The organism is Enterococcus sp. DIV0358 (assembly GCF_051713465.1).
GTDB lineage: Bacteria > Bacillota > Bacilli > Lactobacillales > Enterococcaceae > Enterococcus > Enterococcus faecalis.
This window is the reverse complement of sequence record NZ_JBIOPX010000001.1, coordinates 390514-505856: the sequence shown is the minus strand read 5'-3', so window position 1 is coordinate 505856 and position 115343 is coordinate 390514. Positions and strand designations below refer to the sequence as shown.

Below are 115343 nucleotides of genomic sequence, written 5' to 3'. Positions count from 1 at the left end.
ATTCACTGACTTCACCAATGTGCGTGCCATTGATTTTTACAGCTAAAGCTTGCGGATTCAAACGATACCCTTGACAGCTTCGACAAGTCAATTCTGTCATGTATAACCGCATTTGATCTCGTGTAAAATCGCTATTTGTTTCATGATAACGTCGTTTAATATTTTTTAAAATCCCTTCAAATGGTACTCCCACATCACGAACACCACCAAAGTCATTTTCATAATGAAAATGAAAGTTTTTCTCGCCAGAACCATTTAAAATAATTTCTTGTTGGTCTGCAGGTAATTCTTCAAACGGCGTATCCATATCAATCCCAAAACTGGTGGCTGCTTGTTCCAACATTTGTGGATAATATTGAGAACTAATAGGGTTCCACGGAACAATGGCTCCTTCTCTCAAGGTTTTAGTGGGATCTGGAATCACTAAGTCTTTGTCCACTTCTAATTTAACACCTAAACCATCACAATCGGGACAAGCGCCAAATGGTGCATTAAATGAAAACAAGCGCGGTTCCAATTCACCGACTGTGAACCCACAATAAGGACAAGCATAATGTTCACTAAACAACATCTCTTCTTGACCAATCACATCAACAATTGCGTAACCTTCAGCTAAACGTAAAGCCGCTTCAAACGAATCAAACAAGCGAGAGCGAATACCTTCTTTCACAACGATACGGTCAATCACAATCGCAATATCATGTTTTTTATTTTTTTCAAGTTCTGGTGCCTCACTAACATCATAGGTTTCACCATCCACCCGCATTCTGACATACCCTTCACGTTGGATCATTTCAAACACTTTTTTATGTTGGCCTTTTTTCTTGACCACAACAGGCGCCAAAATTTGAATTTTTGTTCGCTCTGGTAGCTCTAAGACTTTATCAACCATCTGTTCAACAGACTGACTGGTAATTTCAATATGATCATTAGGACAAATTGGATGACCTACCCGAGCAAATAACAATCGTAAATAATCATTGATTTCCGTTACCGTCCCCACCGTTGAGCGCGGGTTTTTACTTGTCGTCTTTTGATCAATTGAAATAGCTGGACTTAAACCATCGATGCTGTCAACATCTGGTTTATCCATCTGTCCCAAAAATTGTCGCGCATAAGCAGAGAGACTCTCTACATAACGTCGTTGCCCTTCTGCGTAAAGCGTATCAAACGCTAATGAACTTTTGCCAGAACCAGATAGTCCAGTTACAACAACCATTTTGTCACGAGGAATCGTGACATCAATATTTTTTAAGTTATGGGCGCGTGCACCATGAATCACAATTTTATCATTTGCCATATATGTTCTCCTTTTACTAAATCTCTTACGTCAAATCATTTCAAGTCATTCTATAGAGAAAAGATTAGTAAAAGATACGATGGTTCATCGTATCTTTTACTTAATCCGTTGGTTGACTTATTTGGCAGCTTTCAATTCAAGAATGGTATCTCGTAATGTGGCTGCAGTTTCGAAGTCTAATGCTTTGGCCGCATCTTTCATTTCTCTTTCAAGTTTCATTAATAAATCAGCTTTTTCTTGTCTTGATAAATCTTCATATGATTTATCCAATTGAACCACTGTTTCATCTTTATCAGCTGTTTTGGAAATAGAAATCAAATCACGAATTTCTTTAATAATTGTTTTTGGTTCAATGCCATGTTCTTCATTATATGCTTCTTGGATTGCCCGACGTCGTGCCGTTTCATCCATAGCTCGTTGCATCGAATCGGTGATTTTATCTGCATACATAATGACTTTTCCTTCGGCGTTCCGGGCAGCCCGTCCCATCGTTTGCACTAACGAGCGTTCACTACGTAAGAAGCCTTCTTTATCCGCATCTAGAATCGCAATTAAGGAAACTTCTGGCACATCGATTCCTTCACGTAATAAGTTAATACCAATTAGAATATCAAATTCGCCTAATCGTAAATCGCGAATAATCTCCGTTCTTTCCAGTGTTTTTATATCACTATGCAAATATTTAACTTTTAAGCCTAATTCTTTGAAATAGTCGGTTAAATCTTCGGCCATTTTCTTCGTTAAGGTTGTGACAAACACTCGCTGATCTTTTTCGATCCGTTCATGAATTTCACCCACCAAGTCATCAATTTGACCCATAATTGGGCGGATTTCTACTTCTGGATCTAGTAAACCTGTTGGTCGAATGATTTGTTGAACAACAGTCGCTGTTTGTTCCATTTCATAAGGGCCTGGTGTTGCCGATACATAAACAATTTGGTTTACATGTTGTTCAAATTCTTCTAAACGAAGCGGTCGGTTATCAAGTGCACTTGGTAAACGGAAACCATAGTCCACTAACATTTGTTTCCGTGCTCGGTCGCCATTATACATTCCTCTAATTTGCGGCATTGTTACATGAGACTCATCGATTACAAGTAAGAAGTCATCTGGGAAAAAGTCCAACAGCGTATATGGCGGTTCCCCTTCTTGGCGACCATCCATATGTCGAGAGTAATTCTCAATCCCTGACGTATAGCCCATCTCTCTCATCATCTCAATATCATAGTTGGTTCGCTGTTCCAAACGTTGGGCTTCCAATAATTTGTTTTCACTGCGAAGCACTTTCAAACGTGCCTCTAATTCTTCTTGGATCTGCGAAATGGCGTGTTCCATATGTTCTTCGTTCGTCACAAAGTGTGTTGCTGGAAAAATAGCGACATGCTCTGTTTCGCCGACAATTTCACCAGTTAACGCATCTACTTCACGAATTCGATCAATTTCGTCTCCGAAAAATTCAACACGTAGCGCATGCTCATCCCGTGAAGCTGGGAATATCTCAACCACATCACCGCGGACACGAAAACGCCCCCGTTGAAAATCAATATCATTTCGTTCGAATTGAATATCGACTAAGCTTTTTAGTAACTCATTACGATCCATTTCCATTCCCACACGTAATGAAACAACTTGTTGACTGTATTCCCGCGGATCCCCTAAACCAAAAATACAAGAAACTGACGCTACCACGATGACATCGTTTCGTTCCAATAAAGAACTTGTCGCTGAATGGCGTAGTTTATCAATTTCATCATTAATACTGGAATCTTTTTCAATATATGTATCACTTGAGGGTACATATGCTTCTGGTTGATAATAATCATAGTAACTGACAAAATACTCGACCGCATTATCTGGGAAAAATTCTTTAAATTCCCCGTATAATTGTCCAGCTAGTGTTTTATTATGTGCAATCACTAATGTTGGTTTGTTCACTTCTTGAATCACATTAGAGATTGTAAATGTTTTACCTGTTCCGGTCGCTCCAAGTAAAATTTGAGCTTTTTCTCCACCTTTGACACCGTCAACTAGTTCAGCAATAGCGGCTGGCTGATCTCCGGCAGGCTCATATTTAGAAGCCAAATGAAAGGTATTGGAAGTTTCTCTTTCGATCATTTATAACTCCCCCTCAAAGTGTCTAATTTCTCTTAAATTATCGGCCCATTCTGGCAGAATGTCCACTTATTAGTTTAACATACCGAACATATTTTCGCCACTTTTGCTGTTTCGGACTTCAACTGATCTTAATCTTTTGTTCTTAATTTCTATGTTACATTTCATAACATGTAATGTAAGGAAATTAGAGTTTTTTTCTCTTTTTAGCGTTCAAATACTTGTCAGCTTCCTATTTCTTACTATATAATTGTTCAATATGCAAAACTAGGAGGTATTTTATGAAAAGGAAACACTTTTTACTTTCTTTCTTTGTGATGATGGTAACTCTGCTAACATTCATTAGTGGCACTTCAGCACATGCAGAAGGAAAGAAATATACAATTGGAACGGATTTAACATTCGCCCCTTTTGAATTCCAAGACTCAAAAGGAAAATACATTGGTATTGACGTTGATTTATTAGATGCGATTGCCAAAGATCAAGGTTTTGAAGTGGATTTAAAACCATTAGGCTTCGATAGTGCAGTCCAAGCGATTCAGTCTAAACAAATTGATGGCATGATTGCTGGAATGAGTATTACGGATGAGCGAAAAAAATCCTTTGATTTTTCAGATCCATACTTCGATAGCGGTTTACAATTAGCGGTTAAAAAAGGAAACGACAAAATTAAATCATATGATGATTTAAAAGGCAAAACGGTTGCGGCTAAAGTTGGAACTGAAAGTGCCAATTTCCTTGAAAAAAATAAAGAGAAATATGACTACACCATCAAAAATTTTGACGATGCAACGGGTCTTTATAAAGCCTTAGAAAACGGCGAAGCGGATGCAATCGTTGATGATTATCCTGTATTGGGCTACGCAGTGAAAAATGGCCAAAAATTACAATTAGTTGGCGATAAAGAAACAGGCAGTTCTTATGGTTTCGCAGTGAAAAAAGGTCAAAACCCTGAATTAATCAAAAAGTTCAACGCTGGTTTGAAAAATCTTAAAGACAATGGTACTTATGATAAAATTTTAAACAACTACTTAGCGACAGGTGATGAAACAAACACACAAGACGCTGGCGAACAGATGAAAAAAATCACTCCTAAAAAAGAGAAATATGTGATTGCTAGTGATTCTACGTTTGCTCCGTTTGAGTTTCAAAATGCCCAAGGCGATTATGTCGGAATTGATGTAGATTTAGTCAAACGTGCAGCTGAATTGCAAGGTTTTACTGTTGAATTTAAATTTATTGGTTTTAGTTCTGCTGTCCAAGCTGTTGAATCTGGTCAAGCAGATGGGATGGTTGCAGGCATGACGATTACGGATGATCGTAAAAAAGCCTTCGACTTCTCTGTTCCTTACTTTGATAGCGGCATTCAAATTGCGGTCAAAAAAGGCAATGACAAAATTAAATCGTATGATGATTTAAAAGGCAAAAAAGTCGGCGTAAAAATTGGTACTGAAAGTGCTGATTTCTTAGAAAAAAATAAAAAGAAATATGATTACTCAATTAAGTATTTAGACACAACTGATGCATTATACAGTGCATTAGAAATTGGCGAAGTTGATGCCATGATGGATGATTATCCTGTCATTGGCTACGGGGTTGCGCAAAATCAACCACTAGCGACACCAATTCCTCGTGAAAAAGGTGGTTCTTACGGTTTTGCTGTCAAAAAAGGGCAAAATCCTGAACTACTTGAAATGTTTAACGAAGGCTTAAAAGAAATGAAACGTACAGGTGAATACGATAAAATTATCGGCACTTACGTGAAAGATGGCAACGAAGCCAAAGAAGAAACAGCTGACGAATCTACGTTTGTTGGCTTCATGCAAAACAACTGGAAACAATTGTTACACGGTTTATGGATGACGATTCTATTAACGTTGATTTCCTTCGTACTTGCTTTAATTGTCGGCGTTATTTTCGGATTATTCAGCGTTTCACCAATCAAAGCATTACGTGTACTTTCAACCATTTATGTTGATTTAATTCGTGGAATTCCTTTAATGGTCTTAGCGTTCTTCATCTATTTCGGATTACCTGGTGTGCTTGGCTTTAATATCCCGGTCTTCATTGCTGGGATTATCACATTAACTTTAAATGCCAGTGCCTATATTTCTGAAATTGTGCGCGGCGGAATCAAAGCTGTTCCAGTTGGCCAAATGGAAGCTTCAAGAAGTTTAGGTCTTTCCTATAATCGGACAATGCAAAAAATTATTTTACCACAAGCGATTCGCATTATGATTCCTTCCTTCATTAACCAATTTGTTATTTCATTGAAAGATACAACTATCCTTTCAGCAATTGGCTTAATCGAACTACTACAAACAGGAAAAATTATTGTTGCTCGGACATTACAAAGTACAATGGTTTACTTCGTTATTGCGTTAATCTACTTAATTTTAATTACTAGTTTAACTAAATTAGCGAAAAACCTTGAAAAGAAGGTGAACTAATATGACTGAAAAAATCTTAGTTGAACATTTAGTAAAAAAATATGGTGACAACACGGTCTTAAACGACATTAATGTTTCTATTAACGAAGGCGACGTAGTCTGCGTCATCGGTCCTTCTGGTTCTGGTAAAAGTACTTTTTTACGTTGCTTGAATCAATTAGAAGAAGCTTCTAGCGGAGACATTATTATTGATGGTGCGAACTTGACAGATAAAAATACGGACATCAACCAAGTCCGTCAACATATCGGCATGGTTTTCCAACATTTCAATTTGTTTCCACATTTATCTATTTTAGAAAATATTGTTTTAGCACCAACCGATTTAGGTCGCTTGTCAAAAGACGAAGCGGAGAAAAAAGCGTTAGAACTTTTAGAACGTGTTGGATTGGCAGATAAAAAAGATGCCTATCCAGATTCTTTATCTGGTGGTCAAAAACAACGTGTCGCAATTGCACGTGCGTTAGCGATGAATCCTGATATTATGCTTTTCGATGAGCCAACATCAGCCCTTGATCCAGAAATGGTTGGCGACGTTCTTGGTGTAATGAAAGATTTAGCAAAACAAGGAATGACAATGGTCATCGTTACTCACGAAATGGGCTTTGCAAAAGAAGTGGCTAACCGAGTAATGTTCATTGATGGCGGTAACTTCCTAGAAGATGGTTCGCCAGAGCAAGTCTTTGAAAATCCTCAAAACCCTCGAACAAAAGATTTCTTAGATAAAGTATTAAATATTTAAACAAAAGCACTTGGCGCGCGCTAGCGCCCAAGTGCTTTATTTTATGGTTAAATTGTTTCCGTGACAGAGACAGATTGAACGTGCCCTTTTTCTTTTAAGAGATGGTGCAAGTTGGAATGCCAGAAATCTTCTTTGCCTACATAAGAAATCTTTGCTGTCACTGCCTCTTGTTCTGATTCCAAAGTCAATTCTACTAAGCGCTCCCCTTTTTCTAAAGAAGCTTGAAGTTGTTCATGCAGTCGGCTTTCTTTAATCATGGGTTCCTTCATTTTTACGATAAGCTGCAATCTTTTTAAAGGAGTTTTTCGTTTAAAATGGGCCAGAGCTAATACTAGCAAAGTCGCCACGAGATTGATAAACGCAATGGTTAAAAAGCCCATCCCAATGACTAAACCAATAATAGTAACATTCCACATCATTACTGCTGTCGTTAACCCAGAAACTTTCCTTTCTCTAAAAACGATAATCCCCGCACCGAGAAAGCCTACACCACTAATCACTTGGGCGCCATATCGTGTAATATCCATAGAAATAATGGACGCCAAGGCGCTATTTTGTTTCACCACATCGACTAAAATATCCACCGATTGAATCTGTAAAATGGAAATCGTACAGGAGGCCAAACATAAAATGGCATTACTACTAATACCGAAGCCTTTTCTTTTAATACTTCTTTCTAACCCAATCAAAGCTCCAAAAACCACGGCTAGAGCCATCCGAATGACAACGTCGGTGAGAGAAAGTTCAATCATTTTTAAAGAATTCATCGCTTTCTCTCCTTTCTTGCAAGTGACTATTTGGCTTATTTTGTATTAACTAATAAACGCAAGCCATTAAAAATGACCACTAAGGTACTTCCTTCATGAATAAGTACGCTAAATGCGATATTCGCAATACCTAAAAAGTTCAAGATAATTAACGTTGCTACCACTAACATTGAAAAAATAATATTTTGCTGCACAATTTTATTCAAGCGTTTTGAGACACGGTGAGCATAGCCTAATTTAGAAAGATCATTTTTCATCACTACCACGTCTGCAACATCGATAGCAATGTCTGTACCATCCCCCATCGCCACTCCGATATCAGCATTCACTAAAGCGGGCGCATCGTTAATGCCATCACCAACCATCCCAGTCATTCCTACTTCGCGTTTTAATTGATCAACAATCGCTGATTTTTCCTCAGGTAAAACATTAGCAAAAACTTGGTCCACGCCTACTAAGCGGCCAACTGCTTCACCCGTAAGTTTTGCATCTCCTGTAATCATTGTTGTTTCAATATTTTGTGACTTGAAATAGTGAATGGCGTTCATTGCTTCTTCATTAGGAACATCCATCAATGCCACTAAACCAATCACTTGTTCATTTTCGGCAAAGTACACTACCGTTTTGCCTTCACTCGCTAATTTCGTTGTTTGTTTCTCAATGATTGTTGGCACTTGTTCGAAACTAGATGGTTTACCAATTCTAAAAGTTGTGTCTGCAATGGTCGTTACTAAACCCACCCCGACAATATTTTCTACTTCTAAATTTAAAGCCGTTGTTTCTGCTTCAAAGCGATTAACAATCGCCGTCGCCAATGGATGATTGGATTTTTTCTCCATATTTGTTAAAACAGCTACTAATTCGTCTTGGCGATCTTCTAAGCCATCAACAAAAAGATAATCTGTGACCTCAGGTTTGCCTTTTGTTAGCGTGCCTGTTTTATCAAAAGCGAGTGCTTTCACTTCAGCTAAATTTGATAAGAATGAGCCACCTTTAAACAAAACGCCTTGTTTCGCTAAATTGGAAATTCCTGATAAAGTTGCCGGAACGGCACTCGCTGCTAAAGCACAAGGGGAGGCAGCAATTAAGAAGACCAAGCCTCTGTAAAAACTTTCAGCCCAAGTCAATTGGAAAAGTAATGCGCCACCTAAAACAATTAGTGGAAAAACTGCTAAAACTAGTGTGACATATTTCGGTTCAAATCGTTTAATTTTGCTTGCAATTTCTGATTGATTTTCTTGTGATTGGTTCACGAGCTGTACGATTTTTGCAAAAACTGTTTCTGAACTATCTTTCGTTACTTCAACAACAATTGTGCCTGAACCGTTCATAGTACTACCAAAAACTGGGTCCCCACTATTTTTTTCTTTGGGAATACTTTCCCCATTAATAGATGATTCATCCACAGCGGTACTTCCTTCAATCACGACGCCATCTGTCGGAATTTGCGCACCATTGAGGACTTGCACGCGGTCACCAATCTTCAATTGTTCAACTGACACAGTTTGAATTGAGCCGTCGTCTGTTATCAGGCGAGCTTCTGTTGGATTTAAATTTAATAGTTTTGTAATTTCACGTTGGCTTTTGCCTTGGGCATAATCTTCAAGGAAATGCGCCGCCGCAAAAATCAAAATCAACAATGCTGATTCTTCAAAACTTCCCATTAATGCTGAACCAACTGCAGCTAAGGTCATTAACAAATGAATATTAGGCGAAAACTTTCGATTGTTTTTCGTATCCCGATACGTATCTCCAAAGCCTTCCCCAATAATATGATAACCAGCTAAAATAGCAGCTAACGAGAAAAGAATATTTTTCACTAAGAGCATGTTCCCTAAAAATAAACCGATAAAGAAAAGAGCCAATCCTGTAAAAAAGAGAATAACTGGAACGTTTTTACCTTTTTCTTCATGTGTGTGTGCACCTGTTTGTTTTGACATTGTTATGCGCCTCCTCATTAATGTTTTTCTATTCATATGAATGTATATTCATATTATAAAACACTTGGGTGGTTTTGTAAAGACTTAAACACAAAGACAAGCGATGATTCTATTCGATAGGATCACCGCTTGTCTTTGTCGATTCTTTTTGTTGTTGATATTTTTCTTCTTGAATAGTCAATAATGATTGCGTTAAATTGACCCAATCAATCGAACGAGGTGGATCCAGCCAAACCATAACTTTACTCTGTTCTTCTTGATACAAGTTATTTAAATTGGTAATCACCACATCTGGTAAGGTATCTGATAACGGGTCAATAATTTCTACATTTAAATTCACATAGACGGATAAATTTTTTTTGATGAATTGGTTATACTCTTTTCCATAAGAAAAATCAATTAGGACCTTGGCTGGCTCTGCAATTAAATGAACCGGAACATGATTAATCAGCAACAATAGATAGTTAAAAAACAAACAGTGATTGGCTTTCGCAATTTTTTTATGTTTTGCTGTTAACCAACGAATATATTCAATTAAATAAAAATAAAATTCCGGATATGTTTGCTTAAAAAACTGTAAATCCATTTCAAAATCGTCAAACATATTAATCGGAAAGTAAATAACATTGAAATGAATAATTGCTAACCCTTCTTCTAGAGTATTCCTTGTTGACTCCTCTAAACAATTAAATGCTTTTTCAAAACTTCCAATGAAAACACGAGTTAGGCTTTCAATCGTAGGATCTTCGTGAATGACATATTTTTTCTCTAGTTTGCCATGCAAATATAAGAAAAAAACAATCGTATACGTTAATGATTTTGAAGCCAATGCCCATGCCACTTGCGATTTTTTTATTAGTTCCTCTGAAAATGTATTCAGTGCACGCGTATCGATCCCTTCCACCGCACGTCCTTCGTTGTTAATCATAATAGCTAAATAATGGAAAAAATTGCGTCGCTCATAGGTGGTGAAAGTATAGTTTAACTCAACAGACTGTAATACACGTTTCGCTTCATTATAAACTTTTACCGAATATAGTTCGGAAATTGGTTGATTGGAAAGCGTGAACAATTTATACAAAAAAAATGAAATTGCTTTTTGATTGCCGACAATTTCCCGCTTACTAAAATAGATCTGATACTCCTTTAAGGCTTTTTTTAGCCGCTGTAAGGTACTATACGCCACAGAGGTGCTGACATGATTACATTCAGCAAACTTTGTCAAACTATAATTCCCTCTAAAGTAAGACAAGACTAATTTAAAAGAGAGCGATTCTGTTAAGTATTTCGTGAGCAAAAGTTTACTTGAATAGTTTCCATCAATTTCAAGTGTAACATCTACATCAGAAACGACTAAAGTTAAGCTGTCGCTTAACTTTAGATTGTCAATATCTGCTTTTAATTTTTCTAATGTTTTTTTGACTAAAAAATTCGACATTGATAATTCTTCGCGAAGTGCAATAAAAGTACCTGATAGCGTGGGACTTTCTTCTAAATGCCTTAGCAAGGAATAACTTCGTTGATCTTCTTTATTTAAAAAAATTTCATAATTCATCATTTATCAGTTCTTTCTCCCATAAATAGCCGTTCCTACTAATTCCTGTATGAAATTCAAGTAAAAAGTGTTTTGCCCCTCCGTTCCAGCACCGCCTGTGCTATTTGGTACAATGGTGATATGGCTAGCATCAAATAATTCATCCGTGAAAAATACTTGATGCTGACTTTTCTTGGAAGAAGGCCTTTCTTCATTTGTTTTTGGATTATTGGTTGTCACTTCTTTTTTACTAACGTCTTCGCTACTTTCTTCCGCTTGCGTTTCGCTAGTAATAGTACTTTCATTTGTTTCTTCCATTTTTTCTGGTGTGCCAGTATTCTCAATCGGATAAATTTCTTCTGTTGGATTGGTCGGATTATAAATTGGATTCTGTTCTTCTGCTGCTTGCACAGTGGTTACTTGAAAAAACGAGAGTAACAATGTACTCCATAATAGTAAATGTTTGTATTTATCCATTTTTCTCACATATATTGCCAAATACTTTAGCTACATAACAAAACAAAAAATATAACTAGTAAAGTGGTATCAGACGATATTTAACAATACTCCTTCTTATTATTTCTTTTTTTGAGTTAGGTTTGTTGAATAAACTGCATGTTTGATAAGTAAAAACAAACAAAAACGTTGCCGATAATCAAATCAAAAATTAACTACTCTTTATATTTCTCTTTCGTTTTGTTCCTGTTTCTTTTTTCGCCAAATCAACCAGGCAATGATTAAAATCACTATCAATAATAGTAGTAAGCCAATCAGCAAATATAAATTTGAATGATTTTCTTTTAAGGTCACATCTTTTTCATTTAATTCTTTGGCAACTTCGCCATTAATTGTAAAGTCTTTTTCAAATTGCCATTGATTTCTAAAAGATATCGATTCATTGTTTATTGATTTTTTAAATGAGCCTACAGCATCTTTATTCCCAACAACGGTCATAGACAAATGATAATCTCCTGGCTTAAGTGGTTGCCCTTTTAGCGCAATAGGAACAGAAAAATTGGTATTTGGCGCAATTTGCATGTTTGCTTTTTCCTCTTTATATAAAACTTCTTCATGTCCCTTTTTGGTAATCTCTGCCGAAAAGGCAACTTGGTTAATATATGTTTTTTGATCATTTTGTAGATTGACTAAAATCACATTTCTAGCATTAATCTGTCCTGGTGAGACTTTTTTCAAAAGTAAATTCGGCTCAACCTTTTTTTTATTTTGTTGCATCAATAATGCAACGACATACGAATATTCATTTTTAATGGATAACCCCTGACTCTTATCGTCTTGGCGTTTGCCTTCATCCGACGTTTCTTCTTTAAAAGTGATACCACTAGCTAACACTCCATCAAAGGGTGTATTAGGCATTTTGACGTTAATAGAAACCGTTTGTTCACTTTTCGGTTTTAAACGAACTGAGCTAGGGTATTGAACGTAGTCTTTTATATCAAACGCTAAACTTTGATCTTTTTTCCCCTTATTTTCACCATACTCCACGATTACATTTGAATTGGTAATGGCACTATTGATGGAAATACCTACCTTTACTTCTTTATCTGTATCATTGCGCAAGTTCACTTTCAACTCAGTTTCTTCATTTGGTGCTAGTAATAAATCAAAGTAAGTTTTTTCTTTATCTACTTGTTTTTCTGATGGAATAGGCGTAACCGCGAAATTAAATTCACTGGCAAAACCATTGCTAGGTACTAACGCTAAAAGAATTAGTAGTATCGGAAAAAAAAGAAATCGTTGTTTTTTTCTGTTCAAATTATTTACTCCTTTTCTATATGTAGTGAATAGCAGGTAACCATGTTCCCCGCTATTCTTCTTTTTAAAATTCGTTTAATTTCCTGGAGCGTCTGTCAACGTCCATGTTAATTTTGTGACGTATTTTTCAGCGTATTTGGTTGTAGAACCTGGAACAGTTAACTCAATACTTTTAGCAGCTGTAGTTGCATCTGTTCCCCAATCAAATAAATAAGTTCCTGCACCGTTTCCTTTTGCTGCACTCATTACATCTGATTGACTACCATCTGAATTCAACGTGATTGTGGCTGGGCCTGTTGGTTTACCTGAATCTGAAGCAGTCACTACATTTCCGTTTTTAAACGTGATAGCTGCCCCAGTCAATTCTTTACCAGAAGTTGATTTAAATTGTCCTTCTTGTTTCACTTTTAATGACCAGCCAGCTTCGGTTCCACGGTTATCTGTTACTTGGACATAGTTAGGCCCTTCTTTGACTTCATCGGTTGCGCCTACCGTCTTGTATTTTTGGGTAGCAGCAAAATAAGTCTGATCCTTCGACGTGATTTTTTGAACACCGAAGTCTAGACTTGACGCATAATCAATTGACAACGGACCGTTTGTTCCTGGATTAGGACCTTCAGGATCTGTTGGGTCAATAGGATCAACTGGATTAGTTGGATCCGTTGGGTCAACCGGATTAGTTGGATCTTCACTTGGTGTAAATTCTACGATACCATTAGATGTATAACTACCGCCATCTTCTGCAAAGGCTTGAGAAGTCATGCCTAAGCTCCCTAAAATAAATGTGGATAAACATACTGTTGTTACTTTTTTCATTTTCTTTTCTCCATTCTTTTCTTTAATTTCCTGGTACGTCTTCTAACGCCCAAGATAAACGAGCTTTAAATGTTCCAACTCTTTGATAAGCTACAGGAACATTGATTTGAATTCCTTGTTGTTTTGATTCATCAAGTAATGCTGTTAAATCTGTTTCACCTTTCTGATTACTTTCTAAAAGCGTAATTGCCTCATTTGTAATCTGAGAGCTTCCAACAGTTGAAACGAAAGAAAAAACATCTGGCATTACAATTGAATCATTTGTTAACGGTTGCGTTTGCTTTAGTTGCAAGCGCCAATTATTTGCGTTACGTTCATCCACGACTTTGAGTCCTTCGGTGGGATGCCCAAGTTTAATTAGTGGTTGATTACGTATCTTTTCCGTACCAAAAGTAATCTGTTTTGGTGCCTCTTTAAAATATAGTTCCCCTAAACGATAGTAAAAATAAATATCTTTTGTTTCCTCTGTCATTATTCCTTCCGTATTGCCCGAGTCTTTTGTAAAAACATAGCCAGAAATATCTAGGGGTTTTTCTTGATAGGGTGCACCAATTTTCCCTGTAACACTTTTAGGTGGGGCAATATCTTTATCTTCCGCGTCTTTATAAAAAACGGTTACTGTTTTTTCTGTTGGTTTAGGAATAGTAATCGTTACATTATTTGACTTTTGCAGTAAGGTTCCTTCTTCATAATAGTCAAAGTTCATAGTTAAAACTTTTTCGGGCGTATTATCTTGAAGGGTTGTTTTTAATTCAATCATCATGTCCTTCTTTAAAACTAGGTAGTCATTTAAAGCAATTGTTAAGTGATTCCCTGTTTGTGTCAGATCTTTGGCTGCTACCTTTTTACCATCAATCATTAATGAATTTTCTTCATATGCTAATTCATCAGGTAAGTCAATGCTTACTTGCGGTTGACGATCTTCGATAAAGTCATTGTCAATATTCAACGTATTCCGTAGTCTCACCTGATCATTTTTCACTGCTTCAACAGCTGAGCTAAATTCCTGACCATTCACGCTAAGGGCTGCTTGTGACGTAACGTTGGTAGGAATTTGTGTCATTGCTAAAGCATTCTCTTGGTATTTGCCACCTGTGGATGATGTAAAGCCCCAATAAACCGTTGTTGCGCCAAATTGTGCATTTAAATCTGAAACTACATACGTATTCGTGCCCACACCTTCTAAATCATATGTTAATGCTTTGGTTGCGGCATTCCAATGAACAGTCAACATGCGCCAGGTTCCATTAGATAGATAGGTTGGCGCAACAGTGACGCCTGAATGCTCCCCTGTATAGCTGTTGTTATTAGCTTTCGGAGTGACAAAAGCTAAATGCCCATTTCCCTTATCTTGTGAAATTTCTCGGTCCATTCGGTTGGAACTACCAGTATTTTTATAGGTATCAAACTCAATCGATAAGGCATTTCTAACATAAGGTTGACCAGCTTTCGTGGAGTATGCACCGATTCCCATCCCAGGTGAACCAATGACTTCTTGAGGCGTTGTGGACATTCTAGGATCATTCGTTAAGGTAAAGGTCATACCATCACCAGCATTTGCATACTCGTTTCCTAAATACAAATAACTTTTAAAGGTAAAATCCGACAATAAACTGATTGGTTTTTTTGACCAAATAGCTCCTTTTTGTGATTTAACAGCTGGGTTTAGTTGTAATAACTTCCCACCTTCTAAAATACTTGTTGCATTTCCAATTGGCTCTTGAAATACCTTGTCGATTGGAATGATATTAGGATCATCAGGCAATGAAGTAGCGTATGGCGCAGCCAACATGCGCGGCTGTGGTTCAACTATCGCCGATTCCGTTACACTGTTATCGTCATCCTTTTGTTGTTTGCTAGGTTCTAAAGTAGCCGTTGATTGGTCTGTTTCTGCTGGATGATTATCGGTTGTTGTTGTCGTTTCTAGGGAAGGTTCTTGCTCTAATGTTTCCGAGTGAGAAGGAGCGCTAGTTGCCTGATCATTGGCCGATTCCTCCACTATTTCCCGATTGACTTCGTTGATATTTGTCGAAGGATTACTAATCGCTTCGCTAGTAATAGGCGCAAGGAGTAGTAAGAATAAACTACTTGCCAAAAAGACTAGGCTTTGTTTGTTTCGCATCTCTCTTCACCTCTACTTTTTAAATTCCTGGTACATCCGTCAACGTCCACAATAATTTTGTTTGATATTTCACGGCATCTTTAGGGGTTGACCCTGGTACTGATAGCGCGACATCTTTTGTAACATTAACATTGTGTACCGTATTGGTTTCATCGCGTTCTGCAACCACTTCTACTTTGCCCCAATAAGTAGCCCAAGTTCCCGCACCAGTTCCTTGCTTCGCAGCTGCCACTAGCGATGCGGTCCCTGGAACAAGGGCAATCTTATTTGTTGCCTCTGGTTTCACAACATTTTGCGCATTACTATTAACAGTCGGGTTAGCTAAAGAAATTTGCGCACCTGTCAACTGACTATTTAAAGTCGCCTTTGTTGCTTTAAATTGCTCCTTTTGCGTAACCGTTAAAGACCAACCACTATTGGTTCCTCTATTATCAGAAATTTGCACAAAATTTGGTGTATCTTTTTGATTTTCTTGATATTGCTGTGCTCTTGCAAAATATACTTGGTCTTTATTCGAAATACGATTTTTCCCAAAGTCAAAACTTGAAGCATAATCAATAGACAGTGGTCCTTGGGTACCAGGATTGGGACCTTCTGGGTCTGTTGGATCAATTGGTTTGACTGGCTTTTCTGGATCGGGATTTTCTGGATCAACCGGCTCTGTCGGATCTACGTTCGGAATAAATTCTACTAAACCATTCGAACGATACTCTTTTGGCTCCTCTGCCTTCGCTTGTAAGGACCAACCAGCAACTGCAAATGTACTGCATAGAACGATTCCTGTGAATTGTTTTTTCATTGCTTTTCTCCTTTATTTAATTATTAACGGGAGTATCTTCTAATGCCCAAACTAACTTCGTTGAATATTGTTGTGCAAGCTTTACAGATTTTCCGGGAACGAATAATTGGACAGCTTCTTTATTTGTTGCTTCATTTGAACCAAAGCGATAAACCCAAGTCCCAACACCTGTTTCTTTTTTAGCGTTCATCGCTAGATTATTATTTACACCAGGTGTTAAGGAAATAGTACTACTGACTTCAGTAGGTTTATATTTTTCATCCACCATTGAGGCAGCTTCTGCCTTTGTAAACGTTAATTGAGCGCCGACTAGTTCTTCTCCAGTAGCTGTTTTAAATTGTTCAGGTTGGGAAAGCGTTAGTTTCCATCCTGCTAACGTTCCTCTTTTATCAGTTACTTGTACATAGGTTGGTTTTTTTGAACCATCTTTCATTTCATCTGGCGCAGCATAATACGTTTGATCTGCCGTAGAAATCTTTTGTGTACCAAATTTAAATTTTGACCCATAATCAATTGATAAGGCACCACCCGTTCCTGGCCCTGGAGGATCAATTGGGTCTACTGGATCAGTAGGATCGGGATTTTCTGGATCAACTGGCGGTGTGATTTCGTTATCGCCTGCTTCAAAAGTAATTGTGCCTTCCGTATTGTATTCTTTCGGAAAAGTTTCTGCTGCTGATGCGTTTATTGCTTGAAACCCTACGCCTAAAAGTATGGTTGCCGATGTAAGTAAAACAGTTTTTTTCATTAAATAAGCTCCTTCTCTCGTTTCATTTTATTAATTAAATAAATGACTCCCCCCAACAAATTAACTCCTATCAAGGAATACAGCAGATTTTCAGACTCGCCTGTTTTAGGTAAAACTGCTTGTCCAGAAGCAGTTAAATTGTTTCTTCCCTGTTCTTCTGATTGTTGGGTATCCGCTACGTCATTTGACTCTTTTTCATTCTCATAAACGTAGGTACCATAGAAGCTCGCTTGACCATTTGATTCATAATTATTTTCTTCAGCCATAACGCTTTTTGTTTGCAACCCAATGATCAATAGCCCTAAACATACCAAACTAAACCTTTTTATGATTTTCATCTGAATTCCTCCTTCCCCATTTTCAACATTGACTGGCCCAGCCAATAAACATTATATAAAAGAAATATTTATTAGATTTTTTTATTTTTTTCAGACGCTTTTAAAAAATAAAATGGTTTCAGCTAAGAAAGCTTTAAAATCAATACTTTTAAAGACAAAAAAATAAACAAAAAAACTTCAAAAAATAATTTTCGAAGTTTTTTTGTTTATTTTTTTATTATTTTTATACTTCAACCGCTTCTAACAAAGCTAAACGTTCAGCAACTTCTGCTTCTGTTAAATTATATTTTTTTACATAACGGTTGGCAGGATGCTGGCTACATTCTAATGAGCAGCCGCCTAAATGTTTATGTTCATTTTCTTCTGAAGTTAAGATTTGACGATTACATTCTGGGTTTGCACAGTTAATGTAGCGTTCGCAAGGTGTCCCATCAAACCAGTCTTTCCCAATAACTTTTTTATCAACATGATTAATTTCGACACTGATTCGGTCATCAAAGACATACATTTTGCCGTCCCAAAGTTCGCCACGTGTTTCTGGATTTTTTCCATAGTTGGCGATACCACCATGCAATTGAGCAACATCTTCAAATCCTTCTTTTAATAACCAGCCAGAAAATTTTTCACAGCGAATCCCGCCAGTACAATAGGTAACAATTTTTTTATCCATAAATTGTTCTTTGTTCTCGCGAATCCATTGTGGTAACTCACGGAAGCTACGGATATCTGGGCGCACGGCACCACGGAAATGACCTAAATCATATTCATAATCGTTACGAGCATCGATTACAACAGTGTCTTCGTCTAGTAAGGCTTCTTTAAATTCTGCAGGTTCCAAATATTTCCCCGTCGTTTCTAATGGATCAACGTCTTCTTCTAAGTTCAACGCCACTAATTCAGAACGTGGGCGAACAAACATTTTGCGGAACGCCATTTCTTCTGCTGGATCAATTTTAAAGAATGTATCCTTAAAGCGCTCATCTGCTTGCATTGCTTCCATGTACTTTTCTGTTTCTTCGACAGTACCAGATAACGTTCCGTTAATCCCTTCTGTCGCTACTAAAATACGGCCTTTTAAATTTAATGATTTGCAAAAAGCTAGATGCTCTTTCGCAAAAGCTTCTGGATCTTCAATTGTTGTATATTTGTAATAAAGTAATACTTGGTATTTCATCTTGTTTTCCCCTTTTGTATAAAGTCATTCTATCCCATTATACGGTGAATAAAAAAGGGAAAGCGATTATTTTGCTTGTGTATTTACACACAATAAAAAAAGCCTGATAAACGGCGGGAACAGAACCAACACTACGCGTTGCTTCGATCTCAACAACTTCTAAGATGTTTTCTCGACATGCGTCTCGTCACAGTACAGCCTTCAAAAGAGCTACAGCTCTAAGAGTTGCGATGTTTCACTGTGAAGCATGAACAGATGAAATCATCGTACCTACTTGGTGAAGGTCCTTCGGAAATAAGCCGAAATTGTTGAGAATCACGAAGAACGTAGTGATTCGATGATGAACAATACCTACTTGGTCTCCAAAAATTAAAGAGCACCGGGTAGGTATCATGCAACATCAACTCGTACCTCGTTGTGTTTTATGACAATTTTCGGAAATTTCTTCTTATTGCTGAGAAACACTATTTGCAAAGCAAATAGATGTTGAACAGTACCTACTTGGTTCTCGGAGCTAAACGGTTCTGTCCTGACCTCTTCTATATACTACTCCTTTTCAGAAGTCGCGGCGAGTTGTTCTTGCAATTCACCTAAAAGTTCAATTTGAATATTTTGGATTTTTACCAAATTTTCTAGTTGATTATTGATAATATAATCCATTTTCTCATGTAATAAATTAATTTCTACTTCTGCTTTTAAGTTAATTTTATAATCATTATTCGCTTGTTCTCTATCACGGGCTTCTTGTCTGTTTTGACTCATCATAATAATCGGTGCTTGGATAGCTGCTAAACAAGATAAGGCGAGATTTAGCAAAATATAAGGATATTTGTCAAATGGTTGTCCCAATAAAGTGGTAGAGTTAATCACGATCCAAGCAATCAACACGAAGCAAAAGAAGCCAATAAACACCCAGCTACCGCCAAATTTAGCAATGGTATCCGCTGCTCGTTGGCCAAAGGTTAATTTCTTTTCCATCTTTTCATTCATATTATTGGAAATCAGCTTATCTTCTTTGATATGTTGAACCACCAATTCATTCAGTTGTTGGATTTTTTCAGAATCATTTGCGACCAATTGTTTCATGTAATCCAAACGATAATTAAGTAACTCCGCCAATGTAATCATCGATTCAGCTGTCAATTGTGGATTGTTTTGGAGAATAAAAGCTTGCGTTTCCTGTTCTATATCTTGAAGATAAATGTTTTTTTTCGTTGATTCACCAATAACAACTTGTTTATTTTTTGATCGCTTCATCTTCGTCACTCCCTTTGATTGTTTTTCCCTTTATTTTAATATAAAGTCTCTCAGAAGAAACCTAAAAAGGCTTTGGGAGTGATCGTTGTTGCTTCTGCTTTAAAATTTAACAGTTAAATTGGTTACATCATGGAACAACGAACCAATTAATTCTTTGTATTTCGCTGGATTCACACAATTAGTTAGCAATATGACCCCGGTTTTCATATCTTTTGAAAATAAAACCAGGGCTTGTTGACCCGCTTCAACGCCGTGTAAGCGTAAATAATTATCATGAACATAGATGCCGCCATGATAAGAACTTTGCTGAGAAGACGTCCATAATTTTTGCAAAAGTGCGGTGGAAACTAAATGTCCACTCATTAATTGATGTAAGTACCAATACAAATCACCTGTCGTCATATCCACATTCCCAGTCCCAAATTCATGGGCAAAACTAGCTGCAGGAATCGAGAGCACTTGGTTATATGAATTATCTTCTGTCCATTTATAACTTGTTGAATTATTGGGCTGTTCCAATAAGGTTTCATAGAAGCCAAAATTCTTTAAACCAGCCGTTTTGTGATAAAATTTATTAAATAATTCTTGATAGGTACGTTGATACATTTTCTCTAACATTCCTGCTAAAAGGACAAAATTTACTGGGGAATAATTGTATTTTCCTTTATTGACTTGAATGGTATTTTGTTTAACAAATTGAATAATTTCTTCATCGGTAACGATATTATTAGGCATTGCTGATAACTTTAAACCGCTTGTCATATTCAACATATCGCTAATCGTAATGTCCTCAGCACCTTGTACTTGCGGATAAAACGTAGCGAGTTTTGTATCTAATGTAAGTTTACCTTCTTCAATTGCTTTTAAGATCAAGGTTGTGGTAAAAGATTTTTGAATTGAGCCAATCTGAAACCTTGTGTTTGGCGTGTTGGCTTGTTGCTTTTCAAAATTGGCAAAGCCATATCCTTTATTTACTAAAACCTGATCATCTTTAATGATCAAAGCCGAACCAATATAATTTGTTTCTTGAATTTTTTGATCAAGTTCGCCACTATCTGGTGCAACTATTTCTTTCGTTAAATTCGCATAATTATCACTTCGGCGATCTTCTTCCAAGACCACTTTCGATTCTTGACTAACTTGTGAATCTCTAGTGAAAAAGAACGTTTTTATTAAATAACCACTACCACCAATCACCACCAACAAACATACTATAAAAAGCCAATTCACTCCTCCATGTCTTTTCTTTGCATGTCGTTTACGCATACCGCTTACCTCCGCCTATTCTATTAACAGCATTATCATACGCTATATTTTCATGAAAATTACAGATTTTAGTAAAATTTATAAAACTTTCAACTTTTATAAAAAACAGCTTGGCACCAGAATCAATCTAGATTCCAGTGCCAAGCTGTTTTTTATTTACTTTCTTGCCCCATCACAGCAAAGTAATTATCATCGTTATCTGCAAAATTAAAAACTAAGCCTGTTGGCAATTGAACCATTTCACCGACAGTAACGCTAGCCTCTTGCATTTTTTTATAGAGACCAATGATATCATCGCTAGCAAACATTAAAGAAGGGGTATTCCCCGCCACTTCTGGTGAATGTTTTTGAATAAAGGCCAAATCATATAAAACAATAATCGCTTCTGCTGATTCACTTGGCGCAATTTCTACCACCAATGTGCCGTCAACTTCCTCTCTTTCCTTTTCAACAAAGCCAAACGTTTGCCAAAATTGACTAGATTCCTCAACATTATTCACATATAACATAATCTTTACTTGGTTTGAAAACATTCCTTCACGTCCTTTTGAATTTAGTTAACAACTTATTATATACGTTCTTTTAAATAATTACTGCACTTTCGCTTAAAATCAAAAAAAAGTGTTTGAGCAAGACATTGCTCAAACACTTTTCGTTTTATTGATTTAGATATTTGCATCTAAGACAACGTCGCGATCATTTAAGACATCACGATCTAACTCATGAATACGAGCACTTGTTAACACACCTGCAACCATACTATCGTTAACGTTAACAGCTGTCCGCGCCATGTCAATAAGTGGTTCAACCGAAATTACTAAACCAACAATTGCAACTGGCAAGTTCATTGCGCCTAAAACAATCAGAGAAGCAAAGGTTGCTCCGCCGCCGACACCGGCTACGCCAAATGAACTGATTGTGACAACTGCTACTAACATTAAAATAAATTGTAAACTAAAGACATCAATTCCAACAGTTGGTGCAACGATGGTTGCTAACATAGCTGGATAAACGCCGGCACAACCATTTTGTCCAATAGATAAACCGAAACTACCAGCAAAGTTTGCTGTGGCATCATCGACACCTAATGCTTTGGTTTGTGTTTCAATATTTAATGGTAAAGCTCCTGCACTTGAACGAGAAGTAAAAGCAAAGCTCAAGACTGGAAAAACTTTTTTTAGATACGTAACTGGATTGACTTTTAAAGTAATTAAAATCAACATGTGAATGGCAAAAACAATGATTAAGGCCACATACGATGCCAACACAAATTTACCTAAGTTAATAATCGCAACAAAATCACTTGTTGCTACAACATTAATCATTAACGCTAACACGCCATAAGGGGTCAAGCGTAAAACTAAGGTAACAATTCGCATGGTAATTTTATATAAACTATCAATTAAATTTGCAAAAAATTCAGCTTCTTTTGGCGCTTTACGACGAACGCCTAAATAAGCGACACCAACAAACGCAGCAAAGATTACCACCCCAATGGTACTCATTGGTCGTGTTCCCGCAAAGTCAGCAAAGACATTTTTAGGAATGAATGAAACGATTTGTTGGGGAATCGTCAAATCTTGAATCGCATCTTGACGCGTCGCTAACTCGGCAATTCTTGACGTTTCTGCAGCACCTTGCGTGAATTTTGCCCCTTGAAGACCAAACGCTAAGGTTGTTCCAATCCCCACCAAGGCAGCTACTGCTGTTGTTCCTAGTAAGGTGGCTAACACATTAAAGCTAATTTTTCCTAATTTATTGGATTCTTTCATTTTTGTAAATGCACCTACGATAGATACAAATACTAACGGAATTACGAGCATTTGTAGAAACGCTACATAACCATTACCTACAATCCCGATCCATTCCATTGATTGCGTAGTAATTTTACTGTCTGTACCAAAAGCAAATTGAATAATTGCACCTAAAACAATCCCCACGCCCAATGCTGAAAAGACACGTGTTGAGAATTTTAAATGTTTCTTTTGCATTTGGTAGAAACCGAATAACACAGCAATAAATGCAAGGATCACTAATACAGTGATGAATGTTGTCATTTTAGTTCCTCCCTATGTTTTTAATGACAAGTACATCAAAGGAAGTAAAGGTTCCCGGTACTCACTCTCCAGTAAATACCCTGAAAACAGCAAACTGTTTCCAGTGATAGTTCTATTGTACCTTATTTTATAGCAAATAGTGGGATAATTTGCTTACTTTTTGATAGAAAATAACCGTTGCGATAGTTTAAAACTATCACCAAGCGTTGTTTTACTAGTCACTGTAAAAATAATTTGTTTTTTGTCCTCTTTCTTTTAAGCTGACGTGGTATACTTAGTTCTAGGAGGTGTAAGCGTATGCAAAAAATTTGTTGGATCCTTTCTGTCAACCGTGATGGAGCGACGTTATTTGTGGGAAGCCCTGCAAATGCGGGTCCTTGGCTCTTTTCAAATAAAGAGCAGCAAAACATCAAAGCCTTTTTTCAACCAACCTATGAAATTGACTTTATCAGTTATGATGTTCTTTCAGAGGAAGTACCAGAAGCTGCGTTCATTTTGTACAATGAAATGCTCGCTCCCTATCTTCCCGAAAAAATCACCAAAGTTGGACAGCCGATTGCTTATATGGATATCGCTACAAAAAATTATGAACAGTTTAAAAAGGCTTTGGTTGCTAAACCTTCACAGGAATAAAAACAGCGTTTGTAACGGAATCCGTTACAAACGCTGTTTTTAAAGTTTAAGCTTCTTCTGATTGTTGAAAATTCAATTGGACACCTGGACGATCCAGAGCAATTTCAGTTACTTCATAAGATAAACGTTCGACGATGCTAAATAAAGGACGTACAAGTTCATCGACTTCTTCTTGCGAAATATCTTCTTGTTTTTCAATTTTACGATCAATAATGTGATTAATTTGACTAATCGCCCCTGATAAAACAAATTCGTCAAAGACAATTCGAAATTCTAAGCGAGCAACAAGTGCTGAGCTATTTTCTGGATAATTTTCTTCTTCTACTTCAATTGGTGAAAAACTAACACGTAAATCTGTCTCTACTTCTGAATCAGGTACTCGCATATCATAATGATACGCTTCAACAATTTCTTGTTGGCGTTTAATTTCCATTGTTTTTCTCTCCTTTTTTAACAAGATATTCCCCTTTTAGAATATCCAATGGTTTCTTTTCTCAAGTATACCACAAGTCCGAAAGTTGCCTAGACCAAAAAACACAGAAGGTCAGACTTTTTTGATAAATTGATTTTGGCAGTTTGAACAAGTGACTTTGATTGTTCCTCGTCCTTTCGGCGCACGTAATGACTGCTGACATTTTGGACATTTAAAATAACGATACTCTTTCTGAGTCATATGTCGCTTGCGAAAAGCATGAACTTTTTGCATTAGGTGTTGTTTTCGAAGAATAAACCGTTGATTTTCATTCAATCGCGGGTGAATATGTTTTGAAAAAAAGCGATAATACACGTAGGCGACTGTGATTAAAATCAATAATCGAACCCAAAGATAGCCAGTAAAAATATTGATGAGCGCCAGCACAACACTTGTTAGCAACAGCGTTCGATTCAATTCATCGAACCGGGCATAACGTCCTTGTAAAAATCGTTGCGCTTTTTTGCGCCAACGTAGAATGCGTTCAAACCAAATTTGGCCCATTTATCTTCCTTCTTTCGAGCATTATTTTTTGAATAAATGATTGATTTACAGAAACTTTCAATCAAAATTTACACTTACTAAGTCCAAATTTTGAACAACTGTTGGTTATTTTCGATGGTATACTTCTAGAGAAGTCAGGTCAACCGATGAATGACTTCGTTGATAATAGCTACCGCTATTTTATACAAACTTAAACTGTCGGTGGATAGATTATCCGATTTTAACTTAGGGGAAGGTTAAAATCCGATTCTATAATTTAGCACTACACTCCTTTATTTAGTAGCAACTTTAGCCTATCTATCCACATTTTAAGTCAAAAAGAAGCAAGTCCGGACTTGCTTCTTTTTATTTATCTTTCTAATTCTTCAATTTTCTTCTCAATTAACGCCAAGACATATTGACACGCTTCAGGATCTTCGACAAAATCATATTTATCGCCATCAATTTGAATTTTAGGACTTTCATCATAGTCTTCGTACCATTGATCATAACGCTCGTTCAACATTTGATAGTAATCATACAACGTTGGATCTGTCTCAATTTGTTCATAAGGACGGCCACGTTTTTTGATGCGTTCTAACATTTTGGGAAATGAAATACGAATGTGAACTAACAAATCAGGTCTTTTTTTATGCGCAGCATAAGGCAATTCTTGGAGCATGTTTTGTAATAAGTCATCGTACACTTTGACCTCTGTTTCGTTTGCACGACCTAAATCTGCATTTAAATGAAAAAGTAATGAATCTTCATAAATCGAGCGATCCAATACATTATTTTCATGCGTTAATGCTTGTTTAATACTATCAAAACGTTTATTTAAAAAATAAATTTGTAATAAAAATGCGTACTTTTCCGGTTCCGCATAAAATAAAGGTAATACCTCATTATCATCAACTGATTCGTAAAAGGCTTCTGAACCTAAACGGTTTGCAATTAAAGCTGTTAAACTAGATTTACCAGCGCCAATCGTACCTGCTAAAACAATCACTGCCATCGAACTCCCTACCTATTTTTTTCCATTTTATTTTTTATCTTCAACCAATTAAACATACCAAAAATTGAGTTAAAAGTATACATACAATACATAACAAATATCGCATAATCACCACCAGCGTGCGTTCCAGCTCGGAACCATAACAAAATTGAAAAAATATTTCCTAGTAACCAAAACACGAATTGCGATTGATAACGTTTAATCATCAATAACATCCCTGTCGCTGAAACACTGAACGTGATTGCATCTAATGTTTGTTGCGCATCATTTACAAAACCTAACAAAATATATGCAGCTACGCCAATGAGCAGCCACGTGAAAAAGGCATACAACCACTGAATACCTTTTAAAACTTTTACTTCGGTTACTTGACCCGAGCCATCCTCGCTAGCCCGAAGCCAAGCATAAAGCCCTGTAATGTCCATAATAATATAGAAGCTTTGTAAAAGAACTTCGGCATATACCCGTGTCACTAACCCAAAATAGCCAATAATCACTGCACTGATTAACCCAAAAATGTAATTGCTGACTTTTCCTTGGGCAATTAAATTCACACAAATGATGCCGGCTAAACCACCTACTAACGTAATCCAATTCGATGGATTGATAGCAAATGCAATCAACTGTACCCCCACCATCAAAGCTAAAAACAAGTAACTTCTCGTTTCCCAACCTTTAAAATCATTCACCAAAAAATTCTTATTCACGACAAATTTCCGACCTTCCTAAAACCAAACTTTTCTCTGTTGACGTCTCAATAAGAGTACTCCGTTTTAAAAAACAAGTCAATCAGATTTCGGAATAAAAAGAAGATTTTAATACTATATATTGATTAAAAAAATAAAAAGACACTACATATAGTTATTTTGTAAGCTTTCTGATATCCTTTATTGCCACAATATTTTCTTCATCTTGTTTTAATCTTCTATGTAGTCATGGATTTGTTTCCATCTAATAATTCCTACAGCAGAACCCTTTACGACGGTAGCGCTCCAAATTAATGTTGCGAAAGCGGAAGCAACCGCACATATTTATGCTTCAAACACAGCCATTGTTCACTCTTTTTATTGAAATGCTTAAAAATTGACGGCCTTATTTCTCGAATCTGGCCACTTATTACATGAAAACATTCGCCTAAAAAAGTAAAAAAAACGACTCACCTAAATAATCGACCTACAAACAATTTCCTTTCATTTGTAGGTCGATTATCTTTATTAGGTTTGATATGGATGTTTCGGTATCCCTAGTTTCCCTTTACTGCTCATCTCTATTTATTTTTTTACTGTTTGCCAACAGCTCGTTATCTGAAAGCACTATCCGTCCTTTGGTACTTTGTTCAAAGCTGTAAGCTTGCTCAAATAACGTTTGCTCTTTATTGGCAGTTTGTGTAAAAGTCAGCCCATAAGGTTGTCCTTCACTGTTTTTCGCCAAAGGAACAGTCAATTCAGGATATCCTGCCACGGCACTTAAACCCGTACCTTCAGAATCAATAAAAGCATATCCGTCTAATTGTTGTTTTTTTAGCAACGCATCAAACGTTTGCTGTGCTTTTTTAATGGTTGCTTGAATGACTTCTTTATCTGGTTGTTTCTTTTTAACATCTGCTTCTAATAAATCTTGCCCATACTTGGCACGAACCTTTTTATCTTGTTGATTATACGCAATTAGTTCCTCCAGTGTTTTAAATGGTAAGTCATAACGTTTCGCAAATTCTTCCAATGCAAACTTAAATTCATTGGAAATAACTGCCCCGCCATCAATCCCTTCCATGTCTGGCGTTACCGGAATCACTTCTGCTCCAGCTTTTTGGAGGGCCTTTTTAGCAGTCGCAAATTCTTCTTCAGCACTTGGCATTTCTAGCAACCCAATGCGTTGACCTTGTAAGTTATTTTTAGTAAATTTCGTTGAATCAATGCTCGGAACCGTGTCTTTCTTAAACGCATTATAGCCTTGTGCAGCATCAACGACACTTCGGGCAATCGGGCCAACTGTATCTAATGATGGTGCCAATGGTAAAACACCTTCGCCACTTACTGAACTGTGGGTCGGTTTAAAACCAACCACTGATTGATGAGAAGCGGGGGAAACAATCGATCCCATCGTCTCAGTGCCTAAAGAGAAGGCGCCGATATTCATCGTCACACTAGCCGCACTCCCAGAACTTGAACCTGAAGGTGTTATTTTGAGTGGCCCATAAGGATTAAGTGTTTGTCCATGTTTGGAACTATAGCCACTTGGTGCTTTCATTGACATATAATTCGCTAGTTCAGATAAGTTTACTTTTCCTAAAATCAAAGCTTGCGCCTCTGTTAACTTCTTAACTACTTCCGCATCTTCCTTAGGCTTGAACGTGCGTAAGGCATAAGCTCCTGCACTCGAAATCATGTTGGTCGTATTTATATTTTCTTTCAAAGTCACAGGAATACCATACAAAGGCTTCTTCGGTGTTTGAGAGGCTTGTTGGTCAAATGCCTTTGCTTCCTTAATTGCTTGCGGATTGATTTCAGAGATGCTGTTCATGCCATTATCTATTTGATCGAACTGTAAAATACGGTCCAAATAAAACGCCGTAAGTTCTTCATAGGTCAATGCTCCGTTGGCAATCGCTTGCTGTAATTCAGTGATATTTTTTTCAATAATCAACGGTGCTTTGGTCCGAGCTTTTTGTACATCCGTTTCTTTTAATTGGTCTTCAATCGTTTTAACGATTCTCTCTTGATTGTACATTGCTGGGGTTTCTGCCTCAGGAGTGAACTTTTTGAGTATAAACCAATACGCTGCAGCGCCTATTATGACTAACAAAACAGCAATTATTCCGATTACTTTTAAAAATTTAGACATTTTTATCCTCCTATACCATTTAAAGATTATCTTACTATGTTTATTTTTGCATGACAACTAACAGTTTTGTTCGTTAAAAAAACAAAATAGAGAGTAGGACATCCGTCAAAACGACCGATGTCCTACTCTCTAACGATTAAGATAGCCCGCTAAATGCGTTTGTTTTAGACTTTTGTGAAAGTTAAATACTGAGAATTTATTGTGTAATTCGTGTACCACTTTCTCCTTTGATTGCTTCCGAAGCTAATTCTAAAAGCCCGATAATCGCCTGGCGGTTTGGTTTACTTTCTGCAAAACTGATGGCCGCTTCCACCTTAGGTAACATACTACCTGGCGCAAATTGATTTTCTTCTATATATTGTTGCATTGCCGTAACCGTAACATCGGTCAAAGCTTGTTGATTTGCTTGACCAAAGTTAACAAAAACATGTTCCACTGCAGTTAATACCACAAAAACATCTGCTTCAATGAGTTCAGCCATTTTTGCTGCCGCAAAGTCTTTATCAATGACTGCATCTACACCATGATAGACTGGACCATCATAGGCAATAGGAACCCCGCCACCACCACAAGCAATTACGATTTGTCCTGCATCAACAAGTGTTCGCAAGCTAACTTTTTCGTAAATATCAATTGGTTTTGGTGAAGGAACTACCCGTCGCCAGCCTCGACCCGCATCTTCTTGATAGACGTTCCCAGTTTCCGCCATCAACTGTTTGGCTGTTTCTTCGTCATAATAACCACCAATTGGTTTTGTTGGTTTTGTAAACGCTGGGTCTTTTGGATCCACCACGACTTGTGTAATTAACGTAACAACTGGTTGTTCCCCTAAATTTCTGGCTACTAGTTCTTCATCAATTGCTTGTTGTAAATGATAGCCAATATAGCCTTGGCTCATTGCTGTGCATTCAGGAAACGGCACGACATCTTCTGGAGATTGACTCGTTTCCTCAAAAGCTAAGCGAATTTTGCCAACTTGTGGCCCGTTGCCATGAGCAATCACCACTTGATGGCCTTGTTCAATTAAATCAACAATGGATTTTGCAGCGGTTTGTGCTTTTGCCAATTGTTCTTTCGAAGAATTTCCTAACGCATTTCCACCTAATGCAATCACTATTTTTGACATCTGTTTCCCTCCTAGCGCTTTGGTTCTTGTTGTGTGATACAGTGAATATTGCCGCCCCCATAAACAACTTCTACCGTATTAACGCCGACAATTTTTTTATCTGGGAACATCGTTTGAACTTGCTCTAAAGCCAAACGATCATTTTCATCACCATACTGTGGCACAATCACACCATCATTTGTAATTAAAAAGTTCATATAGGATGCGATACAAATATCGCCGTCTTCTCGTGGCATGGTTCCTTCCACGAAATCAATTTTGAAGGAGCCTTGAATGGTTACATTTTTGACAGGACAGCATAATTTGTGGACTTTTAATTGGCGTCCTTTAGCATCAGTCATTTTAAGCAAACGTTGATACGCATCTTGTGCCGCTTCATAAAATGGGCTATTTTGATCTTCGGTGTAAATACAAGCCACTTCACCAGGTGCAATAAAACAAGCTACATCATCCACGTGACCATTGGTTTCTTCTGGGTCAATTCCATCACCTAGCCAAAGAACTTTTTCAACATTTAAATAGTCGCATAATTTTTGTTCAATTGCTTCTTTTGAAAGTTGTGGATTTCGACCTTCACTTAATAAGCACATTTCTGTAGTCAAGACTGTTCCTTGTCCATCTACGTGGAATGAACCGCCTTCTAAAACAAAATCATCTGTTCGATAAGAATCTACATGCTCAATTTCACAAATTTTTTGTGCAACCAAATCGTCTTGGTCCCAAGGGAAATATAAACCATCTACTAATCCCCCCCAAGCATTGAATGTCCAATCCACACCACGGATTTCTCCATGGTCGTTAATGACAAATGATGGTCCACAATCACGGACCCAGGCATCATTGTTTGACATTTCGTAAACCGTAATTTCTTGCGGCAATTGGCGACGGCAATTTTGAAATTGTTGTTGAGAAACCACCACATTCATCGGTGTAAACTGACTAATTGCTTTGGCCACATTAGTAAAAGCTTCTTGGACAGGTTTACCACCATCACGCCAATTATCCGGTCTTTCTGGCCAAATCATCCAAACTTTCTCTTGTGGTTCAAATTCTCCTGGCATTCTAAAGCCATCTTGTTTAGGGGTACTTCCTACAATTCGTTTAGCCATTTTCTTTCGTTCCCTTCTTAATTTTTTTCACGTAAATAATTACTTCACCAAACAGAATAAAAATGATTACCCCAATTGTAATTGGTAATTTTTCATTTAATGCTGCGGGACTAAAATCTAAAGGTACTGCTGTGAAAATCAGTGAAATAATAATCATAATCATTGGTAAAACCACTAAAACTTTTAAAAATCCTGGTTTTCCGTTAACTTTAAACGGACGTGGTGTATCGGGATCAATTTTTCTAAGCTTATAAAAAGCTGGGAAAACTGGGATATACGATAACAAGAATAGGACGACATTCAAGGAGAAAAAGGCCCAGAATAAATCTTGATTAGGTAAAATTGGTGCTAATACAATGACCACCGATGCCACAATGCCATTCATCAAAGCAGCCCCAATTGGCATGTCATTTTTCTTACTACGTTTTTCAAAAAATTTAGGCATGTCACCATTTTCAGCAGCATAACAAGCTGTATTATTGACTCCTAATGACCAAGAAATCATGTTGCCGAACAACGTAAGAAGGAAGAGGAAAGCCATCAACATAATGAACCAACCTTCTGTCGATCCTGTCAATAGTTTAAAGCTATCCATCATACCACTGCCGGTACTAATTTGATCGGTGGGAATCGCTACCCCAATTCCAAAGGCTGAAAAAATATAAATGGCCGCAATGACTAACCCCGCTGCTATAATAGCTTGTGGAATCTGCTTCTTAGGATTTTCCATATCATCTGCAAACGTACAGATGACTTCAAACCCTAACAAATTAAAAATGATTACAGAAATAAAAGATAAACTCCTTAAGTCAAACGTTGGTAGCATCGATTTCAAGGTAAATTCATTGGCAACACCTTTCGTCAAGGCTACATACAATCCTAACCCACCAATTAAGACCGCTAAAACCATCTTGATTACCGCAGCTCCATTTAGAATCCAGATACTGTCGCTAACTGGATAAAAACTAATCCAAACCACAATCCAAGTAAAAATTAATTCAACAATAATCATCATCGGTGTTGAAAACTTAATACCTGTAATTGTCGTTAACAGTTCTGGCGTCATAACGGCTAATGAAGCTAGCCACAATGGATAATTAATCCAATAATACCAAGAAACTCTGGCACCCCAACGATGACCATATGCTTTGGTCACCCAATCATAGATGCCCCCTTCACCAATATAAGTTGTTCCTAATTCTGATGAAATTAACCCATATGGCAATAGGAATGCAATTAATAAGAAAATCCACCAAAAAAACTGAGAATTACCAATTGCAGCAACAGGCGCCGCTGCTTCAGCAACGAAAACCACACAGATCACTGATAAAATGGCACTCGTTAAACTAAATTTCTTTTTCCCCTCCATGAAGACTCTTCCTCTCTTTATAAACTGTCCACTGATTCATTTTTTCAATCAGTGGACAGTTGGCCGTTAAATGCTTTGAGTGTCTAAGAAAACTTCTAGTTCTTTTTTCGCTTCTGCTTGCTTGATTAAATCATAAGGATTTTTTGCTTCATAATCATTCATAAGATATACTAATAAGCCACGAATAGATGTTAAACGGTTTTCTGCTTCATCGAAACAAATAGAATTTTTACCGTCAATCACTTCATCAGTTACTTCTTCTCCACGTGTTGCTGGTAAACAGTGCATGAATTTACAATTGGCACCTGCCCGATCCATCATTTCTTGATTCACTTGATATTTTGGATAGAAAACCTTCATACGTTCTTCTTCAGATAATTCCGCTTCGTACAAGCCATACCAAACATCCGTGTACAAGAAATCAGCGCCTTCAACAGAACTTGCATCATCTGTGACCAAAAAGCTACCGCCTGAAACTTCACAATTTTTTGCTAATTTCGCTTGATGCTCTTCATTTAATTGGAAGCCTTCTGGACCGAAGTGAACAAAATTCATGCCCATTTTTGTTGTGATTAATCCTAAAGAAAAACAAACTTGTGTCGCATCTCCGACAAAGACAACTTTACAATCTTCTAATTTTTTGCCTTCTGGTAAATGCTCAACCATGGTACACAAATCACCTAATTCTTGGGTTGGATGATTGTAATCAGACATACCGTTAATGACTGGGATAGTAGCACAATTAGCTAAATCAACAATACTATGGTGACGTTCCACACGAGCCATCAAAATATCTACTAAACGTGACAATACGCGGCTGGTATCTTCAATCGTTTCATGTCCCCCTAATTGAATTTGACCAGGTGCTAAATATTCGCCATGTCCACCTAATTGTTCCATTGCAGTTTCAAAAGATACTCGTGTTCGAGTTGAAGATTGTTGGAAAATCATTCCTAAAGATTTGTTTTTTAACAGTTGCGGATAATACCCATTTTTAATCGCTTCTTTAATTTTTAATGATAAATCGACTAAGTAGTGCATTTCCTCTTTCGTATATGTTTCTGTTGTAACGTAATCTCTTTTCATGATGTGTTCCTCCTAAAAGTTGTTTTTGTTTACACATTGACTTTACCAAGTTTAGCGAAGAGTTTACTATCCGCCAAAAGTTAGAAAACGCTTTCTTTTTTGGCGTGATTTTTCATTAAAAAAAGTTTATTTATGGTTATAAACCGTTGGTACACCAGGGGTTTATAAAAGTTTAGGCGGATTTCTCTCTAATTTCTGACCAATCATAGATTTGAAAATGGTATAATTATTTTGAAAAATCATTCACTTAAAATAAAAGATGAAAGGGGTTTCCAATCGTGACATTTGTTTTTATTTATAACATCTTGTTGATTATTTTATATTCGTTTACTTCAACCTTCACCTTAAATCTTTACTTGAAAAATAAACAACCGATTTTTTTATTGCTTCTCTTTTTAATGGTTATTTTTATTTGTGACAATGTGATTGTTTATATGACTGAGTTCATTAATTCGTTTGCAACCGAATATAATCAGATCTTTATGACCGCACCTTTTTTAAAGACCATCATTTTTATTTGTTGTAATTTTGCCTATCTGGCTATTATCAATACTATTAGTGGTCGTCCTTTTAAAAATTATCAATTTGTCTGGTTATTTTTAATTGGTTTATGGATGCTAGCTATTCCATTTTCACAAAATTCCGCCTTAAAAGTTTGGTTGTACTATTTACCCAATCAGTTATTTTTAATTTACCTTGGTTTCTATGCGCTCTATCAATTACGAACAGATCCTTTATCAGCCCTTGCGAAAAAATATCTTCGTTTTATTGGTTGGCTAAGCATTGGTTTCGGTGTGGCGATTCTTCTGGAAGATACCTTCGTTATTTTTAACATTGACCAATATTCTGATATTGTCTTTAAAATTAACAACCGAAACGTTTCTGAAGATATTTATACAATCATTCTCTCCATCGCCATTATCTACTTCTGTAATCGTGATTTTCCTCTGTCGACTCTTGAAAAAGAAGCTACTAAATTGGAAGAAAATCAATCAGATGAACCCGTACTTTTGGCGCCTTTTTGTGATGCCTATCAATTAACGCAGCGAGAACGAGAAGTGCTTTCGTTACTTTTAGAGTGCAAAACAAATCAAGATATAGCCAACGAACTATTCCTATCAATCGGGACAGTAAAAACACATATCCACAATATTTTCGTTAAATTAGAAGTAAACAAAAGAGCAGAAGTTTTTGTCAGTTATCAACTTTTTTCTCAACAACAAACTGAACATTTAGCGAGATAATCAAAAAGGAAGCCTCTCCGTGATCGGTGGCTTCCTTTTTGATTAACTATTTTCTTGTACTTGTCGAACTCGCTTTTCAATTTCTTGAAAGTTAATAATTTTAGCTTGGCGATGAATTTCTTTTCCTTCATAGTATAAGATAATGGTCGGTGCAGAAAAAGCATTTAATTGTCCAATTATTTCTGGACTTTTATCAGCTTCTGCAATGTATGTAGGAAATTCATATTTTGTTGCAATTTTTTCGACAATCGGTTTATCAACTGTACAAACACTACAATTTTTTGCTGTCAAAAAGACGGCTTGTAGACGATTGTCTGTAATTTTTTCTTCTAATTCTTCTAATGTTGTTACATATTCCACTGAATAGCCCTCCTTGTCTTTTGTCTAAAATAACAGATTTACTAGCAAAATAACAACTTATTTGTTTGGCTAGGAATGCTTTAACAAAAAAGTTGCCCCCCATTTCATTAATGGGAGACAACTTTTTACTGATAACCGCTTATTTATTAAAAATTTTAGGCCCTTTGCGCATGTTTTTACGATCATTTTTGGGAGTTTCCATTTTTTTAGAACGGCCACCACCTTGTTTCTTTTTAATTAATTCTAACATTTTTTCTTTTTCATTCATTTAATCCACCGCCTTTGTTAATAACGTGACAGATTCAATGTGGGTCGTTTGTGGGAAATTATCCACTGGTTGAATTTCTTTTGCTTCATAGCCGCCTTCTGTTAATAATGCAATGTCGCGAGCGAGTGTGGCTGGATTACAGCTGACATAAACAATTCGTTCAGGTTGCGTTTCAATTAATGTGTTTACTAATTGACCGTCTAACCCTTTCCGTGGTGGATCCACCACCACAACATCTGGTTGCAAGCCATTTTCAACTAATTTTGGCAATAATTCTTCTGCTAAACCAGCCGTGAAAGTGGCATTCTCAATGTTGTTTAATTTAGCATTATTTTCTGCATCTTTGACCGCTTCTTCAATTACTTCAATACCGTAAACTTGCTTTGCATCTTGGGCTAAAGTTAAGCCAATCGTCCCAATCCCACAATAGGCATCCACCACAATTTCATTGCCTGTTAAAGCCGCATACTCTTTAACTTTTTGATACATCACTTCTGTTTGTTGTGGATTTACTTGATAAAATGAACGCGCGGAAATTTCAAATTTCAAATCAAAAATAGTATCTGTAATTTTTTCAGACCCATGTAATAAGATGGTTTCATCGCCAAAAATGACATTGGTTCGTTTTGGATTTACATTTTGTACAATGCTGACTACTTCCGGAATAGCTTCCAAAATATCTGGCACAATTTTACTAATTGGGAATAATTTCGGTGTTCTCGTAATTAGAACAACCATCATCTCCCCAGTATGGTAGCCACGACGAACGACAATATGGCGTAAGTTACCTGTATTATCAGATTCGTTATAAGGTTTTACGCTATATTTACGCATAATGTCACGGATTTTAACAATTGCTGCATCAATTTCTGGGTCTTGAATATAGAAATGTTCCATCGGAATTAAATCATGGCTATTTTTCCGGAAAAAACCTGTTTGTAGTTGGTTGTCAATTTTACGCACGGGAATTTGTGCTTTGTTCCGATAATGCCACGGATCATTCATCCCAATTGTTGGTAAAACAGGGACTTCTGGTAATTTAGCAACACGTTGCATAACATTTTCGACTTGTTGTGTTTTAAATGATAGTTGGGCGCCGTACGCTAAATGTTGCAACGGACTGATCCCGACTTTTGTAAAGTTTTCATCTTTCACGGGAACACGCTGTTCACTGCTTTTTAGGACAGTCAATACTTTCCCATAACCAAAACTTTTGCCTGTTTTTAAGACTTTGATTTCAAGTTTTTCACCTGGTAAGGCATTTTCAATAAACAATGGATAATGGTCCACTTTTGCCACGCCTAAACCTTCATGCGTCAAGTCAATGATTTCTACTTCAATGACGTCATTTTTCTTTACTGGATAATTTTTCATAAGTCGCTCCTTCTTTTTATACACTTCACTCATTCTAATGAAAATCCCTAAGAAAAGCAACAACGAATTTTCATGGCGATTTAGCAATTCCGTTTGAGCTTTTTAGGTAAATAAAAGAATGAGACCCTTTCCCTTAGTCAAAAAATAGCCAATGAAAGATCTTATCAACTAAATCTTTCATTAGCTATTCACGGACTACCTAGTGCTTTTCTTTTTCGGCAATCTTTCCATCGCCATCAATATCTTCGTCTGTTAGTCGTTCAACTTCTTTGACAAATTCTTTGCTGGCTTCGTTATATGCTTCTTCCTCTTCGTCTTCTGACTCTACGACAATCTCATCGCTACCAGTTAAGACAGAACCCATAATTGCATTGGACGGCAGTGCATCACCATTTGCAAAAATTTCAATGTGTTGATGCATATTTTTAAAGGTCATTGGAGCATCGCCTCCATATTCACCATCTAAATTAATCATCATTTTATTGTTCTTTTCTAACGTTTCTGCATGTAAATAGCTGGTCTTTGTATAGATTAGTCGATGATCTTCAACATGCTTTCCACCATTTAACATTAACGCAACTAAATGAAGAATCTCAAAAATATTGGCTGTTTTTACAATGATTAATGAAAACTTACCATCATCTAATTTAGCATCTGGTACGATTTGCTCGAAGCCACCCACCGAGTTAGTCAGCCCTAGGAAAAACATTGATGCGTTGCCTTCGTATACACCTTCATCATATGTCATGCGCATTTTAATCGGCTTCACTCGCGGCAACATTTCGGCTCCTTTGGCTAAGTACGCTAAGTAACCAAAAATACTTTTCAACTCTGATGGAACTTCATAAGTCAGTTCCGTTAAATGACCACCCGCCGCAATATTGATAAAGTAATTTTTGCCGGCTTGGCCAATATCCATTTTGACAGTTTGATTTTTTTTAATCACTTCTGCTGCCTTAACGATATTATCACGAGGAATCTTCAAGGCCCGTGCATAGTCATTCGTCGTTCCAGCGGGAATAATGGCCATTTTAGGGCGCCGCTTCAACGGAGCAATCCCATTCACGACTTCATTAATGGTCCCATCTCCACCTGCTGCTACTAGTAAATCAAATCCTGCACGCGCAGCACGATGTGCTTCATTGCGTGCTGAATTTTCTTCTGGTGTGGTCGCAAATGCACTGGCTTCATAACCACATTCTTCTAAAATAGATAAAATATCGGCTAAGTTCTTTTTGATTAACTCTTTTCCTGACGTTGGATTATAAATCACTCTAGCTTTTTTCATGGTTTGCCTGCTACTTTCTTATCGTTTTGAAAGCTCTTCTTGCAATAACTTGTTAACCACACCTGGGTTTGCTTGTCCACGAGTTGCTTTCATAATTTGTCCAACAAGGAAACCAACTGCACGGTCTTTGCCGTTTTTAAAGTCATCAATTGATTGTTGGTTGTTGTCTAATACTTCGTTAATCATTGGTAATAATTGCGCTGGATCAGATAATTGAACAAGGCCTTTTGCTTCGACAACTTCTTTAGCATCTCCACCGTTTTCAATTAACTCTTTGAACACTTTCTTCGCAATTTTCGAACTGATTGTGCCATCGTTAATCAAAGTAATCATACCCGCTAGATTTTCTGGTGTTAGTTTAGTATCGGCTAATTCAACTTTTTCACTGTTTAAGTAAGCAGAAACTTCGCCCATTAACCAGTTTGATGCTTGTTTCGCATCTGCACCGTTTGCTAAAGTTGCTTCAAAGAAATCTGACATTTCTTTCGTTAAAGTCAAGACCATTGCGTCGTATTCAGGTAAACCTAATTCACTGATATAACGGGCACGACGTGAGGCTGGCATTTCTGGCAAACTAGCGCGAACTTTTTCAATCCATTCATCATCAATTGAAAAACGAGGAACATCTGGCTCTGGGAAGTAACGATAGTCACTTGAGCCTTCTTTAACACGCATAAGCAACGTTGTACTAGTTGCTTCATCAAAGCGGCGTGTTTCTTGTTGAATTTCGCCACCAGATAATAGGACTTTGGCTTGGCGTTTTTCTTCATAAGCTAAACCTTTTTTTACAAAGTTCATAGAGTTCAAGTTCTTTAATTCCGCTTTAGTACCAAATTCTTCTTGACCATACGGACGTAAAGAAATATTGGCATCACAACGCATAGAACCTTCTTCCATTTTCACATCAGAAACTTCTGTAAATTGGATAATTGAACGCAACGCTTCTAAATAAGCATACGCTTCTTCTGGTGAACGCATGTCTGCTTCAGAAACGATTTCAATTAAAGGCGTGCCTTGACGATTCAAGTCTACATAAGAATAGCCATCTGTGCCGTGAATATTTTTCCCAGCATCTTCTTCTAAATGCACACGTTCAATGCGAATTTTTTTCTTTTTGCCTTCGACTTCAATTTCAATCCAACCATCATGTCCGATTGGTTGATCAAATTGAGAAATTTGATACGCTTTAGGATTATCTGGGTAAAAATAGTTTTTACGGTCAAAATGTGTTTCTTTTGAAATTTCACAGTTCAAAGCAAGAGCTGCTTTCATCCCAAATTCTAAAGCACCTTTATTCATCACAGGTAAAACACCTGGGTAACTCCAGTCAACTACATTTGTGTTGCTATTTGGTTCTGCTCCGAAATGCGCTGGCGCAGAGGAGAAAATTTTAGAGTTGGTTTTTAATTCTACGTGGACTTCTAATCCAATGACAGTTTCAAAGTTCATTAATCGTTCCCCCCTAAAATGACTGGTTTTTTCGTATGGAAATCTGTCGCTTGTTCAAAGGCGTACGCTGCTTTGTACATTGTATGTTCGTCAAAATGTTTCCCGATAATTTGTAAACCAACTGGCAAGCCTTCTGAGAATCCTGCTGGAATTGACATACCTGGTAACCCAGCTAAGTTGACAGGAACTGTTAAAATATCATACATATACATCGTGATTGGATCATTGATATTTTCACCCAAACCAAAAGCAACCGTTGGTGTGGAAGGACCAATAATTAAGTCATAATCCGCAAAGACGTTATCAAAGTCTTGTTTGATTAATGTGCGGACTTGTCCTGCTTTTTTGAAGTGCGCATCATAATAACCAGCACTTAAAGAGAATGTTCCTAACATAATCCGACGTTTGACTTCAGTACCAAAGCCTTCAGAACGCGAATTAACATAGACGTCTTCTAGATTTTGGACATTTTCGGAACGGTAACCATAACGAATGCCATCAAAGCGTTGTAAGTTTGAACTTGCTTCTGAAGAGGCAATAATATAATAAGCGGCAATCCCATATTTAGAATGTGGCAAGCTAACTTCTTCTACTGTTGCGCCTAAAGCTTTAAACGTTTCTGCAGCTTTTAATATCGCTTCGCGAACATCCGATTGTACCCCTTCACCTAAGTATTCTTTTGGCAAAGCAATTTTCATGCCTTTGATGTCGCCAGTTAAATCTGACGTAAAATCAGGAACAGAAACGCCTGCAGAAGTGCCGTCTTTTTCGTCATAACCACTAATTGCATTTAAAGCTAAGGCATTGTCTTTAACATTTCGTGTCAATGGACCAATTTGGTCTAAACTTGAAGCAAAAGCAATCAAACCAAAACGAGACACACGTCCATAAGTTGGTTTTAAGCCCACAATACCGTTAAAAGCTGCTGGTTGACGGATACTACCACCTGTATCAGTTCCTAGAGAAACTGGTACTTGACCAGCTGCAACAGCTGAAGCTGAACCACCTGAAGAACCACCAGGGACTTTCGTTTGATCCCAAGCATTTTTTGTTTTCTTGAAGTAAGACGTTTCCGTACTTCCGCCCATGGCAAATTCATCCATGTTCAATTTTCCGACTGGAATCATATCTGCTTGATAGACTTTATCCATCACGGTCGCATCATAAATTGGGTCAAAATTGTGTAACATTTTTGAGCCAGCTGTTGTTAAAATATCTTTTGTGACAATGTTGTCTTTAATCCCAATTGGAATTCCTGCTAAAGGATTACTTTCAGTGATGCCTTTTAAGTCAATCGCTTTGGCTAATGCCATTGCTTTTTCTTCACTAACTGTGATAAAAGAACCTAGTTGTTCTTCTGTATCTTGAATACGATTTAATGTTTCTTCGGTTAAATCAACTGCAGTGATTTCTTTTGAGACCAATAAATCATGTAACTCTGTTAACGATTTGTCGTATAATTTTTCCATTAGGCTCCTGCCTCCCCGTTATCCATAATTGCAGGCACTTTAATGTAACCATTCTCTGATTCTGGAACATTCCGCATTAATTCTTTACGGTCCATTCCTGGTGTCGCTACGTCTTCACGCATAACATTGATTGATTCATTCACATTTGAAGTAAAAGGAACCCCGGTTGTATCTACTTCTTCTAGTAATTCCACCATATCAATAATTTTATCTAGTTGATTGGTAAAGTCCGCTAATTCTTCTTCGGAGAAAGATAATTTTGATAATTTAGCGACATGTTTGACTTGTTCTTCTGTAATTGCCATAGATACCCTTCTTTCTATCATTTACTGAAATTTTCATTTTCAGATTAATCAATTGGATTGTATTTCTTTAAACAGCTTAGCACAGCTGTTCACTCTGTTCCTATTCTACCATAAAATGGTCGGATATTTTAGATGAAACCTTGAATTTCATTGATAATTTGTCGCTCGCAAAAATGACGGAAATATGTTATTATGAAAATGAAAAGAGAGATATGCAGGAACATACCTCTCTAGTAGCCACTACTAGTTATAAGAACTAGCGGCTTACTGAGTTATTGGTTTTATTTCAAACGCTTAACCGTTCAGCTCCTCAAAGCTTATGAACGGTTATTTTTGTTGTCTAAGACAAGCGCTAAGATACCGAAGATAATGGTCACAACAAGTATTGCAAAACCAATCATCAGTCCTAGCGCTGCTTCAACGGACAAAAATATTGCTCCTTTCATTAAGGTAAGAAGAATTGCGCATAAGCATCAACCTCCTTTCTCAACTCAGAAAGTCCTCGTTCATATAACTTTTATGACTAAAATAAGCATACCATCAAATTACTACATAAAATCTGACAACGTTAATTTTTCTTCTTAAAAATGACTTGCATCTAACGCATCGACCATTTCTTGTTCATTCCAAACGGTCACGCCTAAGCTTTCAGCTTTGGTTAATTTACTGCCTGCATCTTCGCCAGCAACCACAATGTCAGTTTTTTTCGAAACACTCCCTGTAACTTTTCCACCAAGATTTTCAATTTTTTCTTTGGCTTCTTCGCGAGTGTACTGCGTTAATTTTCCTGTTAAAACAACTGTTTTGTCTTTGAAAGGTGACTCCACTTCTGCTAATTGCTCTGTCCGGAGACCTTTATATGTCAAGTTCACTTGGGCTTTTTCCAGTTCAGCCATTAATTCATGAACTTCCTCATTTTCAAAATACGTCACAACGCTGTCTGCGATTGTTTCGCCAATTGAATCCAAAGCCACAATTTCTTCCGCAGTTGCACGACTTAAGGTTGGTAAATCACCAAAATGCTCCGCTAAAATTTTCGCCGCTTTCGCACCCACATGGCGAATCCCTAAGCCAAAAATCAAACGTTCGACAGAGTTTTCTTTACTCCCTTGAATGGCAGTATAAATGTTGTTTGCTGATTTTTCTTTGATTTTATCCAAAGTCATTAATTGTTCTTCTGTTAAGAAATACAGATCCGCTACGTCTTTCACTAATCCTTTGTCATACATTTGTGCTAACACTCGTGGCCCCAAGCCATCAATGTTCATTGCGTTTCGTGAGACAAAGTGATTCAGCCCTTCTTTAATTTGCGCAGGGCATTTTGGATTAATACAACGTAACGCCACTTCCTCATCTAAATGCACCAACTCACTATGACAAATTGGACAATGTGTCGGCATTTCATAAGGCTGACTATCGGCTGCACGTTTTTCAACTAGGACTTGCGCTACTTCTGGGATAATATCGCCGGCTTTGTAAATAATAACATGATCATTTAAACGGATATCTTTCATTTGAATAAAATCTGCATTATGCAAACTTGCCCGACTAACCGTGGTTCCCGCGACTCGTACAGGAGCCATGACCGCAGTAGGAGTGACTACCCCCGTGCGCCCAATTGTCCATTCAATATCTTCCACTACTGTCTCTGCTTCTTCTGGTGGAAATTTGTAGGCAATCGCCCAGCGAGGTGCTTTGACAGTGAAACCTAATTCATCTTGCAACGCAAATTCGTTCACTTTAATCACAATTCCATCGATTTCGTATGGCAAAGTGCTCCGCTTTTCATGGTATTCTTCAATGTAGGCCCAAACTTCATCAATTGACTGACATAATTGCCGTTCGGGATTGGTTCTAAAACCAATTGCAGAAAGCTCTTCTAATGCCGCAAACTGCGTCTTCGCTTTCATTGGTCCAAAGTCAGCAACTGTGTATAAAAACGTATTTAAGTTCCGTTTCGCCACAATTTTTGTATCTAATTGGCGCAAGCTTCCCGCCGCTGCATTCCGAGGATTGGCAAAAATATCTTGACCATTTTCTTCACGTTCTTCATTCAACGCGACAAAGGATTGTTTAGGCATGTAGCACTCGCCACGAACTTCCACTGAAATGGGCTCCGTTAAGCGCATCGGTACAGAGCGAACCGTTCGTAAGTTCTCTGTAATGTTTTCACCAACCGTTCCATCGCCTCGTGTTGCTCCGCGTACAAACACCCCGTTTTCATAACGTAATGAAATTGCTAACCCATCAATTTTCAACTCGCAACAGTAAGCAACGGGTTTACCAATCGCCTTACGAACACGTTCATCAAAAGCAAAAATGTCTTCCTTACTAAACCCATCATTTAAACTATACATCGGAATGTCATGCGGAGCTTTTTCAAAACCAGATAAAACTTTGCCACCTACACGTTGTGTCGGCGAATCTGGCGTGATTAAATCAGGAAACTCCGTTTCAATATCGACTAACTCTTTATACAAACGATCGTAAACATAATCTTCTACGGATGGTTGATCTTTGACATAATATTCATGGGAATATTGATTGAGTTGTTTTCTTAATTCTTGCGCACGAGTTGTCGCCGCCGTTAATGTTAATGGTTGTTGTTCCATCGTAGAACTCCTCCTCATAAGTGTAATGCTCCTATCGTCTTTTTAACACATTTACACTAAGATAGAAAATAAAAAGAATTTAACTAATGATGATTTCTCATTAAATCGCTGACCTATTTTGCATGTTAAATTTTTTCAATTGGTGCAAATGCCGCTAACAACCGTTTTATGCCTTTTTCAGGGAAAGCAATGTCCAACTCTAAGTCTTTGGCCGAACCGCCTACACGAACGACTGTACCAACGCCCCATGCTTTATGTTGGACCTTATCACCTGCTTGCCAAGAAACTTTTTCCCCACCACTTGCCACTTTGTTGCTAACTGATTTTGTAGCTGGCTGTGTATAAGCTGGTTTACTTGCGCTGGGCTTGAATACTTTAGGATCAAAGGTGCGCGCTGGAGCTTTCTGTAAATTGGCCGCCGCCCCTTGTTTCATTAAACGCTCCGCCTCAATTTCTTCTAAAAAGCGACTTGGTCGATTATATTGCGTGCGACCATATAATGTTCTCGAATAAGCATTCGTTAAGAACAGGGCTTCTTCCGCTCGTGTGATACCAACATAAGCCAAGCGCCGTTCTTCTTCCAGTTCACTTTCTTCTAGCATGGCACGTGATAATGGGAAAACCCCTTCTTCTAAGCCCATTAAAAAGACCACTGGAAATTCCAGCCCTTTGGCCGCATGCAACGTCATTAAGGTTACTTGTGAAGAGCTCTCTTCTAAATTATCTAAATCAGAAACCAAGGCTAAATCTGTTAAGAAATCTGCCAATTTTGTTTCTTCGCCATTTGGATCGTCGTTGTTTTGCGCTTCAAAACGTTTATCAAATTCTTGTGTCACAGATAAAAATTCGTCCAAGTTTTCTAAGCGAGCTTGAGACTCTAAATTATTTTGCGCCATCAAAGCTTCCCGATAACCACTACGTTGTAAAGTTTCTTTCACCAATTCTGTAATCGTTAAATAGGGCACTGTTTTCGTTAAGTCTTGAATCATCATACCAAAATTACCAAGCTCTTTACCCGCTTTTCCTGAAATATTTGCCAAATCAACATTTTGGGCAGCTTCCAGCAAAGCCCAACCATGCGTGTCCGCAAATAACCGTAATTTTTCAATTGAACTTTTACCGATTCCTCGTTTTGGTTCATTGACAATTCGTTCAAAACTAATCGAATCATCTGGATTGGCAATCAAACTTAAATAAGCCAAAATATCTTTAATTTCTTTACGGTCGTAGAATTTATGTCCGCCCACCATGGTATACGGAATATTAGATTTCAAGAGCATTTCTTCCACTACACGGGATTGAGCATTGGTCCGATATAATACCGCAAAATCACCATAAATTCGGTCATTTTCCCGCATTTCTTTTTGGATTTGGCTCACAATAAATTGTGTTTCATCCCGTTCTGTGTCTCCACGATAATAGACAATCTTTTCACCGTCTATATTTTCTGTCCACAGTTCTTTCTCGCGGCGGTTACGGTTATTTTTGATGACATCATTCGCAGCCGCCAAAATGTTTTTGGTGGACCGATAATTTTGTTCTAGCAAAATTACACTGGCATCTGGATAATCTTTTTCAAAATCCAAGATATTTTGCATATCCGCCCCGCGCCAACCATAGATACTTTGGTCGGCATCACCTACGACACACAGATTTTTGAAACGTGCAGCCAATAAATTGACTAAGGTATATTGTGCATGATTGGTATCTTGGTATTCATCCACATGAATATAGTGAAATTTATTTTGGTAGAAAGCTAACGTATCTGGTTGTTCATTGAATAAACGAATCGTATTCATAATCAAATCATCAAAATCCATACATTGGTTTTTGCGTAATTCTTTTTGATAGGCTTCATAGCATTTTGCGACAATTTCTTCATATAAGGAACCTTGCATTTCAGCAACTTTTTCAGGCGTTTGTAATTCATTTTTGGCATTGCTAATCGTACCTAAAATTGAGCGAGGATCATATTTTTTTGAATCAATATTTAAGTCGTTTAAGATGCGTTTCATTAATGTTTTTTGTTCCGATGGGTCAATAATTGTAAAATTACGGTTGTAACCAATCTGATCCACATCACGACGTAAAATTCTTACACACATGGAGTGAAAAGTGGAGACCCATACATCTTCGCCACCCGTTTCCAGTAATTTATTTACACGCTCTTTCATTTCTTTAGCAGCTTTATTGGTAAACGTAATCGCCAAAATATTCCATGGATTTACTTCTTTTTCCTCAATTAGATAGGCAATTCGGTGTGTTAAAACCCGCGTTTTTCCACTACCAGCACCAGCCATGACTAACAGTGGTCCTTCTGTATGCAAAACGGCTTCTTCTTGTCGAGGATTCATTCCCTGAACCAAGGCATGTTTTTGTGTCATATTAAACGTCCTCTCTCTTTTTTCAATCTTATACAGTATACCAAAAATCCCTTTGAAGTTCTTTAGAAAAGAACAAAAAATCTTTTTCTTTTTATATGAAATTTTCTTGTAAATCAAGTCAAACCGCAGTACATTAGTAAGTAGTGATGGAGGCTAAAAATGAAATGAATAATGATGTACATGAAATTAAACAATTAGATGGTACCCGAATCGGCTTTATCCTTAAAGGCATCGTCGTCGGAATCCTGGTCGGCTTTGTTGTCAGCTTATTTCGCTTAGGCATTGAAAAAATTGGCGAACAAGTCGTTCATCTGTATCAAACGTTTCACGAAAAACCCTTTTGGATGATTCCTTGGTTCTTATTTTCTCTCGTACTTGCTTATTTATTAGGACGACTGATTAAGAGCGAACCAGCAATTAAAGGCAGTGGCATCCCCCAAGTGGAAGGACAACTTCAAGGTCAATTAGAAATTCACTGGTTTCCAGTGCTTTGGAAAAAATTTATCGGTGGGATCTTAGCGATTAGTCCTGGGCTATTTTTGGGACGTGAAGGTCCTTCAATTCAACTAGGTGCAGTGGTTGGACAAGGCTATAGTCAATGGCGGCAAAGCACCAAGTCTGAAGAAAAAATTTTAATCAGTAGTGGTGCCAGTGCTGGTTTAGCCGCCGCTTTTAACGCACCAATCGCAGGACTTTTATTTGTTCTAGAAGAGGTTCACCATTCCTTTTCACCTTTAGTTTGGTTAACCTCTTTTTCTGCGGCCATTTCCGCTAACTTTGTTTCTTTGCATTTCTTCGGATTGCAGCCAGTTCTTTATATTGGTCCGGTTAAATCTTTGCCTTTAGAGTACTATTGGACATTAGTCCTGCTGGGCGTTTTGCTAGGATTATTAGGTTGGATATATCAAAAAACATTGTTGTCCTTACCAAAAGTATATGGAAAAATCAAAGGCCTTTCTTCTAATTATTATGGTTTTATTCCTTTTATTTTGATTTTACCGATTGGTTATTTCTTTCCACATTTACTTGGCGGTGGGAATCAAATTGTTTTAGCTTTAGGCAATCAACCGGCCACGATTTGGGCTTTAGTCGGCTTACTGGTTTTACGTTTTGTTTTTTCAATGGTTTCTTACGGATCGAATCTCCCTGGTGGTATTTTCTTGCCTATTCTAACTTTAGGTGCCATTATCGGAACATTGTATGGTAGTCTACTTGTCCAATACGTAGGGATGGATCCAATTTTTGTGAAAAACTTTTTAATTTTTGCCATGGCTGGTTATTTTACTGCGATTGGTAAAGCACCGTTAACAGCGATTATTTTAGTAACAGAAATGGTCGGCAATTTTTCTCATTTAATGTCTTTAGGGGTTGTCGCTTTAGTTAGTTATATTACCATCGATAGTCTTGGCGGCAAGCCAATTTATGAAAGCTTATTAGAACGTTTGGTTCCTTCTAAAGTAAGTAATATTCGTGGCCACAAAACGATTATTGAATTACCTATCACTGCAGAAAGTTCCTTAGATGATACGATGGTACGTGATTTTGTCTGGCCTAAACAAATGTTGCTCACTTCCATTCGCCGTGGCGAATCGGAAATTTTAACACATGGTGATACTGTTATGCATGTTGGCGATGTGCTCATTATTTTGACCGATGAAAAACTCGCTTACCAAGTCAAAAAAGAGATTTATCAAAAAACTTTACCGAATGATTTAGTGAATTAAAGAAAGCTGCTGAACTCAGGTTCAGCAGCTTTCTTTTTTTCTTATGACTGTTTTTTAATTTTTTTGAATGTTTTTGACCGTTTTAGATTGATTAGCGTTTTCATTTGTGCTATTATATCCATGAAATGAGGGATGAAAATGCTTACGGAAGAACGACATCAAAAAATTTTACAATTGTTAGATCAAAAATCAGTCGTCAAATCACAAGAACTTGCTAACTTATTCAATGCTTCAGAATCCACAATCCGCCGCGATTTACAAGAATTAGAAGACGCCAATTTGTTAGAACGCATTCACGGCGGCGCTAAGCGTATTCTTAATTTAGGCTTTGAACAAAACATGACGGAAAAATCAATCAAAAACACGCACGAAAAGCAAAAGATTGCTTCTTTAGCCGCTAGTTGTGTACAAGATGGCGATATGATCTATTTAGATGCTGGTTCAACCACGTTAGAAATGATCCCTTTTTTAGTTGGGAAACAAATCCATGTAGTGACGAATTCCGTACATCATGCTGCAAAACTTAGCGACATGGAAATTCCCACTATTATGCTTGGTGGTACTTTGAAGCTCTCCACTAAAGCAATCATTGGTGCCACTAGTATGGAACAGCTACAACATTTTCGTTTTAACAAAGCTTTTTTAGGAACTAACGGCGCACATTTAGAGTTTGGTTTAACAACGCCTGATCCCGAAGAAGCAGCGCTAAAAGCCTTGGCTATTCATCAAGCAGAAACAGCCTATGTTTTACTGGATCATACAAAATTTAATGAAGTAACGTTTACCAAAGTGGAAGAATTAGAGTCAGTTACTTTACTAACTGACTACTGCCCTGCTGAATCGCTTCAAGGATTCCAGCAAAAAACTATTTTAATGGAGGCAAACAAATGATTTACACAGTGACTTTAAACCCTTCTATCGACTTTATCGTTCATGTCGATCATCTACAAATTGGTGATTTAAATCGGATGACGAATGATTTTAAATTACCCGGCGGCAAAGGAATCAACGTTTCACGTATTTTAAAACGTATGGAGACAGAATCCACTGCCTTAGGTTTTTTAGGTGGTTTTACAGGCTCATTCATTGCCGATTGGTTGAAAAAAGAAGAAATCCAAACGAATTTCACTCCCGTGTCTGCTGATACACGAATCAACATTAAATTGAAATCAGATACTGAAACAGAAATTAACGGCTTAGGACCTGCTCTAACAAACGAAGAAATTCAAGAACTAAAACAAGCAGTTAGTCGTGTTCAGGCTGGTGATATTGTTGTTCTTTCAGGAAGTACACCTGCTTCTCTACGCAAAGGATTTTACGAAGAATTAATCCAAATTGTGAAGGAAAAAGGCGCAGAATTTGTTATTGATACGACAGGTGAAGATTTAATGAACGCTTTGTCACAAAAGCCTTTATTGGTCAAGCCAAATAATCATGAGTTGGCAGAATTATATCATACAACCTTTACAAGTGTTGAAGACATTTTACCTTATGGACATCGGTTACTAGAAGAAGGAGCACAACACGTAATTATCTCAATGGCTGGTGATGGTGCATTACTTTTCACAGCAGAAGGTGTTTATCGTTCCAACGTTTTAAAACGCCCACTGAAAAATTCTGTCGGCGCTGGCGACTCAATGATTGCTGGTTTTATTGGCAACTTTTCAAAAACACAAGATCCTTTAGAGGCTTTCAAATGGGGTGTCGCTTGCGGTAGCGCGACTGCTTTTTCTGATGATTTAGCCTCAGAAGATTTTATCCAAGAACTTATCCACGAAGTAACAATTGAAAAAATTTCAGAATAAATCCACTAAGGGAGGAAAATAGAGTGAACATTAATGATTTATTAATAAAAGATGTCATGATTATGGATTTACAAGCTACTGATAAAAAAGGCGCGATTGATGAAATGATCCAAAAATTATACGATGGTGGCCGCATCTCTGACATTGACACTTACAAAGAAGGAATTTTAAAACGCGAAGCACAAACATCAACTGGTTTAGGCGACGGTATCGCTATGCCTCACGCAAAAAATAGTGCCGTAAAAGAACCGACAGTTCTTTTCGCTAAAAGTAAAAAAGGTGTTGATTATGAAGCACTAGATGGACAACCTACTTATCTATTCTTCATGATTGCTGCCCCAGAAGGCGCTAATGATACACATCTCCAAGCGCTTGCGGCCCTTTCTCGATTACTTATCGATCCAGACTTTGTTGGCAAATTGAAAGAAGCGGAAACTCCAGAAGCAGTACAAGCTCTTTTCCAAGCAGCAGAAGATCAAAAAGAAGCGGAAGAAAAAGCAGAACAAGAACAAACAACGCCAGCACCAGAAAGCAATCGTAAATATATTATTGCTGTGACTGCTTGTCCTACAGGAATTGCTCATACTTACATGGCTGAAGATGCGCTGAAGAAAAAAGCAAAAGAAATGGGCGTAGACATTAAAGTAGAAACGAACGGTTCAGAAGGAATTAAAAATCGTTTAACTGCTGAAGATATTGCTCGTGCTGATGGCGTGATTGTCGCAGCCGATAAAAAAGTAGAAATGAATCGATTTGATGGTAAAAAATTAGTCAATCGTCCCGTCAGTGATGGAATTCGTAAAACCGAAGAACTAATTAACTTAGCCATTAGTGGTGAAGCTCCTACTTTCCATGGCAGTGACTCGGCTGCAAGCGATCAAGAGGATTCAGCGGAAGGTTCAATCGGTTCTCGTATCTATAAAGATTTAATGAATGGTGTTTCTCATATGTTACCTTTCGTTATTGGTGGCGGAATTGCCATTGCTCTTTCCTTTATGATTGATCAATTTATCGGGGTTCCTCAAGATCAATTAGCCAATTTAGGGAATTACAATGACGTAGCTAGCTGGTTTAACCAAATTGGTGGCGCAGCATTTGGCTTTATGTTACCTGTCTTAGCTGGTTTTATTGCTTCTAGTATTGGGGATCGTCCAGGCTTAGTTGCTGGTTTCGCGGCTGGTGCATTAGCAAACGCCGGAGGAGCTGGGTTCCTTGGGGCCCTAATCGGTGGTTTCTTAGCTGGTTATGTAGTGGTTCTTTTACGTAAAGTTTTCAAAGGCTTGCCAAAATCATTAGATGGAATTAAAACCATTTTATTCTATCCAGTTTTTGGTTTGATTATTACAGGCTTATTAATGTTAGTCATTAACATCCCAATGAAAGCAATTAATGATGCGTTAAATCATTTCCTACTTGGCTTAGATGGCACAAATGCAGCTTTACTTGGTGCCTTATTAGCTGGTATGATGGCCATCGACTTAGGTGGACCAGTTAACAAAGCTGCTTATGTTTTCGGTACAGCTACGCTAGCAAGTACTGTTGCAGAAGGTGGCAGCGTGGTCATGGCTTCTGTAATGGCTGGCGGAATGGTTCCTCCATTAGCAATTTTCGTAGCAACTCGTTTATTTAAAAATAAATTTACAAAAGATCAACAAGATGCCGGCTTAACCAATATTGTAATGGGCCTTTCTTTTGTCACTGAAGGGGCAATTCCTTTTGCAGCAGCTGACCCATTACGTGTGATTCCAAGTTTCGTGGTAGGTTCTGCCTTTACTGGTGCGTTGGTTGGTGCGTTTGGTATCAAATTATTGGCACCACATGGAGGAATCTTCGTCGTCTTCCTATTAAGTAATCCATTACTATATCTATTGTTCATCTTAATTGGGGCGATTATTTCAGGAATTGTCTACGGACTTTTGAAAAAACCTGTCGAAGTACCTGCTTAAAAAAACAGCAAAAAAGCGATTCAACCATGGTTGAATCGCTTTTTTATTATTATTTTCTCTTTATCGCATAATTTTCTAAATACTCAGGATTTCCTTTGCTTCTGATATACGTGTACACGCCCATCACAAAGGCCCCAAGGGTATTGGTAAATAAATCCCCCATCGTATCCATTAAAGCAGCACGCCCAATAAATGGTTGGCCGTTGGACATATTATAGCGTTGTAAGTTCATGTTCCCTAGTGAATCGCAGATAAATTCCCAGAATTCCCAGAAGACGCCACAAAGCCCTGCAAATGCAAACCCAAATAATAAAAACAACCACGGGGAAACATCGGCGTACTTCGTTTTCTTCAATAGGAAACCAGCAATACCATAACCCACAGCAGTTAACAGCATCGGACTAACAAAGTGTAAAATTTTATCCCAGAACGAAATGATTGAAATCATATGCAACGAGGTTCCTAGGAATACTGAAATAAATAAGAAAAACCAGTAAAAATAAACGATAGTCGGTGGCATAATAATTTTTAAAAATTTATTGACAAGATCCGGTAAAAAGATTAGACCAATTCCAAGTAAACATTCGATAACGAACGTCACACCTTGTTTTGTTGAATACTTAGCCGTAAAAAATTCCCAGAGATTGTACGTCAAGCATAAGATGCCAAACACCACTAATCCATATTTAATTTTCGAATAATTTTTATCCATTTTGACACACCCTTTCAAAAGTTATTTTATATGAAAAAAACTGTAGATGAAAGACACCTTCCATCTACAGTTTTAGAAAACTCTATCGAATGAAGAGCTTATTAAAAATGTTTATTTTTCAACAGCTGTTTCAGTAATTGTTTCAACAGCACGTTTCATACGAATATCGTGTTCTAACATGTCGTTGTTTAATACTTTACGTACTTGCGCTTCAGGCATGTTGTATTGTTCTGCTAAATCTTTCACTTCAGCATCGATGTCTTCTTGTGTTACTTCGATGTTTTCAGCTTTGGCAACTGCTTCAATCACTAAGTTTGTTTTTGTGCGTGTTTCTGCTTCGCCTTCAAATTGTTTGTGTAAATCTTCTTCTGTAGAACCAGTTAATTGGTAGTACATTTCAGGAGAAATTCCTTGGCGTTGCATGTTGTTTAAGAATTCATCCATTGAACGGTGAACTTCGTCGTGAACCATTACGTGTGGTAATTCAACGATTTCAGCATTTTCAACAGCTAAACGAATTGCTTCTTCGTCTTTTGCTTCTTCAGCTGCTGCTTCTTTTGCTTCTGTCAATTCTTTACGGAATTTTTCTTTTAATTCGTCTAATGATTCTACTGAATCGTCAACGTCTTTTGCAAATTCATCATCCAATTCTGGTAATTCTTTTGCTTTTACTTCATGAACAGTTACTTTGAAGACTGCTTCTTTACCAGCTAAATCTTCTGCTTGGTAATCTTCAGGGAAAGTAACGTTTACTTCTACTTCTTCGCCAGCTTTTTTGCCAACTAATTGGTCTTCAAAGCCTGGAATAAATGAATTAGAACCTAATTCTAATGAGTAATTTTCGCCTTTGCCGCCTTCAAATGCTTCGTCGCCTAAGAAGCCTTCAAAGTCGATAACTACAGTGTCACCATTTTCAGCAGCGGCATCTTCTTTGATTACTAATTCAGCTTGAGATTCTTGTTCGCGTTTCAAACGTGCTTCCACGTCTTCATCTGTTACTTCACGGTCTTGTTTAGACACTGTTAAGTTTTTGTATTCGCCTAATTTTACTTCAGGTTTTACAGTTACTTCAGCAGTGATAACCCAGTCTTCCCCTTTATTCATGCTTTCAACATCAATTTTTGGTTGTGCTACTGGTTCAATTCCTGCTTCTAATACAGCCGCTTCATATGCTTCTGGTAAAACAGCGTTTAACGCATCTTCGTATAACGCTTCTTCTCCATACATACGGTTAAAAACAGTACGTGATACTTTTCCTTTACGGAAACCAGGTACGTTTAAGTTTTTTTTCACTTTATTGAACGCTTGCGTTAATCCTTTTTCGATTACTGCTTGTTCGATTGAAAAAGTTAATACACCATCATTAGTGCCTTTTTTTTCCCATTTCGCAGACATTTGTTTCCCTCCGAATAACATTTAATTTTATACATCAAACTTTATTTATGCATACCTTTAAATAGTACACTATCCCTAGGAAAATGTAAATATTTTAAGTGCTAAGAAGTGAAAGAAAGACTCGATTTTTAGCAAACTATCAGTTTTTTAATTTTTTCGGATTAAAAAAGCATAGAATTTCGAGAAATTTCCTTCTTAAACTCCTAAAAGATTGTGAACAAAATATCTTGTTCACCATCGGATGTAATCGCTTTACTTTATGAATGGCCCATTATAGAATGTATGTACTCAATATTTACGCATTATATATTTTCGTCATTATACATATAATATCAAAAAAGGAGAGGATGGTTTTGAATAAGTTCGTCTGGAGAATCTTTTCTTGCATCATATCATGGCTTTTTTTATCGCTGACTCAACCTTTGATAGCTCATTCTGAAACACTGACCCCTGCAACTCACGCCTCTACTTTTAATGAAACATTTACCTCAGTTTCAACAGAACAACAAACAGCTCAAACAACCGATATCGTGGAACAAGAAACCGAGCAAACCCACGCTTCCTCTGAAAACGATGAACCTATGGCACCTGCGCCAGCTAGTGTTTCTGTTGGTAATAGCAACTTAAAAAGTAGCTTAAGCACAGGAACGTATAACCAAGATATTATCACACTTTCGTATGAATACAGTGTGACACTTATCGGCTTAGCAATTAATGATCGACCGATTATTGCTATTCAACTTCCTACAGAAATTTCAAACCAGTTAGATAACGACACTCTAAAGCAACAAGATTTTCTGACTCTTTTAACAGGGACTGTCAGTTATCCAGGAACAGCCACTCAAGATATTCACAGTTCAACTAACGGCGTCAGCCTCTCTTATAGTAGCACTTATCATTCTGTTTATCTGACTTTTCCAAGTAGCACCTTGGTGTTACTTCCCGGAACCAAATGGTCTGCCGCCATTTCGTTTGATGTGGGCGCACTTTATAAACGAGGAATTTCAATCCCTCCTGCTCTTAACGGCAAAGACTATCCGATTCGAGGAACCTTTACAGATGTCGGCACTGGATTAGGTGCAATTAATATTATTATTGGAAACAATACAAAAACAGGCGTAATTAGCAAAGCTCAACTTAGTTTAGGTAATTATCCCGTTCCTCAAGTCACACCAGCCAAACTAACTCAACCAAATCATCTGGACACTACTGTAACAGGGACCATTCAACAAGTACAAGACCCAAACTATAACTACTCTGTTCAATTAACCTTGAACCGCCATGATGGCACCACTACCCCCATTGTGGTGAAAGGGATTTCTGTCGATGCAGCCGGAAATTTCTCGACATCGTTAGCTTCACCATTAGAATATGGCGACACGCTCTCTACAATTGTCTTTGCTCGTTCAAAAACGTCAACCGACTATATTCAAAGCAGCCCCTCAGCTGACCAAAGTGTCAATTGGTCAATCCAACCAGTCACAAACGTAGTCGCTAATGCCGGCTCAACTCAACTTTCAGGTAAAGCTTCTCAAGCATCTAACGGAACCTATCAAGTTAAAGTACAAATAAATGGTGGTTCTATTTTCACAACGTCCTTAGATTCCAATGGCCATTTTCAATTTGCTAATTTACCCACTTTCCAAGGGGGAGAAACGGTTAGCTTGTGGGTCCAAGGTCTCAGCAATCGCACTGGCCTCCCTTTGTTAACCAGTTCTACTGTTTCTCAAACAGTTGCTTATCCTGTGCCTCAACTAACGGTCACGCAAATCATTGAGCGGAAAAATGCACAAGGGCTCTGGGAAGCTGCAAACTCTCTCGTAAGTGGGCAAATCATTCGTTTCACGTTAATCACACGTTTAACCAATCAACCAGCAACGTGGATGAATCAGCAATTACGAGCAACGGTGCCTAAAGGACTGGCTCAACTTTCAGCTGCTACATTAACAAAACAATCAGCAGCAGGTTTAAGTACGCCAATAGCTGGGCTTCAACTTTTAACTGATAGTTCCACTGGTTTGCCGTATTGGAGTTATCATAATTCGCTGCCAGCAGATAATTTTACGGAAGCCAATACACAATTCACCTTACAATATACAGCAACGGTTACAGAAGAATGGATAAACCAATTTCTTTTATTTTCTAGCACGGTTACTGGCAATGATGGTGGCGGAACGCCAATTACGCCAATCACTAAGGAACAGTCTTTACCTATCAAAAACGGTACCCTCCGTTTTGTGCAGATGCCAACTACAGTTTCCTTTAAAAATTTACCTTTCCCCAGCAAACGAACCATATACTCACCATCGACTATCAGCGCTCCTTTCCTCATTGCCGATGGTCGAGTTGCAAAAACACCATGGCATTTGTTGGTAAGAGAGAGTCAGCCCATGCATTCAACTTCTACAAATAAAACGATCCAGCAAGCTTTCATTTATCGAAAAAATGGTAGTGATTTTCCTCTCTCCTCTTTAGCAACCGAAGTTTATCAATACACCGCAACGGACGATAACAATGTAGAAATTCCTTGGAACCAACAAAATGGACTTTTTTTAAGCGTTGCTCCTGACCTTAATTTAACGGTCAAAGAATCTTACACTGCCGAATTACAATGGATTCTTTCTGATACACCCCTCTAATTAGGATTTAGCTTTTTTAAAAGTTAAAAATAAACAAGAAAGAAGGAATAAAAAATGAAAAAGATCGTGCGCATTTCAAGCATTTTGTTCGTTGCAACGCCTCTTATGCTTTTAAATAGTCCAAAAGTTGAAGCAGCTCAAGTCGCTTCTATTCAATCCAACGCTGATATTACGTTTGCTCTTGATAATACTGTCACGCCACCTGTCAACCCGACGAACCCTTCTCAGCCTGTGACACCTAATCCTGCTGATCCTCATCAACCTGGTACAGCCGGACCCCTTAGTATTGACTATGTTTCAAATATCCATTTTGGATCAAAACAAATTCAAGCCGGAACAGCAATCTATTCGGCACAACTGGACCAAGTACAAAATAGTACTGGCGATTTAATTAGCGTGCCAAACTATGTTCAAGTAACTGACAAACGTGGTCTAAATCTTGGCTGGAAATTATCAGTTAAACAGAGTGCGCAATTTGCTACAAGTGATTCAACACCCGCTGTTTTGGATAATGCATCCTTGACCTTTTTAGCAGCAACACCCAATTCAACACAGTTACTTTCTTTGGCGCCATTAACGGTCCCAGTAACCTTGGATCCAACTGGTGCCGCTACTTCTCCTGTGGCGACTGCCGCTCTTTCAACAGGAATGGGCACTTGGACATTAGCTTTTGGTAACGGAGCGACCGCTGCTCAAGGCATTCAATTAACTGTTCCTGCGACAACGAAAAAAGTTGCAGCTAAACAATATAAAACAACGCTTACTTGGATTTTGGATGATACACCACTTTAAAAGAAAACAAACAAGGTATTGCATGAAACAACTTCATGCAATACCTTCTTATAAAAAATTGTCAAAAAGGAGTGCACACTATGAATCAGCAGCTTTTTAAATGGCTCCATGCTATTAGCGTCATCATTTTTTTATTTTTTATTGGCTCTTATTCTGTAGAAGCAAGCGAAATGACTTTTTCTGTAAAAGCCATTTTACCCGACAATCAACGAACCAAAGAGACAAGTTATTTTGATCTACGTGTCGCTCCAAACCAAACACAAAAGCTACAAATCGAACTAACGAATCAAACAGCCAACGACATTACCGTGCTAGCTTCAGCCAATACAGCGATTACTAATGATAATGGCTTGGCAGATTATTCTCATGCTGAAACAAAAAAAGATCCATCTGCACCTTTTACCTTTAATGAGATTGCGCAATTACCAAAAGAAATCTACCTACCTAAACACTCAACCAAGACTGTTGAATGTCAGCTTACTTTACCGGAAAAACCATTTAATGGTTATGTTTTAGGAGGACTCTACTTTGAACAAAAGTCAGATGAACAACCTGCTCACTCAGAAAACGGCGTGGCCATCAATAATCGTTTTTCTTATGTAGTCGGTGTCTTACTTAGTGAAACAGATGAACCTGTTCAGCCAAAATTATCTTTAAATGAAGTAAAAACCGATCAAGCTAACGGTCGTAACCGCGTATTAATGAATCTCCAAAACAAACAAGCGGCTATGATTAAAAAATTACAAGTCGATGCCTCTTTATATTATGAAAAAGAAGCTAAACCTCGCTACGAAAATCACCAAGAGTCGTTAACAATGGCCCCTAATACAAATTTTAATTATCGGATTGACTTAAAGGAACAACCTTTTGTTCCTGGAAATTATACTGTAAAAATCAAAGCAAACGATGGCTATCAAGACTATTCGTGGGAAAAACACTTAGTCATCCAAGAAAAAGAAGCTAAAAAATACAATGCTACCGCCGTCAACCTCCCACCTGAAAAGCACACCAATTTCCCTTGGAAACTGGTGTTTAGCATCACGCTAGTTTTTCTATTCATTTTGGGAAGCACGATTTATTATTTCAAGAAAAAAATACGTGAATCGCAACAATAAAAAAGCACATCGACAATTGTCGATGTGCTTTCATAATCGCTTAATTATTTTGTATATTCTTCAACTAATGCAACGACTTCTTCCATCGTGTCGCATTCTTTTAATGCGCGGTCAGCAAGTTCAGCCATTTTAGTTGTGTCTAGACGTTTCATCAAGCTACGTGTTTTAAGGATAGATGTAGCACTCATTGAGAACTCATCTAAGCCCATACCCAATAGTAATGGAACAGCTGTTTGATCGCCCGCCATTTCACCACACATACCAGCCCATTTACCTTCAGCGTGTGCTGCATCAATTACATTTTTAATTAAACGTAAGATTGATGGGTTGTATGGTTGGTATAAGTAAGAAACGCGTTCATTCATACGGTCTGCCGCCATTGTGTATTGGATTAAGTCGTTGGTTCCAACACTAAAGAAGTCTACTTCTTTGGCAAATTTATCAGCTAATACGGCAGCTGCTGGAATTTCAATCATAATACCTACTTGGATATCGTTTGAAACTTCAACACCTTCGTTGACTAATTTTTGTTTTTCGTCTTCAAAGATTGCTTTCGCTGCTCTAAATTCTTTCAAAGTAGCAACCATTGGGAACATGATACGTAAGTTACCATGAACAGACGCACGTAATAATGCACGCATTTGTGTACGGAACATGCCGTCACCTAGTTCTGATAAGCTAATACGTAATGCACGGTAACCTAAGAATGGGTTCATTTCGTGTGGTAATGTTAGGTAAGGAAGCTCTTTGTCCCCACCAATATCCATTGTACGAACCACAACTGGTTTTCCTTCCATTCCTTCAAGAACTGCTTTATACGCTTGGTATTGGTCCTCTTCAGTTGGAAAGTCAGATGAATCCATGTATAAGAATTCTGTACGATATAAACCAACAGCTTCGCCGCCGTTTTTGTGTACGCCTTCTAAATCTTTTGGTGTACCAATGTTTGCAGCTAACTCAACATGTTTGCCGTCAGCTGTCACTGTTTCTGCATTTTTTAGTTTATCCCATTCTGCTTTTTGATCTGCATAAGCTTTTGCTTCTGCTTCAAATTCAGATTTTTCAGCATCTGTTGGGTCAATAATAACATCCCCAATGATTCCGTTCACTGCTAAAATATCGCCTGCTTTTACTTTGTCAGTAATTTCTTTTGTACCAACGATTGCAGGGATTTCTAACGAACGAGCCATGATTGCTGAGTGAGAAGTACGTCCGCCGATGTCTGTAACAAAGGCTTTAACATACGTACGGTCTAATTGTGCAGTATCACTAGGTGTTAAGTCATGGGCAACCACGATTACTTCTTCGTTAATCATTGAAGGATTTGGAAGAGTCACACCTAATAAATGTGCTAAGATACGTTTGGCAACGTCACGAATATCTGCTGCACGCTCTTGCATGTAAGCATTGTCGTCCATTGCTTCAAACATACCAATATACATATCCGTAACTTCTTTCAAGGCAGCTTCTGCATTGACTTTGTTGTCTTGGATATTTTGTTTGATTTGACCAACCATTTCTGGGTCAGATAAAACCATTAAATGAGCATCGAAAACTTGCGCTTCTGCTTCACCAAGGCTTTGAGCTGCTTTGTCGCGAATTGCTTGCAACTCTTCAGTAGATTTTGCTAAAGCATCGTCTAAGCGAGTTGCTTCTGCATCAGTATCTTCTACGGAAGTTTTGTTGAAAGACAAGTCAGGTTGAACTAGCAGGTAAGCTTTAGCAACAGCAACGCCATCACTTGCGGCAATCCCTTTTAGCATCTCAGACATTATTCAGCCAATCCTTCTTTTTGTAATGTTTCAACGATTGCTGCCATTCCTTCAGCTTCGTCAGCACCATCAACAGTGATTGTTACGTCAGAACCTTGACCAACGCCTAAAGACATAACGCCCATGATTGATTTTAAGTTAACAGATTTACCTTTGTATTCTAAGTTAATATCTGAGTTAAATTTGCTTGCAGTTTGTACTAATAAAGTAGCTGGACGTGCGTGAATTCCTGTTTCTGCTATAATGTGAAATTCTTTCTTTTCCATATAAATCGGTCTCCTTCGTAAATAAAAAATTTTTATGTTAGGGTTTTCCTTTCTTGATACGCTAAAATCAAACGTCTACTCGAAAAAAGACCCTTTCAGTTTCTAAGATTACCATTTTTTTCTATCTTACACAACACTTTTTGCTTAAATTTCGTGATGTTTTGCACTGACTATTCTTCCTCTTTTTGGTAACGATAAATGATTCGTCCATTTAACCCCGCTTCTCCAACAATTTCCGCGCGGTCAGGCAAAGAAATCCAAGCATCACGAAATTGGAAAAATTCATTTTGCTCCACGATTAATTCAGAGATTTCTCCAGCTTTTAATGAAGCAATTTTTTCTACAAAAGGATTTTCAGCCATTGATTTCACCACTCTTTCTCTTAAATATCAACTCTTATAGTTTACTTGAAAATGGCGCAATTGTCTGTAAAAAAATCGAATCTTTGCCTTTTTTTAAACAAGGTCTTTTACTTGATTCTCTTACAAAAAATGCTATAATAACCTCAAAGGTCAAAAATGGTCAAGTGGTTTTATAGACAGAATTTATTCCTGCTATCTAGTACTTGGCTGGTTTGAGGAAAAATGGTCTGTTTACTAGAAATAATAGAGCAAACAACTATTTTTCTGGCCTCAGTTATTTTGAAAGGATGTGTTTCATTCAATGATTTGTCAAAATTGTCAACAAAATGAAGCAACAATTCATTTATATGCAAATGTGAATGGTCAAAGAAAACAACTGGACTATTGCCAAAGCTGCTATCAAAAATTAAAAAATCAAGCAAATAATTCCCCTCAAAATATGGGACAAGACCCTTTTGGCTTTGGGAGTTTAGACGATTTATATCGTTCTCTTTCTCGCCAAATGCAACAAGGTAATCCTTATGAACAACAAACACCACCCACTCAATTTGGTGATGGTGGTAATGGAGGTCAACCCCCTCGCGGAGGCGCTGGCGCTGGTCAAGGTTTACTAGGCGAGTATGGGATTAACATCACCGAAGCGGCACGCCAAGGAGATATCGATCCTGTGGTAGGACGTGACCAAGAAATTAAGCGTGTCATTGAAATCTTAAATCGCCGTACAAAAAACAACCCCGTTTTAATCGGTGAACCAGGTGTTGGTAAAACAGCCGTTGTCGAAGGTTTAGCCCAAAAAATTGTCGATGGCGATGTGCCCCAAAAATTATTGGACAAAGAAGTCATTCGTTTAGATGTGGTTTCACTTGTTCAAGGAACTGGTATTCGCGGACAATTTGAAGAACGGATGCAAAAATTGATTGAAGAAATCACTGAAGCTGAAAATGTCATTTTATTTATTGATGAAGTCCATGAAATTGTGGGTGCTGGTGCTGCTGGTGATGGCAACATGGATGCTGGCAATATTTTAAAACCAGCCTTAGCACGTGGTGAATTACAATTAGTCGGTGCCACAACTTTAAATGAGTACCGTATTATTGAAAAAGATGCTGCCTTAGAACGTCGGATGCAACCAGTCCAAGTAGATGAGCCAACCGTTGCCGAAACCATAACGATTTTACATGGTTTGCAAAAACGTTATGAAGATTATCATCATGTTAAATATACAGATGAAGCGATTAACGCAGCAGCAAACTTATCCAATCGTTACATTCAAGATCGCTTTTTACCAGATAAAGCGATTGACTTGTTAGATGAATCTGGTTCAAAAATGAATCTAACTATCCAACTCGTCGATCCAAAAACAATTGATAAAAAATTAGCAGAAGCGGAACAACAAAAACAACAAGCTTCTGCAGAAGAAGACTTTGAAAAAGCGGCTTACTATCGTGATCAAATCAATAAATTACAAGCAATGAAAGAAAAACAAATCAGCGATGAAGAAACACCCGTCATCACTGAAAAAGATATTGAAGCCATTGTGGAACAAAAAACTGGCATTCCTGTCGGTGACTTAAAAGAAAAAGAACAAACCCAATTGAAAAATTTAGCTGTTGACTTAAAAGCTCATGTTGTCGGACAAGATGATGCCGTCGATAAAGTAGCTAAAGCGATTCGTCGCAATCGTGTAGGCCTAGGCAAACAAAACCGCCCAATTGGTTCCTTCTTATTTGTAGGGCCAACAGGCGTTGGTAAAACAGAATTAGCAAAACAATTAGCCTTTGAGCTATTCGGTTCAGAAGATTCGATGGTTCGTTTTGATATGAGTGAGTACATGGAAAAACACAGTGTCTCTAAACTGATTGGTTCTCCTCCAGGCTATGTTGGGTATGACGAAGCTGGACAACTCACAGAAAAAGTCCGTCGTAATCCTTATAGTTTAATTTTATTGGATGAAATTGAAAAAGCGCATCCTGATGTTTTACACATGTTTTTACAAATTCTCGACGATGGTCGTTTAACAGATGCACAAGGTCGTACAGTCAGCTTTAAAGACACCATCATTATCATGACAAGTAATGCTGGAACAGGAGCTGTGGAAGCCAACGTTGGGTTTGGCGCTGCCCGTGAAGGTGTGACTAAATCTGTTTTAGGTCAATTGAACAACTTCTTCACTCCCGAATTCCTTAACCGTTTCGATGGTATTATCGAATTCAAAGCATTAAGCAAAGAAAACCTGATGAACATTGTCAGCTTGATGTTAGAAGAAGTAAATGGCTTATTAGCTAAACAAAAATTACACATTGAGGTTCCAACAGAAGTCAAAGAGAAACTCGTTGATTTAGGTTATGATCCTGCAATGGGCGCTCGTCCTTTACGTCGAACAATTCAAGAACAAATTGAAGACGGCATTGCTGAATACTATCTAGATCATCCTGAAAATCATCAATTAGTCGCAGCGTTAGATAACGAAGGTAAAATTATCGTAACTGGCGCACAAGAAGTGACTAAAACAGAAACTTCAACATCTGACCAAGCAGAATAATCAAAAATCCGCACGCATTAATAACAATGCGTGCGGATTTTTTTATGCTTTTCACTTTTTATTTTCATCAAAAAAAACTATAATAGAAGAAAGATATTCGTATACTTGTTCCTCATAGAAAAAATTCAATCTGGAACTCCTGTACATAATTGGAAACGCTCTTTTGCAGCACACAACTATAATGAGGTGATAAAATGAAATTAGTGAATGTGACCAATAGCTACAAACAATTAGTAAATAAACAATTGGAAAACACGGATGCTTACTTTGTAAAAGTCTACTCAGCAGGAAACACGACCGCTGTCTATTCAGAAGCAGCTCACCATGTGGAAGTTCTGATTATGAATAAAAATCGTCGCATTCGTCCGACAGAAGTAAAAGAAATTTTAGCAAAACTGTTAAAACGATTACCTAAAGAGGCTTATGACCCAGATGAAATTTCTATCATTGAGTTAAACCATGTGACCGAAGTGTCTGTTCCATTAAAAGTTTCCCTCATGGAAAACTAAAAAAAACTGCCGAAGTTTCCCCACTTTGGCAGTTTTTTTAATTTATTGTGACGTTATTTTTTTTACAAGCCTTTGATAATTTTCCGACCAGGCTTCCTCATTTGTCGGACTGACTAATTTATTTTCCTCGATTGCTTTTTTTCTTAAGTCATCTACTTCTTTTTTGAAATTTTCCCCCGATTTTTGAACATAATCTTTAGAAAAATATTTTGATTGGCGAGAATAAGCCTTCAGTTTTGCGTCTTTAATCTCTTCTTCTGTATCTGCAAAATATTCATCATAACGAAGATCGGTTATTTTCCCTGAATCTTTTAACGTAATAACAGTTAAACGTCCAGAAATCCCCTTCCCAAAATCTTCTGTTAGACTTGTACAATGTTCTTTTGAAGGTTCTTTGATTTCCTTGGCTAAAGCCCTAGCAGCAGGAAGATAGCCATTATTAGCGCTATTGGATTGACCTTTGGCTGTCTGGAATGCGCCATCTAGGCGATTTTCAGTAACCATTTGATTTTCTAGAAAAGTCATCGTATTAACAACGGTCACTAACGATTGATCAGTTCGGGCGTTGTTCGCTTGAAAATTTGCATAGCCGGATAAACGTTTTGTCACTCCTGCCCATTCTTCAGAATAATAGTTTTTAGGTCCACGTTCATCAAATTCCACTAACTGAATTTGTTGATCCTTAACAACGACATCAATTAAAGCCGTATAGCCGCCATCAAACACGACTTCATGATGATAATAATCCCCTTGAACTTCTCCGATTTCTGGACGGCCTGACCAATACATCTTCTGGGCTTTTTCTTCTGGACTAATTCCTGATTGTCCATTATTAGCTTCTACTGTAGCGCCAGAAACAGCATCAACTTCAAAGGTATGTCCATTACGCTCATAACTCACTTTGGCAGCACTCTCCTTCGGTTGATCATTCGTGTTTGTCTGCTCCTCCTGCTTTACAGAAGTGGCATTAGTAGCTGCCGAGGCACCACTCGTTACTTGGACTGCTTCTGATTCAGTACTTTCTTTCATTTTTTCAGTTCGTTGATCTGGTTGGCACCCCATTAAAATAATCATTGAACAAAATAACCCGACAACTATCTTTTTAGTTTTCATTTTTCCTCCTTTTAAAACTCATTGAATTACCATTTAATTTTAATATAAGTAGAATGAAAAGTATAGCTAAGAAATCGTTTTTTCTTCATACGGCGATAAACTTAACTGTCCAGATAAATACTCACCTAAATAGATTTCCTGTAATCTTTGGAATCCTTGTTCTTGGATTTGCGTTAATAGCCAGTGCTCATCTTTTTTGATTAACTCTAGGACATCCATGTTGGCTTGACCGTCCACAATAATCGGATAACGAATACTTTCATCGCCATATTCGACGATTGTTAATTGACCATTTTGTTCTAAAACCGCCCGTTTAACAAGCTGGACTTCATAAATACCATTTGCTCGTAATTTAAACATTAGATCATTTGCAGAAATACCATTTTTCAAACATTCCTTCACCACAACCTGTCCATCCTTGATTAAAGTAATGGGTTTACCATCCACAATTTGCTTCACATAGCGATTGTGTTCTTTTGCAAATTTTAAAATTAAGACTAATAATGTCCACAAAATTAACACTAATACAAATTGGAGCACCGTAATTGAATCATTATAAATAACACCACCAATAATGCCCCCCAATACATAGTTTTGCACTTGGTCCATAGCCGATGTGGGCGCCAAATTGCCTTTTCCCATCAAATTAATTTGGACAATTAAACAAATAATACCTAAAGCAAATTTAATAATAATTGGACTATAAAACTGCATTAATTTTCCCTCACTTTACTTTATGATTTCAATCGTTGGTGTTAATAAATACGTTTCTTGTAATGTATAAGACTGCTGATCCGTACTTAAACTCATTTTATAAAAGACTTCGTCAATTTTAACTATGGTTCCGTCAGCCAATTGTGTACCATTGACATAAACTTTTTCTGGAGAAACCTTTTTTTCCTGTGCCACTTGTTCGACAAAATGTACCATTTGTGAAGATTGTGAATGCTGATTTTGGTTCAGTTGATAATTGGAATATTGAACCCCTAAAACAAATAATAATGATAAAAAAATAATAATACTTAATTCACGATATTTCGTTTGAATTTGATGTCGCACATAAAAACTAAACACAATGACTAGCCCGATTAACAAAGCAAAAATAAAAAAATACTTTAAGTAATCATTTAAATTAGATTGGCTTTTTAAATACTCGATGCCATAAAAATTCATGTTCTTGTCCACTCCTTGATAGGTTCGTTATAGTAAGTATTCTATCTCAAAAAAAACAATCACGCCTGCTTTAATACCTTATAACAAGAAAAGCTCAGCGCAATCATCTTGAGAATGACTGCGCCGAGCTTCAATCTTCTAAAGATTCAGCTACTGATTGATTACAAATTAATTTTACATCAAACTTTTCAGTTCAACATCTGGATATTTATCCGCAAACCAGCGTTCCGCAAATTGGTTTTCAAATAAGAACAATGGTTGATCGAAACGGTCCCGTGCCAAAATGTTTCGGCTAGAGCTCATGCGTTCATCTAAATCTTCTGGATTAATCCAGCGGGCAATTTTAGAACCCATTGGCGTCATTACCACTTCAGCATTGTATTCATTAGACATTCGGTATTGGAAAACTTCAAACTGCAATTGACCTACGGCGCCAATGATATATTCTTCCGTTAAATATGTTTTGTATAATTGAATGGCTCCTTCTTGAACCAGTTGGTAAATTCCTTTATGGAAAGATTTTTGTTTCATTACGTTTTTGGCAGTCACTTTCATGAATAATTCAGGGGTAAATGACGGCAACTCTTCGTATTGAACATTCATTTTCCCTTCATACAAAGTATCGCCAATTTGGTAATTTCCTGTGTCATACACGCCGATAATATCGCCTGCAACAGCTTCTGTGACGTTTTCGCGGGCATCCGCCATAAATTGCGTCACGTTACTTAATTTGACTTTTTTGCCTGTTCTACCTAAAGTCACGTCCATGCCTCTCTCAAAAACACCTGAACAAATTCGAACAAAGGCAATTCGATCACGATGGGCTGGGTTCATATTCGCTTGAATTTTAAAGACAAAGCCTGAAAATTCTTTTTCATAAGGACTTACTTCGCCACCCTCTTCTGTTTTATGCGCATGTGGCGCAGGCGCAAATTGTAAGAAGGTTTCTAAAAATGTTTGAACCCCAAAGTTTGTCAAAGCAGAACCGAAGAAGACTGGCGTTTGATCACCACGAGCGATTTTTTCCTCGCTAAATTCATCGCCTGCTTCTACCAATAACTCAACATCTTCCAACACTTGTTGATAAACGCTGTTATTGTGCAATGGTAAATCGCTTGGGATATCGCCATCTTTTAAAGGAATAAAACGCTCCCCGCCATTATTTTCTGGACGATATAATTCCACACGTTCATTATAAATATCGTATAGACCTTCTAGGCCTTTTCCCATACCAATTGGCCAGTTCATTGGATAAGATTCAATATCCAATAGTTCTTCCAATTCTTCTAAAAGTTCCAATGGTTCCCGTCCATCACGGTCCAATTTGTTAATAAAGGTAAAAATTGGAATACCACGTTTTTTAACAACTTGGAAAAGTTTTTTCGTTTGTGCTTCAATCCCTTTGGCACTGTCAATAACCATCACAGCACTATCCACGGCCATTAAGGTCCGATACGTATCCTCTGAGAAATCCTCATGCCCTGGGGTGTCCAAGATATTAATCCGTTTGTCTTGATAGTCAAATTGCATCACAGAACTCGTTACCGAAATTCCCCGTTGTTTTTCAATTTCCATCCAGTCAGATTTGGCAAAGTTCCCTGTTTTTTTCCCTTTGACTGTTCCAGCTTGGCGGATGGCGCCCCCAAATAATAATAATTGTTCAGTAATCGTTGTTTTCCCAGCATCCGGATGGGAAATAATCGCAAACGTACGGCGACTATCGACTGCTTCTTTTTGATTGATCGTCATAAAAATCTCCTTATCACTTGTGATGTTTATTTATTTATTTTCTTCAGCATAATTTTTGATTAACCTTTGCTAGTATATCATGTCAAGCCTTGAGAATAAAGAGCTGCTGTTGGCTGTTTTTTAAAAGGAAAACCTGCGACATTAGTCAAAACGACTGATGTCACAGGTTATTTTTAACGTCTTGGTTCGTCATCTTCCATTTCTTTACGGAAAAAACGACGATTTTCTTCTGGTTCTTCATCGACAGTTTCTTCATCGTAGAAATGAACGCGTAAGACTAGCAAACGTGTGCCTTCCATTTCTTCAGCAGTTAACTTAATATTGCCCACTTCAAAAGAAGGTTTTTCCCCTTCATCAGGAATGGTTCCTAATGCTGTAATTAAGTAACCTGCCATTGTATCAACATCGCTCATGTGTAAATCTGTTTCAAATACTTCATTAAATTCGTCAATTAACATGCGTCCTTGAACCAAATATTCATTGTCAGCCACTTGTGTATATAAATTTTCTACTTCATCTGTTTCATCGTCAATTTCACCAACGATTTCTTCTAGTAAATCTTCTAGTGTTGCTAAACCGACAACACCGCCATATTCATCTAGTAAAATCGCCATTTGGTTTTGTGTTCGTTTTAACTCATAAAGTAAATCATCAATAAAAATGGTTTCTGGGACAAATAATGGTTCTTGGATGATTGCGCCTAATTCAATGTTTTCAAAGCCTAAATTACGTGCAGCTTTTAGTAACGTTTTGGTATGTAAAATACCAACAATTTTATCTTTGTCTTCACTATAAACAGGAATCCGAGAATAATTTTCTCCTAAAATTAAATTGATGTTTTCTTGGACATCATCTTGGATGTCAACCATGAATGCGTCTGTCCGAGGAACCATTACTTCTCGTGCCACTTTTGTATCTAATGAAAAGACACCTTGTAGCATTTCTAGTTCTTCGTTTTCCAAAACACCTTCTGTTTCAAGCATGTAGCGCATTTCATCTCGTGTCATCTTCGAATCGGCATCATCGAAAGTCATTGGTGTGATTTTGGATAATAAATCGGTCGAAGCCGATAGCAACCAAACGAAGGGACGCGCGATAACTCCTAAAAAGCGGACTGCACCAGAAGTCAATTGAGCGACTTCTTCTGATTTATTCATGGCAATTCGTTTAGGGTATAATTCACCAAATACAATAGAAACGTACGTTAACAATGCTAAGATAATGATACTGGCAAGACTCTTAGCTGCGGCGCCGCCACCTAATACAGGGGCCAAACGACTAGATAAAGTCTCTGCTAATGAAGCACCAGATAGGATATTAACCAAAGTAATCCCTACTTGGATTGTGGATAAAAAGTTATTGGGGTCTTGCAATACCTTAAGCAATTTTTGAGCTTTTGCGTCGCCGTCTTCCGCTTTTTGTTCCACACGATTCTTGTTAACAGATACGACTGCAATTTCCGCCGCTGCCAAAAAGGCATTGATAAACGTCAACACGACTAATAATAGAAGTTGCGCAATTAGCGACTGACTCTCAGGGTCAGCATTATTCATAATGTTCTCTCTCTCCTTAATTGTTGATAATTCCGAGGCTGTACTTTCGTACTCTTTTAACGTTCTTCCTCTTTTTATGGTTAGGCTTAGAAACAGACACAATCAGTATTATGACAGGTTATTTTCTATCCTAATCCATAAAATCATAGCACGAAAGATTAGCGGATTCAATCATTAACCGTTATTTTCTTTCGTATTTGTTTCATTCCCTAAAAGAACGGCATTGGTAACTTTTTCACTACGACCCGCTTTGACCATATCAATAACATAGTAGATAATGGTCCGGCAGATTGCGTAAAATGGGACACCGAGGAAAATACCTAGCAAACCTGCTAAATTTCCTGCTACCAATAAAATTAAAATAATCGTTAATGGATGGATTTTTAGAGATTTTCCGATAACGTTTGGATAAATAATATTTCCGTCCAATTGTTGAACCACTAGCACCACTAAACAACATAAGGCTGCTTTGACGGGTTCATTAAAGATAGTCACTAAGACAGCGGGCGCTAATCCTAGATAAGGTCCTAGATAGGGAATCAAATTCGTAAAGCCGGCAATGACACCAAATAAAAAGGCATAACGAACGCCAAGCAATGAATACCCAATAATCGTAAATGTACCGACAAATAAACATTCAATCGCTTGTCCACTAATATAACTGGATAAGGTTTGGTTCAATTGTCCTAAAAGATCCACAATATCATCTTTTCTTTTCTCAGGTAAAAAACGTTGAATCGCTGGTACTAGCTTGTCTCCATCTTTTAACATATAAAATAAAATAAATGGCGCAGTGACCAAAACAATGGTGGTTGACGCCACCGTTGATACGATTGAACCTAAGCTACTTGATAAACTACTTAAAAATTGTTGGATAATATTTGCATAAGAAATATCCATTTTTTCAATATAGCTTGTTAAATCAATTTGTTTAAAAATAGGTAACTCCGCAATCTCATAAATCCAGGTCTCCACTTGTTTAAAGAAATCCGGCATACTTGATGCTAAACTAGCTAGCTGATCTGCTAACTTAGGGATAATTGTTAATAAGATCAGAACTAATGCGATGATTAGTAATAAAAATACCAGTAAGACGGCATAAATTCGTTTCATTTTCGTCTTCATTAGTAGATTGACCACAGGATTTAGTAAATAATACAAAAAGCCTGCTACTAAGACTGGGGCAAACAACGTTGAAAAGAATGTCCCAATCGGTGCAAATAAGAAATTAATTTTCGAAGCAATAAATAATAGCATGGCCACGACAAGTAATTCAACTGACCAGAAAAATAATTTCGATTCTTTAAATCGATTAATCACAGCGGCTCCTCCTTTATTTTTATTCAATTGTTGCTGTTTTATTTTATCACACCTTCCCCCCTCAGTCATTGAGAATACTTCATTGCTAGAACTTTTTCGTGGTATAATAAAATAGAAACAGATTCTGAACTTGGGGGTTTTTCTATGCATGTAGCTCAAACAAAAGATACCATGAGTGATCTTTATTTAGATGCTGTCCGGCTTCGTCAACGCGTATTCGTAGCGGAACAAGGGGTACCAGAAGAGATGGAAATCGATGAATATGAAGCACATTGTATTCACTTTGTTTTGTACACGAACCATGTAGCTGTCGCAACTTGTCGCTTGCTTCCACTAGAAAATGGCGTTATGAAATTACAACGAATGGCCGTTGAAAAAGCTTACCGTGGCGCCGACTATGGACGAGTGATTATGGAAGCGGCGGAAAATTTTGCCAAAGAACAAGGCTACCACAAGATTACTCTAGGAGCACAAGTCACCGCTGTAGGCTTCTATGAACGTTTAGGTTATCAAAAAACAGGAGTACCTTTTATGGATGCTGGCATTGAACACTACGAAATGAATAAAGAACTATAACACCAATTAAATCGGAAAATTTAGAGCTTGGAGCATTAGCCATTTTGGCTAATGCTCCAAGCTCCTTTTGTGGGCTGTTTACATCGGCTATTTTTTTGATAGCTGTTGATAACGTTGATACCAGATATCTACATATTCGGGCGAGAAGGGGCCTTTTTCGTTATTAATCCAATCCACTAAAGTCTTGACATTTTCTTTTAAAATGAAGTCAATATCTTCTGGATAATCCATTAGTTTGCTATGAAATTCATATTCATCAACGTCTAGTAAACGTTTTTCACCATCTGGAAAAACCTTGATATCTAAATCATAATCAATATACTTCAACGCTTCGTCATCTAAAACATATGGCGAAGCCAGATTGCAGTAATACGAAACCCCCTTTTCTCTAATCATTGCTATTATATTGAACCAATATTTCTTGTGAAAATAAACAATGGCTGGTTCACGAGTCACCCACCGACGTCCGTCGGATTCCGTTACTAACGTGTGATCGTTCACACCAATTAAAGAATACTCGCTCGTTTTTAGTACCATCGTATCACGCCACGTTCGATGTAAATGTCCGTCATGTTTATAACTCTGAATGGTTACAAACTCGCCTTCTTTAGGAATTCCCATAATACCCCAACTTTCCCCAAATAAAGTAAAGCAATGTTACTTTTTGGGTGTTCATACATCGATATCGAAATAATTATATCATATCTTTTGAGTTTGCGTACATTGAGTTCACTTAAAGAAGACGATTTCTGAAAAAATTTAATTCAGATGACCAAATAGTTTAAATTCAGTATATATTTTCAGCTTAATTACTGTATTTTTTCAAAGACTGATACTGCGCTCTCTCTTAAAACCTGATTCAATTCTTCAACATTTGTTTTACCAGTTGTTTCAAGCCACGCAACGGCTGCTTCAGAACCTTGTTGAACAAATGGAAGCACGCCGTCTGCCCAAGTTGCGCGACCACATAAGACTCCATTAAACGAGGAACCTGCTTTTTTTGCAAATTTCAATGTTTCCTGAAACATCGTAGCACTAACCCCTGCACTCAAGAAAATAAATGGAAGTTGTGTTGCTTCACTTTGCATTTTGAAAAAGGCCTGCGCTTCATCTTGGCTATAAAGACTTTCAGTGCCAAAACCTTCTACAAAATTCATGTTCACAGGGACTTCTACTTTTAAAACATCAACATTATAGCGATCCTTTGAAAATTCTTTCATCGCTTCAATTACTTTGTGCGGTTTTACTTTAGCGTATTCTTTTGAAGCACTATCCGAATTGTTTGCATCATAAGAGACAATTTCTAAAAAGAATGGAATTTCTTCGGCTAAACATTCTGAACCAATCCGTTCTATATAAGCTTTCTTTCGTTCATTGATTGCTTCACTTTCGTCAACATCGTAGTAAAGTAAAAATTTACACGCGTCTGCGCCCGCTTCTTTTAAACGCTTAACCGACCAAACATCAAGACTATCGGGTAACCGTCCTGGTGTCGAAGCATCGTAGCCCGTTTTTTCATACGCAAGTAACAAACCTGAAGTCTGTGCTCGATTTTCAGCAGCAGCTAGGCCATATTCTGGATCCAGCAAAATTGCTGAAGTCTCTGGTGTTAAGCAACGAGATACTAATACTTTAAAGTCACTGATTTCTTGAGCAGTCACCTCTTTGTATTTTCCCATCATGCGTTTTAAGGCCCCACGTTGATCAATGGCTAGTGCTCCAATAATCCCTTGATCATCTACCAGATTTTCTAAATGTTTACGTTTTTGTTCACTAATTTTTTTCATTCTGTTCCCTCTCCTAATTGATTATTTAGTAACGTAGCAATTTCAGCTGGCGAACTTGCTTGTTTCAGTCCAGAAGTAACTTCTTCTCTTAATAGGAGGCGCGCAACGGAAGAGAGTAATTTCAAATGTGTCGTGCCAGCTTCGGCATCTGGAATAAACAGCGCAATCACAAACTCCGTTAATTGGTTGTCAAGGCTCTGCCACTCAACACCTTGGTCCAAGGTAACGATGATAATGGCCGCTTGTTGAATCGTTGCTGCTTTTGCATGAGGTATCGCAAATCCATTCATCATCCCCGTTGTTCCTTCTTGTTCTCGCTCGTTCAGTTTATCGAAAACTTCCTGTGCGTCCTGAGCAACTTCCAATTCTGTTGATTTTTTTGCTAAAAAGTGAAAAACATCCTCTTGCGTTTGTAACTGTTGATTTAAAAAAATATGATTTTCTTTAATAAAAGCCATTCCATCCACTCCTAATTCCTGTTATTTCATTTTTTTGATAACGATTGCTCTTGTTTGGCGATTCTACTTTTTTGTACAAAACCTAGCAATAAGCCACCTACCAATGAACCAGCTAAAATTGCCAAAACCCATTGAACAGCGTGAGTAACAACCGGTAAAACAAGAAATCCTCCATGAGGTGCTGGCACTTGTACCCCAAACATATACGTTAGGACTGCCGCAATTGAAGATCCGAGCATCATAATTGGTAAAACCTTCAAGGGGTCTTTTGCCGCAAACGGAATAGCGCCTTCTGTAATATGTGTGGAGCCTAAAATAAAGTTCACTAGCCCCGCATTGCGTTCATTTGTGTCAAAGTATTTTCCAAAGAATAATGTAGCAAAGCCTGTAATTAAAGGTGGCGCTATGCAGGCAGCAGAAACTCCTGCCATAAAAGAAGTATTTCCTTGAGCTAAGAGTGCCGTCCCAGTAACATAGGCCGCTTTATTAACTGGACCTCCCATATCAAAGGCACACATACAACCCACAATAATTCCTAAAACCAACGGACTGGAGTTTTGGAAACTAGCTAAAAAGCTCATCATTCCTTCGTTAACAGCTTTCATCGGATCTGCTAGTAAAGACATAGTGATACCAATAACTGCAACGCCAATGACTGGATAAAGGAAAATTGCTTTTAAACCATCTAATGATTTAGGCAAACCTTTAAATACTCTCTGTAATAAAAGAATGAAATACCCAGCAAGGAAACCAGATAATATCCCTCCTAAAAAGCCAGTACCACCAGTGTTAGCAATCAAACCACCGACAAAGCCCACAACCAAACCAGGTCGTTTGGCAATCCCCTCTGCGATATACGCAGATAAGATTGGCACCATCATGCCCATTGAGGCATCACCAATACTTTTTAACATAGCAGCGGTAGCATTATACTGACTACTTTCTGGATCAAATGAATAAATGCCCCAAATAGCAAAAGAAAGAGCAATTAAAACGCCGCCTGCTACTACAAACGGCAACATGTGAGAGACGCCATTCATTAAGTTTTTATAAATACTATGTCCAACATTTCCTGAAGAAATTTGTGTTTCCTGTTCAAGTTCGTCCACTGCTTGGTTTTCGGCCGCAATCGATCCTTTTCCTGCGAGCGCTTCTTCAATTAAGCGATCTGCTTCTTTAATCCCCACACTGACAGGGACATCAATGATTCGTTTCCCAGCAAAACGTTCTGCTTGAACGTCTTTGTCGGCGGCAATAATGACTGCCTCCGCTCCTTGGATTTCTGCAGGTGTTAACTCGTTTTCTATACCAATCTGACCATGTGTTTCAACCTTAATCGTAATACCTTTACGTTTCGCAGCTTGTTCCAATGCCTCCTGTGCCATATACGTGTGTGCTATTCCCGTCGGACAACCTGTAGCAGCTATTAATTGATACGTAGCCATCTGTTTATTCCTCCTCTTGAATCTTTATTTGTTGCTCTAACTCCTGAACATCTGAAAAATCTGTCAATCCTTTGCGAAATGCTGTTGAACTACCTGCTGCAATACTTCTTTTTAAATTTTTTTCCAATGAAAGTCCTTGATGCCAGCCAGCTAAAAAGGTACCTAACATTGCATCCCCTGAACAAGCTGTATTCACAACCATTCCAGTTGGTGAATTACCTGAAAGAACCTTTTCATTGTTCATAAATAAAGCCCCTTCACTACCTAAAGAAAGTAAAATATTTTTGGCTCCCCGCTTCAGTAATTCTTGTCCGTAAAAAATGTAATCGTCCTTAGTCTGCACTTCTGTATGAAACCATTCTTGAAGTTCTTCTTCATTTGGTTTCAATAAAAATGGTTGATAAGGCAAACAATCTAAAATTTCTTCATAACTACTGTCTAAAATTAAGAACACCTGCTTTTCAAAACAAATTCGGCTAATTTCAATCAAAATACTTGGCGAAACCCCTTGTGGTAAACTTCCTGATACGCACAAATAATCCCCTTTACGTAACTCTGAAATTTTTTTCAAAAAACGTTGTACATGTTCTTCAGATAATTTTGGTCCTTTATTGACTAATTTGTATTCCTTTTGATCTTGGGTAACTTTTGTAAACACATTGATTCTCGTTGTGCCAGCGACTTCGATAAAATCAGTGGTTATCTCTTTTTCTTTTAAATAATCCTCGACATAGTTCCCAGTGAAACCAGCTTTGACTCCCAAAGCGGTATTATCAATCCCTAACATCTTTAAAATTAGGGAAACATTGACTCCTTTCCCGTTTGCTTGAATATCATCTTCCTTCGTGCGATTCACGACAAAAGGAACTAGCTCTTCTGTTTCGATAAATAAATCAATGGCTAAATTTAATGTACATGTATAAATAGTCACTGTAGTTCCTCCTTTCTCCTCTTTATTATGTCTCAAAATACTATGTAAAGGTTTTCATTCTTTCGCAAAAATATAGAAAACATTTACAATTTCATAATTTCTCTAGCTTTTTTATTTTTTTTCATTAAAAATAGGCTTATAAATGTTTTTTTAGTGAAAGAAAGAAGGGCTGGCCATTATGGAACAAAAATTGAGTGAGTCAGAGCAATATCTCTGGCATTTTATCGAAACACATATTTTAGAAATCCCTGATTATTCCATTGTAAAATTAAGCGAACGAGCCAACGTATCAACTGCGACGATTGTAAGAACCATGAAAAAGAAAGGCTATGAAGGTTTCACATCCTTCAAGCATCACTTGAAAGATAAAGAAAACCAAAATATAAATTTTTCAGCATTAGAAAAAGTAGACCGAGGAATTCGGACGGCCATTTTAAAGAATGAAGAAGAAGTAACTCGCACGATTAACATGATTGAAATTGGTAATATCGAAGATGCGATCCAAAAAATCAAAGCTTCTCGACGGATTATTATCTTTGCTAGAGGTTTTTCAGAATTAATTGCTCAGGAAATGATGGTTAAGTTTCAATTGGCTGGCAAATACTGTGAACTGCATACGGACCCAGAAATTATTAAAAATATTAGTAAAAAGTTATCAAAAAAAGATGTGGCTCTTTTTGTTTCTTTAAACGGAGAAACCCAAGAATTAGTTGTCGCTGGTAAAAACTGTTACGACTCAGAAATTGGGACTATCCTTTTAACTGCAAGCAAACACTCTAGTTTAATGAAATACATTGAAATTCCGTTCGTAGGCTTCAAATCAGAAGGCTCCTTTTTCCCCGATTATGAAGTGCGTTCACGGTTACCATTATCCATTCTGGCAAGAATTTTATTGGACGCCTATGCTTTAAGAACGACAACTTAGGCTTTCTTAAATAATAAAAAACAAGCATTCCTTCACTTAAAATAAAGGAATGCTTGTTTTTATTTTGCAACAAAACGTGCTTCTACTCGATAAATTCGTTGACCACGACTAGAAAATTTTTCTTCGTATTCTGTCATAATGTTGCCTTCAAACTCGCTATTATGCAAATCTAGCCATACACGTTCAATAACCATGCCATATTTAGAAAAGCTACTTAATGAGTATTCGAAGAGACCTTGATTATCCGTTTTAAAATGAATTTCTCCATTTGGTTTTAAAATAATTTCATCTGTCGCTAAAAAGTTTTTATACGTTAAACGACGTTTTTCATGTTTTTTCTTTGGCCAAGGATCTGAAAAATTTAAATAGATTAAATCTACTTCATTTTCAGCAAAATATTCTGTTAATGCTTCGCCGTCTACTCGCAATAACTGTAGATTAGGTAACGGCTCGGCCACTAGCTTATCTAATGCAATCGATAAAATACTTAATTGCATATCGATACCAATATAATTAATTTCAGGATGTGCTTTAGCCATTTCATAAATAAAACGACCTTTACCTGAACCAATTTCAATGTGGATGGGATGATTATTGCCAAAACGTTCTTGCCATTTCCCTTGCCATTTTTCAGGACCTTCTACCACATATTGTGGATATTTTGCCATATATTCTGCTGCTCCGGGTCTATTTCTTACACGCATCTTTAAAATTCCTTTCTTTTAAAAACAGACTGGTGAAATTCGCCAGCCTGTGTGGATGTTAAATGAATTAGTTTAACTACTAAACATTCGTTTTAATTGTAAAATTTCTGCAGTCATTGCTCTTCTTTCGCCCTCTTGGTGATGACGAACAATCTCTTGTAAAAAGCTAAATAAACCATACCAATAAATTCGTTGAACCGTACTTTCATTCGGGATTAAACCATAAGATAGTAACCATTGATTCCAACCGGAACGAGGGACATAATGACTCAAAATCATTCCTAAATCTACCGCTGGGTCCGCGACCATCACAGAATCCCAATCTACTAAATAGAGATAATTATTCGAGACTAACCAATTCCGATGATTCACATCGCCGTGGACAGCTACATAACTAGTTTCTGGATATTCTGGTAAATGATTATATAAATAAGTGATTACTTCTTTTAAATAACTGTTTCGTTTTAATTCTTTAGGTAGTTGACGCTTATACTCTTTCAACATTGTTAGCGGGGTACAAACTTCGCCACCAATTTTTTTCAACATGTCTTTCAGCAAATTGGAATGATGCAATTGGTATAACACGTCAATCACGTCATTGCGTTTGCCAATTTCGTCCGCATGTAACAAACGTCCTTCCAGCCATTCTTGGGCTGTTAGTACGTCGCCATTCGCTGTCCGCTTTGTCCAAATCATCTTCGGGGCTAACCCTTCTTTAGACAATGCTGCAAGAAGTGGAGAAGTGTTTCGTTTAATGAACACTTTCTCTGTTTCTTTTATTCCCATGTATGTTTGACCAGTTGCGCCCTTTATCGGCTGCAGACGCCAGTCTTTATCCAACTGAAATTCCATGGAAATTATCTCCTATCTCAACACAATTTTATTGCAATTTTTACAGCAATTACCATTTTAGTCGCCAAACCTTGCTTCGTCAAGCTTCTATGTGGTTCTTTTGTAAATTTTGCTAGGTTTTCTCATCTTTATAACTTATTCAAGCGCATTGGAACATACATTTTAGTGAAAATCACAACTTCTACAATTAAGGCACCCAGAATGATCAAGCTATTTTGCAAACTGCCTAAACGAAGGCAGACAATCCCACCAAAAATAATGGCCGCAACAGATAATGCGCCGCTAATTAACCGGCGAATCGCTGCTTGTTTTTTTTCTATTGAAATTGGATATAGCTGTGTCATCACCATATAATCAAATTGCGTGTACATGGGAATCAACTGGAACCCGATTAAATAGACAAACAATAAAGCAACTACCAACGCAATCCAGAATTCTTGTAAAAAGAAGAGTAGCACGCCACCAACCAAAATCAAACGAAACAATAAGCCGCTATATTCGCTACCTCGTAAAAAGCTCCGAATGAATAAGTAAGCATACGTGTTCTCAGATGTTTTTTTGACTACTCCGAGGAGAGGATCTAAGTATTTACGGCGTTTCACTGTACTACTCACTTCAGGAATATCTGTAAACAGCTGAATGAATTTATAAATTCTATGCATTCTGTTTTGTTCTTTTTGGATCATTTTTTCCCAATCCAAGAAACTCTGTTTCATCTTATTTTGCCAAATACTCGATAAACAAACGGCCAGAATGATGCCACCAATCACACCAACCCAAGGCGTCCAGTAAATAGCTCCCGTCATAATCAAGAGACTACTGATCAACCAAACAAACCACCAACTACGGTAAGTGGTTGACGAAAGATGATAGAGCCCATAGTTTTGTAAACTAAGATGTGTATAAATCATACAAACTAGCATGACCAAAAATAAAAAGAAGGTTTGAAACGACCAACCTGTTGTGACTACAATCAACGGCATCAATAGGCCACTTCCTAGAAAGCTGACCACAATCGGTAAAAGTAAAGAGTAGCGCAGCGCTCGTTTCAGATAAGCAGCGAATTGTTTTTCTTTTGGTAATAAAAACACCTTGTCTGGCTCTTCTGTCAAAGTGGCCAACTTACCAACTTGAATAAGTAGCAGCCAGCCCAACAGAATTAACGGTCTGCCCCAAACAAAATCACGAGGTAATTCTTTTAACAACTGGGAATAGTACAGACCTAATCCGCCTAATAAAAACATACAGACTAAAACAAAATGATCATTTAAAATATAGCGCAAGTACTTGGACATTTTTTTGAAATGCCGTGACAAACGTTGACTAAAAAATTCGCCCATGTTACCCCACCTTTTCTTCCTTCGTCAAGGCAAGATAAATATCATCTAAAGAAGACTCTGGTAAATTAAATTCTGCACGTAATTCAGCCATTGTACCGTTTGCCCGTAATTTCCCTTCGTGTAGCACCACAAAACGATCACAATATTTTTCAGCTGTTGCTAAAATATGCGTGGACATTAAAATCGCTGCCCCTTGCTTACGCATCGTATCCATTAATTCTAATAAAGCATGAATTGCTAAAGGATCTAAGCCTAGAAAAGGTTCATCAATAATATATAAACTCGGTTCAATTAAGAATGCACAAAGTACCATGACTTTTTGTTTCATGCCTTTTGAAAAATTAGCAGGAAACCATTCCAATTTATTGTCTAAGCGGAACGTTTTTAGTAATGGTTCCGCTCGTTTGAATGCTTCTTCTAATGGAATATCATAAGCCAAGGCCGTTACTTCGATATGCTCTTTCAATGTTAATTCTTCATATAAAGAAGGTGTTTCCGGAATATACCCGATTTTTTTACGATATTCTTCAGGGGCTTGCTGCAATGTTTCCCCGTCAATCATAATTTTGCCTTTTTGCGGCGTAAGTAACCCAATAATATTTTTGATGGTGGTGCTTTTCCCCGCACCATTCAAGCCGATTAAACCAACCATTTCACCAGACTTGACGTCAAAATTAATATCTTTTAAGACAGGAATATGGCCGTAACCTCCTGTTAAATGTTCAATTGTTAAGCTCATTTCTTTTGCCTCCAACCTTTTCTCTCTACCATTATTAAACCCTAAGCGAACCAAGAATTCAAAAATTACTCCCTTAATTAAATGGATTTTTTTCTTTCTCTTATTATACACGAAATGAAACGAACTTTTTAGCGAACTCACGTACTTTTTCATCCACAGAGAAATCAACTTGTGGTAAAGTAAAGGAAAGAACCTAGAGAAAAGAGGAATTTTTCATGAATGATTGTATTTTTTGTAAAATTATCAACGGCGAAATCCCAAGTTATAAAGTCTATGAAGACGAGAAAGTCTACGCGTTTTTAGACATTACACAAGTGACCAAAGGGCATACCTTAATGATTCCAAAACAACACGTTGCTGATATTTTTGAATATAATGACGTTTTAGCAAGCGACGTCTTTGCTCGTATTCCTAAAGTAGCACGAGCATTAGAAAAAGCTTTTCCAGAAATGGAAGGATTAAACATTTTAAATAACAATAAGGAAGTGGCTTATCAATCCGTTTTCCATTCCCACGTTCATTTGATTCCCCGTTATTCAAAAGAAGATGATTTCTCTATTCATTTTGGCAACCATCAAGAGGACTATTCCGCCGAAGCGATGCAAGAAATTGCTGAGACCATTGCAAAGCAGGTGAACTAAATGAAAAAATTTATTAAAGGTCTCTTTTTTGGCGCAGCTGCTGGTACCATTGGCGGCTTGTTGGCTGCTCCAAGAAGCGGGAAAGAAACACGCCAACATTTAATCAATGAGCTAGAGGACTATCGTTCACTGAAAAATCAAGTCACGAATGACTGGGATCAGGTGCAACGAAATTTGGCAGTTGTCGAAGAAAACGTTCCTCTAGCAACTGAATTTTCAAAAGACCTGCAACAAGAAATCACTGATTTCAAATTCCAAGCGGAACCTCGGATTGCTCAAATTAAAGAACAAATTGCCAAAATCACGGCTGAATTACCTGACACACAAACCAACAAGCAAAAGTAAAGTCTTTTATGTTAATTATTTCTTTTGTTATTAAAAAAATAAAAAGTGTGACGTAAATACGAATTTTGTTTGAAACTATGCCTGAGACTCTTTCTTTTTCAAAATAAGGTATGGTATAGTTATAACAGAAATAAAACTAAAAAAAACAGGAGTGCATAAGAGAATGAAGAAAAAACTAATCTTAGCTGCAGCGGGCGCAATGGCCGTTTTTAGTTTAGCAGCGTGTTCAAGCGGTTCAAAAGATATCGCAACAATGAAAGGTTCAACAATTACTGTTGATGATTTTTATAACCAAATTAAAGAACAAAGTACGAGCCAACAAGCGTTTAGCCAAATGGTTATTTATAAAGTCTTTGATGAAAAATATGGCGACAAAGTAACTGATAAAGCCATTCAAAAGAAATTTGATGATGCTAAAAAACAAGTGGAAGCGCAAGGTGGAAAATTCTCTGATGCACTAACACAAGCTGGGTTAACTGAAAAATCATTCAAGAAGCAATTAAAACAAGCCGAAGCAATGCAAGTAGGTTTGAAAGATCATTTAAAAATTACAGATGAAGACTTAAAAACAGCTTGGGCAAGCTTCCATCCAGAAGTAGAAGCACAAATTATCCAAGTTGCTTCAGAAGATGATGCCAAAGCTGTCAAGAAAGAAATCACTGACGGCGGCGATTTCGCAAAAATTGCCAAAGACAAATCAACCGATGCTGCAACGAAAAAAGACGGCGGTAAAATTAAATTTGATTCACAATCAACAACTGTTCCTGCCGAAGTTAAAGAAGCTGCCTTCAAACTAAAAGATGGCGAAGTATCAGAACCAATTGCTGCAACAAACGCACAAACGTACCAAACAACTTACTATGTAGTGAAAATGACGAAAAACAAAGCAAAAGGCAATGACATGAAACCTTATGAAAAAGAGATCAAGAAAATTGCTGAAGAAACAAAATTAGCCGATCAAACATTTGTTTCGAAAGTCATTAGTGACGAATTAAAAGCGGCCAATGTGAAAATTAAAGATGATGCCTTCAAGAACGCTTTAGCAGGCTACATGCAAACTGAATCTTCAAGCGCTTCTTCAGAGAAAAAAGAATCAAAATCAAGTGATTCTAAAACAAGTGATACCAAAACAAGCGACTCTGAAAAAGCAACAGATTCTTCAAGCAAAACAACAGAATCTTCTTCTAAATAAGCATAAAAAAGGGAGTGGTCGATTGACCACTCCCTTTTTTTATTTATCTTTTGGAACATAGAAACTGCGGTTATCTAAACCAAAGATTCGTTCCGTATACTCCCCAGGCTGTGTTTGACGAATTGCCCCTAGCATCATTTGAATGGACGCATCCATGGTATCAATTTGATGTAAGATTTCTGCTTCCATAATTCTTGGTCGCACAGGTGAGCCATATTCCAACAATCCATGGTGGGCTAAGACCATGTGCCGAAGAACGACAACATCTTCTTCTCGATCATCAATTTTCAAAGCCAAACACGCCTTGGTAATTTCCTCATCCACCAAAACTAAATGACCAATTAAGTTCCCTGCCACCGTATATTCTGTCGTAATAGCACCAGATAATTCTAAAACTTTTCCTAAGTCATGTAAAATAATCCCTGCGTATAATAGTGACGTGTTAATTTCAGGATATTCCTTAGCAATTGCTTTGCCTAGGCGCAACATTGAGACAGTGTGGTAAGCTAAGCCATTTGCAAAAGCATGATGGTTCCGTTTAGCTGCAGGAAATTCATAAAATTCTTGTTGGTATTTCGTCATGAGATAGCGCACAATACGATTCCAATGAGCATTGGTAATTTCAAAAATTACTTGATTGATTTCCTCAACCATCTCTTCTTTTTTCAAAGGCGCTCGTTCCATATATAAACTTGGCTGGCTTGGTTCCTCTGCTGTCGCTAAACGCATGTGTAAAATTTTTACTTGGGGTTTGTTTTGATAAACTTCTCGTTTCCCATTCAGTAAAACAACGTTTCCCGCAGTAAACCGTGTAATTTCATCCTCAGAGGCGTCCCAATATTTTCCGTCAATCGTGCCAGATGTGTCTTGAAAGGTAAAGGCAATAAACTTTTTCCCATTTTTAGCTACACGCACATCGGCATTTTTAATTAGAACAAATGATTCAAAAAGTTCTTCTACTGTTAATTCACGTAATTTTTTCACTTGACGCTTCCTCCTTCTAACGCAATTACTCTTTGTTGTAAGTCCTGATAATAGCTTACCATTTCTTGGTCAGAAGAAAAACAAATGACTTGCTGTTTTTGACCAAATTTAGTAAATAATTCAGCTAATTGGGCTTTTCTTTGATGATCATAGTGTAACCAGCCATCATCAATGATAATTGGACAAATCAGTTGCTCGCCTTGGACTGCTAAAAAGGCAAAACGAACAGCCATCATCAATTGATCTTTAGTGCCAGTTGATAATTCATGTAAATAAAACATTTCTTGTCCTTTCGTCACCGCAACTAGTTGACCTTCGGCTACTTGGATTGATTGATAACGCTGATTTGTTAAAAGTGCAAAGTAGCTTGATGCATACTGTAATAAGCTGGGCAATTGTTGTTCCGAAAGCTCTGTTAATAGGTCCATTAGCAGTTGCCCCGCCAGTTGATACCCAGACCAACGTTGAGCTAATTCTTTGATTTCCGCTTTTAAAATTGCTTGGCGTTGATACAACTCATCTAAGGTACCATCCGTCATTAATTGTTGTTTTTCATAAATCAGCGCTTGATACTGTTCTTGTATTTTATTTAACTGGCTTTCTACCAGTGCTTGTTGCTGCGCCAGTTGTAAAGAACGGTCTTTTAACGTTGCCTCTGTTACCGCTTCTGGAAACAGATTGCCTAATTGTGTCGCTAATTCTTGCCCACGACCAACTTGAGCTTGCTGAGTGGTCAGCTGTTGAATCCTCATTGGAACATCAGCGATTGATAGAATCCGATAACGAATTAGTAAAGGCTGAATTCGTGTTAACGCTTCTTGCTGTTTAGTTTTCAACTCTCGTAACTGCTGTTTGAGATAGCCATCTGCTTGATACTCTTGAGCAAAGCGAACTTTCTCCATTTCTTCAGCAAATCCTTCTAAAAAGTGTAACTTTTCGGAAAGGCTCTTTCCTTGCAAGGGTAAATGCGTCATCAATGGAAAGACTTGTTCTTCAAATCCTTGGCGTTTTTGTTGATTTTCCTTCAATTGACTCATGAGTTCTTCATTTGTTTGAACAAGCAATAAATAGCGCGTAATCAATTCCCGCTGATTCATTAAAGTATCAATTTGATTCATTTTTCCTAATTGATGAAGTTGGGCTTGCTCCGCTACTGCTTGTTCAAGTTGTTCCACTTGCAGTTGTGCCTCACGTTCTTGATTCAACGCTTGTTGGAACTGTTCATTTAAATAATCTAGTTGCGAAAGTTTCGTCTGCCATTCTTCTTTCACTTCATCAGAGGAAGCTTCTTTTCTAGTGGCGTAGCTAAGCACTTCTTTTGCGATAAGACTAACTCCCACGAGAACTAGGCCCCATTTTAAAGGGCTTGGCAAAAAGAAACCGAGTAATGCAAGGATACTTCCTAGCAATAACCAAAGTGGTTGACTTGTTTTCTGCGCTTTTTGGGCACGCGTCGCTTCACCAAAAAATGCGGCATGCGCTTTTTCAAAATCCGTTAACTGGTCTTCCAGATTTTCAATTTGAGAAGCCAAGAATGCTTTTTGTTCTTGGCCTTTTTGAAGAGCTTGCGTATACGCAACTTGTTGTTGGCGCCACTTTTGAACGGTTTCGTTGTCATAAAAAAGCTGTGGTGGTCGTTCAGGCGACCATGACCATTCGTTCTCTAAAAGGACCATTTCTTGACGATTTTGATCAAAGGTTTGGGTCATCCATTCCGATTCCGTCATCAATTGTTGCATATCATAGCGTTGATTCAACAATTGTTGAATCAATGCTTCTTGTTCTAGGTAAAAAGCATAGCCTTCTGGAACATCGAGCGCTTCTGACTGAAGAGATAACTCTTTGGTCAAACGTTGTCGTTCTTTATCTAGGTACATATATTCTTGAAAGGTTTCTTCTAATTGAACTTGGTCTTCTTTTACTAAAACAACGTTCTCTGTTTCTTCAGGTAGCGACTGCCATTCTTCGTACAAGGGAAAGTGACGTTGCTGTTCCGCAACCTGTAACAAGTCCTGTTGCGTTTCTTTTAATTGCTGTTGCAGTGTCACTCGCTGTTGTTCTGTTTCGCGAATCGTTTCTTCTAATTGTTGAAAAGTTTGTTGCTGCGCTTCTTTCTCTTGAATTTGCTCTTTTAGTTCTTGATAAGCCGCCAACTTCTGATTGAGTAATGGCTGCTGTCCTTTACCTTTAAAGATTTTTTGTGCTTCTTTAAAGTACGCATTTCGGTAAGTCAAAAGTTGTTGACTACCAGAAACACCAATGGCTAACAAGGATGTTTGCAGTTCCTCTTCTGTCAACTTGTCACTCGTAATTAATTGTTCTTGTTGGAAAGTAAAAACCTCTTGAAATAACTTTTTCGTTAGCGGATGTAACATTTGCTGTAAGGTTTTTTCATCCCCCATTTGTTGTTGATAATAAATGATTGCTTGCCCTTTATTTTTTTCTTTAAAACGCTCGACTTGAACTTCCCCAAACACAGGATGTTCCAACCACAAACGACCACCATACGAACCACCATTTTTAGGTGCGTAATCGCGTTTTCTTTTGCCCTTTGTGGGAAAACCAAACAGCATTGCTTGAATGAATTGATACAATGTGGACTTGCCAACTTCATTTGCGCCGTACAGCAATTGATTACCAGATTCAAATGTAATTTTCTGTTGTTGCCATTTTCCAAAGCCCACAATCTCTACTGCAAGTAATTTCATAGTGGGTCCTCCTGAATAGTAAAGTCTTCATTAATTTGCTCATGTGCTAGGCGCAAGCTCTCTAATCGCCACTGCTCATCCATTGAAAAAATTCCAGCAAATTCTGGATAACGTAACAATTCCTTGGTGGTATCTTCAAAAATAACTGGATCTAAGTATGTTTTTTCTAATGCCGTTAATAAATTGGGACTAGCGGCTAAATAGATCGGTTCTTTCGTTGGTTCCTCTGCTTGCAATAGTAGGCGATAAACAAAAAAATCACCTTGCGTTTTTTGTAAAAGCTGCTGCTGTAAGTAGCTTAATAGTTCACCATTGACAATGGCTTGCACCACGGTCACATCCAAATGTTGCGTTTCTTTCAGTGTCAACGCCATCAATTGCTGTTGCTGATGCGCCTGCCACTTCGTCAGCAAACTGGTTTCAAGATAAGACAAAACGCTTTGGGTGTCACGGCATTGCGCAAGAGATACTTCTTCATTCGTCCAATCTATTTCTGCGACTTTTTCAAATTGAACAGTCGCTTGATTTTGGGAAAGTGTGACCACTGCAACCCCTTGTAAAGACTGTTCTTTTTTCGTGTGTCCTTGAGGTGTTCCAGGATAAACAATTAGCGGTTGTTCACTAACAATTTGCGGCTGATGAATGTGGCCCAATGCCCAATAATTATAGCCAGTGGCTTTTAAATCCTTCCATGTAAACGGAGCATAATTTTGTTGCGCTTTCCGACTGGTGTCTCCATGATAAATCCCAATATGAATATCAGATTCTGCTTGTTTGATAGGAAATTCTAGTGCTTTATTTTCATCAATCCAGGGATGCTCATAACTAAACCCTGAAACAGCCACTTGTTCGCCCGCTTTCGTTTCAAAATACAGTGTCTCAACCATTTCTTTTTCAAATAAAAAGACATTGTCTGGAAAAGAAAACCAATAGCGGTCTTTTTTATAGTAATCATGATTCCCAAATGTTAGAATCACAGGGATTTCTGCTTGTTTCAACTGTTCTAATGCAGCCATCAATTGGGCTTGCATTGAAATAGAGGTCTGACTTTGATGAAACGTATCTCCTGCAAAAATAACCAAGTCCACCGCTTCTCGAATGGCAACTGTTACGATATTCATTAACAATTGTTGATTAGCTTCTCTTAAGGGCTTCGCTAAGGCTGTCGGGATCCCAGTTAACCCTTCAAAAGACCGATCCATGTGTAAATCAGCTGTATGCAATAGTTTCATCGTTTCCCCTCCTTTTCTCCTCCCTTTATCATATCATTTTCTGCCAGCTTGGTCAGTAAAAACATACGAAAATTTGTTCGTTTTTTCAATAAAAAAAGAATCAGGTTAACTGATTCTGTCGAAAAAGCAAGTATTTAGATTGTCCGTTTCTTCTTATATTCATAAAAGTAAAATAGCTATAATTGGTAAGAATAATAAGTGAAAATTTTTATAAATGATTTCAAATTTAGGATTACTCTAAAAACAGGTACTAAAGTAGTCCTTTCTATAAGTTCAAATACTGAATATTGAATCAAATTTATTAAAAAAATCATTTTGATTTTTAGGTAAATTATTACTTAAATATCTATAATAAATACAGGATTCTTCTGAATCAACAGGTACCTCAAAGTTCACCAAATTTTCTAAATGTATCTCTCTCAATAGATTTTTAGAAAGAACCAAGATATTAAAATTGTCACTAATTTTTTCATTACTATATATTGCTCTTATTTTTATCTTCTCTTTCACGTAGCTGTTATCCGCCTGATCCTCTATCACGCCTACAATTGAATTAGTTCTTACAGGGGGATCAAAATATTTAAAATTATCTCCTTTACATATGGCTAGACCTTCTCCTATACTGACTACTCTATGTGCAAAAAAGTTGTTGTATAGACTTTTTATTACAACAATTTTACCTGTACTTATTTCAAAGTTACTACATTGTGCTATTAAAATATCTCCCTCTTTATATGTTGGCAACATAGATACTCCTTCTGCAACAAACCTCATTGCCTCATCACCACCACATCATATTTCAATAGCTCTTCTATAAATGCCTTAATTTGTTCTCTTACTATATACATATTTTGATTATCTGTATCAAATTCTTTAGATAACCTAGACACAGCTTCATCAATATTCTTAAATTTTTTAGCTTCGATTCTATGAAAAATAAATATTGAAGTTTTATCTTCAAGCATAAAGCCATCCTCATTTAATGATATAACTAAAAACTCTCCTTTGTCTTCATAATTAATTTTTTCATTAATACTAAGCATGCTCTTTACCTCCATATACAAATTGATACATTTGTTCCAAAATCATTCCTTTGATTATTTTGCATTCCTCATTATTGATTACATTCGAAGAATCATCCTTTGACTTTGAATAATAATGATTTGCTCTACACGAGCCTCCACAAAGCAGTTTGAATGAACAATTTTTACATGGCTCCATGCCAAGGGACGAATAAGAGAAGTGATCAATTTTTTTATTCTTAAAAATATAGTCTAGCGGTTCGGCTCTAACATTCCCTAAGTAAAAATCTTTTTGATCCAATAACTTACAAGTATAGACATTTCCCATGGGATCAATTGAAAATTCTCCGATACCTTGACCACAATGAACTTTAATTGTAAATGGATTTAAAGCTTTCTTGTATTTCATCGCAATCCGATCAATCTCTTTTCTTTCATCTTTTGTAAGAGAAATATCGTCAAATCCTCTACCCAATTTACAAAAAGTTCCAATATTTAAGTTTATTTTATGAGATTTTGCAAAGGTAACCATTGTATCAATGTCAGCAATATTATTTTTAGTAATTGTTTGATTAATGGCTAAATTTTTAAAGTTAAGTTTTATTAGATTCTCTAAAGCCTTTGTAGCAACTTTAAAGCATCCTCTTCCTCTATTGTCATCATTGTTATTTTCATTTAAAGAGTCTAAACTGATTGTAATTTTGTAACAACGTTCAGATAAAAACTTAGCTTGTTTGATGTTATAGGCTACTCTACCATTGGATATTAAGTTGCAGATAAATCCTTTTTTATATGCATTATCTAATATCTTATAGAAGTTCTTTTTTAAACCAACTTCTCCACCTGTAAAAACAATTTTTTTTACTCCAGCTACCTTTAACTGTTTAAAAATCTTATCATACTCTTCGTAATCTAATTCTCTACGTAGCTTTTTACCTGGACCTGCTTCAGCATAACAATAGGTACATTTTAAATTACATTCTTCGGTTACAACAATATATACCGTGCGTGGAATAGAGAAATTTTCTATTAATTTATGAAAATTCTCATCTACTTCCAAGTCAGTGAAATCAAAGATTCTATACAATTCTATTTTTCTTAATAAGTCTTTTGAGATATCATGTCTATCTCTAGTTTTTAGATATTTTTCGAGAATAGGAAGTTCATTTTCTTCTATACCAATCCAACTACTAATAATTGGATTATGTACTATAACCTTGTTTCTATAAAAATAAAATTTTAACAAAAATTATCCTTCCCTTCTTTGTATACCTGAGAGCATTTAAACTTAAGCGTACATTATTAATTAAAGTTAGAAAATTTAAGGAGCTAAGATTTATCGTTTCGTAATATTAAATGAAAAATTTGATTAAGTTACATTTCTTTATTCAAAATTGTTTTTTAAGTTCCAGTACCTACAAGGATTCCACACATACAGCCTAATTGAATTGTTTTGCCAATTTTTTTCAATTCTGGTTTATTAAATTTCATAGAAAATTCCTCCTCTCCTAAATAATCAGCTCCTTAAATATATTTCAAATAATACATGTTTTTCCTCATAAGGTCAAATATTTTCCTCTTTATTCAATATAATTTAGGAAAAACAGTGAAAATATTGATATCTATTATGAAATCATATACAATGTGTTTAAGTACGAAAGGGGAGTTGCAAATCATGGAAAAGATTATGAAAAAAAATAAAAAATTTGTTTTTCTAGTTAGTTTGACTGCTATAGTCACCACATTAACCTCTTTAATTGCACCAATTATCATTCAATATCTAACAAATAAAAAAAACCTTAATTCACAGGCAATGATCTATATTTTCTTAGCCATGTTATTGTCTTTAGTAATACAATTAGTTATCATGGTTTATAAAGAAAATTTTGCTGCAAGATTCAATTCCAATTACTTATTTACTCTAATTAATAAAATGATACACCTTAAGTATGACTCTTACATTACTCTTGAACCAACCTATTTGATTAATCGTATTTTTAGTGCTGTGGATGCACTTTATTTATTTTTGATATCTAGCTTCAGTGTGACAATTAAATCAATTTTCACTATCCTTTTATCTTTACTTATGGTCAGTTATCTTTCTATTGAAATTGTTTTATTCATGATTTTATTGATTCCTTTAAACTATTTTGGATTTAAGTATATAAATAAAAAATTAAAAGTTCGAATGGAAAACATGCAAAAAAATGCAGCTGTTGCAAACAAAAATTTAATTTCTACGTTATCAAATCAAGATGCTGTTAAAGCCGGTATTTCAGCTGAAATATTAGAAAATTTACTCTACGAAAAAATCAATTTAATGTATCAATCCGTAGCTAGTACTAATAAATTCGCTCAAAGCACTAGTAGTATTGTTTCTTTTATTAATCAAAGTTTCCAAACTTTTGTTTATATTCGAACAAGTATGTTAATTGCGGCAGATAACTTGCCCATTTCCAGTCTAATTATATTAAGTATCCTTTTGCCTTTGTTTTTTTCCTCTTTGAGTGAATTATCTAAAGTTACTATCGATTTAAATACTTTAACAACAGCAAATACATTTATAAAAGATAGTTTAGACAAAAATATAGAAAGAGATGGTGACATAGATATAGATGCTATTGCAAGCATCCAGTTATTTTTTCCAACATTCGAGATAGACGGCAACCAATTTCAATACAGGATCCAAGAAAACCTACAAAATGGGGATCGAGTTTATTTAACGGGAAAATCTGGAAGTGGTAAATCATCTTTATTAAAACTATTACTAAAGTTTCGAGAATCATCAGGAATTATGATTAACGATTTACCAATCAATGCAATAAATAATAAAAGCTTGAGAAACAAAATTGCCTATTTGGCGCAAGAACCAACAATACTCACAGAAACTTTAGAAAAAAATATTGGTATGGGAACGCCTCTATCCTATGAACAAAAACAACTTATTTTAAATACAGGCATTCTTAATCCTATTTTGAAAACTAAGGACTGGGAAACTGTTTTAACTGAAAACGGCAGTAATTTATCTGGTGGAGAAAAACAAAGAATTGCAGTCGCAAGACTTATTTTAGCGGATGCCGATGTTTATATTTTAGACGAGAGTACCAGTAATATTGACGAAGAATCCAGTCAAGCAATCTTTGAAACATTATTAGAATGTGTCAAAGATAAAATATTCATCTTTACCTCTCATGATAAAAAAAATAGTCAATACGCTAATAAAATTATAAATATTTAAAGGAGACTTCTAAATATGTTGTCTGTAGAACAATTGGCCCAAGAATTAAATGTGACCACAAGAACCATTCGGAATTATTTGAAAGAAGGGAAAATAAAAGGAACAAAAATTGGTGGACAATGGCGTTTCTCAGAACGAGATATTTATGATTTTTTAGGAAAATCAGATGATATCATTGTAAAGAACACCGCTATCGAATCTTATGTGAAAGATGTTCCACAAAACAATGAAGGTCTTGTAACATTGACTTTCTCACTTAACACAGAAAGTGATATTGAATTCGTTAAAAATAAAATACTAAAACATTTCAACTCTGTTTACGGTAGCAATCAGCAAAACAAAAGTTTTGAATATCAGCTTTTGCCTAGAAACCTTGTTAGAATTACCTTAATTGGCCCTCATGCTTACATTTTAAATTTTGGAAACTGGCTAACAAACTTTATAGAATTATCGATTCAAAATTACCAAGAGTAGCTAGCTATTCATAAAATTAAATAATAAGAAAACCCCAGAGAAGCAAGTGCTTCTCTGGGGTTTTCTTATTAATCGTTATACATATCACGCACAGGAGTCATGATAATTCGGTTTAAATCATTGACAACTAAGCTAAACGCTTGTTCTTTTTGCATTAATTCGTTGATAACTGCTGTTTCTTGCACTTTCGTTGCAATGCTTTGTGCTTTTTCAGCATCTTCATCCGTGAATTCTTCGCCGCGCATTTGTTTTTCTTGTAGTCCTTGTTGGAATCCTTGGAATTCTTTAAACAATGTGTAAGCTGCTTCGTCTGCTTTTACTTCTTCATACGCTGCTTGTAATGCTTTAAATTCGTCTAACTCACGTAGTTCACGTTCAATCTGATTGGCTGTATCATAAATGTTACTCAATGGAATCCCTCTTTTCTCAATAGTTTCATCTTTATTGTACCATTTCTCTTAAGTTTTCCCAACTAATTTCCTAATAAGCCTCCGAAAATTCCTTCAATCTTGTCTTTGACTTTTTTTGCGCCGTCTTTAATTTGTCCTCCAACTTCATTCAATGTATCTCCGAAATTGCTAGCGCCATCTTGAACAGAGTTTCCAAAGTCTTTTAAGTTATCTCGCCAATTAGAATTGGCACCACCGGTTAAACTATCGTTGCTATCAACAACTTTCCCACCTGTGGCATAAGCATCCGCGACAGGAAATTGTGCTTGTTTGACTTGTGGCAAGATGCCACTGGCTTGACTGTTGAACACCTGAGAGGCATACGTAGCGCTACTGCCTTCCAGATAATGGGTTTTACTGGTTTCTTGGAAGCCTAACCAAGTAGCAATGACAACTTCTGGTGTATAACCAATCACCCACTGATCGTTCGTTTTACTACTATCGAAGTTGGTTTCTGTCGTACCTGTTTTACCAGCCATTACGTAGCCTGCTGGTTGTGCGTTGACCCCGCTCCCAGAACTAAAGACCCCTAGTAACATACTTGTAATCCCGTCTGCAACATCTTTGGTAATGACTTGTTCTTTCTTGACTTTAGTATTATCAACTACAATTGCGCCAGTTGAGTCGACGATTTTTGTAATTAAATGCGTTTCAGTTTTATAGCCTTCATTGGCAAAGGCACTATAAGCTCCCGCCATAGTTAGTGGCGAAACACCCGTTTGTAATCCCCCAAGTGCTAAACCATAATATCGATCTTTTTCTGATAATGGAATGCCAAATTTCTCTGTTTTTTCATAGCCTTTATCTAAACCAATTTGATGTAATAACCATACCGCTGGTAAATTTAAGCTTTCTCCTAAGGCTTGGTACATAGGAACTTCTCCACTGTACGTGCGGCTATAGTTTTGCGCTGGATAGTAATCTTGTGGTTTATCTTCTAAAACAGAGTCTGGTTTATAGCCAGCCTCTAAAGCTGGTGTATAGACAGAAATTGGTTTTAAGGACGAGCCTGGTGAACGTTTTGTTTGCGTTGCAAAGTTAAAGCCTCGATAAACGTGTTCCCCTCGACCGCCCACCAGTGCTTGCACGCCGCCGGTTTTCGGATCAATGGCTACAGAACCACTCTGAACCATGGCACCATCTTCTGCATTGGGTGGAAATAGTGCATCATTTTTATAAGTTGCATCCATCGCATCTTGATACCCCTGATTTAAAGAAGTGTAAATCTTGTAGCCTTTATTTAAAATATCTTCTTCTTTAAATTTATAACGATTGACCGCTTCATCAATTACCGCATCAAAATAATATGGATATTTGTAACTATTTTCGTCGCCAACATAGGTGTCATTTAATAGACTCGCTAAGTTAACACTCGCTTCTTGATTGGCTTCTTCTTGAGATAGTTTTTTATTGTCAACCATTAGTTGTAAAACGGTATTCCGTCGCGCTGTGGCATTGTCAATGTAATCAATTGGATTATAGATTCCTGGCCCTTTTAACATACCTGCTAGCGTTGCGGCTTCCCCCACTGTCACTTGGGATGCATCCACGCCAAAATATTTACGAGCTGCATCTTGCACGCCCCAGACACCATTACCAAAATAAGAATTATTTAAATACATTGCTAAGATATCTTTTTTCGAATATTTCTTTTCGATTTCAATCGCTAAGAATAATTCTCTGGCTTTCCTATCTAACGTTTGCTCTTGCGTTAAGTAAGCATTTTTGGCTAATTGCTGCGTAATTGTACTTCCGCCACCACCGCCACCGATTTTCCCGAAGGTCAATTTTCCAACAACCGCACGGGCAATCCCTTTGATGGAATACCCTTTATGTTGATAAAACGCGCGATCTTCAGTTGAAATAACCGCATCTTGAATATAAGGAGAAATATTATCCAGTTCCACAAAAGTCCCTTTTTGCCCGAATAATTTTCCGACTTCCTCTCCTGATTCGTCATAAACGCGTGTTGATTCACTTAGCCCCGATTTTAGGGTCTCAACGTTTGCGGACTTGGCTAAGTAAAATAAATAAATACTGGCACCTAAAGCGACTACCAAACCAATTAACAAGAAAATTTTATTGATTTGATACTTTTTCCAAATCCGCTTTCTGGCTTGATGGAATTGTATTAAATAAGGCTTTATCCACGTCCAAAAATGACGTAATCCGACACCGACTTTACTAAAAAATTGTTTAAGATTGTCCATAGTACTCCCTCTATTTACGTTTCTTGGCTAAGTCTACCATATTCTTGTGGGTACGACCTAGGTCTAAAGCATGAAAAATTCTTGAAAAACAATTTCAATGGTCTTTTCGCTGTAGCAAAGGAAATATGGCCTTCACTAGAGGTAAATAATTGCTTACGCTTAGAAACGAGTCTTTATTTAGCCTCTATTCTATCATGCTTTTCTTCGTTTTTTATGTAAATTTGTTTAAGAATCTCTCAAGGAACTGCCTTTCTAACAAATTTCAGCTTTTTTTCCGTTCTGACTTGACCTTTTGAGTAGCTTTGTTACACTAAATAGCGAATCAGTGAAAGGTGGGATTTGGTGGAATATTCAATGAGATTACCTGAAAATTTTTCAACAATGACTGTAAAAGAACTATTAGAAAATGAGTGGCTAGTCCCTCGAAAAGTGCGCCATTTTTTACGCACGCGAAAAAATGTCAAAATCAACGGAGAAACAGCTGCTTTTCATTTTCCAGTCCAAGCTGGCGATTGTGTCACCTTAACGTTTGAAGAAACCGATTATGTGCGTCCCACTATTCATTTGGGGGAAGCAACGCGTGTGAAGGTTTTATATGAAGACGAACATTTAATGATTGTAAATAAACCTTATGGCATTAAAACCCATCCAAATCAGCCACAGGAAACAGACACCTTGTTAAATCATGTTGCTGCCTATTTAGCCGAGAAAAATCAGGTCCCTTATGTCGTTCATCGATTAGATAAAGAAACCAGTGGTGCGATTGTCTTTGCTAAAAATCCTTTTGTCTTACCTATTTTAGGGCGTTTATTAGAAACAAAACAAATTTACCGTCAATATCAAGCGATTGCGGCTGGTCACTTTAACCAAAAAGAACAGACAATCAATCAGCCGATTGGTCGTGATCGGCATGATCGCCGGAAACGACGGATTGATCCTCAAAAAGGGGATTCAGCGATTACACATGTCCAAGTGGTCAAAGCTCTTTCTAATAATCAAACCGCAGTTACCTGTGTTTTAGAAACAGGTCGGACGCACCAAATTCGGGTCCATTTAGCTAGCGAAGGGCATCCAATTATTGGTGATCCGTTATACAACCCAAAATCGCAGGCAGCTCGTTTAATGCTCCATGCTTCAAAACTTCATTTACTCCATCCGTTTACAAAAAAACAAATCGTTGTGACTGCAGCGCCTGGCCTATGGTAAAAAAACAGAAGAAATCGGACGGTAACCGCCGATTTCTTCTGTTTTTTTATTTTACCGCACATTCACTGCTGAGAACGGCATATCTGCGTTTGCTCAGTGTCTTGGTGTTAAACAGTTCCTGAGCTAACTCTCAGCCTTAATCATTTGTAGCCACTCTTTTTGTAAAATTCCGTAATTGTAGATATCCAGCCATTGGCCATCTTGAAATAACGCTTCTCTATCAATCCCTTCTTTTTTGAAGCCTACTTTTTCATAAACATGAATCGCTTTTTGATTGTTACTATTGACAGCTAATCTGATTTTGTGCAAACCCAATTCATAAAAAGCAAATTTACAAATTAAAGACACCGCCTCAAAGCCATATCCTTGACCACGTTGCTCTTTTTGTAAAATAGCAATCCCTAAATTGGCCCCTCTATTTTTCAACTGTACATCAGACAACGAAACCCAACCAATAAATTCCTCTGTCGTATTTTCTAAAATAGCAAATAGAAATCGATCATCTTCTCCTTTATTAATTGTGAAATCTTTCCATTCTTCAAGCCCCCACGGATGTAAAGCATCCCAGCTCAAATGCCGAAGCAATTCATTATCCCATTGCTGCTTTGCAATATGTTCGATATATTCTTCTCTAAAATGAGAAAAGCCAACGTGTTTTCCTTTTAAAACATTTTCCATAAGAACACCTTTAATTTCCTAAATTATTTTCTATTTGCTGACTATCTATTTCCTCGTATTTTTGTAAAAAAGTGGCAATTTTTTCGATGACACATGCATTTTTATCGCTTTGGTCATTCTCTACCTGAAGAACAAGCAACGGTTCATGCAGACTTAAGCGTAGCAAAAACCAACCACTGCCATATTGACCAGACACGTTTCCCCGAACACCTTCTTGGTTTTCACGGTCCACAGCAAAGTCTGCTTGATTTTCTACAAACAATTCAAAGTCTCGCAAGACTTGTTGCCCATAACAAGTAACATCCTCCGCAGTAATTTTGAAGCGAAATTCGTTGGTTTCTGCCGGTTGCTTCAATGTAGCAATCAGATCACCTAACGTTTGATTGTTTTGTTTCAATTCTGGTAACAACATTAAAATTTTCGCCACGACATATGCACCATCATCCAGATTGTAGTTTTCTTGAAACGCTGCATGACCACTGGTTTCAATGGCTAACGGTGTCTGAAAGCCCCCATGATTCAATTCAATCATTTTATTAATGACATTTCGGTAACCAGAAATATAACGAATCTGTTGGCCGCCTTTTTCTTCAATAAATGTTTTTAAATGACTTGAGGTTGGCGAATTTGTCACAATATAACTACCAGGCGCTTCTTTTAAAACAATTGCCGCTAAAACAGCAATTAAATTATTTCGGTTTAGTACCTCACCTGATTGGTCGACCACGGCCGAACGATCTACATCTGTATCAAAAATAATGCCCAAATCTGCTTGATTAGCTAAAACAGCCGTTTGAATACTTTTCATTGCTTCAGAATTATCTGGATTAGGTACATGATTAGGAAAATGCCCATCTGGTTCTAAAAACTGTGATCCCGTCGTATCAGCGCCCAAAACTTGAAGAACCTGCTCCGCAAAGAAGCCCCCAGCCCCATTACCCGCATCAACGATAATTCGAAAGCCCTGTAAAGGTTTCTCTTCTGGCGAATGAATTCCTTGGCGGATTTTTGCCACCAAATGCTCCGCATAAATTGGCAGTAACTCTTGCTTCATCAGTGTGCCATTTTCATTGGCTGTCAGCGGATCAGTATGAGATAAAATATACCGAATATCTTCTTTCTCTGCTCCACCTTCTGCTGTGAAGAACTTCAAGCCATTAAAGTAGTAAGGCAAATGGCTAGCTGTAATCATAATCGCTGCATCACATTGAAGCGTTGGAAATTGAGTAGCCATAAACATAGCAGGCGTCGTAGCTAAACCAACGTCAATCACCTGAATACCTAATGAAAGAAACGTATCTACTAATACTTGCTTAATCGGCTCCGCCGTTAGACGACTATCATGTCCGATTGCAATTGTCAGGCGCTGTTGTGCCTTTCGTGGCAGCTGTTTTTTGTCCTGTAACCAACGAACCACGCCCACCGCAATCTCGGCTACTGCTGTTGCGGTTAATGTTGCAGTTTGCTCTTCCGTATCCAAAGCAATTCCCCGAATATCCGAACCATTTTGTAGCGCTTTCAATTCTACCAATAAAAAAACTCCCTTCTATTGATGCTTTCAATTTTAAAAAATCATATTTTCGATGCGTTCGATAAAGTGTTCCGCATCCTCTTCTGAACGTGTAATCACAATAATTGTATCCGCACCAGCCACTGTACCAGCCACTTCTGGATAAGCTACTTCATCTAAAAAGTTACTCACCACATCGGCATTTCCCATCTCTGTATGCAAGATGACAATAAATTGTACTCGCTCCATTCGAACAACTGAATCTTTTACTGATTCTCGTAATTTCTCTTCACTGCTTGTGCCTTGTGCTTGAGAAAAAATTGCATATTTGACACGACCATCTGCACCATGTGTTTTAACAATACTCATTTCACGGATATCTCTTGAAACAGTCGCTTGAGTGGCTCGGACGCCAAGTTCTTCCAAACGAGAGATTAATTCATCTTGTGTTTCAATTTCTTGTTGCATAATTAATTGTTTAATCAAACGTTGACGTTCTGCTTTTTTCATATAGACCACTCCTCTCCATTCATTTCTTTTATTATATCCAAAAATGAGTAAAAATACAGGTACTTTTCACATTAAACTCTTTATTTATCTGAAAAAGACTGGATAAATGTTTATATACCAGTCTTTTTCAGTAAAAAATACTTATTTAAGAAGATTCTTTTCTTTTAAATAGTCTTTCGCCACTATGCTAGGATCTTGCCCTTCCACATTGACTTGATAATTCATTTCACTCATTTCTTCTTCGCTAATTTTTCCTGCCAATTTATTCAATATTTCTGCTAATTCTGGATATTTTTCCAACGTTGCTGTTTTAATAAGTGGTGCTCCTTGATAAGGCGGAAATAGCGCTTGATCATCTTCTAACGTTACTAAATCGTATTGTCTCAATTCACTATCCGTTGAATAGGCATCAATCACATTTACCTCACCATTATTAATCGCCTGGTAGCGTAATGCTGGTTCCATCGATTGGACATTCAGATTTAAATGATATTTTTCTTGTAATCCCTTATAACCATCTTGCCGATCAATAAATTCTAACGTAAAACCTGCTTTCAACTGATTGCTAATTTTCTGTAAATCACTAATCGTTTTTAATTGATGCGCTTTTGCAAATGAGCGTTTAACTGCGACGGCATACGTATTTTCATAGCGCATCGGTTTCAACAAAGTAAGGTTTTCTTGTTTTTTCAAGCCAGCGCGTGCCGCTTCATAGACTACTTGAGGTTGATTGTCTAGCTGAGGAGGATTTTTTAAAAAGGTTTCGATCACTGTTCCTGTAAATTCCGGATAAAGATCGATTTCATCTGATTTCAAGGCATTATATAAAAAAGTAGTCTTGCCAAAGTTTGGCTTTAACGTCACCTGAATGTCGCTATTTTCTTCAATTAAGGCTTTATACATATTAATAATAATATCTGGTTCCGCTCCTAATTTGCCAGCAATTGTCAGCTGTTTTTCCTTTGAAGAAGTTTGTTGATTCCAGAAAAATGAACCACCTAACAAAAGGCCTAAAATAGTACCGCCAATGATTAGTCGCCGCCCATTCGCTTTTTCTAACCAATGAATTCCATAATTAAATAAGACTGCTAGTGCAGCCGATGAAAGGGCTCCAATAAAAATCAACGATAAATTATTTCGATCAATTCCTAATAAAATGAAGGTCCCTAAACCACCTGCTCCAATTAACGCCGCCAACGTGGCCGTACCAATAATTAAAACGGTAGCCGTTCGAATACCTGAAATAATAAATGGTAATGCCATTTGTAACTCAAACTTAAACAGTTTTTCTTTTTTACTCATCCCAAATGCTTCTGCGGCTTCTTCTAACGAAGGATCAATTTCCGTCAAACCAGTATAGGTGTTTTGTAAAATTGGGAATAAGGCATAAATCACTAGCGCAACAATTGCCGGTGGTCGACCAATACCAATTAACGGAATCAGTAAGCCTAGCAAGGCTAAAGAAGGGATGGTTTGGAAAATCCCAGTCACTTGTAACAGACTTTCCGCTAACTTACGATGACTCGTTAAATAAATGGCTAAAGGAATTGCAATCAACGCAGCGAATAATAACGAGATAAAGGACAATTGCATATGCTCGATTAACGCTTGCAGATATTCTTCTTTTCGAGCGAAAAAAGTTTCAATCAGTGCTTGCATCTACTGTCCCTCGCTTTCCAACAGCTGTTCCATAAAACGAGTAATCGTTTTTGAGGTGATACACCCTAAAACTTGTTGTTTTTCTACTAAATTTGCTTTCTCTTGTGCATTAATGAGTTGGACAATCTCTTTTAAATTGGTTTCCATGAAAACAGTCGGCACTGGCTCAATCGTCTCATCTGCGGCTTCTAAAAATGCAGTCAAGTCAGCGCCACAATAGTTCGCTAGTTCTGGCGAAGATTGTTTGAAAAATTGACCGACAAAATTATTTTTCGGATGTTTTTGAATGGCTTCTGGCGTATCGACTTGAATAATTTTGCCAGCGTCCATAATACAGATGCGCTCCCCTAACAATAAAGCTTCATTCATATCATGGGTCACAAAAACAATGGTACTCGCTAATTCCTGATGAAGTTCTTTCACCAAACGTTGAAGATGATGTCTTGAAATCGGATCTAGCGCGCTAAAAGGTTCATCCATTAAAATCACTTCTGGTTCGGCTGCAATGGCGCGTAAAATCCCGATACGTTGTTGTTCGCCTCCTGAAAGCGCTGCTGGCTTACGATGCAGATATTCCTCAGGATTCAGCTGAACTTTTTTCAATAGTTCAATGGTTCGCTCTCTGCGTTGCTCTTTGGGCCATTTTTTCATTTCAGGAATCAACTCAATATTTTCCGCCACGGTTAAGTTAGGAAATAAGGCAATTTGCTGAAGAACATAGCCAATTTTTAGTCGTAATTCACGTAAAGGGTAGTTGGTTACCGCTTGTTCATTGAGAGCCACTTCACCTGTCGTTGGCTCAATGAGTCGATTAATCATTTTCAAAGTCGTCGTTTTTCCACTACCACTCGGCCCTACTAATACAAAAAATTCGCCTTGTTGGATTGTTAAATTCACATCGGACAAAACGGCATTTTCTTGATATACTTTTGAAACATTTTGAAATTTTATCATTTATTTTCACCGCATCTTTCACTTCTTAATAAACAAAATCTTTGGAGGATCGTCACTCTTTCAGTATAATTTAAGACTAACATCCTGCCTAATTTTTTGTTTTAAGCGCAAGTATGTGGGGGCTCATTTAACGGCTGCCGGTTCGTATCTACAATTATCTACTCAATGAATGGAAAAATTGTCCTCTTCTGCCTTAAACAAAAGTGAACTGTTTTCTACTAAAAGGAGTGATCGTTATGGAAAACGACAAGCGAATTTATAAATGGGACAACGTGAAACTTTTTTTAATTTTCTTAGTGATTTTTGGGCATATTTTAGATCGTGAAGCTTCTCCTTCACGACTCATGGAAACGATCAACTTTTGGATCTATTCATTCCATATGCCAGCCTTTATTTTTGTCTCTGGACTCTTTAGTAAACATGCCATTAAACAACGAAAATATCTACGCTTACTTTCCTTTGTTTGGCTTTATCTCTTAGCGAAGTTGTTGATTACGCTTGCTAATTTCGCCTTTGCAAATAAAATGAATTTTGATTTACTGAACGAAACGGGCGTTCCTTGGTACTTACTTTCCTTAGCAAGTTTCTACTTAATTACCATCTTTCTTCAGCGCGTTCAGCCGAAAATCATGTTGCCAATCATCATTGTTATCGGCTGCGCCTCAGGCTATTTGCCTGTGGAAGGTTTCTTGTCTTTAGGACGGACTCTGGGCTTCTTCCCTTTCTTTTATTGTGGCTACTTAATGGATATTCAAAAGCTGCAAACCTTTTTAGATCATCGCAAAGTCAAATGGGCAGCGATAGGCGTAATTTTAAGCTCCTTTTTATTTGTAAATAGTCAATGGTCATTGGCAACGAAATTTTGGGGTTTCTTAACTGGTTGGGCTTCCTACGCTGAAATTAGTCCGGCCTTTGAATACAGTAGTTTCATTCAGCTGTTCTTTTACGTTGCTGCAGCATTGGTGTCTCTTTCTTGGTTTGCATTATTGCCGAAACGAAAGTTACCTTTAAGCGCCCTCGGAAAAGATACCCTCTACCCTTATCTTTTGCATATGCCCTTAATTATTCTGTTGGAAAGTGGTTTACAATTAGACACACTCTTTAAAGAATGGTTTACTTTCCGAATCCTGGCACTTTTCTTCTTAGCCCTCTTCATTTTAGCTATTACGAATATGCCTGTGGTGAAACGGGGAGCGGATTATCTTTTTAATCCAATTGCGTATGTGTTGCCAAAACAATGGTTAAAAGTTAAATAAAAAAAGAAGAGCGTGGGACAAAAATCACTTTGGATTTTTGCTCCACGCTCAAAAACTGTTAAACGGCGAGAGTTGCAATGTTTCACTGTGAAGTATGAACAGATGAAATCATCGTACCTACTTGGTTCTTGGAGCTAAACACTTTTATCTCAGATTTTTTTCGACTATTGAAACAATCCTTTAATTTTATCAAACAAACCATCGGTCGTTGTATCAGCTAACATCGCTGTAATTTTATGATAGTGTTCGCCTAATTCATCTTTATGTTCTTCAATGAATTGTTGCGCATGTTCCACGTTGCCTTCTCCAATTAAATCTTTTGCTTTTTGAACTAATTCTTCTACGTTCATCTTCACACGTCCTTTGATTAAATAGTTAACAATAAGTGTTTCACTCATTGCGTTTTCTCCTATTTATCGTATCGTGGGATCCTTTGATTTGCAAGAAATTTTCAGTAAATTGACGGTTCTGATTTTGGGTTTTTAAAAGGCAAAAATTGCAAAAAAAAGCTGTTTTCGAAAATCGAAAACAGCTTTTTTACTTTACTTCGCTAAACGATAAATCGCATCTGCATAAATAGCAGCTGCTCGGAATAAGTCATCTAATTCCATAAATTCGTTGGCTTGGTGCATTGTGTCTGTGTAGCCAGGGAACATTGCGCCATAGGCAACACCACGTTTTAATAAGCGGCCATAAGTACCGCCACCAATGATTTGTTCTTGGCCTTTTTCGCCTGTATGGTCTTCGTAAACTTGTAGTAACGTTGCCACCAATGGATCATCAACTGGTACATAATGCGGTTCTTGGTTGCGATCTCCTTGTGTTGCAGTGACCGTTTCACCGACTGTTGCTTGAACTTTTGCTTGTAATTCTTCTGCTGAAGTTCCTTTTGGATAGCGGAAGTTTAATGTTACTAAGCTATTTTCAGGATTTTCTGGATCAAAGTTAACAATCCCAGGGTTCATTGTCAATTTACCCATTTTTTCGTCTTCAAAAGCCACGCCTAATTTTTCACCATAAAAATCTTCATGGATAAATTCAGCAATGGTATTAATAAAGCTGTATGCGCCTTCTGCAAAGCTGTAATCATTTAAGAAAGTTGCCAAGAAAGTCGCTGCGTTAATTCCAGATTGTGGGCTAGCACCGTGAGCACCTTTACCAACTACATGGAAAGTCACTGTTTTATCTGAAAGTTCTGCGTTACCTGAAATTTTTGCTTCTTGTTTGATGAATGTTTCAAAGCTAGCAGCTAGTGAAGCCGCTTCGTCTGCTGAAGCAGCCGTTACAACAGCATCTGCTGTTCCCGGAACCATGTTTTCACGTAAGCCAGATTTGAAGCTTTCTAATTTATAATCAGCGCCGTTACCGCCTCGGAAAGTTAAACGAATAGTCACATTTCCTTTTTCCCCATTAATAATTGGGAACTCAGCATCTGGTGAGAAACCGAAGTCTGGTGCTTCTTCATGTTGGAAATAGTAATCCATATCGCCCCAGCCGCTTTCTTCGTCACTTCCTACTACGAAACGGATTTTTTTAGACACGGGTAAGCCTAATTCTTTGATAATTTTCATTGCGTAATAAGCAGCCATACTTGGGCCTTTATCATCGCTCGCGCCACGTGCATAAATTTTGCCATCTTTAATGACTGGTTCATAAGGATCTGTTTCCCAACCATCACCAGCAGGAACAACGTCCATATGACCAAAAATCCCTAACGTTTCGTCGCCTTCACCATATTCAATGTGTCCAGCGTAATTGTCGACATTTTTCACCGTAAAGCCATCACGTTCACCATACGCTAACATGTGTTTTAAGCCAGCAACTGGCCCAGGTCCAAAGGGCGCTTCAGGTGTTGCTTGTGCATCATCACGTTCACTGTTGATACGTAATAAGTTTTGTAAATCTTCTAATAAGTCGTCTTTACGTGCTTCGACTTCTTTTGTCCAATCAATTGTCATTTGTTGTCACTCCTATTCATAAAGTTCTACATAGTCAATCATACCATTTTATGCAGAAAAAGAAAGAAACCCGACACTATTTTTCGAGAAATTTTTATCTTTTCCGCAGAAAGGGCTGGGTTTTTGTTTATTTTAATTGAGGTATGATTGTTTAGGTTGTAGTTGTTGTAATTCGGCTTCTGTTAAGGGCCGATATTCCCCTAGTTCTAACGTTTCATCTAACCATAGTTCGCCCATTCGTAATCGTTTTAAATACGTCACAGGTTTGCCTACAGTGGCTAACATCCGTTTGACTTGATGAAATTTCCCCTCTTGAATCACTAAACGGACTACGGAAGTCCCTTCTTCCTCATTGATCGTCTCAATGACTAAACGACTTGGTTTAACCATTTCTCCATCTTTCAAGGCAAATCCTTGCGCAAACAGTTGACAATCTTCCGCTGTCACAAGTCCCTCAACTTCAGCTAAATATTCTTTATCCACATGCTTTTTGGGTGATAATAATTGATGCGCTAACTGGCCATCATTTGTTAATAGAAGCAAGCCTTCGGTATCTTTATCCAAGCGACCAACTGGGAACAAGTCGGCACGGTAATCCTGATCAGTTAACAAGTCAATTACCGTTTCATCTCGCTGATCTTCCGTCGCAGAAATGACACCTTGTGGTTTATGCAACATGTAATAAAAGAATTTCTGATACGTAAGAATTTCTCCCATCAAGGCAATTTGATCTGTTTCTTCATTTACTTGTGTTTTGGCTTCTTTTACGACGTCACCATTCACCGTAACGACTTTTTTCTTTAACAATTGTTTGATTTCTTTACGACTACCGATACCAACATCGGCTAAAAATTTATCTAAACGCATCGTCATTCCTCTTTCCTTTAAAAAAATAGCTTGGGACATAAATCGAATCGATCGATGTCTCAAGCCTTGTCTCTTAAGAGAATCTGCTGAAAGGAGTTCAATCAGCTATTATTTAATATTGAATTTTGCACGTAATTTTGCGGCATTTTTCCCTAATAAACGATCAGCTAAGCGAATCTTCAAGACCGAATAGCCATAAAAAGCGCCTCCTGCAGCAGCCACAATTACAACGATAATGAAAGCTTGGAAACGTCTAGTTGGATCTAAAAATAGATACAAGAACTGACGGAAAATCAAAGCGATAATCATCATGATGACTGTAATACAGAACATTAATAATGTTCGCCGTAAGGTTAATTTGTAATTAAAACGTGTCACTTGACGAATTCTTCTTAGAATCAATACGCAAGAAACCGTAAAGCCAATCATCGTTGCTAATAACGGACCGTAAACTTCAAATAAACGGATTGCGGGGAATTGCACGATTAATTTCACAGCTAAACCAATTCCTAAATAACGCATTGCGTCACGATTTTCATACATCCCCATCAACATATTTGACACTAACATATACAAGCCCAAGAATAAACTAGCGTAACAAGCTTGCACTAATAAAGAAGTGCCTAAAGCATCTGGCATGTAAAAAACAGTGTATAGTGGTTGCGCTAAAACAATCATACCGAACGTTGCTGGCAACATTACAAACACAAAAAGTTGTAAATTATTACTAATCAAACGCGCTAACTCACGGTGATTTTTTAAGGTGACCGCTTCTGTAATTAACGGTAATCCAGTAGCCGAAATCGAAGTCGCTAAAGCCACGACAATCATGGTTAATTTGTCCGGATTGGCATTAAAAATACCGAAAAGCTCTCGTAATTGGGTATCTGAATAATCCGTAAACAAACGCATAAAGTTTGAGAAAGTAAACTGATCGACAAGTTTAAAGACCGTCACCCCTGAGCCAACTACGATAAAAGGAATCGCCTCTTTAAAAGTTTCAATCAATAACTCTTTTGGAGCAATTTCATGTTCATTGGCGCTGTGTTCTTCTAAATAATCAAATAATGGTTTTTGTTTGTACATGTAATAACCTAAAACCGCAAAACTTGCGAGCATCCCAATAAATGCCGCAAAAGTGGCTTGAGTCACCGCTGTAACGTAATTACCTTCAAAGACTTTCATGATAATAAAAGCGGTTAATAACATGTAAAAAACTCGTGCTACTTGTTCAACAATTTGTGATAAAGCAAAGGGCATCATTTCTTGATTTCCTTGGAAATAACCGCGAATGACACTCATGCTTGGGAAAACTAAAACGGCTAAACTTAATGAACGCATTGTTGGAACTAATTCAGGACCTCCGCCAGACAAAGCTGCTAATGCCGGAGATGCCAAATACATCACAATAGCAAAAACCACACCTAAGCCACCCATTAGTTGTAAGGCACGATAAAAAAGCTGTCGACTAATTTTATATTCGTTCAATGAATTATAATGCGAGGTCTGCTTGGCAATCGCACCTGGAATTCCGGCGGTAGAGATCATTAGGAATAAGGCATAAATCGTATACCCCATTGAAAACAAACTGTTCGCTTCGTTTCCGTGCTCGCCCATCCAAGCGTACCAGGGGATGATGTAAATCGCCCCTAACATGCGGGAGATAATATTACTAGCTGTCATCCAAGCTGAGCCTTTGACCATTTTTTCTTGGTTCGTCAGGATTGGTTGATCAACTGAATTTGGTTGATTGATCATTTTGTCCTCCAATATTCTTTGAGTATGCTTTCTTTATTTTAATTGTTCATCTTGGGATATGCAACGACTTTCTCGAAGAATTATCCTATTTTAACATTTCTCATGGATTTTCTCACGCTAACGAGATGGTTTTTTTAAAAGAAAAATAATGCTATAATGACATCAGTTTTGAAATTTCGTTGAAACGTTTGGAGGCAAAAAAAGTGACGATTTCATTATTCGCAATTCGCGATTGCTTAGAAAAAGAAGATTTATTAAAAGAATTTATTTCACCAGAAGGCTGGCACTTGACTCTTTCCGACACGTTAGGTCAACGAGAAGTAACGGCTCTTTCTTACGATTCGAGAGACGTAACAGCAGAAACACTCTTTTTTTGTAAAGGATTAAACTTTAAAGAAATCTATTTAGAAAATGCTGTAAAAGACGGCCTAGAAATCTATGTTTCTGAGGTGCCTTATGAGGTTCCGGCGCAACTAGGAATTATCGTAACTGACATTAAAAAAGCAATGGCTGTGTTAAGCATGGCTTTTTATGATTATCCACAAAATAAATTAAAACTGATTGGCTTTACTGGAACCAAAGGTAAAACAACAGCGGCTTATTTCACCAAATATATTTTAGATGTTGCTACACAACAAAAAACAGCCTTGCTTTCTACCATGAATTCGACATTAGATGGCAAAACATTCTTTAAATCTGCATTGACTACACCCGAATCTTTGGACTTGTATCGAATGATGGCAACCGCTGTTGCTAACGGGATGACTCATTTTATTATGGAAGTTTCTTCCCAAGCCTACAAAACTAATCGTGTCTACAAGCTGTTTTTTGATGTCGGCATTTTTTTAAACATTACCCCCGACCATATCAGTCCAATTGAACATCCAACCTTTGACGATTACTTTTATTGCAAACGTCAATTGATTACACATTCTAAAGTCATTGTGTTGAATCACGAAGCTGATTATTTTCCATTACTTAAAGAAACTGCACAACAGCAAAAAGTCCCAGCCATTGTCTATGGCAGTCAGCCGGCTCCAGAAGTAGACTATTCATTCGCTGTTTCTTCAGAGGATTCCTTACGTTTTATCGTTGAAAGTCCTGCAGATGCGTTAGGATTGGCCGGCTCTTATCACCTTCGTTTAGGTGGTGATTTTAACAAAGGTAATGCGTTAAGTGCGGCGATTGCCAGTGTCCTTGTGGGAGCTTCAAAAGAAGAGTGTCAACAAGGGATCGCAGCAACCACCGTCCCTGGCCGGATGGAATCTTTAACGAATACCAACGGTGCAACCGTCTATGTTGATTACGCTCATAACTATGACAGTTTGAAGAATCTTTTAACCTTTGTCCGTGAAGAACATCCTGACGGCCGCTTAATTGTTCTTGTTGGTAGCACGGGAGACAAAGCGATTTCTCGCCGCAAAGACTTTGGTAGGGTTCTTTCTGAATTGGCTGATGTTGCAGTCCTAACAACCGATGACCCAGCCAGTGAAGATCCAGCAAAAATTTGCCAAGAAATTCAAGCCCATATTACCAAAGAAATGCCTGTTTACACCGTTTTAGATCGTGGCGAAGCAATTGCTCACGCATTGTCTTTAAGCACAACGGCTGATGATGCGATTGTCTTAGCTGGTAAAGGCGCCGACCTTTATCAAAAAGTAAACGGCATAGATGAACCTTACGCAGGAGACTTTGCCCTTGCGGAAGCTTTCATTAATAAAAAGAACTAAATCATTTAAACACACATGAAAAAAACAAGCTGCAACCACTTATCAACAAAGGTTGCAGCTTGTTTTTTAAAGAACTTCTTTTATTTTCGTTACTTCTTCTTCCGATAAGCCATGACCGCCATCCACTAGTAAAAAGTCGACTGGGAAATGTTTCTTTAATTGATTAGCTAAAGAAAGAACTTGTCCCGGAATACTCAACTCATCCTGAGCCCCTGTTGTGACAATCACTTTTGTCGCAAACTCACCAGATACATATTGATAGCCTAAATTGCTTGGATGCAGTAAAATAACAGTGTTAGCAATAGTCGGGTTCTTTTCTAACAGGCCTAAAATAAAATTGGCACCGTTAGAGTACCCTATAAAAATAACTTCATCGTATAACTTTCGCGGTTGCCAAACTTCTTCTAGAAACGCAGTCACTCGCTCATCAAAGTTAGCACGAGGTAAGGCTCCATTAACTAATGGCGCAAAAAAGCGTCGCTGTTCGCCTACACCTTCTGTCCCTAAGTAACTTAGAACACTCGCTTCTGGATAAAGGGTTGCGATGGTCGTTAATAATTGATATTCATTGCCACCAGTACCATGGAAAGCGACAACTAATTGATTAGGTTTCGACCCTTTTTGAAAAAATTGTTTCATTTAATAAACCTCCAAGAAAGGAATTTTACTATGTATGCACAAATTCATCACATCTCTATTTTAAATCGATTGATAAAGCCTACATTTGACTTCTATCATAATACACTGGGATTAAAATTACTAATGAAAACGATCAACCAAGATGACCACACCATGTATCACTTATTTTTCTCAGATAATGAGCAACGAACAGGTACCGAATTAACTTTTTTTGAATTGAATGATGGCCAAGATCAATCCTTTGGGACAAATACAATTGAACGAACTATTTTAAAAGTACCAACGCGCGCCTCTTTGGATTTTTGGGCAGAACGTCTTGAGCAAGCGGGTATCTGCCACTATGGTGTGGAAACATTTAACCAACACCCAATTTTGCGTTTTGAAGCGCCCGATAATACGCAAATGGCGCTTGTTCCGTTACGTGAATTTGAAAATGCGGAAGATTATTTTCCAGCTGAGCATTCTGAAATTCCAGTAGAACATGCAATTTTAGGCATTGATGCAATTCAATTACGCGTCCAATATGCCGCAGCTACCAAACAACCTTTAGTGGATTATTTACATTGGCATGAAAAAGAAACAGTACCTTTTTTTGAAACTGCGCATGAAGTAACCGTTCTGGAAAATCATCATCCACAGTTTTATCAAGAGGTACACATCATTGATGACCGTACCAATCCGCTTGCCATTGAAGGAATTGGTGGCGTTCATCACGTCGCCTTTGGGGTGGAAGATACGCAAGAATTAACGCAAGTTGATAGCCTGTTAGAGGAAAAGAATTTTACAAACTCAGGAATTAAAGACCGCGAATTTTTCAAATCATTGTATTTTAGAGAACCGAACCACTTGTTATTTGAAGTAGCCACACAAAAAGGCCTGTTAGATGCCGAAGCCTACGAAAATCAAAGTTCAAACTTTGATGAAATCCCCCTTTATTTGCCTCACTTTTTGGCAGATCAAAGAGAACGAATCGAAGCGATTTTAGCACAACAACGCCATGAGTAAACAAAAATAGCGGTTCTAACCGCTATTTTTGTTTTTTAATATCCTATTATTGCCCTTTTTTGAAAAAAAGGAGTACACTAATAGTAGATGAACTGCGCAAGGAGGTGAGTACATGTTATCTAAGGAAGAAGTTCTACACTTATTGAACGAAGCAAAAAAAGAAGTCGATCGTTTAGAAACAAACCGCCAAGAAGATTTAGGTAATTCAATCAACTATATTGAAAATGAATTACAGCTCCAACGTGTCTTATCTCAAGTGGAAGCTTATGAAAAAGTACTTGGTTAATTGATTACGTATTAAATGAGAGAGGAGCAACCAGATTCAGGTGAATGAATCTGGTTGCTCCTCTCTCATTTTTTACTAGACTAATTCGTAAGCAAGTTCTCGTGCAATAATTTTTGCGGTTGTTTCAGCGATTTCTCCAGTAAAGCCAATGCATTGTTCCATATGCTCAGGTGAACCCATCGTCATTTTACTTGTCAAAATACTGCAGCAAACCACTCGATGCTTTTGTCGAAAACTTTGATGCAATTCGTTGGCTAAAGCCATCGTTTTATTTACTTGTTCTCCTTTGGCTTCTGTCCGACCAAAAAAGTAGCCCAGACACATAACCCCGCCTGAAAGAGCACCACAAATACACTTCGCTCCTCCAACACCTACAGGAAACCCAGAAGCCATGGCCACAGCTTCAATGGGAATCTCCGCATCGAAGTGTTGCCGAATGGTCACCACAATCGCTTCCGAGCAATAAAAATCACCGTTACGATAATAGGCTTCCGCTTCTTCCCTGATTGCTTGTAAACAAATTCTCTTTTTCAAAATGCCCTCCATTCTGTATTCGCTTTCATTTTATGAATAAAAGGACGCCAAGCATCCCTTTATTTTATAGATTTTCTGCAGAGGTAAATACTTCTGACACATCATCATCGTCTTCTAACTTGTCAACCAAGCGCTCTAATTGCGCTTTTTGTTCATCGTTCAAGGTTAGTAAGGTTTGCGGAACCATTGTTAATTCAGCTTGTGCTAATGAATAACCTGCTTGTTCTAAAGCATCGCGAACCGCTGCAAAATCTTCTGGTGCTGTGTAAATTTCAAATACTTCTGGTGATGTTTCTAAATCCTCGCCGCCTGCTTCCAAAACGACTTCTAGCATGTCGTCTTCCTCAATTGCATGATCTTCTCGCTTAATGACAATATAGCCTTTACGATCAAACATATAATTCACCGAACCCGTTTCACCTAAAGAGCCACCATTTCGAGTAAACGCGACGCGAACATTGGTGGCCGTTCGGTTGCGGTTATCTGTTAGTGCATGAACTAAAACTGCCACGCCACCTGGCCCGTATCCTTCATAAGTTACCTCGTCATAATGTTCCCCTTCACCAGCACTACTGGCTTTTTTTATGGCGCGCGCAATATTATCATTGGGCATATTGGCTGACTTAGCTTTATCGACTGCTAAACGTAAAGCAGGATTCATTGCGGGGTCAGGGCCACCTGCTTTTGCCGCCATATAGATTTCCCTTGAAACTTTTTGGAAAATTTTCCCACGTTTGGCATCTTGTGCATTTTTACGCCCTTGAATGTTGCTCCATTTGCTGTGTCCTGACATCCTTGATTCCTCCTGACTTTTCGTTACTATTCTCCTATATTCTACTCTTCTTTTCAGTTAGGAACAAGCGCTACCAAAAAAAGACCCTCGCTTACCCACCGTTCTGACGAATAAACGAAGCTCTTCTAAATTAGCGTCTTCTTTTTTTATTTTTCTTCAAACCATGAACCACCAAACAAATAACGATGGCTGTCAAAGCACCCATGGCATCCAACATAACATCTTGAAAAAGAGGGGTCCTTCCGCCTGTGATCATTTGATGAAATTCATCTAAACCTGCATAGCCAGTAGCAGCTAGCCAGGAAACAACAGCTGTTAAAAACAGACCTTTGATTCTTGGCACTAATCCAATAAACCAACTACCACCTAATAGAAAATACGTACCAAAATGGGCTCCCTTACGAATAAAAAATTCAACAAATTTACTATAACCACTAGCTTGAATGCTCACTTCACTACCAGCATATTGAAAAGAAATATTTTTTAATTGTTCTTCAAAAGGATGACTGCTCAGAAGTTTATCTAAAAGACCAACTTGTGATTGCTGTTCATACGTCTGTGATGAACTGAAAAATAAAATGGCCATAATTACAAACGCAATGACTAAATATAAATTACTATCTTTCAAATAATTTTTCATATAATCCTCTTTTCTTGGTTTCAAGTTGCCCCGTGCCTGCCACGGAAAATTCTTTTTTATTATAGTCGGTTTCGAGGGAAAAAGAAACAACTTCTCTTAGGTCTTATGATATACTGAAAAGAAAAAAATGAAAGAAGGATTGGATATGACCTATTCTATTACATGGGATTTAGACAGTATTTTCCCCAATGGGAGCGAGTCCAAAGAACTTAGCCAACGAATGACTCAATTAACCGAACAAACAAAAGAGTACCATCAATTAATCACAGAATGGACACCAGAAAGTGCCCAAGGCAAAGAACAATTTGCTGAAATCTTAACGTTACAAGGGAAAATCTCAAATGGCTTTTCACAATGTAATAGTTTTTTAACTGCTTTAATTTCTGCTAATACTAATGATACCAAGGCCAAAATTTTATCAGGCGATTTATACAATCTATTGCCAGCGATTCAATTAGCTGAAACCATTTTTACTAAAAAAATCACCGAGATTTCAGCAGAACATTGGCAAGCCCTGTTAGCCGAAGAACCGTTTAAAACAATGGCTTTTCGCTTAAATGAATTACGACGTGATGGAAAAAAACTGCTTTCCGAACAAGAAGAAAATATCATCAATACGCTTTCTCTAGATGGGTTAAATGCTTGGAGTACACATTACGATACGATTGTTGCTTCCATTGTGATTCCTTTTGAAGAAAAAGATGGCTCTGTGACAGAACTATCTGCAGGCCAAGCCTTTAACCGCATGATGGGAGATCCTGACAAAGAGGTTCGTCAACGTTTGTTTACAGCCTGGGAGAAAGCTTGGAGTGGCAAAGCTTCAATTTTAGCAGACACCCTAAATCACTTGGATGGGTTCCGTTTATCTGATTACAAATTGCATGGCACTACAGATTATTTAGAAAATCCCTTAAACTATAATCGAATGAGTCAAGAAACATTAACGGTTATGTGGGAAACCATCCAAAAAAATAAACAACCATTCGTCGACTTTCTAACGCGCAAAGCGCAATTATTCGGTAAAGAAAAAATGGATTGGCAAGACCAAGATGCACCAATTATTTTAGGTGATTTAGAAGAAAAAACGTATTCCTTTGATCAAGCCGCTGCCTTTATTTTAGAAAATTTCCGTAAATTCAGTCCGAAAATGGCCGATTTTGCCCAAATGGCTTTTGAAAAAAGTTGGATTGAAGCTGAAGATCGTCCAGGCAAACGTCCTGGGGGTTATTGTACAGAATTACCTGAAACACAAGAGTCGCGTATTTTCATGACCTTTGGCAATTCAATCAACGAAGTAGCTACTTTAGCCCATGAATTAGGTCACGCTTTCCATAGTAGCGTGATGTGGGATTTACCTTCATTGAATCGAGAGTATGCCATGAACGTAGCAGAAACGGCTAGTACCTTTGCAGAATTGATTGTTGCTGACGCCACCTTAAAAGAGGCCAAATCAGACGTTGAAAAGATTAACCTTTTAGACACAAAAATGCAAAATGCCATTGCTATGTTTATGAACATTCATGCGCGTTTTATCTTTGAAAATAATTTTTATCAAGCGCGCCAAAAAGGTTTAGTAGCGGAAGAAGATATTACTGAATTAATGTTAGCGGCGCAAAAAGAAAGCTACAAAGATAGTCTTGGCAGTTATCATCCTCATTTCTGGGCGAGCAAATTGCACTTCTTTATTGATGATGTGCCTTTCTATAATTTCCCATATACTTTTGGCTATCTATTCAGCATGGGTATCTATGCGTATGCCAATCAACAAGGCAGCTCTTTTGAAGACCAATACATTGCGTTATTAAGAGACACTGCTTCGATGACAAGCGAAGAATTAGCGAAAAAACATTTAAATGTTGACTTAACAAAACCTGATTTCTGGCAAGCCGGCATTGATCAAGTCCTAAAAGATGTGGAACAATTCATGACTTTAACTGAAAACTATGTAAACTAAGCAAAAAAGAAGCAGTAACCAACATCAGGTTACTGCTTCTCTTTTTTTCAAATAGTTTCGATACGCAAGGTAGCCCACAAGCATTAGTCCAAACGTAACAAATTCAACTACTGGCATGGCTAACCAAACACCGGTTAATCCTAGTAATTTCACCAAAATAAATAAAACTGGCACAATTAAAAAGAACCCACGCAAAGAGGAAATCATTAGTGCCATTTTCGGTTTACGAACTGCCGAAAAGTAATAAATCCCCATAAAATTCAATCCTGTAAACAAGAAGGAAATCGCATATAAGCGGATGGCTGTCCTAGCAATTTGCGCCAACTGGTCGTTCCCTTCGCTATTAAAGACCTCAATAATTTGTCCCGTAAACACTTGACTGATTAAAAAGAACAGGAAGCCGGCGACCAAGTACGTAATAAAGCTAAGTTTAACAAATTTACGCAACACCTTCGTTTCCCCTAAACCATAGTATCGGCTGAGTAATGGTTGCGCCCCTTGCCCAATCCCTGTAAAAATAGCAATCACAATAATATTGAGATTGGCAACAATCGCATAAGCTGAAATCGCCACATGACCAACTAAGTT

Annotated in this window: 105 protein-coding genes (2 of these 105 only partly in view); 27 read left to right on the top strand and 78 right to left on the bottom strand. The window is 37.5% G+C overall.

Annotation, left to right across the window (positions count from 1 at the left end; translation table 11 throughout):
* Positions 1-1300, bottom strand: the beginning of a protein-coding gene (uvrA, locus tag IGK70_RS02525; protein WP_220421686.1) for an excinuclease ABC subunit UvrA. 1520 nt of this gene lie to the left of the window's left edge; the window shows 1300 of its 2820 coding nt (coding positions 1-1300); it begins with the start codon at positions 1298-1300; its stop codon lies off the left edge, out of view.
* A gap of 117 nt (positions 1301-1417) precedes the next feature.
* A complete protein-coding gene (gene uvrB / locus IGK70_RS02520; protein WP_104855879.1) occupies positions 1418-3415 on the bottom strand; it encodes an excinuclease ABC subunit UvrB in 1998 nt (665 codons plus the stop codon).
* A 278-nt stretch (positions 3416-3693) separates the two neighbouring features.
* On the opposite strand from uvrB, the gene IGK70_RS02515 reads away from it, so the two are divergent.
* Both IGK70_RS02515 and IGK70_RS02510 read left to right on the top strand, forming a co-directional pair.
* Complete coding sequence (locus tag IGK70_RS02515; protein WP_002355617.1) at positions 3694-5862, top strand: amino acid ABC transporter substrate-binding protein/permease; 2169 nt, start codon at positions 3694-3696, stop codon at positions 5860-5862.
* Between the two features lies 1 nt (position 5863).
* Entirely contained in the window at positions 5864-6601 is a 738-nt protein-coding gene (locus IGK70_RS02510) for an amino acid ABC transporter ATP-binding protein (RefSeq protein WP_002355616.1), read from the top strand.
* Positions 6602-6648: 47 nt separating this feature from the next.
* Here the strand turns inward: IGK70_RS02510 and IGK70_RS02505 are convergent, their stop codons facing one another.
* The 15 genes from IGK70_RS02505 to IGK70_RS02435 form a co-directional block, all read right to left on the bottom strand.
* Positions 6649-7368 (bottom strand): MgtC/SapB family protein, encoded by a 720-nt coding sequence (locus tag IGK70_RS02505; RefSeq protein ID WP_002361276.1) that lies wholly within the window; start codon positions 7366-7368, stop codon positions 6649-6651.
* Between the two features lie 35 nt (positions 7369-7403).
* Positions 7404-9308 carry a heavy metal translocating P-type ATPase gene (locus IGK70_RS02500; protein ID WP_002386153.1) on the bottom strand — a complete coding sequence of 635 codons (1905 nt, stop codon included), beginning with the start codon at positions 9306-9308 and terminating at the stop codon, positions 7404-7406.
* A 109-nt stretch (positions 9309-9417) separates the two neighbouring features.
* Positions 9418-10866, bottom strand: coding sequence for a helix-turn-helix domain-containing protein (locus IGK70_RS02495; RefSeq protein ID WP_002358731.1), 1449 nt, complete (start codon positions 10864-10866; stop codon positions 9418-9420).
* 3 nt (positions 10867-10869) lie between these two features.
* Entirely contained in the window at positions 10870-11319 is a 450-nt protein-coding gene (locus IGK70_RS02490; RefSeq protein ID WP_104855877.1) for a hypothetical protein, read from the bottom strand.
* Between the two features lie 201 nt (positions 11320-11520).
* Positions 11521-12615 (bottom strand): DUF916 and DUF3324 domain-containing protein, encoded by a 1095-nt coding sequence (locus tag IGK70_RS02485; RefSeq protein ID WP_104874200.1) that lies wholly within the window; start codon positions 12613-12615, stop codon positions 11521-11523.
* A 75-nt stretch (positions 12616-12690) separates the two neighbouring features.
* Positions 12691-13431, bottom strand: coding sequence for a WxL domain-containing protein (locus IGK70_RS02480; RefSeq protein ID WP_220421685.1), 741 nt, complete (start codon positions 13429-13431; stop codon positions 12691-12693).
* 22 nt (positions 13432-13453) lie between these two features.
* Entirely contained in the window at positions 13454-15553 is a 2100-nt protein-coding gene (locus tag IGK70_RS02475) for a lectin-like domain-containing protein (protein ID WP_104855875.1), read from the bottom strand.
* A 19-nt stretch (positions 15554-15572) separates the two neighbouring features.
* Complete coding sequence (locus IGK70_RS02470; RefSeq protein WP_002420004.1) at positions 15573-16352, bottom strand: WxL domain-containing protein; 780 nt, start codon at positions 16350-16352, stop codon at positions 15573-15575.
* A gap of 16 nt (positions 16353-16368) precedes the next feature.
* On the bottom strand, positions 16369-17100 hold the full coding sequence (locus tag IGK70_RS02465) for a WxL domain-containing protein (protein WP_010713875.1): 732 nt from the start codon (positions 17098-17100) through the stop codon (positions 16369-16371).
* A complete protein-coding gene (locus IGK70_RS02460) occupies positions 17100-17483 on the bottom strand; it encodes an LPXTG cell wall anchor domain-containing protein (RefSeq protein ID WP_162783044.1) in 384 nt (127 codons plus the stop codon). Before IGK70_RS02460 ends, IGK70_RS02465 begins: the two co-directional genes overlap by 1 nt.
* Before the next feature lie 178 nt (positions 17484-17661).
* Positions 17662-18612: an oxygen-dependent tRNA uridine(34) hydroxylase TrhO gene (trhO, locus tag IGK70_RS02455; RefSeq protein WP_002358723.1), complete on the bottom strand. Its 951-nt coding sequence runs from the start codon at positions 18610-18612 to the stop codon at positions 17662-17664.
* Positions 18613-19158: 546 nt separating this feature from the next.
* A complete protein-coding gene (locus IGK70_RS02450) occupies positions 19159-19869 on the bottom strand; it encodes a DUF1003 domain-containing protein (RefSeq protein WP_010713876.1) in 711 nt (236 codons plus the stop codon).
* 99 nt (positions 19870-19968) lie between these two features.
* Positions 19969-21135 (bottom strand): serine hydrolase domain-containing protein, encoded by a 1167-nt coding sequence (locus tag IGK70_RS02445; protein WP_104855873.1) that lies wholly within the window; start codon positions 21133-21135, stop codon positions 19969-19971.
* 152 nt (positions 21136-21287) lie between these two features.
* The gene (locus IGK70_RS02440; RefSeq protein ID WP_104855872.1) at positions 21288-21668 is read right to left on the bottom strand and encodes a VOC family protein; all 381 of its coding nucleotides are present in this window, start codon (positions 21666-21668) and stop codon (positions 21288-21290) included.
* Between the two features lie 132 nt (positions 21669-21800).
* On the bottom strand, positions 21801-23192 hold the full coding sequence (locus tag IGK70_RS02435; protein ID WP_002355598.1) for an L-cystine transporter: 1392 nt from the start codon (positions 23190-23192) through the stop codon (positions 21801-21803).
* 297 nt (positions 23193-23489) lie between these two features.
* Between IGK70_RS02435 and IGK70_RS02430 the strand changes: the two genes are divergently transcribed.
* Positions 23490-23825 (top strand): hypothetical protein, encoded by a 336-nt coding sequence (locus IGK70_RS02430; RefSeq protein ID WP_010827167.1) that lies wholly within the window; start codon positions 23490-23492, stop codon positions 23823-23825.
* 46 nt (positions 23826-23871) lie between these two features.
* On the opposite strand, the gene IGK70_RS02425 is transcribed toward IGK70_RS02430, so the two are convergent.
* The 9 genes from IGK70_RS02425 to ptcA all read right to left on the bottom strand — a co-directional run bounded on the left by IGK70_RS02425 (position 23872) and on the right by ptcA (position 33326).
* Positions 23872-24258, bottom strand: coding sequence for a DUF1149 family protein (locus IGK70_RS02425; protein ID WP_002358717.1), 387 nt, complete (start codon positions 24256-24258; stop codon positions 23872-23874).
* A 111-nt stretch (positions 24259-24369) separates the two neighbouring features.
* Complete coding sequence (locus IGK70_RS02420) at positions 24370-24801, bottom strand: hypothetical protein (RefSeq protein WP_104855769.1); 432 nt, start codon at positions 24799-24801, stop codon at positions 24370-24372.
* 349 nt (positions 24802-25150) lie between these two features.
* Complete coding sequence (locus IGK70_RS02415; protein WP_002355594.1) at positions 25151-25795, bottom strand: deoxynucleoside kinase; 645 nt, start codon at positions 25793-25795, stop codon at positions 25151-25153.
* A gap of 8 nt (positions 25796-25803) precedes the next feature.
* On the bottom strand, positions 25804-26502 hold the full coding sequence (pnuC, locus tag IGK70_RS02410) for a nicotinamide riboside transporter PnuC (RefSeq protein ID WP_002355593.1): 699 nt from the start codon (positions 26500-26502) through the stop codon (positions 25804-25806).
* A gap of 547 nt (positions 26503-27049) precedes the next feature.
* Entirely contained in the window at positions 27050-28636 is a 1587-nt protein-coding gene (locus IGK70_RS02405) for an amidase family protein (protein ID WP_104855770.1), read from the bottom strand.
* Positions 28637-28832: 196 nt separating this feature from the next.
* Positions 28833-29762 carry a carbamate kinase gene (gene arcC / locus IGK70_RS02400; RefSeq protein ID WP_002363186.1) on the bottom strand — a complete coding sequence of 310 codons (930 nt, stop codon included), beginning with the start codon at positions 29760-29762 and terminating at the stop codon, positions 28833-28835.
* An 11-nt stretch (positions 29763-29773) separates the two neighbouring features.
* On the bottom strand, positions 29774-30871 hold the full coding sequence (gene aguA / locus IGK70_RS02395) for an agmatine deiminase (RefSeq protein ID WP_104855771.1): 1098 nt from the start codon (positions 30869-30871) through the stop codon (positions 29774-29776).
* Positions 30864-32240 (bottom strand): APC family permease, encoded by a 1377-nt coding sequence (locus IGK70_RS02390; protein ID WP_220421684.1) that lies wholly within the window; start codon positions 32238-32240, stop codon positions 30864-30866. The genes aguA and IGK70_RS02390 overlap by 8 nt, the downstream gene beginning before the upstream one ends.
* Before the next feature lie 66 nt (positions 32241-32306).
* Positions 32307-33326 (bottom strand): putrescine carbamoyltransferase, encoded by a 1020-nt coding sequence (ptcA, locus tag IGK70_RS02385; RefSeq protein WP_002355587.1) that lies wholly within the window; start codon positions 33324-33326, stop codon positions 32307-32309.
* Between the two features lie 398 nt (positions 33327-33724).
* Here ptcA and IGK70_RS02380 point away from each other — a divergent pair, with 398 nt between their 5' ends.
* Complete coding sequence (locus tag IGK70_RS02380) at positions 33725-34570, top strand: helix-turn-helix domain-containing protein (protein ID WP_104855786.1); 846 nt, start codon at positions 33725-33727, stop codon at positions 34568-34570.
* Positions 34571-34612: 42 nt separating this feature from the next.
* Here IGK70_RS02380 and IGK70_RS02375 read toward each other — a convergent pair whose 3' ends face one another.
* The 8 genes from IGK70_RS02375 to IGK70_RS02340 all read right to left on the bottom strand — a co-directional run bounded on the left by IGK70_RS02375 (position 34613) and on the right by IGK70_RS02340 (position 41487).
* Entirely contained in the window at positions 34613-34930 is a 318-nt protein-coding gene (locus IGK70_RS02375; RefSeq protein ID WP_002355583.1) for a thioredoxin family protein, read from the bottom strand.
* A 139-nt stretch (positions 34931-35069) separates the two neighbouring features.
* A complete protein-coding gene (locus IGK70_RS02370; RefSeq protein ID WP_002355577.1) occupies positions 35070-35198 on the bottom strand; it encodes a hypothetical protein in 129 nt (42 codons plus the stop codon).
* Positions 35199-36572 (bottom strand): 23S rRNA (uracil(1939)-C(5))-methyltransferase RlmD, encoded by a 1374-nt coding sequence (gene rlmD / locus IGK70_RS02365; RefSeq protein WP_002355574.1) that lies wholly within the window; start codon positions 36570-36572, stop codon positions 35199-35201.
* Between the two features lie 199 nt (positions 36573-36771).
* Entirely contained in the window at positions 36772-37860 is a 1089-nt protein-coding gene (locus IGK70_RS02360; protein ID WP_002355572.1) for a diacylglycerol kinase, read from the bottom strand.
* Positions 37861-37878: 18 nt separating this feature from the next.
* Positions 37879-39309: an Asp-tRNA(Asn)/Glu-tRNA(Gln) amidotransferase subunit GatB gene (gene gatB, locus IGK70_RS02355; protein ID WP_002358703.1), complete on the bottom strand. Its 1431-nt coding sequence runs from the start codon at positions 39307-39309 to the stop codon at positions 37879-37881.
* Positions 39309-40778: an Asp-tRNA(Asn)/Glu-tRNA(Gln) amidotransferase subunit GatA gene (gene gatA / locus IGK70_RS02350; RefSeq protein WP_104855773.1), complete on the bottom strand. Its 1470-nt coding sequence runs from the start codon at positions 40776-40778 to the stop codon at positions 39309-39311. The genes gatB and gatA overlap by 1 nt, the downstream gene beginning before the upstream one ends.
* Complete coding sequence (gatC, locus tag IGK70_RS02345) at positions 40778-41083, bottom strand: Asp-tRNA(Asn)/Glu-tRNA(Gln) amidotransferase subunit GatC (protein ID WP_002355569.1); 306 nt, start codon at positions 41081-41083, stop codon at positions 40778-40780. Before gatC ends, gatA begins: the two co-directional genes overlap by 1 nt.
* 317 nt (positions 41084-41400) lie before the next feature.
* Entirely contained in the window at positions 41401-41487 is an 87-nt protein-coding gene (locus tag IGK70_RS02340; RefSeq protein WP_307771762.1) for a hypothetical protein, read from the bottom strand.
* On the opposite strand from IGK70_RS02340, the gene IGK70_RS02335 reads away from it, so the two are divergent.
* Positions 41453-41668 carry a hypothetical protein gene (locus IGK70_RS02335; protein ID WP_306297608.1) on the top strand — a complete coding sequence of 72 codons (216 nt, stop codon included), beginning with the start codon at positions 41453-41455 and terminating at the stop codon, positions 41666-41668. The two genes, IGK70_RS02340 and IGK70_RS02335, sit on opposite strands and share 35 nt — an antisense overlap.
* Here IGK70_RS02335 and ligA read toward each other — a convergent pair.
* Both ligA and pcrA read right to left on the bottom strand, forming a co-directional pair.
* Complete coding sequence (gene ligA, locus IGK70_RS02330; RefSeq protein ID WP_104855774.1) at positions 41665-43695, bottom strand: NAD-dependent DNA ligase LigA; 2031 nt, start codon at positions 43693-43695, stop codon at positions 41665-41667. The genes IGK70_RS02335 and ligA overlap by 4 nt on opposite strands.
* Positions 43696-43820: 125 nt before the next feature.
* Positions 43821-46079 carry a DNA helicase PcrA gene (pcrA, locus tag IGK70_RS02325; protein ID WP_002363179.1) on the bottom strand — a complete coding sequence of 753 codons (2259 nt, stop codon included), beginning with the start codon at positions 46077-46079 and terminating at the stop codon, positions 43821-43823.
* A 164-nt stretch (positions 46080-46243) separates the two neighbouring features.
* Here pcrA and IGK70_RS02320 point away from each other — a divergent pair, with 164 nt between their 5' ends.
* From IGK70_RS02320 to IGK70_RS02305, 4 genes are all read left to right on the top strand, one after another.
* Entirely contained in the window at positions 46244-47803 is a 1560-nt protein-coding gene (locus IGK70_RS02320; RefSeq protein ID WP_002368023.1) for a ClC family H(+)/Cl(-) exchange transporter, read from the top strand.
* A 138-nt stretch (positions 47804-47941) separates the two neighbouring features.
* Entirely contained in the window at positions 47942-48694 is a 753-nt protein-coding gene (locus IGK70_RS02315) for a DeoR/GlpR family DNA-binding transcription regulator (RefSeq protein ID WP_002389626.1), read from the top strand.
* A complete protein-coding gene (gene pfkB, locus IGK70_RS02310) occupies positions 48691-49608 on the top strand; it encodes a 1-phosphofructokinase (protein ID WP_002408025.1) in 918 nt (305 codons plus the stop codon). Before IGK70_RS02315 ends, pfkB (IGK70_RS02310) begins: the two co-directional genes overlap by 4 nt.
* 23 nt (positions 49609-49631) lie before the next feature.
* Entirely contained in the window at positions 49632-51554 is a 1923-nt protein-coding gene (locus IGK70_RS02305; protein WP_104855776.1) for a PTS fructose transporter subunit IIABC, read from the top strand.
* Between the two features lie 49 nt (positions 51555-51603).
* Here IGK70_RS02305 and IGK70_RS02300 read toward each other — a convergent pair whose 3' ends face one another.
* Positions 51604-52266: a hypothetical protein gene (locus IGK70_RS02300; RefSeq protein ID WP_002366175.1), complete on the bottom strand. Its 663-nt coding sequence runs from the start codon at positions 52264-52266 to the stop codon at positions 51604-51606.
* Positions 52267-52377: 111 nt separating this feature from the next.
* The gene (gene tig / locus IGK70_RS02295; protein ID WP_002355556.1) at positions 52378-53661 is read right to left on the bottom strand and encodes a trigger factor; all 1284 of its coding nucleotides are present in this window, start codon (positions 53659-53661) and stop codon (positions 52378-52380) included.
* Positions 53662-53924: 263 nt separating this feature from the next.
* Here tig and IGK70_RS02290 point away from each other — a divergent pair, with 263 nt between their 5' ends.
* From IGK70_RS02290 to IGK70_RS02280, 3 genes are read left to right on the top strand one after another with little or no spacing between them, the layout of a single operon-like run.
* Positions 53925-56300 carry a hypothetical protein gene (locus IGK70_RS02290; protein ID WP_162783043.1) on the top strand — a complete coding sequence of 792 codons (2376 nt, stop codon included), beginning with the start codon at positions 53925-53927 and terminating at the stop codon, positions 56298-56300.
* 54 nt (positions 56301-56354) lie between these two features.
* The gene (locus IGK70_RS02285) at positions 56355-57092 is read left to right on the top strand and encodes a WxL domain-containing protein (RefSeq protein ID WP_002382990.1); all 738 of its coding nucleotides are present in this window, start codon (positions 56355-56357) and stop codon (positions 57090-57092) included.
* Positions 57093-57127: 35 nt separating this feature from the next.
* Positions 57128-58207: a DUF916 and DUF3324 domain-containing protein gene (locus IGK70_RS02280; RefSeq protein WP_162783042.1), complete on the top strand. Its 1080-nt coding sequence runs from the start codon at positions 57128-57130 to the stop codon at positions 58205-58207.
* A 44-nt stretch (positions 58208-58251) separates the two neighbouring features.
* On the opposite strand, the gene ptsP is transcribed toward IGK70_RS02280, so the two are convergent.
* The 3 genes from ptsP to IGK70_RS02265 all read right to left on the bottom strand — a co-directional run bounded on the left by ptsP (position 58252) and on the right by IGK70_RS02265 (position 60607).
* Positions 58252-59979, bottom strand: a complete 1728-nt coding sequence (gene ptsP / locus IGK70_RS02275; RefSeq protein ID WP_002361251.1) for a phosphoenolpyruvate--protein phosphotransferase — start codon at positions 59977-59979, stop codon at positions 58252-58254.
* Complete coding sequence (locus tag IGK70_RS02270) at positions 59979-60245, bottom strand: phosphocarrier protein HPr (protein ID WP_104855778.1); 267 nt, start codon at positions 60243-60245, stop codon at positions 59979-59981. Before IGK70_RS02270 ends, ptsP begins: the two co-directional genes overlap by 1 nt.
* A 170-nt stretch (positions 60246-60415) precedes the next feature.
* Positions 60416-60607 (bottom strand): hypothetical protein, encoded by a 192-nt coding sequence (locus IGK70_RS02265; protein ID WP_002366170.1) that lies wholly within the window; start codon positions 60605-60607, stop codon positions 60416-60418.
* Positions 60608-60908: 301 nt separating this feature from the next.
* Here IGK70_RS02265 and IGK70_RS02260 point away from each other — a divergent pair, with 301 nt between their 5' ends.
* Both IGK70_RS02260 and IGK70_RS02255 read left to right on the top strand, forming a co-directional pair.
* Positions 60909-63149 (top strand): ATP-dependent Clp protease ATP-binding subunit, encoded by a 2241-nt coding sequence (locus tag IGK70_RS02260; protein WP_002386935.1) that lies wholly within the window; start codon positions 60909-60911, stop codon positions 63147-63149.
* A gap of 194 nt (positions 63150-63343) precedes the next feature.
* Positions 63344-63658, top strand: coding sequence for a DUF1827 family protein (locus IGK70_RS02255; protein ID WP_002355547.1), 315 nt, complete (start codon positions 63344-63346; stop codon positions 63656-63658).
* Between the two features lie 42 nt (positions 63659-63700).
* On the opposite strand, the gene IGK70_RS02250 is transcribed toward IGK70_RS02255, so the two are convergent.
* The 6 genes from IGK70_RS02250 to IGK70_RS02225 form a co-directional block, all read right to left on the bottom strand.
* Entirely contained in the window at positions 63701-64771 is a 1071-nt protein-coding gene (locus IGK70_RS02250; RefSeq protein WP_438775157.1) for a hypothetical protein, read from the bottom strand.
* A 66-nt stretch (positions 64772-64837) separates the two neighbouring features.
* Positions 64838-65485, bottom strand: coding sequence for a DUF421 domain-containing protein (locus IGK70_RS02245; RefSeq protein ID WP_002355545.1), 648 nt, complete (start codon positions 65483-65485; stop codon positions 64838-64840).
* A 15-nt stretch (positions 65486-65500) separates the two neighbouring features.
* On the bottom strand, positions 65501-65944 hold the full coding sequence (locus tag IGK70_RS02240; RefSeq protein WP_002355544.1) for a DUF3290 domain-containing protein: 444 nt from the start codon (positions 65942-65944) through the stop codon (positions 65501-65503).
* 174 nt (positions 65945-66118) lie between these two features.
* Positions 66119-67693, bottom strand: coding sequence for a peptide chain release factor 3 (locus IGK70_RS02235; RefSeq protein ID WP_002355543.1), 1575 nt, complete (start codon positions 67691-67693; stop codon positions 66119-66121).
* Positions 67694-67866: 173 nt separating this feature from the next.
* Entirely contained in the window at positions 67867-69246 is a 1380-nt protein-coding gene (locus IGK70_RS02230; RefSeq protein ID WP_002363168.1) for a hemolysin family protein, read from the bottom strand.
* A gap of 174 nt (positions 69247-69420) precedes the next feature.
* Positions 69421-70635, bottom strand: a complete 1215-nt coding sequence (locus tag IGK70_RS02225; protein WP_002384914.1) for an AI-2E family transporter — start codon at positions 70633-70635, stop codon at positions 69421-69423.
* A 75-nt stretch (positions 70636-70710) separates the two neighbouring features.
* Here IGK70_RS02225 and IGK70_RS02220 point away from each other — a divergent pair, with 75 nt between their 5' ends.
* Positions 70711-71142, top strand: coding sequence for a GNAT family N-acetyltransferase (locus tag IGK70_RS02220; RefSeq protein ID WP_104855780.1), 432 nt, complete (start codon positions 70711-70713; stop codon positions 71140-71142).
* Between the two features lie 87 nt (positions 71143-71229).
* On the opposite strand, the gene bph is transcribed toward IGK70_RS02220, so the two are convergent.
* From bph to pfkB (IGK70_RS02195), 5 genes are all read right to left on the bottom strand, one after another.
* Positions 71230-71763, bottom strand: a complete 534-nt coding sequence (gene bph, locus IGK70_RS02215) for a biofilm phosphatase Bph (RefSeq protein WP_002355538.1) — start codon at positions 71761-71763, stop codon at positions 71230-71232.
* A 188-nt stretch (positions 71764-71951) separates the two neighbouring features.
* Positions 71952-72929 carry a tagatose-bisphosphate aldolase gene (gene lacD / locus IGK70_RS02210; protein ID WP_010774505.1) on the bottom strand — a complete coding sequence of 326 codons (978 nt, stop codon included), beginning with the start codon at positions 72927-72929 and terminating at the stop codon, positions 71952-71954.
* Complete coding sequence (locus IGK70_RS02205) at positions 72926-73387, bottom strand: fructose PTS transporter subunit IIA (RefSeq protein ID WP_002358680.1); 462 nt, start codon at positions 73385-73387, stop codon at positions 72926-72928. Before IGK70_RS02205 ends, lacD begins: the two co-directional genes overlap by 4 nt.
* Positions 73388-73413: 26 nt before the next feature.
* Positions 73414-74832 carry a PTS fructose transporter subunit IIC gene (locus IGK70_RS02200; protein WP_002355535.1) on the bottom strand — a complete coding sequence of 473 codons (1419 nt, stop codon included), beginning with the start codon at positions 74830-74832 and terminating at the stop codon, positions 73414-73416.
* A 4-nt stretch (positions 74833-74836) separates the two neighbouring features.
* Positions 74837-75763 carry a 1-phosphofructokinase gene (gene pfkB / locus IGK70_RS02195; RefSeq protein ID WP_002355534.1) on the bottom strand — a complete coding sequence of 309 codons (927 nt, stop codon included), beginning with the start codon at positions 75761-75763 and terminating at the stop codon, positions 74837-74839.
* A gap of 178 nt (positions 75764-75941) precedes the next feature.
* Between pfkB (IGK70_RS02195) and IGK70_RS02190 the strand changes: the two genes are divergently transcribed.
* Positions 75942-76688, top strand: a complete 747-nt coding sequence (locus tag IGK70_RS02190) for a MurR/RpiR family transcriptional regulator (RefSeq protein ID WP_002363162.1) — start codon at positions 75942-75944, stop codon at positions 76686-76688.
* Between the two features lie 59 nt (positions 76689-76747).
* On the opposite strand, the gene trmB is transcribed toward IGK70_RS02190, so the two are convergent.
* From trmB to IGK70_RS02170, 4 genes are all read right to left on the bottom strand, one after another.
* Positions 76748-77392: a tRNA (guanosine(46)-N7)-methyltransferase TrmB gene (gene trmB, locus IGK70_RS02185; protein WP_104855781.1), complete on the bottom strand. Its 645-nt coding sequence runs from the start codon at positions 77390-77392 to the stop codon at positions 76748-76750.
* Positions 77393-77464: 72 nt separating this feature from the next.
* The gene (locus IGK70_RS02180) at positions 77465-78244 is read right to left on the bottom strand and encodes a phosphotransferase family protein (RefSeq protein WP_002355531.1); all 780 of its coding nucleotides are present in this window, start codon (positions 78242-78244) and stop codon (positions 77465-77467) included.
* Positions 78245-78372: 128 nt separating this feature from the next.
* Positions 78373-79584, bottom strand: a complete 1212-nt coding sequence (locus IGK70_RS02175; RefSeq protein ID WP_002364818.1) for an ABC transporter permease — start codon at positions 79582-79584, stop codon at positions 78373-78375.
* Position 79585: 1 nt separating this feature from the next.
* Positions 79586-80323, bottom strand: coding sequence for an ABC transporter ATP-binding protein (locus tag IGK70_RS02170; protein WP_002363160.1), 738 nt, complete (start codon positions 80321-80323; stop codon positions 79586-79588).
* Between the two features lie 215 nt (positions 80324-80538).
* Here IGK70_RS02170 and IGK70_RS02165 point away from each other — a divergent pair, with 215 nt between their 5' ends.
* The 3 genes from IGK70_RS02165 (at position 80539) to IGK70_RS02155 (ending at position 82501) form a co-directional block, all read left to right on the top strand.
* Positions 80539-80964 (top strand): HIT family protein, encoded by a 426-nt coding sequence (locus IGK70_RS02165; protein WP_002355527.1) that lies wholly within the window; start codon positions 80539-80541, stop codon positions 80962-80964.
* The gene (locus IGK70_RS02160; protein ID WP_002355526.1) at positions 80965-81309 is read left to right on the top strand and encodes a YtxH domain-containing protein; all 345 of its coding nucleotides are present in this window, start codon (positions 80965-80967) and stop codon (positions 81307-81309) included.
* 163 nt (positions 81310-81472) lie between these two features.
* On the top strand, positions 81473-82501 hold the full coding sequence (locus IGK70_RS02155) for a peptidylprolyl isomerase (RefSeq protein ID WP_104855782.1): 1029 nt from the start codon (positions 81473-81475) through the stop codon (positions 82499-82501).
* Between the two features lie 39 nt (positions 82502-82540).
* Here IGK70_RS02155 and IGK70_RS02150 read toward each other — a convergent pair whose 3' ends face one another.
* From IGK70_RS02150 to IGK70_RS02125, 6 genes are all read right to left on the bottom strand, one after another.
* Positions 82541-83485 (bottom strand): 3'-5' exoribonuclease YhaM family protein, encoded by a 945-nt coding sequence (locus tag IGK70_RS02150; RefSeq protein ID WP_002355522.1) that lies wholly within the window; start codon positions 83483-83485, stop codon positions 82541-82543.
* Positions 83482-86193, bottom strand: coding sequence for an ATP-binding protein (locus IGK70_RS02145; RefSeq protein ID WP_104855783.1), 2712 nt, complete (start codon positions 86191-86193; stop codon positions 83482-83484). Before IGK70_RS02145 ends, IGK70_RS02150 begins: the two co-directional genes overlap by 4 nt.
* Positions 86190-87425, bottom strand: a complete 1236-nt coding sequence (locus tag IGK70_RS02140) for a metallophosphoesterase family protein (protein WP_104855784.1) — start codon at positions 87423-87425, stop codon at positions 86190-86192. Before IGK70_RS02140 ends, IGK70_RS02145 begins: the two co-directional genes overlap by 4 nt.
* 273 nt (positions 87426-87698) lie before the next feature.
* Positions 87699-88199: a S24/S26 family peptidase gene (locus tag IGK70_RS02135; RefSeq protein ID WP_086281282.1), complete on the bottom strand. Its 501-nt coding sequence runs from the start codon at positions 88197-88199 to the stop codon at positions 87699-87701.
* The gene (locus IGK70_RS02130) at positions 88196-88468 is read right to left on the bottom strand and encodes a hypothetical protein (RefSeq protein WP_002368006.1); all 273 of its coding nucleotides are present in this window, start codon (positions 88466-88468) and stop codon (positions 88196-88198) included. The genes IGK70_RS02135 and IGK70_RS02130 overlap by 4 nt, the downstream gene beginning before the upstream one ends.
* On the bottom strand, positions 88461-89693 hold the full coding sequence (locus tag IGK70_RS02125; RefSeq protein ID WP_010774499.1) for a radical SAM/SPASM domain-containing protein: 1233 nt from the start codon (positions 89691-89693) through the stop codon (positions 88461-88463). The genes IGK70_RS02130 and IGK70_RS02125 overlap by 8 nt, the downstream gene beginning before the upstream one ends.
* A gap of 429 nt (positions 89694-90122) precedes the next feature.
* Between IGK70_RS02125 and IGK70_RS02120 the strand changes: the two genes are divergently transcribed.
* A complete protein-coding gene (locus tag IGK70_RS02120) occupies positions 90123-91685 on the top strand; it encodes an ATP-binding cassette domain-containing protein (RefSeq protein ID WP_033624304.1) in 1563 nt (520 codons plus the stop codon).
* 15 nt (positions 91686-91700) lie between these two features.
* Positions 91701-92159: a helix-turn-helix domain-containing protein gene (locus IGK70_RS02115; protein ID WP_002368000.1), complete on the top strand. Its 459-nt coding sequence runs from the start codon at positions 91701-91703 to the stop codon at positions 92157-92159.
* A 68-nt stretch (positions 92160-92227) separates the two neighbouring features.
* Here IGK70_RS02115 and IGK70_RS02110 read toward each other — a convergent pair whose 3' ends face one another.
* Positions 92228-92569: a YlbF family regulator gene (locus IGK70_RS02110; protein WP_002355518.1), complete on the bottom strand. Its 342-nt coding sequence runs from the start codon at positions 92567-92569 to the stop codon at positions 92228-92230.
* A 62-nt stretch (positions 92570-92631) separates the two neighbouring features.
* Complete coding sequence (locus IGK70_RS02105) at positions 92632-94818, bottom strand: PBP1A family penicillin-binding protein (protein WP_104855962.1); 2187 nt, start codon at positions 94816-94818, stop codon at positions 92632-92634.
* A 342-nt stretch (positions 94819-95160) separates the two neighbouring features.
* Here IGK70_RS02105 and IGK70_RS02100 point away from each other — a divergent pair, with 342 nt between their 5' ends.
* Positions 95161-96024 carry an RluA family pseudouridine synthase gene (locus tag IGK70_RS02100; protein ID WP_308660018.1) on the top strand — a complete coding sequence of 288 codons (864 nt, stop codon included), beginning with the start codon at positions 95161-95163 and terminating at the stop codon, positions 96022-96024.
* A gap of 123 nt (positions 96025-96147) precedes the next feature.
* Here IGK70_RS02100 and IGK70_RS02095 read toward each other — a convergent pair whose 3' ends face one another.
* The 5 genes from IGK70_RS02095 to IGK70_RS02075 all read right to left on the bottom strand — a co-directional run bounded on the left by IGK70_RS02095 (position 96148) and on the right by IGK70_RS02075 (position 101335).
* The gene (locus IGK70_RS02095; protein WP_002398141.1) at positions 96148-96702 is read right to left on the bottom strand and encodes a GNAT family N-acetyltransferase; all 555 of its coding nucleotides are present in this window, start codon (positions 96700-96702) and stop codon (positions 96148-96150) included.
* Positions 96703-96712: 10 nt separating this feature from the next.
* Positions 96713-98233 (bottom strand): phosphomannomutase/phosphoglucomutase, encoded by a 1521-nt coding sequence (locus tag IGK70_RS02090; RefSeq protein ID WP_086281286.1) that lies wholly within the window; start codon positions 98231-98233, stop codon positions 96713-96715.
* A 33-nt stretch (positions 98234-98266) separates the two neighbouring features.
* On the bottom strand, positions 98267-98722 hold the full coding sequence (gene argR, locus IGK70_RS02085) for an arginine repressor (protein ID WP_104855619.1): 456 nt from the start codon (positions 98720-98722) through the stop codon (positions 98267-98269).
* Between the two features lie 141 nt (positions 98723-98863).
* Entirely contained in the window at positions 98864-100381 is a 1518-nt protein-coding gene (locus IGK70_RS02080; protein WP_002355507.1) for an ABC transporter permease/substrate-binding protein, read from the bottom strand.
* Positions 100382-101335, bottom strand: a complete 954-nt coding sequence (locus IGK70_RS02075; RefSeq protein WP_002367993.1) for an ABC transporter ATP-binding protein — start codon at positions 101333-101335, stop codon at positions 100382-100384.
* Between the two features lie 236 nt (positions 101336-101571).
* Here IGK70_RS02075 and IGK70_RS02070 point away from each other — a divergent pair, with 236 nt between their 5' ends.
* Complete coding sequence (locus IGK70_RS02070; protein WP_002355505.1) at positions 101572-102591, top strand: acyltransferase family protein; 1020 nt, start codon at positions 101572-101574, stop codon at positions 102589-102591.
* 164 nt (positions 102592-102755) lie between these two features.
* On the opposite strand, the gene IGK70_RS02065 is transcribed toward IGK70_RS02070, so the two are convergent.
* The 4 genes from IGK70_RS02065 to IGK70_RS02050 form a co-directional block, all read right to left on the bottom strand.
* Positions 102756-102989: a hypothetical protein gene (locus IGK70_RS02065; protein ID WP_002355504.1), complete on the bottom strand. Its 234-nt coding sequence runs from the start codon at positions 102987-102989 to the stop codon at positions 102756-102758.
* 144 nt (positions 102990-103133) lie between these two features.
* Positions 103134-104549 (bottom strand): dipeptidase PepV, encoded by a 1416-nt coding sequence (gene pepV, locus IGK70_RS02060; protein ID WP_104855620.1) that lies wholly within the window; start codon positions 104547-104549, stop codon positions 103134-103136.
* Between the two features lie 132 nt (positions 104550-104681).
* Positions 104682-105416, bottom strand: coding sequence for a pseudouridine synthase (locus IGK70_RS02055; RefSeq protein WP_002355501.1), 735 nt, complete (start codon positions 105414-105416; stop codon positions 104682-104684).
* Between the two features lie 108 nt (positions 105417-105524).
* Positions 105525-107174, bottom strand: a complete 1650-nt coding sequence (locus IGK70_RS02050) for a putative polysaccharide biosynthesis protein (protein ID WP_002364837.1) — start codon at positions 107172-107174, stop codon at positions 105525-105527.
* A 203-nt stretch (positions 107175-107377) separates the two neighbouring features.
* Between IGK70_RS02050 and IGK70_RS02045 the strand changes: the two genes are divergently transcribed.
* Complete coding sequence (locus IGK70_RS02045) at positions 107378-108904, top strand: UDP-N-acetylmuramoyl-L-alanyl-D-glutamate--L-lysine ligase (protein ID WP_002366147.1); 1527 nt, start codon at positions 107378-107380, stop codon at positions 108902-108904.
* Positions 108905-108970: 66 nt separating this feature from the next.
* Here the strand turns inward: IGK70_RS02045 and IGK70_RS02040 are convergent, their stop codons facing one another.
* Positions 108971-109543, bottom strand: a complete 573-nt coding sequence (locus IGK70_RS02040) for an alpha/beta hydrolase (RefSeq protein WP_104855621.1) — start codon at positions 109541-109543, stop codon at positions 108971-108973.
* A gap of 30 nt (positions 109544-109573) precedes the next feature.
* On the opposite strand from IGK70_RS02040, the gene IGK70_RS02035 reads away from it, so the two are divergent.
* On the top strand, positions 109574-110548 hold the full coding sequence (locus tag IGK70_RS02035) for a ring-cleaving dioxygenase (protein ID WP_002358652.1): 975 nt from the start codon (positions 109574-109576) through the stop codon (positions 110546-110548).
* A 112-nt stretch (positions 110549-110660) separates the two neighbouring features.
* Positions 110661-110834 carry a hypothetical protein gene (locus IGK70_RS02030; protein WP_002355495.1) on the top strand — a complete coding sequence of 58 codons (174 nt, stop codon included), beginning with the start codon at positions 110661-110663 and terminating at the stop codon, positions 110832-110834.
* A 75-nt stretch (positions 110835-110909) separates the two neighbouring features.
* Here the strand turns inward: IGK70_RS02030 and IGK70_RS02025 are convergent, their stop codons facing one another.
* The 3 genes from IGK70_RS02025 to IGK70_RS02015 form a co-directional block, all read right to left on the bottom strand.
* The gene (locus IGK70_RS02025; protein ID WP_016617067.1) at positions 110910-111380 is read right to left on the bottom strand and encodes a C-GCAxxG-C-C family protein; all 471 of its coding nucleotides are present in this window, start codon (positions 111378-111380) and stop codon (positions 110910-110912) included.
* A 52-nt stretch (positions 111381-111432) separates the two neighbouring features.
* Positions 111433-112161, bottom strand: coding sequence for a YebC/PmpR family DNA-binding transcriptional regulator (locus IGK70_RS02020; protein ID WP_104855761.1), 729 nt, complete (start codon positions 112159-112161; stop codon positions 111433-111435).
* Between the two features lie 130 nt (positions 112162-112291).
* Positions 112292-112801, bottom strand: a complete 510-nt coding sequence (locus IGK70_RS02015; RefSeq protein WP_002366143.1) for a VanZ family protein — start codon at positions 112799-112801, stop codon at positions 112292-112294.
* Between the two features lie 127 nt (positions 112802-112928).
* On the opposite strand from IGK70_RS02015, the gene IGK70_RS02010 reads away from it, so the two are divergent.
* The gene (locus IGK70_RS02010) at positions 112929-114755 is read left to right on the top strand and encodes a M3 family oligoendopeptidase (protein ID WP_002399760.1); all 1827 of its coding nucleotides are present in this window, start codon (positions 112929-112931) and stop codon (positions 114753-114755) included.
* A 24-nt stretch (positions 114756-114779) separates the two neighbouring features.
* On the opposite strand, the gene IGK70_RS02005 is transcribed toward IGK70_RS02010, so the two are convergent.
* Positions 114780-115343, bottom strand: the end of a protein-coding gene (locus tag IGK70_RS02005) for an MATE family efflux transporter (RefSeq protein ID WP_220421677.1). Its footprint extends 777 nt past the window's final position; only the last 564 of its 1341 coding nucleotides appear in the window; its start codon lies beyond the right edge, outside the window; the stop codon is at positions 114780-114782.

Bases quoted from the DNA above. Each gene is read 5' to 3' on its own strand.
- IGK70_RS02065 (WP_002355504.1), bottom strand. From the start codon at position 102,989: ATGAGTGAAACACTTATTGTTAACTATTTAATCAAAGGACGTGTGAAG.
- pfkB (WP_002408025.1), top strand. From the start codon at position 48,691: ATGATTTACACAGTGACTTTAAACCCTTCTATCGACTTTATCGTTCAT.
- IGK70_RS02370 (WP_002355577.1), bottom strand. From the start codon at position 35,198: ATGAATGAAAAAGAAAAAATGTTAGAATTAATTAAAAAGAAACAAGGT.
- IGK70_RS02425 (WP_002358717.1), bottom strand. From the start codon at position 24,258: ATGGAAATTAAACGCCAACAAGAAATTGTTGAAGCGTATCATTATGAT.
- IGK70_RS02050 (WP_002364837.1), bottom strand. From the start codon at position 107,174: ATGATCAATCAACCAAATTCAGTTGATCAACCAATCCTGACGAACCAA.
- IGK70_RS02080 (WP_002355507.1), bottom strand. From the start codon at position 100,381: ATGCAAGCACTGATTGAAACTTTTTTCGCTCGAAAAGAAGAATATCTG.
- lacD (WP_010774505.1), bottom strand. From the start codon at position 72,929: ATGAAAAAAATTAGTGAACAAAAACGTAAACATTTAGAAAATCTGGTA.
- IGK70_RS02165 (WP_002355527.1), top strand. From the start codon at position 80,539: ATGAATGATTGTATTTTTTGTAAAATTATCAACGGCGAAATCCCAAGT.
- IGK70_RS02285 (WP_002382990.1), top strand. From the start codon at position 56,355: ATGAAAAAGATCGTGCGCATTTCAAGCATTTTGTTCGTTGCAACGCCT.
- IGK70_RS02230 (WP_002363168.1), bottom strand. From the start codon at position 69,246: ATGAATAATGCTGACCCTGAGAGTCAGTCGCTAATTGCGCAACTTCTA.
- ptsP (WP_002361251.1), bottom strand. From the start codon at position 59,979: ATGTCTGAGATGCTAAAAGGGATTGCCGCAAGTGATGGCGTTGCTGTT.
- IGK70_RS02500 (WP_002386153.1), bottom strand. From the start codon at position 9,308: ATGTCAAAACAAACAGGTGCACACACACATGAAGAAAAAGGTAAAAAC.
- IGK70_RS02170 (WP_002363160.1), bottom strand. From the start codon at position 80,323: ATGAGCTTAACAATTGAACATTTAACAGGAGGTTACGGCCATATTCCT.
- IGK70_RS02245 (WP_002355545.1), bottom strand. From the start codon at position 65,485: ATGCAGTTTTATAGTCCAATTATTATTAAATTTGCTTTAGGTATTATT.
- IGK70_RS02140 (WP_104855784.1), bottom strand. From the start codon at position 87,425: ATGAAACTATTGCATACAGCTGATTTACACATGGATCGGTCTTTTGAA.
- rlmD (WP_002355574.1), bottom strand. From the start codon at position 36,572: ATGAAAAATTATCCAGTAAAGAAAAATGACGTCATTGAAGTAGAAATC.
- IGK70_RS02220 (WP_104855780.1), top strand. From the start codon at position 70,711: ATGCATGTAGCTCAAACAAAAGATACCATGAGTGATCTTTATTTAGAT.
- IGK70_RS02300 (WP_002366175.1), bottom strand. From the start codon at position 52,266: ATGGATAAAAATTATTCGAAAATTAAATATGGATTAGTGGTGTTTGGC.
- IGK70_RS02405 (WP_104855770.1), bottom strand. From the start codon at position 28,636: ATGTCTAAATTTTTAAAAGTAATCGGAATAATTGCTGTTTTGTTAGTC.
- IGK70_RS02475 (WP_104855875.1), bottom strand. From the start codon at position 15,553: ATGCGAAACAAACAAAGCCTAGTCTTTTTGGCAAGTAGTTTATTCTTA.
- IGK70_RS02055 (WP_002355501.1), bottom strand. From the start codon at position 105,416: ATGCGTTTAGATAAATTTTTAGCCGATGTTGGTATCGGTAGTCGTAAA.
- IGK70_RS02470 (WP_002420004.1), bottom strand. From the start codon at position 16,352: ATGAAAAAACAATTCACAGGAATCGTTCTATGCAGTACATTTGCAGTT.
- IGK70_RS02105 (WP_104855962.1), bottom strand. From the start codon at position 94,818: ATGGACAATCTTAAACAATTTTTTAGTAAAGTCGGTGTCGGATTACGT.
- IGK70_RS02200 (WP_002355535.1), bottom strand. From the start codon at position 74,832: ATGGCTACGTATCAATTAATAGCTGCTACAGGTTGTCCGACGGGAATA.
- IGK70_RS02480 (WP_220421685.1), bottom strand. From the start codon at position 13,431: ATGAAAAAAGTAACAACAGTATGTTTATCCACATTTATTTTAGGGAGC.
- ptcA (WP_002355587.1), bottom strand. From the start codon at position 33,326: ATGAAAAGAGATTACGTTACAACAGAAACATATACGAAAGAGGAAATG.
- IGK70_RS02010 (WP_002399760.1), top strand. From the start codon at position 112,929: ATGAAAGAAGGATTGGATATGACCTATTCTATTACATGGGATTTAGAC.
- IGK70_RS02415 (WP_002355594.1), bottom strand. From the start codon at position 25,795: ATGGCAGTGATTGTTTTAGCAGGTACGATTGGCGCTGGTAAATCTAGT.
- IGK70_RS02190 (WP_002363162.1), top strand. From the start codon at position 75,942: ATGGAACAAAAATTGAGTGAGTCAGAGCAATATCTCTGGCATTTTATC.
- IGK70_RS02515 (WP_002355617.1), top strand. From the start codon at position 3,694: ATGAAAAGGAAACACTTTTTACTTTCTTTCTTTGTGATGATGGTAACT.
- IGK70_RS02490 (WP_104855877.1), bottom strand. From the start codon at position 11,319: ATGGATAAATACAAACATTTACTATTATGGAGTACATTGTTACTCTCG.
- IGK70_RS02255 (WP_002355547.1), top strand. From the start codon at position 63,344: ATGAAATTAGTGAATGTGACCAATAGCTACAAACAATTAGTAAATAAA.
- IGK70_RS02505 (WP_002361276.1), bottom strand. From the start codon at position 7,368: ATGAATTCTTTAAAAATGATTGAACTTTCTCTCACCGACGTTGTCATT.
- gatC (WP_002355569.1), bottom strand. From the start codon at position 41,083: ATGGCAATTACAGAAGAACAAGTCAAACATGTCGCTAAATTATCAAAA.
- IGK70_RS02335 (WP_306297608.1), top strand. From the start codon at position 41,453: ATGGTCACAACAAGTATTGCAAAACCAATCATCAGTCCTAGCGCTGCT.
- IGK70_RS02115 (WP_002368000.1), top strand. From the start codon at position 91,701: ATGTTGTCTGTAGAACAATTGGCCCAAGAATTAAATGTGACCACAAGA.
- IGK70_RS02495 (WP_002358731.1), bottom strand. From the start codon at position 10,866: ATGATGAATTATGAAATTTTTTTAAATAAAGAAGATCAACGAAGTTAT.
- IGK70_RS02445 (WP_104855873.1), bottom strand. From the start codon at position 21,135: ATGCGTAAACGACATGCAAAGAAAAGACATGGAGGAGTGAATTGGCTT.
- IGK70_RS02235 (WP_002355543.1), bottom strand. From the start codon at position 67,693: ATGACGATCAATCAAAAAGAAGCAGTCGATAGTCGCCGTACGTTTGCG.
- IGK70_RS02465 (WP_010713875.1), bottom strand. From the start codon at position 17,100: ATGAAAAAAACTGTTTTACTTACATCGGCAACCATACTTTTAGGCGTA.
- IGK70_RS02260 (WP_002386935.1), top strand. From the start codon at position 60,909: ATGATTTGTCAAAATTGTCAACAAAATGAAGCAACAATTCATTTATAT.
- gatA (WP_104855773.1), bottom strand. From the start codon at position 40,778: ATGGAAAAATTATACGACAAATCGTTAACAGAGTTACATGATTTATTG.
- IGK70_RS02420 (WP_104855769.1), bottom strand. From the start codon at position 24,801: ATGGGCCAAATTTGGTTTGAACGCATTCTACGTTGGCGCAAAAAAGCG.
- IGK70_RS02120 (WP_033624304.1), top strand. From the start codon at position 90,123: ATGGAAAAGATTATGAAAAAAAATAAAAAATTTGTTTTTCTAGTTAGT.
- pepV (WP_104855620.1), bottom strand. From the start codon at position 104,549: ATGACAATTGATTGGACAAAAGAAGTCGAAGCACGTAAAGACGACTTA.
- IGK70_RS02430 (WP_010827167.1), top strand. From the start codon at position 23,490: ATGCAAAAAATTTGTTGGATCCTTTCTGTCAACCGTGATGGAGCGACG.
- IGK70_RS02280 (WP_162783042.1), top strand. From the start codon at position 57,128: ATGCAATACCTTCTTATAAAAAATTGTCAAAAAGGAGTGCACACTATG.
- gatB (WP_002358703.1), bottom strand. From the start codon at position 39,309: ATGAACTTTGAAACTGTCATTGGATTAGAAGTCCACGTAGAATTAAAA.
- IGK70_RS02320 (WP_002368023.1), top strand. From the start codon at position 46,244: ATGAATAATGATGTACATGAAATTAAACAATTAGATGGTACCCGAATC.
- IGK70_RS02240 (WP_002355544.1), bottom strand. From the start codon at position 65,944: ATGAATTTTTATGGCATCGAGTATTTAAAAAGCCAATCTAATTTAAAT.
- IGK70_RS02095 (WP_002398141.1), bottom strand. From the start codon at position 96,702: ATGGAAAATGTTTTAAAAGGAAAACACGTTGGCTTTTCTCATTTTAGA.
- IGK70_RS02440 (WP_104855872.1), bottom strand. From the start codon at position 21,668: ATGTTTTCAAACCAAGTAAAGATTATGTTATATGTGAATAATGTTGAG.
- IGK70_RS02265 (WP_002366170.1), bottom strand. From the start codon at position 60,607: ATGGCTGAAAATCCTTTTGTAGAAAAAATTGCTTCATTAAAAGCTGGA.
- IGK70_RS02030 (WP_002355495.1), top strand. From the start codon at position 110,661: ATGTTATCTAAGGAAGAAGTTCTACACTTATTGAACGAAGCAAAAAAA.
- trhO (WP_002358723.1), bottom strand. From the start codon at position 18,612: ATGAAATACCAAGTATTACTTTATTACAAATATACAACAATTGAAGAT.
- IGK70_RS02155 (WP_104855782.1), top strand. From the start codon at position 81,473: ATGAAGAAAAAACTAATCTTAGCTGCAGCGGGCGCAATGGCCGTTTTT.
- bph (WP_002355538.1), bottom strand. From the start codon at position 71,763: ATGGGAATTCCTAAAGAAGGCGAGTTTGTAACCATTCAGAGTTATAAA.
- IGK70_RS02020 (WP_104855761.1), bottom strand. From the start codon at position 112,161: ATGTCAGGACACAGCAAATGGAGCAACATTCAAGGGCGTAAAAATGCA.
- pcrA (WP_002363179.1), bottom strand. From the start codon at position 46,079: ATGACACAAAAACATGCCTTGGTTCAGGGAATGAATCCTCGACAAGAA.
- uvrB (WP_104855879.1), bottom strand. From the start codon at position 3,415: ATGATCGAAAGAGAAACTTCCAATACCTTTCATTTGGCTTCTAAATAT.
- argR (WP_104855619.1), bottom strand. From the start codon at position 98,722: ATGAAAAAAGCAGAACGTCAACGTTTGATTAAACAATTAATTATGCAA.
- IGK70_RS02175 (WP_002364818.1), bottom strand. From the start codon at position 79,584: ATGGGCGAATTTTTTAGTCAACGTTTGTCACGGCATTTCAAAAAAATG.
- IGK70_RS02025 (WP_016617067.1), bottom strand. From the start codon at position 111,380: ATGGAGGGCATTTTGAAAAAGAGAATTTGTTTACAAGCAATCAGGGAA.
- IGK70_RS02040 (WP_104855621.1), bottom strand. From the start codon at position 109,543: ATGAAACAATTTTTTCAAAAAGGGTCGAAACCTAATCAATTAGTTGTC.
- IGK70_RS02130 (WP_002368006.1), bottom strand. From the start codon at position 88,468: ATGCTTAGTATTAATGAAAAAATTAATTATGAAGACAAAGGAGAGTTT.
- aguA (WP_104855771.1), bottom strand. From the start codon at position 30,871: ATGGCTAAACGAATTGTAGGAAGTACCCCTAAACAAGATGGCTTTAGA.
- IGK70_RS02225 (WP_002384914.1), bottom strand. From the start codon at position 70,635: ATGACTGAGGGGGGAAGGTGTGATAAAATAAAACAGCAACAATTGAAT.
- IGK70_RS02250 (WP_438775157.1), bottom strand. From the start codon at position 64,771: ATGAAAACTAAAAAGATAGTTGTCGGGTTATTTTGTTCAATGATTATT.
- IGK70_RS02290 (WP_162783043.1), top strand. From the start codon at position 53,925: ATGGCCCATTATAGAATGTATGTACTCAATATTTACGCATTATATATT.
- IGK70_RS02450 (WP_010713876.1), bottom strand. From the start codon at position 19,869: ATGAAGCGATCAAAAAATAAACAAGTTGTTATTGGTGAATCAACGAAA.
- IGK70_RS02180 (WP_002355531.1), bottom strand. From the start codon at position 78,244: ATGGAATTTCAGTTGGATAAAGACTGGCGTCTGCAGCCGATAAAGGGC.
- IGK70_RS02160 (WP_002355526.1), top strand. From the start codon at position 80,965: ATGAAAAAATTTATTAAAGGTCTCTTTTTTGGCGCAGCTGCTGGTACC.
- IGK70_RS02270 (WP_104855778.1), bottom strand. From the start codon at position 60,245: ATGGAAAAGAAAGAATTTCACATTATAGCAGAAACAGGAATTCACGCA.
- IGK70_RS02205 (WP_002358680.1), bottom strand. From the start codon at position 73,387: ATGGCTTTTATTAAAGAAAATCATATTTTTTTAAATCAACAGTTACAA.
- IGK70_RS02435 (WP_002355598.1), bottom strand. From the start codon at position 23,192: ATGACAACATTCATCACTGTATTAGTGATCCTTGCATTTATTGCTGTG.
- IGK70_RS02015 (WP_002366143.1), bottom strand. From the start codon at position 112,801: ATGAAAAATTATTTGAAAGATAGTAATTTATATTTAGTCATTGCGTTT.
- IGK70_RS02510 (WP_002355616.1), top strand. From the start codon at position 5,864: ATGACTGAAAAAATCTTAGTTGAACATTTAGTAAAAAAATATGGTGAC.
- IGK70_RS02035 (WP_002358652.1), top strand. From the start codon at position 109,574: ATGTATGCACAAATTCATCACATCTCTATTTTAAATCGATTGATAAAG.
- IGK70_RS02075 (WP_002367993.1), bottom strand. From the start codon at position 101,335: ATGATAAAATTTCAAAATGTTTCAAAAGTATATCAAGAAAATGCCGTT.
- IGK70_RS02390 (WP_220421684.1), bottom strand. From the start codon at position 32,240: ATGGAGGGGAAAAAGAAATTTAGTTTAACGAGTGCCATTTTATCAGTG.
- IGK70_RS02145 (WP_104855783.1), bottom strand. From the start codon at position 86,193: ATGAAATTACTTGCAGTAGAGATTGTGGGCTTTGGAAAATGGCAACAA.
- IGK70_RS02380 (WP_104855786.1), top strand. From the start codon at position 33,725: ATGGTTATTTTTATTTGTGACAATGTGATTGTTTATATGACTGAGTTC.
- arcC (WP_002363186.1), bottom strand. From the start codon at position 29,762: ATGTCAAAAATAGTGATTGCATTAGGTGGAAATGCGTTAGGAAATTCT.
- tig (WP_002355556.1), bottom strand. From the start codon at position 53,661: ATGTCTGCGAAATGGGAAAAAAAAGGCACTAATGATGGTGTATTAACT.
- IGK70_RS02135 (WP_086281282.1), bottom strand. From the start codon at position 88,199: ATGAGGTTTGTTGCAGAAGGAGTATCTATGTTGCCAACATATAAAGAG.
- trmB (WP_104855781.1), bottom strand. From the start codon at position 77,392: ATGCGTGTAAGAAATAGACCCGGAGCAGCAGAATATATGGCAAAATAT.
- IGK70_RS02070 (WP_002355505.1), top strand. From the start codon at position 101,572: ATGGAAAACGACAAGCGAATTTATAAATGGGACAACGTGAAACTTTTT.
- ligA (WP_104855774.1), bottom strand. From the start codon at position 43,695: ATGGAACAACAACCATTAACATTAACGGCGGCGACAACTCGTGCGCAA.
- IGK70_RS02360 (WP_002355572.1), bottom strand. From the start codon at position 37,860: ATGAAAAAAGCTAGAGTGATTTATAATCCAACGTCAGGAAAAGAGTTA.
- IGK70_RS02315 (WP_002389626.1), top strand. From the start codon at position 47,942: ATGCTTACGGAAGAACGACATCAAAAAATTTTACAATTGTTAGATCAA.